Source organism: Ligilactobacillus salitolerans, assembly GCF_003864415.1.
Lineage (GTDB): Bacteria > Bacillota > Bacilli > Lactobacillales > Lactobacillaceae > Ligilactobacillus > Ligilactobacillus salitolerans.
Genome location: NZ_BFFP01000001.1, coordinates 37,416 through 147,802 on the forward strand (window position 1 = coordinate 37,416; position 110,387 = coordinate 147,802).

The 110,387-nt window shown below is 43.3% G+C and carries 109 protein-coding genes and 4 pseudogenes; 76 read left to right on the forward strand and 37 right to left on the reverse strand.

Features of this window, described 5'->3' with window-relative positions:
• The 8 genes and pseudogenes from LFYK43_RS00220 to LFYK43_RS00255 form a co-directional block, all read left to right on the forward strand.
• A partial coding sequence (locus tag LFYK43_RS00220; protein WP_268226776.1) for an FGGY-family carbohydrate kinase occupies positions 1-671 on the forward strand: 671 nt, incomplete at its 5' end.
• 70 nt (positions 672-741) lie between these two features.
• On the forward strand, positions 742-1,167 hold the full coding sequence (locus LFYK43_RS00225) for a nucleoside 2-deoxyribosyltransferase (protein ID WP_124974252.1): 426 nt from the start codon (positions 742-744) through the stop codon (positions 1,165-1,167).
• A 147-nt stretch (positions 1,168-1,314) separates the two neighbouring features.
• Positions 1,315-1,977 (forward strand): ABC transporter ATP-binding protein, encoded by a 663-nt coding sequence (locus tag LFYK43_RS00230; RefSeq protein ID WP_124974254.1) that lies wholly within the window; start codon positions 1,315-1,317, stop codon positions 1,975-1,977.
• Positions 1,961-2,716: an ABC transporter permease gene (locus LFYK43_RS00235; RefSeq protein WP_124974256.1), complete on the forward strand. Its 756-nt coding sequence runs from the start codon at positions 1,961-1,963 to the stop codon at positions 2,714-2,716. Before LFYK43_RS00230 ends, LFYK43_RS00235 begins: the two co-directional genes overlap by 17 nt.
• A gap of 92 nt (positions 2,717-2,808) precedes the next feature.
• Positions 2,809-3,933, forward strand: coding sequence for an AI-2E family transporter (locus LFYK43_RS00240; RefSeq protein ID WP_124974258.1), 1,125 nt, complete (start codon positions 2,809-2,811; stop codon positions 3,931-3,933).
• 309 nt (positions 3,934-4,242) lie between these two features.
• Complete coding sequence (locus tag LFYK43_RS00245; protein ID WP_124974260.1) at positions 4,243-4,737, forward strand: cysteine hydrolase family protein; 495 nt, start codon at positions 4,243-4,245, stop codon at positions 4,735-4,737.
• A 134-nt stretch (positions 4,738-4,871) separates the two neighbouring features.
• A complete protein-coding gene (locus tag LFYK43_RS00250; RefSeq protein ID WP_124974262.1) occupies positions 4,872-5,237 on the forward strand; it encodes a hypothetical protein in 366 nt (121 codons plus the stop codon).
• A gap of 59 nt (positions 5,238-5,296) precedes the next feature.
• A pseudogene (locus LFYK43_RS00255) lies at positions 5,297-5,886 on the forward strand (site-specific integrase).
• Between the two features lie 71 nt (positions 5,887-5,957).
• On the opposite strand, the gene LFYK43_RS00260 reads toward LFYK43_RS00255, so the two are convergent.
• Both LFYK43_RS00260 and LFYK43_RS00265 read right to left on the reverse strand, forming a co-directional pair.
• Entirely contained in the window at positions 5,958-6,221 is a 264-nt protein-coding gene (locus LFYK43_RS00260; RefSeq protein WP_124974264.1) for a hypothetical protein, read from the reverse strand.
• Positions 6,222-6,433: 212 nt separating this feature from the next.
• Positions 6,434-6,712 (reverse strand): hypothetical protein, encoded by a 279-nt coding sequence (locus LFYK43_RS00265; RefSeq protein WP_124974266.1) that lies wholly within the window; start codon positions 6,710-6,712, stop codon positions 6,434-6,436.
• 165 nt (positions 6,713-6,877) lie between these two features.
• Between LFYK43_RS00265 and LFYK43_RS12670 the strand changes: the two genes are divergently transcribed.
• Positions 6,878-6,985, forward strand: a complete 108-nt coding sequence (locus LFYK43_RS12670) for a RodZ family helix-turn-helix domain-containing protein (protein WP_174713938.1) — start codon at positions 6,878-6,880, stop codon at positions 6,983-6,985.
• A 275-nt stretch (positions 6,986-7,260) separates the two neighbouring features.
• On the opposite strand, the pseudogene LFYK43_RS00270 reads toward LFYK43_RS12670, so the two are convergent.
• Positions 7,261-8,657, reverse strand: a pseudogene (locus tag LFYK43_RS00270) (FAD-binding oxidoreductase).
• A 646-nt stretch (positions 8,658-9,303) separates the two neighbouring features.
• Between LFYK43_RS00270 and asnA the strand changes: the two are divergent.
• Entirely contained in the window at positions 9,304-10,311 is a 1,008-nt protein-coding gene (asnA, locus tag LFYK43_RS00275) for an aspartate--ammonia ligase (protein ID WP_124974267.1), read from the forward strand.
• 287 nt (positions 10,312-10,598) lie between these two features.
• On the opposite strand, the gene yjeM is transcribed toward asnA, so the two are convergent.
• The gene (gene yjeM / locus LFYK43_RS00280) at positions 10,599-12,122 is read right to left on the reverse strand and encodes a glutamate/gamma-aminobutyrate family transporter YjeM (RefSeq protein ID WP_124974269.1); all 1,524 of its coding nucleotides are present in this window, start codon (positions 12,120-12,122) and stop codon (positions 10,599-10,601) included.
• Positions 12,123-12,487: 365 nt separating this feature from the next.
• Between yjeM and LFYK43_RS00285 the strand changes: the two genes are divergently transcribed.
• Positions 12,488-12,982: a DUF805 domain-containing protein gene (locus tag LFYK43_RS00285; protein WP_124974271.1), complete on the forward strand. Its 495-nt coding sequence runs from the start codon at positions 12,488-12,490 to the stop codon at positions 12,980-12,982.
• A gap of 50 nt (positions 12,983-13,032) precedes the next feature.
• Here the strand turns inward: LFYK43_RS00285 and LFYK43_RS00290 are convergent, their stop codons facing one another.
• From LFYK43_RS00290 to LFYK43_RS00305, 4 genes are all read right to left on the reverse strand, one after another.
• A complete protein-coding gene (locus LFYK43_RS00290) occupies positions 13,033-13,707 on the reverse strand; it encodes an ABC transporter ATP-binding protein (RefSeq protein ID WP_124974273.1) in 675 nt (224 codons plus the stop codon).
• A gap of 4 nt (positions 13,708-13,711) precedes the next feature.
• On the reverse strand, positions 13,712-14,776 hold the full coding sequence (locus LFYK43_RS00295) for an ABC transporter permease (protein WP_124974275.1): 1,065 nt from the start codon (positions 14,774-14,776) through the stop codon (positions 13,712-13,714).
• 17 nt (positions 14,777-14,793) lie between these two features.
• A complete protein-coding gene (locus LFYK43_RS00300; RefSeq protein ID WP_124974277.1) occupies positions 14,794-15,288 on the reverse strand; it encodes a TetR/AcrR family transcriptional regulator in 495 nt (164 codons plus the stop codon).
• Between the two features lie 145 nt (positions 15,289-15,433).
• Entirely contained in the window at positions 15,434-16,420 is a 987-nt protein-coding gene (locus LFYK43_RS00305) for a TDT family transporter (protein WP_124974279.1), read from the reverse strand.
• A 114-nt stretch (positions 16,421-16,534) separates the two neighbouring features.
• On the opposite strand from LFYK43_RS00305, the gene LFYK43_RS00310 reads away from it, so the two are divergent.
• On the forward strand, positions 16,535-17,365 hold the full coding sequence (locus LFYK43_RS00310; protein ID WP_124974281.1) for a LysR family transcriptional regulator: 831 nt from the start codon (positions 16,535-16,537) through the stop codon (positions 17,363-17,365).
• Positions 17,366-17,448: 83 nt separating this feature from the next.
• Here the strand turns inward: LFYK43_RS00310 and LFYK43_RS00315 are convergent, their stop codons facing one another.
• The gene (locus tag LFYK43_RS00315) at positions 17,449-17,895 is read right to left on the reverse strand and encodes a MerR family transcriptional regulator (RefSeq protein ID WP_124974283.1); all 447 of its coding nucleotides are present in this window, start codon (positions 17,893-17,895) and stop codon (positions 17,449-17,451) included.
• Between the two features lie 347 nt (positions 17,896-18,242).
• Here LFYK43_RS00315 and LFYK43_RS00320 point away from each other — a divergent pair, with 347 nt between their 5' ends.
• Together LFYK43_RS00320 and LFYK43_RS00325 are read left to right on the forward strand one after the other, a co-directional pair.
• Complete coding sequence (locus tag LFYK43_RS00320; RefSeq protein ID WP_124974445.1) at positions 18,243-19,688, forward strand: MDR family MFS transporter; 1,446 nt, start codon at positions 18,243-18,245, stop codon at positions 19,686-19,688.
• A complete protein-coding gene (locus LFYK43_RS00325) occupies positions 19,685-20,428 on the forward strand; it encodes a DUF4811 domain-containing protein (RefSeq protein ID WP_124974285.1) in 744 nt (247 codons plus the stop codon). Before LFYK43_RS00320 ends, LFYK43_RS00325 begins: the two co-directional genes overlap by 4 nt.
• Before the next feature lie 52 nt (positions 20,429-20,480).
• On the opposite strand, the gene LFYK43_RS00330 is transcribed toward LFYK43_RS00325, so the two are convergent.
• Positions 20,481-21,095, reverse strand: coding sequence for a DedA family protein (locus LFYK43_RS00330; protein WP_124974287.1), 615 nt, complete (start codon positions 21,093-21,095; stop codon positions 20,481-20,483).
• A gap of 236 nt (positions 21,096-21,331) precedes the next feature.
• On the opposite strand from LFYK43_RS00330, the gene LFYK43_RS00335 reads away from it, so the two are divergent.
• On the forward strand, positions 21,332-21,790 hold the full coding sequence (locus LFYK43_RS00335) for a GNAT family N-acetyltransferase (protein WP_124974289.1): 459 nt from the start codon (positions 21,332-21,334) through the stop codon (positions 21,788-21,790).
• A gap of 45 nt (positions 21,791-21,835) precedes the next feature.
• On the opposite strand, the gene LFYK43_RS00340 is transcribed toward LFYK43_RS00335, so the two are convergent.
• On the reverse strand, positions 21,836-23,476 hold the full coding sequence (locus LFYK43_RS00340; RefSeq protein WP_229717823.1) for a peptide ABC transporter substrate-binding protein: 1,641 nt from the start codon (positions 23,474-23,476) through the stop codon (positions 21,836-21,838).
• Positions 23,477-24,105: 629 nt separating this feature from the next.
• Here LFYK43_RS00340 and map point away from each other — a divergent pair.
• From map to LFYK43_RS00355, 4 genes are all read left to right on the forward strand, one after another.
• Complete coding sequence (gene map, locus LFYK43_RS00345) at positions 24,106-24,903, forward strand: type I methionyl aminopeptidase (RefSeq protein ID WP_124974291.1); 798 nt, start codon at positions 24,106-24,108, stop codon at positions 24,901-24,903.
• Positions 24,904-24,930: 27 nt separating this feature from the next.
• Entirely contained in the window at positions 24,931-25,644 is a 714-nt protein-coding gene (locus LFYK43_RS00350) for a GntR family transcriptional regulator (protein WP_124974293.1), read from the forward strand.
• 384 nt (positions 25,645-26,028) lie between these two features.
• On the forward strand, positions 26,029-26,241 hold the full coding sequence (locus tag LFYK43_RS12455; RefSeq protein WP_158609161.1) for a hypothetical protein: 213 nt from the start codon (positions 26,029-26,031) through the stop codon (positions 26,239-26,241).
• A gap of 32 nt (positions 26,242-26,273) precedes the next feature.
• Entirely contained in the window at positions 26,274-27,638 is a 1,365-nt protein-coding gene (locus LFYK43_RS00355; protein WP_124974295.1) for an amino acid permease, read from the forward strand.
• 57 nt (positions 27,639-27,695) lie between these two features.
• Here LFYK43_RS00355 and LFYK43_RS00360 read toward each other — a convergent pair whose 3' ends face one another.
• Entirely contained in the window at positions 27,696-28,556 is an 861-nt protein-coding gene (locus LFYK43_RS00360) for a helix-turn-helix domain-containing protein (RefSeq protein WP_124974297.1), read from the reverse strand.
• A gap of 119 nt (positions 28,557-28,675) precedes the next feature.
• On the opposite strand from LFYK43_RS00360, the gene gap reads away from it, so the two are divergent.
• Positions 28,676-29,677, forward strand: coding sequence for a type I glyceraldehyde-3-phosphate dehydrogenase (gene gap / locus LFYK43_RS00365; RefSeq protein WP_124974299.1), 1,002 nt, complete (start codon positions 28,676-28,678; stop codon positions 29,675-29,677).
• A gap of 72 nt (positions 29,678-29,749) precedes the next feature.
• Here the strand turns inward: gap and LFYK43_RS00370 are convergent, their stop codons facing one another.
• Complete coding sequence (locus LFYK43_RS00370) at positions 29,750-30,427, reverse strand: matrixin family metalloprotease (protein ID WP_124974301.1); 678 nt, start codon at positions 30,425-30,427, stop codon at positions 29,750-29,752.
• A gap of 29 nt (positions 30,428-30,456) precedes the next feature.
• Positions 30,457-30,930, reverse strand: a complete 474-nt coding sequence (locus LFYK43_RS00375; protein WP_124974303.1) for a CvpA family protein — start codon at positions 30,928-30,930, stop codon at positions 30,457-30,459.
• A gap of 299 nt (positions 30,931-31,229) precedes the next feature.
• Between LFYK43_RS00375 and LFYK43_RS12460 the strand changes: the two genes are divergently transcribed.
• Positions 31,230-31,406 carry a hypothetical protein gene (locus tag LFYK43_RS12460; protein WP_158609162.1) on the forward strand — a complete coding sequence of 59 codons (177 nt, stop codon included), beginning with the start codon at positions 31,230-31,232 and terminating at the stop codon, positions 31,404-31,406.
• Positions 31,407-31,500: 94 nt separating this feature from the next.
• Here the strand turns inward: LFYK43_RS12460 and LFYK43_RS00380 are convergent, their stop codons facing one another.
• The 5 genes and pseudogenes from LFYK43_RS00380 to LFYK43_RS12780 form a co-directional block, all read right to left on the reverse strand.
• Positions 31,501-32,310, reverse strand: coding sequence for an ABC transporter ATP-binding protein (locus tag LFYK43_RS00380; protein ID WP_124974305.1), 810 nt, complete (start codon positions 32,308-32,310; stop codon positions 31,501-31,503).
• Entirely contained in the window at positions 32,310-33,335 is a 1,026-nt protein-coding gene (locus LFYK43_RS00385; protein ID WP_124974307.1) for a FecCD family ABC transporter permease, read from the reverse strand. Before LFYK43_RS00385 ends, LFYK43_RS00380 begins: the two co-directional genes overlap by 1 nt.
• Positions 33,332-34,318, reverse strand: a pseudogene (locus LFYK43_RS13055) (FecCD family ABC transporter permease). The gene LFYK43_RS00385 and the pseudogene LFYK43_RS13055 overlap by 4 nt, the downstream one beginning before the upstream one ends.
• Before the next feature lie 30 nt (positions 34,319-34,348).
• Positions 34,349-35,020 (reverse strand): ABC transporter substrate-binding protein, encoded by a 672-nt coding sequence (locus tag LFYK43_RS12775; RefSeq protein ID WP_229717827.1) that lies wholly within the window; start codon positions 35,018-35,020, stop codon positions 34,349-34,351.
• Positions 35,021-35,065: 45 nt separating this feature from the next.
• On the reverse strand, positions 35,066-35,383 hold the full coding sequence (locus tag LFYK43_RS12780; protein WP_229717828.1) for an ABC transporter substrate-binding protein: 318 nt from the start codon (positions 35,381-35,383) through the stop codon (positions 35,066-35,068).
• Between the two features lie 243 nt (positions 35,384-35,626).
• Between LFYK43_RS12780 and LFYK43_RS00400 the strand changes: the two genes are divergently transcribed.
• Entirely contained in the window at positions 35,627-36,175 is a 549-nt protein-coding gene (locus LFYK43_RS00400; RefSeq protein WP_124974309.1) for a biotin transporter BioY, read from the forward strand.
• Positions 36,176-36,280: 105 nt separating this feature from the next.
• Here the strand turns inward: LFYK43_RS00400 and coaE are convergent, their stop codons facing one another.
• Positions 36,281-36,877 carry a dephospho-CoA kinase gene (gene coaE / locus LFYK43_RS00405; RefSeq protein ID WP_124974311.1) on the reverse strand — a complete coding sequence of 199 codons (597 nt, stop codon included), beginning with the start codon at positions 36,875-36,877 and terminating at the stop codon, positions 36,281-36,283.
• Between the two features lie 110 nt (positions 36,878-36,987).
• Positions 36,988-37,800, reverse strand: a complete 813-nt coding sequence (locus LFYK43_RS00410) for a Cof-type HAD-IIB family hydrolase (protein ID WP_124974313.1) — start codon at positions 37,798-37,800, stop codon at positions 36,988-36,990.
• Between the two features lie 944 nt (positions 37,801-38,744).
• Here LFYK43_RS00410 and LFYK43_RS00415 point away from each other — a divergent pair.
• From LFYK43_RS00415 to msrA, 6 genes are all read left to right on the forward strand, one after another.
• Entirely contained in the window at positions 38,745-39,041 is a 297-nt protein-coding gene (locus LFYK43_RS00415; RefSeq protein ID WP_124974315.1) for a hypothetical protein, read from the forward strand.
• A 266-nt stretch (positions 39,042-39,307) separates the two neighbouring features.
• Positions 39,308-39,631 (forward strand): hypothetical protein, encoded by a 324-nt coding sequence (locus LFYK43_RS00420; RefSeq protein ID WP_124974317.1) that lies wholly within the window; start codon positions 39,308-39,310, stop codon positions 39,629-39,631.
• Positions 39,632-40,030: 399 nt separating this feature from the next.
• On the forward strand, positions 40,031-41,203 hold the full coding sequence (locus tag LFYK43_RS00425) for an MDR family MFS transporter (RefSeq protein WP_124974319.1): 1,173 nt from the start codon (positions 40,031-40,033) through the stop codon (positions 41,201-41,203).
• Positions 41,204-41,282: 79 nt separating this feature from the next.
• Positions 41,283-42,185, forward strand: a complete 903-nt coding sequence (locus tag LFYK43_RS00430) for a metallophosphoesterase (protein ID WP_124974321.1) — start codon at positions 41,283-41,285, stop codon at positions 42,183-42,185.
• 115 nt (positions 42,186-42,300) lie between these two features.
• Positions 42,301-42,522: a hypothetical protein gene (locus tag LFYK43_RS00435; RefSeq protein WP_124974323.1), complete on the forward strand. Its 222-nt coding sequence runs from the start codon at positions 42,301-42,303 to the stop codon at positions 42,520-42,522.
• 63 nt (positions 42,523-42,585) lie between these two features.
• Positions 42,586-43,425, forward strand: a complete 840-nt coding sequence (gene msrA / locus LFYK43_RS00440) for a peptide-methionine (S)-S-oxide reductase MsrA (RefSeq protein WP_124974325.1) — start codon at positions 42,586-42,588, stop codon at positions 43,423-43,425.
• A gap of 61 nt (positions 43,426-43,486) precedes the next feature.
• Here the strand turns inward: msrA and LFYK43_RS00445 are convergent, their stop codons facing one another.
• Both LFYK43_RS00445 and LFYK43_RS00450 read right to left on the reverse strand, forming a co-directional pair.
• Positions 43,487-43,993 carry a dihydrofolate reductase gene (locus LFYK43_RS00445; protein ID WP_124974327.1) on the reverse strand — a complete coding sequence of 169 codons (507 nt, stop codon included), beginning with the start codon at positions 43,991-43,993 and terminating at the stop codon, positions 43,487-43,489.
• A 163-nt stretch (positions 43,994-44,156) separates the two neighbouring features.
• A complete protein-coding gene (locus tag LFYK43_RS00450) occupies positions 44,157-45,365 on the reverse strand; it encodes an NAD(P)/FAD-dependent oxidoreductase (protein ID WP_124974328.1) in 1,209 nt (402 codons plus the stop codon).
• A gap of 466 nt (positions 45,366-45,831) precedes the next feature.
• On the opposite strand from LFYK43_RS00450, the gene LFYK43_RS00455 reads away from it, so the two are divergent.
• Complete coding sequence (locus tag LFYK43_RS00455; protein ID WP_124974330.1) at positions 45,832-46,299, forward strand: DUF5626 family protein; 468 nt, start codon at positions 45,832-45,834, stop codon at positions 46,297-46,299.
• Here the strand turns inward: LFYK43_RS00455 and LFYK43_RS00460 are convergent.
• Positions 46,296-46,805: a helix-turn-helix domain-containing protein gene (locus LFYK43_RS00460; protein WP_124974332.1), complete on the reverse strand. Its 510-nt coding sequence runs from the start codon at positions 46,803-46,805 to the stop codon at positions 46,296-46,298. The genes LFYK43_RS00455 and LFYK43_RS00460 overlap by 4 nt on opposite strands.
• 309 nt (positions 46,806-47,114) lie before the next feature.
• Between LFYK43_RS00460 and LFYK43_RS00465 the strand changes: the two genes are divergently transcribed.
• From LFYK43_RS00465 to LFYK43_RS00475, 3 genes are read left to right on the forward strand one after another with little or no spacing between them, the layout of a single operon-like run.
• Positions 47,115-47,318, forward strand: a complete 204-nt coding sequence (locus LFYK43_RS00465; RefSeq protein WP_229717833.1) for a hypothetical protein — start codon at positions 47,115-47,117, stop codon at positions 47,316-47,318.
• A gap of 14 nt (positions 47,319-47,332) precedes the next feature.
• Positions 47,333-48,118 (forward strand): hypothetical protein, encoded by a 786-nt coding sequence (locus LFYK43_RS00470; RefSeq protein WP_124974336.1) that lies wholly within the window; start codon positions 47,333-47,335, stop codon positions 48,116-48,118.
• Between the two features lie 59 nt (positions 48,119-48,177).
• Positions 48,178-48,360: a hypothetical protein gene (locus LFYK43_RS00475; protein ID WP_124974338.1), complete on the forward strand. Its 183-nt coding sequence runs from the start codon at positions 48,178-48,180 to the stop codon at positions 48,358-48,360.
• A 158-nt stretch (positions 48,361-48,518) separates the two neighbouring features.
• Here LFYK43_RS00475 and LFYK43_RS00480 read toward each other — a convergent pair whose 3' ends face one another.
• On the reverse strand, positions 48,519-48,989 hold the full coding sequence (locus LFYK43_RS00480; RefSeq protein ID WP_124974340.1) for a glutathione peroxidase: 471 nt from the start codon (positions 48,987-48,989) through the stop codon (positions 48,519-48,521).
• A 623-nt stretch (positions 48,990-49,612) separates the two neighbouring features.
• Between LFYK43_RS00480 and pdhA the strand changes: the two genes are divergently transcribed.
• The 6 genes from pdhA (at position 49,613) to LFYK43_RS00510 (ending at position 57,103) form a co-directional block, all read left to right on the forward strand.
• Positions 49,613-50,704, forward strand: a complete 1,092-nt coding sequence (gene pdhA / locus LFYK43_RS00485; RefSeq protein WP_124974342.1) for a pyruvate dehydrogenase (acetyl-transferring) E1 component subunit alpha — start codon at positions 49,613-49,615, stop codon at positions 50,702-50,704.
• 2 nt (positions 50,705-50,706) lie between these two features.
• Positions 50,707-51,684, forward strand: coding sequence for an alpha-ketoacid dehydrogenase subunit beta (locus tag LFYK43_RS00490; protein WP_124974344.1), 978 nt, complete (start codon positions 50,707-50,709; stop codon positions 51,682-51,684).
• 97 nt (positions 51,685-51,781) lie between these two features.
• Positions 51,782-53,407 (forward strand): 2-oxo acid dehydrogenase subunit E2, encoded by a 1,626-nt coding sequence (locus LFYK43_RS00495; RefSeq protein WP_124974346.1) that lies wholly within the window; start codon positions 51,782-51,784, stop codon positions 53,405-53,407.
• 3 nt (positions 53,408-53,410) lie between these two features.
• Positions 53,411-54,817, forward strand: coding sequence for a dihydrolipoyl dehydrogenase (gene lpdA / locus LFYK43_RS00500; protein ID WP_124974348.1), 1,407 nt, complete (start codon positions 53,411-53,413; stop codon positions 54,815-54,817).
• A 104-nt stretch (positions 54,818-54,921) separates the two neighbouring features.
• Complete coding sequence (gene lplA, locus LFYK43_RS00505) at positions 54,922-55,944, forward strand: lipoate--protein ligase (RefSeq protein ID WP_124974350.1); 1,023 nt, start codon at positions 54,922-54,924, stop codon at positions 55,942-55,944.
• Positions 55,945-56,083: 139 nt separating this feature from the next.
• Positions 56,084-57,103, forward strand: a complete 1,020-nt coding sequence (locus LFYK43_RS00510; RefSeq protein ID WP_124974352.1) for an FAD:protein FMN transferase — start codon at positions 56,084-56,086, stop codon at positions 57,101-57,103.
• A 593-nt stretch (positions 57,104-57,696) separates the two neighbouring features.
• Here LFYK43_RS00510 and LFYK43_RS00515 read toward each other — a convergent pair.
• Positions 57,697-59,670, reverse strand: a complete 1,974-nt coding sequence (locus tag LFYK43_RS00515; protein ID WP_124974354.1) for a fructose-1,6-bisphosphatase — start codon at positions 59,668-59,670, stop codon at positions 57,697-57,699.
• 476 nt (positions 59,671-60,146) lie between these two features.
• Between LFYK43_RS00515 and LFYK43_RS00520 the strand changes: the two genes are divergently transcribed.
• Entirely contained in the window at positions 60,147-61,565 is a 1,419-nt protein-coding gene (locus LFYK43_RS00520) for a L,D-transpeptidase family protein (protein WP_124974356.1), read from the forward strand.
• Between the two features lie 94 nt (positions 61,566-61,659).
• Here the strand turns inward: LFYK43_RS00520 and LFYK43_RS00525 are convergent, their stop codons facing one another.
• From LFYK43_RS00525 to rpmH, 4 genes are all read right to left on the reverse strand, one after another.
• The gene (locus LFYK43_RS00525; protein ID WP_124974358.1) at positions 61,660-62,865 is read right to left on the reverse strand and encodes an acetate/propionate family kinase; all 1,206 of its coding nucleotides are present in this window, start codon (positions 62,863-62,865) and stop codon (positions 61,660-61,662) included.
• Positions 62,866-63,129: 264 nt separating this feature from the next.
• Positions 63,130-63,969, reverse strand: coding sequence for a membrane protein insertase YidC (locus tag LFYK43_RS00530; RefSeq protein ID WP_124974360.1), 840 nt, complete (start codon positions 63,967-63,969; stop codon positions 63,130-63,132).
• Positions 63,970-64,000: 31 nt separating this feature from the next.
• Complete coding sequence (rnpA, locus tag LFYK43_RS00535; protein ID WP_124974362.1) at positions 64,001-64,339, reverse strand: ribonuclease P protein component; 339 nt, start codon at positions 64,337-64,339, stop codon at positions 64,001-64,003.
• A 188-nt stretch (positions 64,340-64,527) separates the two neighbouring features.
• Positions 64,528-64,662 (reverse strand): 50S ribosomal protein L34, encoded by a 135-nt coding sequence (gene rpmH, locus LFYK43_RS00540; protein WP_003701411.1) that lies wholly within the window; start codon positions 64,660-64,662, stop codon positions 64,528-64,530.
• 607 nt (positions 64,663-65,269) lie between these two features.
• Between rpmH and dnaA the strand changes: the two genes are divergently transcribed.
• From dnaA to LFYK43_RS00625, 17 genes are all read left to right on the forward strand, one after another.
• The gene (gene dnaA / locus LFYK43_RS00545; RefSeq protein ID WP_124974364.1) at positions 65,270-66,646 is read left to right on the forward strand and encodes a chromosomal replication initiator protein DnaA; all 1,377 of its coding nucleotides are present in this window, start codon (positions 65,270-65,272) and stop codon (positions 66,644-66,646) included.
• Between the two features lie 223 nt (positions 66,647-66,869).
• A complete protein-coding gene (dnaN, locus tag LFYK43_RS00550) occupies positions 66,870-68,009 on the forward strand; it encodes a DNA polymerase III subunit beta (protein WP_124974366.1) in 1,140 nt (379 codons plus the stop codon).
• Between the two features lie 230 nt (positions 68,010-68,239).
• Entirely contained in the window at positions 68,240-68,458 is a 219-nt protein-coding gene (gene yaaA / locus LFYK43_RS00555; RefSeq protein WP_124974368.1) for a S4 domain-containing protein YaaA, read from the forward strand.
• A 2-nt stretch (positions 68,459-68,460) separates the two neighbouring features.
• A complete protein-coding gene (gene recF, locus LFYK43_RS00560; RefSeq protein ID WP_124974370.1) occupies positions 68,461-69,648 on the forward strand; it encodes a DNA replication/repair protein RecF in 1,188 nt (395 codons plus the stop codon).
• A gap of 69 nt (positions 69,649-69,717) precedes the next feature.
• Positions 69,718-71,676, forward strand: a complete 1,959-nt coding sequence (gene gyrB, locus LFYK43_RS00565; protein ID WP_124974372.1) for a DNA topoisomerase (ATP-hydrolyzing) subunit B — start codon at positions 69,718-69,720, stop codon at positions 71,674-71,676.
• A gap of 136 nt (positions 71,677-71,812) precedes the next feature.
• Positions 71,813-74,359 carry a DNA gyrase subunit A gene (gyrA, locus tag LFYK43_RS00570; RefSeq protein WP_124974374.1) on the forward strand — a complete coding sequence of 849 codons (2,547 nt, stop codon included), beginning with the start codon at positions 71,813-71,815 and terminating at the stop codon, positions 74,357-74,359.
• Between the two features lie 272 nt (positions 74,360-74,631).
• On the forward strand, positions 74,632-74,922 hold the full coding sequence (rpsF, locus tag LFYK43_RS00575) for a 30S ribosomal protein S6 (protein WP_124974376.1): 291 nt from the start codon (positions 74,632-74,634) through the stop codon (positions 74,920-74,922).
• A 30-nt stretch (positions 74,923-74,952) separates the two neighbouring features.
• Positions 74,953-75,483 carry a single-stranded DNA-binding protein gene (gene ssb, locus LFYK43_RS00580; protein WP_124974378.1) on the forward strand — a complete coding sequence of 177 codons (531 nt, stop codon included), beginning with the start codon at positions 74,953-74,955 and terminating at the stop codon, positions 75,481-75,483.
• Positions 75,484-75,503: 20 nt separating this feature from the next.
• A complete protein-coding gene (gene rpsR, locus LFYK43_RS00585) occupies positions 75,504-75,740 on the forward strand; it encodes a 30S ribosomal protein S18 (RefSeq protein ID WP_003695889.1) in 237 nt (78 codons plus the stop codon).
• 294 nt (positions 75,741-76,034) lie between these two features.
• Positions 76,035-76,799 (forward strand): DeoR/GlpR family DNA-binding transcription regulator, encoded by a 765-nt coding sequence (locus LFYK43_RS00590; RefSeq protein WP_124974380.1) that lies wholly within the window; start codon positions 76,035-76,037, stop codon positions 76,797-76,799.
• A gap of 156 nt (positions 76,800-76,955) precedes the next feature.
• Positions 76,956-77,726, forward strand: a complete 771-nt coding sequence (locus LFYK43_RS00595; protein WP_124974382.1) for an ABC transporter ATP-binding protein — start codon at positions 76,956-76,958, stop codon at positions 77,724-77,726.
• Entirely contained in the window at positions 77,727-79,547 is a 1,821-nt protein-coding gene (locus LFYK43_RS00600; protein ID WP_124974384.1) for an FtsX-like permease family protein, read from the forward strand.
• Between the two features lie 48 nt (positions 79,548-79,595).
• A complete protein-coding gene (locus tag LFYK43_RS00605; RefSeq protein ID WP_124974386.1) occupies positions 79,596-79,967 on the forward strand; it encodes a GntR family transcriptional regulator in 372 nt (123 codons plus the stop codon).
• A complete protein-coding gene (locus tag LFYK43_RS00610; protein WP_124974388.1) occupies positions 79,964-80,839 on the forward strand; it encodes an ATP-binding cassette domain-containing protein in 876 nt (291 codons plus the stop codon). The genes LFYK43_RS00605 and LFYK43_RS00610 overlap by 4 nt, the downstream gene beginning before the upstream one ends.
• Positions 80,836-81,609: an ABC transporter permease gene (locus LFYK43_RS00615; RefSeq protein ID WP_124974390.1), complete on the forward strand. Its 774-nt coding sequence runs from the start codon at positions 80,836-80,838 to the stop codon at positions 81,607-81,609. The genes LFYK43_RS00610 and LFYK43_RS00615 overlap by 4 nt, the downstream gene beginning before the upstream one ends.
• A 183-nt stretch (positions 81,610-81,792) precedes the next feature.
• Entirely contained in the window at positions 81,793-82,221 is a 429-nt protein-coding gene (locus tag LFYK43_RS00620) for a cytidine deaminase family protein (RefSeq protein ID WP_124974392.1), read from the forward strand.
• A gap of 8 nt (positions 82,222-82,229) precedes the next feature.
• Positions 82,230-82,631 (forward strand): VOC family protein, encoded by a 402-nt coding sequence (locus LFYK43_RS00625; RefSeq protein ID WP_124974394.1) that lies wholly within the window; start codon positions 82,230-82,232, stop codon positions 82,629-82,631.
• Between the two features lie 196 nt (positions 82,632-82,827).
• On the opposite strand, the gene LFYK43_RS00630 is transcribed toward LFYK43_RS00625, so the two are convergent.
• Both LFYK43_RS00630 and LFYK43_RS12675 read right to left on the reverse strand, forming a co-directional pair.
• Positions 82,828-84,213: an MFS transporter gene (locus LFYK43_RS00630; protein WP_124974396.1), complete on the reverse strand. Its 1,386-nt coding sequence runs from the start codon at positions 84,211-84,213 to the stop codon at positions 82,828-82,830.
• Positions 84,214-84,408: 195 nt separating this feature from the next.
• The gene (locus LFYK43_RS12675) at positions 84,409-84,567 is read right to left on the reverse strand and encodes a hypothetical protein (RefSeq protein ID WP_174713939.1); all 159 of its coding nucleotides are present in this window, start codon (positions 84,565-84,567) and stop codon (positions 84,409-84,411) included.
• A gap of 317 nt (positions 84,568-84,884) precedes the next feature.
• Here LFYK43_RS12675 and LFYK43_RS00635 point away from each other — a divergent pair, with 317 nt between their 5' ends.
• The 3 genes from LFYK43_RS00635 to dnaB all read left to right on the forward strand — a co-directional run bounded on the left by LFYK43_RS00635 (position 84,885) and on the right by dnaB (position 88,935).
• Positions 84,885-86,915 carry a DHH family phosphoesterase gene (locus tag LFYK43_RS00635; RefSeq protein ID WP_124974398.1) on the forward strand — a complete coding sequence of 677 codons (2,031 nt, stop codon included), beginning with the start codon at positions 84,885-84,887 and terminating at the stop codon, positions 86,913-86,915.
• 50 nt (positions 86,916-86,965) lie between these two features.
• Complete coding sequence (gene rplI / locus LFYK43_RS00640) at positions 86,966-87,415, forward strand: 50S ribosomal protein L9 (protein ID WP_124974399.1); 450 nt, start codon at positions 86,966-86,968, stop codon at positions 87,413-87,415.
• A 146-nt stretch (positions 87,416-87,561) separates the two neighbouring features.
• Positions 87,562-88,935, forward strand: a complete 1,374-nt coding sequence (gene dnaB, locus LFYK43_RS00645) for a replicative DNA helicase (protein ID WP_124974401.1) — start codon at positions 87,562-87,564, stop codon at positions 88,933-88,935.
• Positions 88,936-89,001: 66 nt separating this feature from the next.
• Here dnaB and LFYK43_RS00650 read toward each other — a convergent pair whose 3' ends face one another.
• Positions 89,002-90,075, reverse strand: coding sequence for a GntR family transcriptional regulator (locus LFYK43_RS00650; protein ID WP_124974403.1), 1,074 nt, complete (start codon positions 90,073-90,075; stop codon positions 89,002-89,004).
• A 391-nt stretch (positions 90,076-90,466) separates the two neighbouring features.
• Here LFYK43_RS00650 and LFYK43_RS00655 point away from each other — a divergent pair, with 391 nt between their 5' ends.
• The 9 genes from LFYK43_RS00655 to LFYK43_RS00695 all read left to right on the forward strand — a co-directional run bounded on the left by LFYK43_RS00655 (position 90,467) and on the right by LFYK43_RS00695 (position 101,589).
• Entirely contained in the window at positions 90,467-91,867 is a 1,401-nt protein-coding gene (locus LFYK43_RS00655) for a sugar porter family MFS transporter (protein ID WP_124974405.1), read from the forward strand.
• Between the two features lie 13 nt (positions 91,868-91,880).
• On the forward strand, positions 91,881-93,488 hold the full coding sequence (locus tag LFYK43_RS00660; protein ID WP_124974407.1) for a xylulokinase: 1,608 nt from the start codon (positions 91,881-91,883) through the stop codon (positions 93,486-93,488).
• Between the two features lie 19 nt (positions 93,489-93,507).
• Positions 93,508-94,239 carry an L-ribulose-5-phosphate 4-epimerase gene (locus LFYK43_RS00665; RefSeq protein WP_124974409.1) on the forward strand — a complete coding sequence of 244 codons (732 nt, stop codon included), beginning with the start codon at positions 93,508-93,510 and terminating at the stop codon, positions 94,237-94,239.
• 111 nt (positions 94,240-94,350) lie between these two features.
• Positions 94,351-95,775: an L-arabinose isomerase gene (gene araA / locus LFYK43_RS00670; protein ID WP_124974411.1), complete on the forward strand. Its 1,425-nt coding sequence runs from the start codon at positions 94,351-94,353 to the stop codon at positions 95,773-95,775.
• A gap of 357 nt (positions 95,776-96,132) precedes the next feature.
• Positions 96,133-97,068, forward strand: coding sequence for a phosphate/phosphite/phosphonate ABC transporter substrate-binding protein (locus tag LFYK43_RS00675; RefSeq protein WP_124974413.1), 936 nt, complete (start codon positions 96,133-96,135; stop codon positions 97,066-97,068).
• Positions 97,069-97,666: 598 nt separating this feature from the next.
• On the forward strand, positions 97,667-98,449 hold the full coding sequence (phnC, locus tag LFYK43_RS00680; RefSeq protein WP_124974415.1) for a phosphonate ABC transporter ATP-binding protein: 783 nt from the start codon (positions 97,667-97,669) through the stop codon (positions 98,447-98,449).
• On the forward strand, positions 98,442-99,236 hold the full coding sequence (gene phnE / locus LFYK43_RS00685) for a phosphonate ABC transporter, permease protein PhnE (RefSeq protein ID WP_124974417.1): 795 nt from the start codon (positions 98,442-98,444) through the stop codon (positions 99,234-99,236). Before phnC ends, phnE (LFYK43_RS00685) begins: the two co-directional genes overlap by 8 nt.
• Entirely contained in the window at positions 99,233-100,030 is a 798-nt protein-coding gene (gene phnE / locus LFYK43_RS00690; protein WP_124974419.1) for a phosphonate ABC transporter, permease protein PhnE, read from the forward strand. Before phnE (LFYK43_RS00685) ends, phnE (LFYK43_RS00690) begins: the two co-directional genes overlap by 4 nt.
• A complete protein-coding gene (locus tag LFYK43_RS00695; protein ID WP_124974421.1) occupies positions 100,030-101,589 on the forward strand; it encodes a bifunctional metallophosphatase/5'-nucleotidase in 1,560 nt (519 codons plus the stop codon). Before phnE (LFYK43_RS00690) ends, LFYK43_RS00695 begins: the two co-directional genes overlap by 1 nt.
• Before the next feature lie 26 nt (positions 101,590-101,615).
• Here the strand turns inward: LFYK43_RS00695 and LFYK43_RS00700 are convergent, their stop codons facing one another.
• On the reverse strand, positions 101,616-102,179 hold the full coding sequence (locus LFYK43_RS00700) for an RNA 2'-phosphotransferase (RefSeq protein ID WP_124974423.1): 564 nt from the start codon (positions 102,177-102,179) through the stop codon (positions 101,616-101,618).
• A 215-nt stretch (positions 102,180-102,394) separates the two neighbouring features.
• On the opposite strand from LFYK43_RS00700, the gene agaB reads away from it, so the two are divergent.
• The 5 genes from agaB to LFYK43_RS00725 are packed head-to-tail and all read left to right on the forward strand — an operon-like array spanning position 102,395 to position 105,525.
• Positions 102,395-102,883, forward strand: coding sequence for a PTS galactosamine transporter subunit IIB (agaB, locus tag LFYK43_RS00705; protein ID WP_124974425.1), 489 nt, complete (start codon positions 102,395-102,397; stop codon positions 102,881-102,883).
• Between the two features lie 28 nt (positions 102,884-102,911).
• Positions 102,912-103,712 (forward strand): PTS galactosamine transporter subunit IIC, encoded by an 801-nt coding sequence (gene agaC / locus LFYK43_RS00710; RefSeq protein WP_124974427.1) that lies wholly within the window; start codon positions 102,912-102,914, stop codon positions 103,710-103,712.
• Positions 103,702-104,517, forward strand: a complete 816-nt coding sequence (agaD, locus tag LFYK43_RS00715) for a PTS galactosamine transporter subunit IID (protein ID WP_124974429.1) — start codon at positions 103,702-103,704, stop codon at positions 104,515-104,517. Before agaC ends, agaD begins: the two co-directional genes overlap by 11 nt.
• 28 nt (positions 104,518-104,545) lie before the next feature.
• Positions 104,546-104,980 carry a PTS sugar transporter subunit IIA domain-containing protein gene (locus tag LFYK43_RS00720; RefSeq protein ID WP_124974431.1) on the forward strand — a complete coding sequence of 145 codons (435 nt, stop codon included), beginning with the start codon at positions 104,546-104,548 and terminating at the stop codon, positions 104,978-104,980.
• Between the two features lie 47 nt (positions 104,981-105,027).
• Complete coding sequence (locus LFYK43_RS00725; RefSeq protein WP_158609164.1) at positions 105,028-105,525, forward strand: hypothetical protein; 498 nt, start codon at positions 105,028-105,030, stop codon at positions 105,523-105,525.
• Between the two features lie 75 nt (positions 105,526-105,600).
• Here the strand turns inward: LFYK43_RS00725 and LFYK43_RS00730 are convergent, their stop codons facing one another.
• Complete coding sequence (locus LFYK43_RS00730) at positions 105,601-106,275, reverse strand: DUF4867 family protein (protein ID WP_174713940.1); 675 nt, start codon at positions 106,273-106,275, stop codon at positions 105,601-105,603.
• Positions 106,276-106,294: 19 nt separating this feature from the next.
• Positions 106,295-107,242: a hexose kinase gene (locus LFYK43_RS00735; protein ID WP_124974437.1), complete on the reverse strand. Its 948-nt coding sequence runs from the start codon at positions 107,240-107,242 to the stop codon at positions 106,295-106,297.
• A 421-nt stretch (positions 107,243-107,663) separates the two neighbouring features.
• Between LFYK43_RS00735 and LFYK43_RS00740 the strand changes: the two genes are divergently transcribed.
• From LFYK43_RS00740 to LFYK43_RS00750, 3 genes are all read left to right on the forward strand, one after another.
• Positions 107,664-108,164, forward strand: coding sequence for a PTS sugar transporter subunit IIA (locus LFYK43_RS00740; RefSeq protein ID WP_124974449.1), 501 nt, complete (start codon positions 107,664-107,666; stop codon positions 108,162-108,164).
• A gap of 28 nt (positions 108,165-108,192) precedes the next feature.
• Entirely contained in the window at positions 108,193-108,498 is a 306-nt protein-coding gene (locus LFYK43_RS00745; protein WP_124974439.1) for a PTS sugar transporter subunit IIB, read from the forward strand.
• A 72-nt stretch (positions 108,499-108,570) separates the two neighbouring features.
• Positions 108,571-109,980: a PTS transporter subunit IIC gene (locus LFYK43_RS00750; protein ID WP_124974441.1), complete on the forward strand. Its 1,410-nt coding sequence runs from the start codon at positions 108,571-108,573 to the stop codon at positions 109,978-109,980.
• A 185-nt stretch (positions 109,981-110,165) separates the two neighbouring features.
• Here LFYK43_RS00750 and LFYK43_RS12785 read toward each other — a convergent pair.
• Positions 110,166-110,387 (reverse strand): annotated as a pseudogene (locus tag LFYK43_RS12785) (IS110 family transposase); the annotation flags it as partial.

Consider the following 110,387-nt stretch of genomic DNA (forward strand, 5'->3'; position numbering starts at 1 on the left):
ACTATGTCGTCGGCGGTCCTGTCAATAACGGGGGTGTCGTTTTCCGGTGGGTCCGTGATAACCTCTTTGATGCCGAAAAAAGTACCGCTGAGTTACTGCACCAAGATAGTTATGATTTGCTGACCAAGATCGCTTCTCAGGTCCCAGCTGGTTCTGAGGGGCTGATTTTTCACCCATTTTTGGGCGGTGAACGTGCTCCGCTCTGGGATGCCAACGCACGCGGATCGTTTTTTGGCTTAACTCAGCTGCATAACCGAACGCACATGGCACGGGCGGTTCTAGAAGGGATCGTTTATAATCTTAATTCGGTACTGCTTGCGGTTGAAGAAGTGGTCGGCAAGCCCCAGACGATCCTCGCCACTGGCGGTTTTGCGCGTTCTCAATTCTGGTGCCAACTACTTGCGGATGTTTTCGGCCGGCCAGTCACCATTCCCCAAGCGTTTGAATCTTCTTGCCTGGGTGCAGCTGTGGTTGGTCTAAAAGCCGTAGGAATGGTCCAAGACTTCAACATTGTGACAAAGCTGGTTGGCGCCACAAATGTTTACCAGCCAGATCCAACTAACCATGCGGTTTATCAGGAAATGATCCCTATTTATAACCAGCTGACACAACAACTAAGCCCGCTTTATGGAAAGATCGCGCAGTTTCAAAAAGAACATGCACACGACTAAGCGTCGCTGCTGTCAACTTGCGTTAATACCAAGCCCAAAAAATTAATATCTCAAAGGGAGAAAATAACCAATGCCCAAAAAATTTTATATTGCAGCTAGTTTTAAGGAAAAACAAACAGTCAATTATTTAGCGAAAACTCTAAAAAGTCATGGCTTACAACGAACCTATGACTGGACCAAAAATCAAAGAGCAGCCACACTCAGCGACCTGACGAGGATTGGGGAGGAAGAATATCGCGGCGTGTCCGAGAGTGACTTCTTGCTTTTTATCTCCCCAGCGGGAAAAGGGGCTAATATCGAATTTGGCATCGCTGCAGGATTGAAAAAACCAATCTACATCTTTGATAAAGGCGGCCAAATTAACGATTTTGAAAATACTAGTACTTTTTATTTTTTAGACAACGTAACTCGTTACAGTGGCAATTTAAATGAATTTATCGACCTTGTCTTAGAAAAAGAGTTAAAGCAGCCTACTGTGCTTCACCCAGATGCTTAACGAGAACTCTGACATTCCCCTGCAAAACGCTAACTAATTGCTTTAATTAGCTGCCAGGTGCTAAGCTTAGATCACGCACCAGCTTCTTCAGTGTGCGGATAACTGGTTTAATATTATCAAATATATTTATCATCCAGGAGGACAAACATGTCTCAGATTGAGATACATAATCTAAACTATATCGTTGATGGACAAACCATTTTGAATCACATCAACTTAACTATCGACCAAGGAGAAATTGTCACGATCTCCGGCCCATCCGGCAGCGGAAAAAGCACCTTGGCCAAGATGATCGCCACTCTCCTCTCACCAACATCAGGGGAGATTTTTTACTCTGGCAAAAACATCGAACAAGAAGAACCAGTGCACTTTCGGCGCAAAGTTTCCTATGCAATGCAGCAGCCAACGCTGTTTGGGACAACTGTCCGGGAAAATTTGGCTTTCCCCTACCAGATTCGTAAACAGGAATTTGATGAAGATCGTGCGCAGGAATCTTTAAAGAGCGTTGGTTTGCCCGCAAATTATCTGGACCGCGAGATCAAGAATCTTTCTGGCGGTGAAAAACAGCGCGTAGCTTTGTTGAGAAACATCATCATTCTGCCTGAAACCCTAATTTTAGATGAAGTGACCGCTGGTTTGGATGCGGATAACCGCCAAATCATTTACGATTTGATCAACAGACTGCAGCATCAAGGACTAACGATCATCATCGTGACCCATGATCAGCAAGAAATTACGCAAGCTAAACGTTTGATCACAATGGCACACGGACAAATTAAGGGGGATGAAAAGCATGAACTTAGCCGTTAATAATCAGGGCCTGCTGCTGGCCTTTTCACTGGTCTTGATCACGATGTTCATCGCTTATAAAGAAAAACTCGAAATTAATAAGGACCTGATCATCAGCGTCCTGCGCGCCATCGTGCAATTATTTTTAGTCGGCTACTTGTTAAAGTATGTCTTTAAAGTCAATAATTTCATCGTGACGCTTGCCCTAGTTCTAATTATTATTTTTAATGCCAGCTACAATGCAATGAAACGCAGTCAGGGCATGGAACACAGCTTAAGGACCTCTTTTTTAGCAATCTTCATCAGTACCGGTGTCACCTTATCTGTTTTGATCGGTGTTGGGACCATCAAGATGATTCCCTCCCAGTTGATCCCAATCACCGGGATGATCGCCTCTAATGCCATGGTTGCGATCGGCATCTGCTATAAAAACCTCAACCTGGCTTTTCGTGATCAAAGACAGCAGATTCAGGAAAGATTGGCTTTAGGTGCTGATCTGAAAGATACTTCTTTGCCGATTTTACGGGAAACCATTAAAATCGGAGTCCAGCCAACGATCGATTCCGCCAAAACAGTGGGCATCGTCAGCTTACCAGGCATGATGTCTGGACTGATTTTCGCTGGTGTCGACCCCGTCCATGCGATCAAGTATCAAATTATGGTGACCTTTATGCTTTTGTCTACCACCAGCATCGCCTCTTTCATTGCCTGCTACTTGTCATACACTTCTTTTTTCAATGAAAGAAAACAACTGCGCTAAGAGCTTTGTTCCCTGATTGTGGTCTCAGTGCCGCTTTCAAGTTATACTATGTTCTAAAAGCTTCAACTCTATATAAAACGAGGAGTGTTTTCATGCAATTGAACCGCAAACATGTGATCCGGACCGCATTGATCGTTGCTGTCTTTTTAATTTGCTTAATTTACCCAGCTCAACTTTTTGCCGCTTTCACTGCTTTATATCAAGTCAGCCTGCCATTGATCATTGGCGGTACTCTGGCTTACTGTATCAACCTGCTCAGTATGCGCCTTGAACACATCTTTTGGCCGCATGCCAAGAACAAGGCAGCCAATGCACTCCGCCGGCCAATGGCGATCTTAATTTCGCTCTTACTGATCATTTTAATTATCACCGGTGTGTTAGGGCTGATCTTGCCGCAGTTTATCTCTGCGATCAACGGCTTCTTTACCAGCCTGCCTAAAACGATCGACCAACTAAACCAGTGGCTGAAGCAGTCAGACCAAGCTGCACTTTTGACAAATCAGCTTTCAGACGCACAGATCGACTGGACCAGCATCCAAAAGAAAGTCATGCGTTACGCCTCAAGTGGAGTTTCAGGGCTGTTCTCAAGCTCGATCTCTCTTTTTGGCAGTTTGATCTCTGGCGTCTTCAACTTTGTTTTGGCTTTCATCTTCGCCCTGTACTTAGTTAGCGGTAAAGAACGTATCGGGAATAGACTTGAACGTGTTGGCAATGCTTTTTTGCCAGCCAAATTTATGCGCAACTGCCGTTATGTTTTGCATGAAGCTAATTTAATGTTTTCTAGTTTCATTATTGGTCAGGTGCTTGAAGCATTCATCTTGGGAACCCTTTGTGCACTGGGGATGTGGGTATTCCGCTTCCCAAATGCTGTCTCAATTGGTGCGTTAATTGGAATGACTGCGTTGATCCCGATGGTCGGCGCATTTATCGGCGGCACAGTTGGCTTTGTACTGATCGCAGTCTCTAACCCACTGCAAGCGGTGCTGTTTGTTGTCTACTTGATTTGCTTGCAGCAGATCGAAGGCAACCTGATCTACCCGCGCGTAGTCGGCGGTTCCATCGGCTTGCCCGGGATCGTAGTTCTGACAGCGATCACTGTTGGTTCTGGTCTTGGCGGTGTGGTCGGCATGCTGCTGGGAGTCCCGATCGCGGCGACTGCCTACCGCTTGATCCGCAACGCTACTTGGCGCAAGGAAGGCAAAACGATTAAAGACTAATGTTTTTTAGGAATAATATTGCTCAGTGCTCTCCTGATCCCTCGGAAAAGCACTTCACTAGGGGGCATCTTATCTAGGGTATATAATTATAGTCAGGATTAGTTAGCGCTTACCGTTAACTTGGCAAACAAAACCCACTTCTTTGCCCAAGGCAGTCATTTGCACGGTTTAGCTCTTGCCGTTCTGAATGAATTTCTCTATCTTGCTCTTAATACTTAGACTTAGCACACAAGCTCCTCTGTGATTTACCGCTATCTGATCAGCCAAAAAACAGTCGAAAATCGCTTTGCGAAAGAGAGGGTAAAATTAATGAAAGTATTACTTGTAATTGATCTGCAAAACGGTGTCTGCCATGAAGACGGCACGATTTACAATTTTGATAACCTGATCACAGGGGTTAACGCGCGGATCAAAGAATATCGGGACAAAAAACTGCCAATTATTTTTGTCCAGCACAATGACCCCGGACTAGTCGCGGGCACAAAAGAATGGGAACTCGTCCCTGAACTGGACTTTCAGGAAGGCGACCCAGTAGTTCAGAAGACCCACCCAGATTCGTTTTATAAAACTAACCTCCAAGAACTGCTGACAGATTTAGACGCGACAGAAATTGAGATCTGCGGCGCACAAACTGAGTATTGCATCGATGCCACCACCAAAGCAGCCTTTGACCGTCACTATCAGCTCAGCATGCAGGAAGGCTTGTCTTCCACCTATGACAATGACTTTATGACGGCTAAAGAAACGATCGACTTCTTCCAGGGGATCTGGGACCATCAGTATTTAACTTTGGAAAAACAATAATTTGATTACTTGTCACAAATAGCCCAACTCGTTAATTTGAGGTGGGCTATTTTCTGTCATCAAACCAATGCTTATTTGCCCACAGATTTAAATTACGTTACACTGGCCGTATTCCTAAGAATTGAGGTGGGCTTATGGTTGACTGGAAATATGCTGGGATCCGTCTGCTGATCAATGTACCTTTGGTCGCTGCTTGGTTTGTATTAGCTTATGCCAAAAATTCTTGGTTGGTGATCCTAGGGTTTTTACTGTTATTTGCTGCTTTTGTCTGCGATACTTTTTTGCTGGGTAAGAAATCTCCTTATCAAGGCAAGAAACGGAAATCGACTGTGCGTTATTTCGACGGTATTTTCCGAATATCGGCAGTTTGTCTGGCGCTAATAGTAATTTGGCTATTCCCAGATAAGAGCTCTTCTTTTTCTATCTTCAACATGGTCTTCCCACTGCTGCTTGTCTTAACTGATGTAATACCGGCTTTGTTTACCAAACAAAAAGAATAGTGTATTGCAGCCCAAGCCAAAAACTACTAAAATTTCCCTGAAAAAGGAACGATTTTTTAATGGAACAAAAAGTATCACCTATCAAAGATTCCAATGTTTTAGCTAAAGTTCAACAATGCTTATCTAGAGGATTTTAAAACCTGCCGCCGCAACTACACGATTTTTCAGGTGGGCAAGACGACTTTGTTGCGTGTGAGCGATATTCTCCGGTTTACTCGGGCGGGATCCTTTGACGAGCAAGGAAATGTAGCCAGAATACGTTTCTCCACGACCACAAGGCCAGCAAAGCCAACCGTTTATACTTAAAACTAGTCACCGGGGATCTTTTAGCTTATCAAAACTGGCTCCGGCAAGAAAATTTAGTCTCGCCATAGCTCTTTTCTTCACTGCAGCACCTCGACAGGCACATTAACAAAAAACAGTTTTATAAGATCGTGGCCAAAGTTGGCAATCTCCTCAATATTAGACTACCTAGGGAATCTATACCATGTGCAAAGCTGGTGCTTATCAGGTCTACATTCAGTCTAATTGCAATATCGGTTTGGTCATGCACCTGCTTAACCACAGCAGTATAGTTATGACCTTGGCTTATTTAGGATTAAATCAGGTTAGTACCGAAGAGATGCTAGATAGTATCGATTTTGGTTAAATATTTGTAAAGTACTGTGACCAACATTATCATGTAATTCAAAAAATTATATTGGCTTTCCAAAGGTAAATTCATAACCATAATAAAATTTCTTTAGGAAGATTAGTTATTGAAATTTCAATAAAATCCTCTTTTGAAACTCCAGACAGATTTTCTGGATAAGTGACGTTAAAGATACTTCCTAATCCAGCTAAGTTATTTATGCACTCAAATGCAAAATCCAGGTTGTAAACAAAAAGTGTTACTTGTTTTTCTGATTCAACTAAGTCCCATAACTTTTTGTTAGCTTCTGGTAGACTAAGCATTTTTTTTAACGCTTTTACTTTGCTTTTCATATTAAAACTTTCCTTTAAAAATTAGTATTTGGACCGAGAATTTTTGCTGCTTTACCGTTTGACAAATATACTATGCCGTTCAGAGTAACATGTCCATGCTTTCCCACGTTAGGAACCGTTCTTTGACTCGACCAAGTTTTTCCTAAACTGTTTCCACCTAACTTCATTGTTCTCCTTTTGCCATTTGTATACTTGATTGTGAGAGTTCCTGACTAATGATATGGAATTGAGCCCTTTGGGTTTAAGTAGATACCAACTGTTCGCCCTGATATATGCCAAACTTTTGATGTACCACCATCCCCATAAGCAGTTGTTCTTAAATTACCAGAAGTTATTTCTCCAAGCTGAACCGTTTGATTTGCCATTGGTTCAACCGTATCTGCTTGAACATTCGGCGAGTAAAAAAATAACACATTTAAAAACATGAAGGCTGTTACTATTCCCATCAGAATCTTGTTTTGTTGCTTCTTTACTACTTCATCCTTGAACATAAAATCCACTCCTTAAGTTATATTTAAATCTTATCTATAATTTTACCCATTGTCTGGCGACACAGGGAGCAAGTATCGATTGCCCCCTAGCAAATATTAGTTGCCCCCGCGTCAAATCAACGTTTCTAATGATATGATTTTAGAAAATGGAAAGCAGGTGTTTTTATGAGTCTAGGAGAATTCTTAAAAAACTCACGTCAAAGTTGCGCCCTTTCACAGAACAAGGTGGTCGCTCAGTTACATATTTCTCGTCAAGCAATTTCTGCTGGCTAAACTGGTCCATGGGGAATCACTCCGTTGTATTTTGGTTTTGGCGATTTAATCATACGGGGAAGGCGTTCCCTTTTCAATTAGAAATCTCAATTTACACAAACTATTTTATACTCTCATTATCCATTTTTCCTATAATATAAATTTTTAATATTGACTTTACGTAGAAAAAACCAGCAAGAGCAAACGCAAAAATATTTCATTCACGTTCACTCTTGCTGGAGCTGTCTAAAATTCAATCTTAACTGGTACTAACTTTGCCAGTTACATTAAAAATTCTAGTTAATTTTTCTCTTCGGATTCATGATGTTCATAGGGTCAAAGAGATTCTTTAGCTGGTGCTGCAGCCGGTCGACAGTTCCGCCTAACTCCACGTTATTCCACTGGTTTTTCGCCATCCCCACGGCATGTTCGCCAGAGATCGTGCCGCCAAGATCCAAAGCCTTGTGAAAGAGCCGGCGGGTTGCTTCGATGACTACTTGCGGTGCTTCTTCCTGTTCATTCCACAACAAGGACGGATGCAGATTGCCGTCGCCGGCATGCCCGGCCGTGTAAATATCAACACCCAGCTCTTCACCCACTTCAGTAATGTAATCCGCCATTTCAGCCAACTTAGACAACGGCACCGCCATGTCTTCCATGATGTGGTACTTGCTCTTGGAGAAAACAGCTGGCAGCATATCCTGCCGTAATTTGATCAGGCTTGCAATTTCATCCGGATCATCTGTCACTTGAATGCCCCAAGCATCATGTTTTTCCAAGATCTTTTGTGCCTCTTTTTCCTCGATCTCGCTGGCACCATCAAAGCTGAACAGCAGCAATGAGGATGATTCGCTCTTACTGTAGCTGGTATGCTCTAATTCATCCAAGGCCAAAACTGTCTTGCCATCCATGGCTTCCAGCATGGCCGGATTCAAACCAGAATTGCGCAAGTCGGCAACACCGCGTGCCAAAGCCGCCATATCCTTGAAAATGCGATCCCTGTAATTTTTTTGCCCAGCGGCTGCGGGAAAAGTTTGACCGTGATCTCAGTCACGATCCCCAGGGTTCCTTCAGAACCAACAAATAATTGTGTCAGGTCGTAGCCAAAGGCCTGTTTAAAGGTCCGGCCGCCTAAACTAATTTCTTCGCCGCTCTCCAACATCACTTTCAAACCCAGTACAGAATCTTTCGTGGCGCCATACTTAACGCCGCTCATTCCGCCGGCATTAGTAGAAACGTTGCCGCCGATCGACGACATTGGCTTGGAAGCCGGATCTGGTGCATAAAACATGCCTTGCTCCCGCGCAGCCGTATCAAGTGTCTGATTGATCACGCCTGGTTCAACCACCGCGACAGAGTCTTCCTTGCTGATCTCTTTAATATGATCCATCCGAGCCGTTGAGAGGATCAAGGCATCGTTGATCCCATCTGCTCCGATCACCGTACTCGTGTCTGCACCTTGTGGAACAATTGGTAAATGGAACTTCGTCGCTGTCTTGACCACGCCGCGAATGTCTTTTACGTCAGCCACCGCGATATAAGCCAAAATATGCCCATCAATTTCGGTTTGTGCATTCCCATTGGCTGCGTGTTTAGCTGCGACCTCATCGTCCAGATGGATCTCAGCGTGCGGTGCGTTTTTTTTCAAAAAATCCAAAATTTCGTTGTTACTGTAAGCTGAAAAAATTGCCATGCTGCATTGCTCCCTTTCTGTAAACCTTCGTATTAGTGATAATCTAAATTCATTCTCTGGATAAACTTACTTTTTGTAAGTTATCTATAAAACTACTGTAATCTTTTTTCCCCAAAAATGCAAGGTCCTTTTTGAAAATTATTTAACTAAAAATTTATTATTAAGTTGTGCTCTCTATCAAATTTATTTTTATACAACTAACTAAAATTAAATTTAGCTGAAAAAATACTTCCATTTTATAATTTAAGGTGCTAAAATTACGATAAATAAAGTCAAAGGCCATCAAAAAGACAAGTAGGATCTTGAGCACTGCCAGGGAGTTGGGAGTAAGTGGAAACCCAATCAGTCCGCCGCTATCTGAATAACACTTTTTGTGCCGCATGCCCAAATGAGCTGCTCAGAGTAGGTTTTGACGTAGTCGGTCCGTTACCACCGAAGCGTATGTTAGTACGTGTTTAAGATGTTTATGCTCGGGCATAAACTAAATTGGGTGGTACCGCGAGTCCTTCGTCCCTTCATTGGGATGAGGGGCTTTTTTTGTTTCTGTCAAACCCAATTGTTTCACGTGAAACAGTTCCAACTTTTGAGGCCAGCACTTCATTTGAACTACAAGTTTTAAATTTATAGTGTGAAAGGAAAGATTTATATGTCAACCATTTTCCCCCAAGATTATCAACCAACTTTGTCGGTTAGAAAAACTGAAGAGGCTATCCGTTATATCAGAGAAACTTTCCAAGATGAATTCGGCAAACAAATGCACCTTTCTCGCCTCTCTGCACCAATGTTTGTCAGTCAAACCACTGGCTTAAATGACAACTTGAACGGTGTCGAAACACCGGTCTCCTTTTCTATGCAGGCTTTACCTGGACAGACGATCGAAATTGTTCATTCCTTAGCCAAGTGGAAGCGTGATGCCTTAAGACGCTATGGTTTCGGGATCCACGAAGGTTTATATACAAACATGAACGCGATCCGCAAAGATGAAGTCCTAGATAATTTTCATTCGATCTACGTTGACCAATGGGATTGGGAAAAGGTCATCACTAAAGAAGAACGGACACTTGCGACCTTGGAGTCTACTGTTCAACAGATCTTTACTGTGATCAAGCACATGGAAGACGAGGTCTGGTACAAATACCCGGACGCCGTTTATCATCTGCCAAAGAAGATCCATTTCGTTACGACTCAAGAATTAGAAGACCGTTACCCAACACTCTCCCCCAAGGAACGCGAAAACGCGATCTGCAAAGAATTAGGTGCTGTCTTCTTGCTCCAGATCGGCGGCGCTTTAAAGAGCGGCAAACGCCATGACGGTCGGGCACCAGACTATGACGACTGGAAGTTAAATGGTGATATCTTGTTCTGGTATGAGCCGCTCCAATGTGCCTTAGAAATTTCTAGTATGGGAATCAGGGTCGACGCTGCTGCATTACAAGAACAGCTAGAAGTTGCGGGTGCAACAGACCGCCTGAAATACCCCTACCACCAAATGATCCTTCACGACCAAATGCCATTTACGATCGGCGGCGGGATCGGGCAGTCACGCTTGTGCATGCTGCTGTTAGGCAAGGTCCATGTCGGCGAGGTTCAAGCAAGTGTTTGGCCGCAAGAACTGGTCGCTTCCTGTGAACAGCACAATATTCACCTGCTATAAGTGAAATGCGGGCTATTAAAATGTGTTTTTTGCCTAGTGTTGACAATTTCTGCAACTTGGCTAACTTTATTTAGGTAAAATTATCAGATAAAATGTTTTATACAATTTAAATTGTAATATTTTTGTAACTCGCTCACCCGTTGAAAGTGTTATACTGGAAAACATTGAGGATCGCAAGGCGATTCGATATTCGCCTGGGTGTGTAGTATTCGCTCTACGTTCCCAGAGCTAACATTATTTTTACATAAAAAAAGTCGGTCATCTGACCGGCTTTTTTTGTATCTTTTCTATTTAACAGGTGTTTTTTGCGCCAGCGAACTTGGCTCACCGTTGATCCGTTTCTCGGCAAAAAAGTAAAATACCCAGGCAACTAGGCCAAAGAAAACCGGTCCAATGATCGTCCAAAAAGCAGTTTGATAATCGTGTTCCATTAAAGGTTCAACACAAGTAAAACCGATCCCCCCGACCAAAACAACTAAAATAAGTGCTACGATCAAGTTCGTCCACTTGGAATTAGTAAATATCTCATAGGGACGATTCAAGTCTGTCCGTTTTTTGAAGAACGGAAAAGCTCCAACTAAGAAGAGGTACGGGAAAGTGGTCGAAACATTCGCCATGTCAGTCAAAATCGTATAGAATTTCTGCGCTGCTGAACCGCCAAAGGCAACTAAGAAAATAAAGAGGGCCACGATCCCCATCTGCAGCCACATCGCATTAGCTGGCATGTTATGCTTGTTCATTTTCGTTATTTTGGCTGGCCATAAACGCGGATCCGAACCCAAGATGAAAGATTTAATTGGTGAATAAACCAAAACGAAGAAGGCACCTAGATAGCCCATAAACATTCCGATCCCAGCGAAGCGAGTCATGATCCCGCCCAAAACGATCCCAGTCGCGTGACTCAGGCCCAAAGCACTCCCCAGCTGCACACCAAGATTATTCATCAAAATATAAGTAATGTTACCTAAATTAACTTCAAAACCGCTTAAAACTGCCTTCCAGTTTGTAGAGATCCCCCAGAAAAAGATCATCAAGGCATACCCAACAGTGATAAAGATCGTCGAAATAACCAAAGCCTTCGGGAAGGTTTTTTCCGGCCGGTCGATATCATCCATAATTCCGCCCATCGATTCCATTCCGCCATAAGCAAAGACAGCGTAGATCACAAATGAGATCAAGGCCATCGAACTGCCAAAGCCTGGATTAGGTGAGCTAAAGAAACTGCCGGCACCATGCAGAGGTTCGGCAAGTGCCCCGCCATTACCGATCCAGACAACTAGACTAGCAACCAAGAACAAAGCATCTAAGATCACAATACACATTCCGCCTAAGGATGATATCTTCGCAATGAAGTTCATCCCGTGGGTAGTCGTATAAGTGACAAATAAGATCCAGATGATCCCTAATAAACCAATCGTCTGCGTCGCATTCAACCCAAATAAACTCCAGGTCTGGGTTGCATCATGTCCAAAAATCATCGCTGACAGTGGGATCCAGACCTTAGAAGAGGTCGAAACTAGCCAGACGATCCAAGATGAAAGCCAGATGAACGTCCCAATAAAGGCGGCTTTTTCACCAATTGAACCTGCCAGCCACGAATAGATCCCGCCCTTGGCCTCCTTAAACGCTGAGCCGTATTCAGCAAACATCAAAGAACTCGGCAAAAAGAAGAGCAAGGCCGCAAGAATATACCAGAAGATGCTGGCATAGCCCATCTGATAATATGCAACAGTTGTATTCGCAAAACCAAAAATCGACGAAAAAGTCATCATAACTAAGCCGCCAGTTCTGATTTTCTTTGTCTTTTCCAAGATAAACACTCCTAAAATATGTATATTCAAAATTCACTGTGAATATTTCCAGGTCAAGTATTTCAACGACGAACTGCTGTAAAACCTGCCCTTTTTATTCAGCTTTATTCCTAATACTGATTTTTTATTCATTTGTGACTGAGGAAAAGTATAGCACTGCTGCTGACCAGATATTCAAAAGCAAGTGATTTTTTATGCAATTAGCAGAGAATTTTAATACATTACGCCGCAAAACTAATTTAGTTGTCATTAAATTGCAACACATTATACGCAACTCTTTCAACAAATCAGGTCAATGCGTTTTCATTGAACCATCAACCCTTCCGTGATAGGGTAAAGCTAAAATTTTAAAGGAGTGTTCCCCTGTGGCAAAAATACGTCCTGACCAGCCCGAAGATGGCATCACCTTCAAGACTGCCTTGCTGTCTTGCTGGAAGAAAACCTTAAATTATTCGGGTCGTGCTTATGTTAGCGAATATTGGTATGTCATGATTTTCAACATTATTATGGCCTTTGCTGTCCTCCTTGCCGGACCGCCTTTACTGACTAATTCTTCTGCGGGAAAAAAGCTTCTTTTCTATGTTCTTTTAGGCTGCATCGCAGTCTTGCTCGGCATGCCTTCCATTGCCTTGACCGTGCGCCGCTTAAGAGACGCAGGTATCTCTGACCTTGGGATCTGCTGTTGGTTAATACCACTCGTCTTCCTTCCGGTCTTACGTGCAAGTTCTCTTGGCTGGCTTAACTTTTTCATCTCAGTCTTTGGGATCTTTGAGCTCTACATCCTTTTAGCCCCGACCAACAAGTACGTCACTCAAACAACAACGGGTTGGCGCAGACTTTTTTTACGGCACACAAAATAAAAGCTGCAGCATCACTGACTTTTTCTAGCCAGAGATACTGCAGCTTCTTTTTATTGTTTTTGTGTCAAATGACCATCTTCAATTTCGTATAAATGATCGGCAAAGCCTATTAAACGCAAGTCGTGAGTCACTACGATGACCGCTTTATTATATTTGACTGCTAAATTTTTCAGCAAAGTCCCCACTTCTTTGACGCGCGAACTGTCTAAAGCCGCAGTCGGTTCGTCGGCTAAAATGATCGCCGGATTCGTATACAAGGCACGGGCAATTGCCACGCGCTGCTGCTGACCGCCTGAAAGTTCACCAGGATATTTATCCAGCAGCGAGCTGATCCCTAAGGTTGCTAAGATCTCATCATTTTCTGCCGGTGAGACGTTGCCCTTTGGCCGCACCTTTTTAACAAACTTAAACTGGTCTGCCACTGTCAAATAGGGCAGAAGCTTGTAGGACTGCAACACAAAGCCGATCTCATCTAAGCGTAAGGCATCGCGTTGTTTTTGTCCCATCTGATCGTACCTTTTATCATTCACAGTTACTGTCCCGCTAGTCGGAGTCAATAAGCCGCCCATAATAGCCAGAAAAGTACTTTTGCCAGAACCCGATGGCCCACTGATCACGCTCAGTGTTCCAGCATCAGCCGCAAAGTTAATTGCATGCAAGGCCTGGAACTTGGCAGAACCCGTCCCGTAAAAATGGTCAACATCTTTAATTGCAATTGTGCTCATCGCTTTATCCTCCAATCACCTTGACAGGGTCAACATTCAAGACACTCTTGAGTGAGACCAGACTGCCTAAAAGCCCCATCACTAACAATCCGACACCCGCAGACACCAAAATTGGGACATCAAATGACATCGGAACTGTGACTGGCATCAGCACGGCCGTTAAAGCCGTCAATAAACCGCCTGCTAAAACTCCGCTGACCACCAGCAAGAAAGACTGCGAGATCGTCGCCCCGGCTAAAACCTTGCCCGGGATCCCTTGAGCCCGCAATACGGCGTAGTTGGGCAGCTTTTGCATCGTTAAAATATAGAGGAAAACGGCAATGATCACGAGCGAGATCACCATCAAAAAAGCGATCATCATTACAAAAGTGCTATTTTGCGCGGTGTATCCTGGCAATTTATTAATGATCTGCTGTTTAGTATAAGTTTGAACACCAGTCTGATCATTATCGTACTTGGCATTCTTAGAAACGACCGCACTTGCTGTCGGCCCTGCCCCTTGTGTGCCGATGCCGCGCAGTGCTTTCCAGGTGTCAAGCTGGCCGTAAAATACCGGCGCAATATTCAGCTTGGCATTTTCAACAAAGCCGACGATCTTGTATGGCGTTGTGCTGCCATTCAGGTAGAGGGTACTATTAAGTTTAAAGCCCTTGTCCTTTAAAGAAGAATCAACGACCAGTTCATGAGGACCGTTGACCTTGTGCCCCTGACTGATTTTCAAGTTGCGCGCGATAAACTGTTTTTCTTCCAAACCGACAAAAACAGCAGAAATCTTTTTCTTAGCGGCATTTTTAGCCACCACAGACGTTTCTCCGAGATATGCCTCTTTATCTGTCAATTGTCCAGCTTGTTTTTTTGTCACTAGTGATTGCCGCATATCAACGTTAGAATTAACATTGAGCGCGACTTTATTAATGCCCCAAGAATTGATGGCGGCAGTGTTTTCCCGGGCTAAGCCCAAAGCTAAACTAGTCAAAATAAAAATCAAGTAGCCAATCAAAACGATCATTACGATCACTAAACCTGACCGAAATTTCTCTTTTTTGATCTCCTTTAATGCTAAAAACATTTTAATTCCCTTCTGCCCTATAATTTCTGCAAGGCTGCCTTTAACTGACCCAGCCGAACATCCAGCGCAGCCGGATCAAGGACCACATCTCGTACTGTCTGGTGGTATAAGACCTTGAAAGCCCACTTATCTGAGTCGATCTGAGTTGCTTTACTTCCTAAATAATTTTCATTGTGGAGATAATACATTTTGATAAACTTACGATAACCCGCCTGCTGCGTTTCGGTAATAAAAGCAGTGATCCTTTGCAGATAAAAATCAATATTTTCAGTGGTCGGTTTGGCAGGCATTTTCTGATGGATCTCTGCTAATGCAAAGTCAAAGGCATACTGGTAGGCGTCGGTCAGATCTGCAAAATATTTGTAAAAAGCACCACGGGCGATCCCTGCCTCTTTTACGATCCGAGCAACTTGAGCCTCAGCCAAAGGATACTCCTCGAATTCGGTGAATAAGGCTTGCCTGATGCGAGCCTGCTTGTCATGCGGTAAATTAGTAAAGGTTGCTAAAACCATCTGAATACTCCTTTCGGATTAAAGTGACACGGTGTCAATATGGTCATTATACATGATAGTGACACCGTGTCAACACATTGGGTTTATCTTTGCAACAAAAAAAGCCTGTCCCTCTGCTTTTGCTTTGGACAAGCTTCTCATAAAACTATTCTTCTTCACTCTCTCTTGCAGCAACGTCTGGGACACTTCCAACTTGCGTCTTAACTAACCCGATCAAAAACTTCAGATACATGACCAGAACATAGGTCACACCAATTATTGCTGCGATCAGCTCCAACCTAGCAAGCAAAATCAGACTTGAATTAACTTGCAAACGGGTCAAAAGGGTGGTCAAAGCAGTAGCTGAAATGACTAGCGGGAAAGTAAACGCCGCAAAACTCGGATAAAAATCAAACAGTGAATGCCGCCCAGAAAAATAAATTTTTCCTAATAAAACCAGGGTCGCAATGTACAAAGACTGTGCGAATATGCCTAAAGCGACTGCAAAAATCTGGTTGATACTCGAGAAACTATTCAAGTACCCTGTCAGACACAATGATGCGGGGGCCGCAATGATCGTTAACAGCGGTAAAGCTCCCGCGGGAAGTTTTGAATGCCGAAAAAGCCGCAGGAAAACAATTGGAAAAACGAGCAGATACAAAGCAAGGGCCAGCCAGAAAAAGATCTGTCCAATCATTGGAATAAACAGCTTAGCGCTGACTGGGATCACTCCTAACCCCACAAACATTACGAACCAACTAGGATAAACCTCAGTTAAGGCTGGTTTTCTAGCCAGCAGGTTTACCCAGATAAAAGCCGCCATGATCGTCAGGTGACCAAGAATTGCTGCCAGCCAGAGAGCCAGTGCAAAATGAGTCCAGCCCCACCGTTGCCAATACATTGCTATCAGCATCAAGGCCATCGTAAAAGTCGGCAGAGTACCAGATTTCAGCGGATCCAGCAGCTCTTGGTAAACACTGGCAAAGGATAGACAAACCTTAACTAAAATCACAGCCATGAGCAGCATACCAATGAGCCCCAAAAAATTACCAACCGCACTAAATCCCGTCATTAGCAATAAGTTGCCTAAGGACTCCAGCCCCAAAATCAAGCCGCAAAGGGCCATCGGAACTCGTTTCAAAAATTGCATCATTCTCTCTCCTCCACAAAAAGCTTTATCTTTAGTATAATTTCATCAAAAGAATAAATAAAATTGATTATTTCTATCTTTTAAATAAATATTTTCTATCATAAAGGAAGTGCGCTGATGCATCCATTTCTAAAAACCTTGATCTTAGTCTATGAAACACGAAGTTTTTCTTTGGCTGCCCAGGAACTTTTCGTAACTCAACCAACTGTATCCAACCAGATCCAACAACTGGAAAAAGAGGTCGGCCGGCCTCTTTTCGTTAGGGGACACCACCGTAAAGTTCAGCCGACTGCAGCGGGTAAATTACTCTATCACCAAGCTCTCAAGTTACAGGACATGTGGAATCACACGCAAGACAGACTGAGCCATATTACAGAACCGGACCGCCGCTTGATCCGGATCGGCTTTTCGCAGACCGTTTCCCAGCTCTTAGCCCCTAAGTTCTTACAACTTGCTCAAAGCTCACTGCCAACGTACGACTGGCAAGTCAACGTGGATAATTCTGACCACATTGCGGCACTTTTAGCTCAAAAAAAGCTCGACGTCGGCATGGTCGAAAAGCCCCTGGCTGCCCAACCGGAACTGTTAACACGAAAAAAGATCGCCAGCGATGAACTAGTTCGGGTTGGAAGAAAGACCGGTATCTGGCTTGTGAGAGAACCCGGATCCGGCATTGCTCACTATACTAACCAATTTTTCCAAGAGTACGCTGTAGTCCCTCAAAAAAAACTGCAAATTAACCGTAACGAATTAATTTTGGACCTGGTTCAACAAGGTTTGGGAGAAACTATTATGTCTAAAAGCATCATCCCGCCAGAATTATCCAGCACCAGCCTCAACCAGCACTTTCAGAGAACATTGTATAGTCTGACTGCCAAAGAACTGGATCGCAGCATTGCTGAAAAAATTAACGCTCTGCTCAGCCAATGTGCCCAATCTCCAAAATAATCGTTCTAAAAAAGAGTTGGCCCACTATCCTAGATTTGGATAAGGTGCCAACTCCTTTTTCATGCGGGCAAAACTAACCGTGGTTATTTTTCAGCTGTTTGAACAATAAATTTAACCTGATCACCCGCATCGACCCCATACACATGCTGGGTCGGGTCTTCGTCTAACGGACCAAAATCAAAAATTGTTCCATCCTCAGTTTTCTCAATATTGCCAAGCCTGCTTAACAGTAATTTAGACAACGAATGGACGATTTCACGGCTAGCCTGTGCTTTTTCGGCAGCGGCGGGCAAAGTATAGCCTTCATCCATAAAAGCCTTGATGATCCTGATAAGCGGAATCTGCCCAATTCCCAGCTTGATAGCGCCATTGTCAGCCTTAACCGTTGATAAATAGCCGCTCTTGATCCAATAACGGACCTGCGTATCAGTGACTTCACTAGCCCGAGCTGCATCTCTGATACTCAATAAAATTTTATCCGGCCGAATGATCTCATGCAACCTTTTGCCATATTTACTAATTTCTTCCATATTCCTCTCACATTCTTAATTTTGTATTCTACTGGAATTTTATAACATTGTTTCATCCTCTCTATTATTACCATAAAAATGTAACCGTATCAACTTTTTAACAAACAATATTAAATAGTTGACAAACAAAAGCAAATAATTTATATTGGAACTTATCCTTATTATTGAGAAGCAAAAACAGCAGCCGGTCTTAATTACCAGTACTAGCTTTGCTTGATAAAACTGCCGAGCTAGTAGTGTTAATTAGGCTGCTGCTTCAAGAGAGACTTCGTCTATAAAGGAAAGAGAAATGAAAGAAGGAATATCACGTGTCACAATCTAACGAACTGACTAGCTTTAAAAAGACCATGATGATCATCGTCTTGCTTGTCGGTACATTTTGTACTGTTTTAAACCAGACACTGCTTTCAACAGCCTTGCCGAAGTTAATGTCGACTTTCGACATTTCGACTGCGACTGTTCAGTGGCTCACGACTGGTTTTCTGATGGTCAATGGGATCATGATCCCACTCTCAGCTTACTTAGCTACCACCATCAATACTAAGTGGCTCTATATCGGCGCCATGTCAATTTTCTTAGGAGGAACAATTTTAGCATATGTTGCTCCTAGTTTCGGAGTCTTGCTAGCTGCCCGTCTGATCCAAGCACTAGGTGTTGGGATCACAATGCCGTTGCTGCAGACGATCATGCTTTCAATTTTCCCCGCACAGTCACGTGGTGCTGCCCTTGGTCTGGTTGGGATCGTTATTGGTGTCGCCCCAGCTATTGGGCCGACATTATCCGGCTGGATCATCGATCAGTATACCTGGCGTGATCTCTTTGGCATGATGATCCCGATCATGGCGGTCGTTTTGATCCTGGCTTTGTTCTTTATGCAGCCAGTCATTAAAACTAAAAAGCAAAGTATCGACTGGTTGTCCTTAGTTCTTTCAACCTTTGGCTTCGGCGGTCTGCTTTACGGCTTTTCCGCTGCCGGTAACGACGGTTGGGGTGCAACCAACGTTCTCGTCGCTTTGATCGGCGGTGCTATCGTTACAGCCCTCTTCGTTTGGCGCCAACTCGTAATTCCAAAGCCATTCTTGGAACTGCGTGTCTTTAAGACCGGTGAGTTTACTTTAGCTGCTATCTTATCTTCGATCGTGATGATCGCCATGCTGGGGGTCGAAACAGTTCTGCCGCTTTACTTACAGATCGTCCACGGCATGAGCGCCTTGAATTCAGGCTTGACCCTGCTGTCAGGTGCCGTTGTCATGGCTGTGATGAGTCCAGTTACAGGTCGAACATTTGATATGCTGGGCGGCAAACGTTTGGCTACCTTAGGATTGACGATCTTAGCACTGGCAACCTTGCCATTCTTATGGCTGACCATCGATACTCCAACGATTTACATCGTCTTCTTGTATGCAATCCGGATGTTTGGGATCTCAATGGTTATGATGCCGGTCACAACTTCTGGTATGAACGCATTGCCGAACTCATTGATCGCTGATGGTACTGCTTCAAATAACACGGTTCGCCAGGTCGCTTCATCGATCGGTTCTGCTATCATGATCACCTTATTAACTAATGTTACGGACAATGCTGCTCCATCCAAGCACCTCTTGCATGCTGCTCCATTAAGTTACAAGCATCAATATCTGACTGCGACTCTTGATGGCTATCACGCTGCATTCCTCTTTTCACTGATTTTCGCTGTGATCGGGATCGTTCTTGCCTTCTTCTTAAAGGATCATCAAAGTTCCAATGATTTGTCTGAGCAGGCTTTGAACAACAAAGGCGGTGATGCTGCATGATTTTAGCTACATTAGTAATTGGTGCTCTTTCAGCATTCATCTGTTACGTTTATATCAAGCCCGTTGTCTGGCGGGTGATCGGGACTTTGATCTCAGCAGTGATCTTGATTGGTTCTTTGGTCCTTTTGGCCTTGAACAGTCACGAACATTACGGGATGCATAAAGTGACCTCGACTAAAGTCGTCCAAGTCTATCCGGCTAGTTCCAAAAACAACATGAATATCATGATCTATCAACCGGTTGGCTCAAACGGCAAGGAAACAGTGCAAATTTACAAGGAAACTAAGAATCAAAAGAAACCGAGTCACACCCAGGCCAACGAATATACGGTTGCTAACAACCATATTCAGCGGACAAATGCTAAAACGGCAACTTTGACGGTCAAAGAAACGCGCTGGAAGTTTAAGTCTAAGACCTATAAATTCTGGTTTGGTGTTTCGGGACTACAAAATAAATTGGTCAAACGAACCAATACCTTTAAACTGCCGCAAGACTGGCTGCATCTGTCTACGACCCAAGTCAAAGCTTTACAAAAGAAGCTGGCAGGGATGAAAACTAAAGCTGGCCAAGCTAAGGTCAAGGCTCAAGCACAACAATATGTTCAGCAACAGCTCAAGGCTGCTATCATGAAAGATCCAAGTCTGGCAACAGACAAGGCTAAGCAAGCAGCCCTCGCTAAGCAATATGCCGCACAGTTCCAGCAGCAACTGATCAAAAAGGCCGTCGCTGACCTCAAATAAAATAAAAACTCAGTAAGAAACCTTGTTTTGACAACGTTTCTTACTGAGTTTTTTATTGCGATTTTTGTTTTAGACGTCTGACCAGCCAAATGATCACCCCGGCTGCGACTGCAACACCTAGAATCACATACAGCCATTCATCAACGACAGTCAGCATCTGGCGCCAAGCCTTGCCGGCATAATGACCAACATTGATCAGGAGAAAGTTCCAAGCCAGCGTTCCGCCGATCGTCAGCAGACTAAATTTTCCCAACGGATATTTAGTCATCCCCGCTGGAATTGAGATCAGGCTCCGGACCACGGGTACACAACGGCCGAACAAGATCGCCCAGCCGCCCTTTTGATTGAAGAAGCTGACTGTTTTATCAATATCTGCTTCTTTCAACCGGATCAGCTGACCGGTCTTACTGCGGGCAAAGCGTTTGAGCTGCTTAGAACTTAAGAGCCTGCCCACACCATATAAGATGAGCGCCCCAATATACGCACCCACGGTCGCAGCAAGAGTTGAACCGCCAATTGTCAGCTGCGTATGCAAAGTCGAATAGCCGGCAAAGGCTAAAACGACTTCGGAAGGGATCGGCGGAAAAACATTTTCTAAGGCAATCAAAAACATGATGCCGAAGTAACCATACTGATCGATCGCATTAGTGATCATCTCTGTGTTCAAAAAATATCCCCATTTCTTGCTTTTGTATCAATCATACCAAGAGCAAGTAATGGCAACAACTTTTAGGAGGTAAAGAAAGTCTTAACTTATTAATAATGTTCCTTTCATCTAAATTTTTAAAGCTATTTTAGTATAGAGCAGGATCTCAGGTTCTAAAATCCAAACATCAAAATTGACTGTACTCCTGCACTGCCTGTATAGTTCAAGTTGACTTTAATACTCCGAGGAGGTTCATCATGCAAATTACGCTCACTCAATTTACTCACCCGACACCAACACACTACCAACTCTTAATAACAGCCGATCCCGAAAAAGCGGTCATCGATTCATATCTTTCGCGCTCGTTCTGTTATCAAGCGACTCAAGATGACCAGTTGATCGGAGTAGTAATTTTACTGCCAACTCGACCAAGAATTTTAGAGATCGTCAATCTTGCCGTCGCTGAAGACTGGCAAGATCAGGGGATCGGCACGCAATTACTGACCTTTGCCGAAACGTTCGCCCGGCAAAATAACTATCTTTCACTGGAGGTTGGTACTGGGTCAACTAGTTTCGGTCCGCTTCGCCTCTACCAAAAGTTTGGCTTCCGTATTACTGGTGTCGACCGTGATTTTTTCACCCGCCACTATTCCCATGAAATCAAAGAAAACGGACTGCTTTTAAAAGACATGTTGCGACTTGAGAAAATTCTTTAACGACAGAAAAAAGCACGTGCCAGTCGCCTAACACATGCTTTCAACTTATTTGACTTTAATTTCTTTCCAGCCTTGACTCATGCCAGCCGGATTCCAAACATAGCCGCTGATATTAGTCCGCCATAACTGGGCTGTTGCCGGTTGGTAAAGCGGAATGACACCTTGTTCTTGCATCAAGATCTTTTCTGCATCGACCAGGTCCTGGTAACGCTGCTGCTTGTTATTGGCATCGGCAGCACCTGAACGCTCGATCAGCTTGTCGTATTGGTCATTGTGCCACTTGCCGCTGTTAGAGGAACTATCGGAGGTCAATAGATCCAAGAAATTGATCGGATCTGCAAAATCCGCACCCCAGCTGGCAACAACCAGGTCGAAGTCCCCACTGTCTGCCCGTGACATCCGGTTTAATTTTGGAACGTTATTGACGCTCACCGTCAGACCTGGCAATTCACTTAAGGAACTTTGAATATACTCGGTCACTTTTTTGCTGGCATCAGTATCATCACCCAAGACTGTCAGGTGCAGCTTCTTTTGACCAACTTCTTTCATACCCTGTGTCCATAGCTTTTGTGCGTTCTTTTTATTATATGAGACACCGTCTTTCACGTAGGCATCATTGGCAAAATCCGCATTGGTCTTCGGATTCCGGTAGAAGTTCGTTGAAACAAAGCCTTTTGGAACCGTCGAGCCATCATGTAAGACTTTATCAGCTAACTTCTTGCGATCAATTGCTTGCGACAAAGCCCGCCGGATCTTGAGGTTCTGCAAGGCTTTGACTTTTTGCTGGTTTAAATGCATGTACGTCATTGAGCCGCCGGTGTAAACTTGATAATCCTTGCGATTTTTCAGGTTGGCAACATGCGAACCGTCGAGTGTAGTGACATCCAGCTTCTTTTGCTGGTATAGATCATAGCCAGTCGATGGGCTTTTGAGCACACGCAAGTTGATCTTTTTCAAATGAACATTTTTCTGATCCCAGTAGTTTGGGTTTTTGACCAAGGTCCACTTTTCATTTGTTCCTTTCCATTTAGTCAGCTTAAAGGGACCATTCGCCGTCATCTTAGCGCTAGATGTTCCATAGTCCTTGCCGAACTTTTGCACAGACTTTTCTTGTTGCGGGAAGAAAGTTGGAAAGGCCAGCAGCTCTTTGAAGTAAGGTACTGGTTTGTCCAATGTTACTACCAGCTGATTTTTACCAACTGCCTTAACTCCCAACTGGTCTGGTTGAGCCTGCTTTTTTTGAATGGCAGAGAAGTTTTTGACCCCTTCGAATAAGTATGAATATCCTGCAGCAGTCTTGGGGTCTGCCGTTCTGCGCCAAGCATAAACGAAGTCCTGAGCCGTTACCGGCGATCCATCAGACCATTTATCATCACTGCGCAGCTTAAAGGTATATGTCAGCCCATCACTTGAGACCTTGGAGCTTGTCGCCAAAGCATTCTCCAATTTATTATTTTTACCCAAACGATATAATCCTTCACCAGTATGATAAAGCTGTGTCAAAGCCACCGATTCTTCCGCCTTTGACGGATCCATGATCGAGATCTCAGATGGTGTGCTTAAATTCAACACATTTTTGTCCGTAGCTGCTGAATTTTGCTGGTTGTTCTTGCCGCAAGCCGCTAAAGCCAAAACAGCAGCTGCAGTTAGAGTAATTTTTCCTAACCGCATCAAGTATTTGTTCATGTTATCCTCCCATAAGTAATTCTCATGATTTTTCTCGACAATTCACTTCCTTTTTATAATAACATACAAAAGGTAAGAGAACCTAAAATAACCAGTCAGAACAATCACTTCAATGTTCGTTCAAGCAAAGACATTTTGCTCATGTCAAAAAGGGATTAAAATCTCTAAAATAATATAATAGGGGGAACGAGGTGTCTCATGACTAAATATTTGGCAATTCTTCTTTTGATTACACTCGCATTGGTAGGCGTTGGTGTTAAGAACCAAAATAAAATTATGTTGCGGCTATCGGCAGCCGTTTTGGGGTTATTGCTTTTGTTTGTCATTTGGATAATATTTGTGCTTATACCCTCAATGTAAGTATATTCAACTCACGCAAGAGATTTCTGCTCTGAAACTTTAGATACTAATCACGCGCAAATAATATTTCCCGGGAAATAATCCAACACAAGGATAAGTTTATTCACCAGCAGACAGCAGAAAAATAAATTTATTCTAACAAATTCCACTCCTCTAAGCGTATAATCTGAATTAGAGAAAAAGATTTAAGATTTTCTGGGTACCGCTTAGCATATTTGTTACACTAAACGATCATAGAATACAATACTAGTCATTAAGGGAGTCAAATTTTGATCACATTAAAATCACAACGCGAAATTGAAGGAATGCAGCATTCTGGCGCGATCCTAGCAGGAGCACACTTAATGCTGAAAGATAAATTACACATCGGCATGGACACTTGGGAAATCGAACAATTAGTTGATTCTTATATCCAAGCTCATGGAGCCGTTGCTTCAGAAAAAGGAGTCGATGGCTACAAGTACGCCACCTGTATCAGCATCAACGATGAGGTTGCTCACGCAACTCCGCGTAAGGGCTTAAAACTAAAGAACCATGATGTCGTCAAGGTCGACTTTTGTGTCAATTGGCATGGTTACCAAAGCGATTCTGCCTGGACTTATGTCATCGGTGAATCGACGCCGGAGATCGATAAACTCCTTGAGGTAACTCACAAGGCCCTTTACTTGGGAATCGAGCAGGCTCAAGTTGGTAATCGAGTTGGCGATATCGGTTATGCCATCGAAAACTACGTTGAACGCCAACACCACATGGGCGACGTGCGAGAACTGATCGGTCATGGGATCGGACCTTCTGTCCACGAAGCACCAGATATCTACCACTATGGCAGTCCGCACCGCGGGTTGCGCTTAAAAGCCGGGATGGTGATCACGATCGAACCGATGGTCAATGCTGGCGGAGCATGGCAGATCGATACAAAAACTGTTCCCGAAACTGGGTGGGAATACTATGTTTCGGCTGATCGCAGTTTATCAGCCCAATTTGAACATACTCTTGCGATCACTAACGACGGTCCCAAGATCCTGACTTCACAAGATCCAGTAGGTGATCACAAGTATCTTTTGTAAAAAACCTGAATCATTAGGAGTGAGAAAATGCCTTTGAAATATAAAAAAGTTGCCTTCGAGATTTCCCGCCAGATTGCCAGCGGCGAGTATACTAGTAAACTTCCTAGCGAAGCGGAACTAGTTGAAAAATACCAGACTAGCCGCAATACGATCCGCAACGCCATGAATGCTTTATTTGAACAGGGTCTGATCAAGCGTGTCCAGGGCAGCGGCTACTTTGTCAATACGCCGCTGCATAGTGAGGGCTATCTAATGAATATTGCCGGTAAGAATGGTTTGGGCGGTCTGGGTAAAAAAAGAAGCATTACCTCCAAAGTATTGGAACTAGAAATCATTCCAGCCGGGGCTGAAGTGGCTGCACGATTAGAGTGCCAACCGGAGGACCCTGTTTACTACGTCAGTCGTTTACGTTTTTCTGGCACAGAATTGATCAGTCTGGAACATGCTTATTATCTGAAACAACAGGTCCCTTACTTAACTAAGGAGATCTGTGAAGGCTCGATCTTCGATTTTATCGTCGAAAATTATGCCATTGAACTGACCAATGCCGATGAATATGTCAGCGTTTATAGTCTGGGCGAAGCAGAATCCAAGGAAAGCGGCCAGCCGATTGGAACACCTACCCTGCGGATCGAAGAAATCAACTGTATCAAAAATGAGCACCCCTTTAACTACTCAAATGCCTATTATTTCCAGAAAGGGTTAACGGTGTACATGCATATCAATAATTCTTTAGCTTAAAATAAACGACAAGCACTTAAAAGTAACCAATGGGACAAAATATTATTATAAGCGTGATTTAAAGGCAAAATTGCTCTATACCAATGAAGGTGTTTTCATAAAATATTTAACTATTTTTCGTGTTTTTACGGTTGATTTTCAGTAATAACTGAAGTATGCTGATACTTGTATGTGAAAGTCAATGCATTCATGCCTACATTCTCCAAATGAGACATGTCATTTAGTTAGCTCGAGCTAAGAACAGCAAGAACCTTTTGGGTTTTGCTGTTTTTTTGTAAAAAAACTTGCGCAGACCCTCCCATAACGTGTAACATGATGGTTATACGATTTGAAAAAAATGAAAAAAAGACAGAGAACCGGTCAAGGCTGAAAACCGGTAACTTTATGGCACGTTACACAAAGGCTGCGCACCTATATCTGTGCAGCAGGCAAAAAGCACTCACGAGAATGCTCGTCGACCTGCATAAAGGCGGTCTAAACGGCCGTGAAACTTGGGTGGAACAGCGTGCAAACGCCCCTTGTACTGCTTGGCAGTACTGGGGCGTTTTTTATTTGGTCCAAAAGCTGTTGCAGCTGAGTCCTATCATTTTTTCTTGATCTGAAACTTACTATATCAAAGGAGTTTACTAATGGAGCAACCACAAAAAAAGCAGCAATTATCACGTTCGTTGAAAAACAGACATATCCAGATGATAGCCATTGGCGGTGCCATCGGAACGGGTCTCTTTCTCGGTTCCGGCAATGCCATTAAGACGTCTGGCCCAGCGATCATCCTATCTTACCTGCTGGTGGGGATCTTTTGCTTTTTCATGATGCGTGCGATCGGTGAATTGCTGATGTCCGACCTTTCCCAACATTCTTTCTTGGATTTTGTCAAACGCTACTTGGGCGACCGCTTTGAATTCGTCACCGGCTGGCTTTACTGGTTCTGCTGGATCAGCGTTGCCATGGCTGACCTGACTGCGACCGGGATCTACGTCAGGTTCTGGTTCCCTAATTTTCCTCAATGGGGAACTCCTTTGATCGCCTTACTAGCCCTTTACTTAATTAACCAAGTTAATGTTCGTCTATTTGGGGAGTTAGAATCCTGGTTTTCTCTGATTAAAATCTTGGCGATCATTGCTTTGATCGTGATCGGTGTGATCATGGTCGTTTTCCGCCTCAAGGTTAGCGGCAATCCAGCAACTCTGCAAAATCTCTGGGATCACGGCGGCTTTTTCGCAACTGGCGGTTGGGGCTTTTTGCAGTCGTTCCAAATGATCGTTTTTGCTTTTGTGGGGATCGAAATGGTTGGTTTGACCGCGGGCGAGGCAGAAGATCCAGAAAAGAACCTGCCACGTGCCATTAATAGTCTGCCGATCCGAATCGGATTATTCTACATTGGCTCGATGATCGCATTAATGAGTATCTATCCGTGGGATAAAGTTTCAACTTCAGCGAGCCCGTTTGTCCAGGTTTTTGCGGCGATCGGGATCCCTGGTGCAGCTGGTATCTTGAACTTTGTTGTTTTAACTGCTGCTTTATCAGCGACTAACAGCTGCCTGTTTAGTACCAGCCGAACTTTACATTCTTTAGGGCGCAGCGGTAATGCACCAAAAAAGCTAGCCCAGCTTGATAACAGAGGCGTGCCCTTCGCTTCATTAAACTTTTCGACCGCTGTTTTATTAGTAGTGGTTCTACTGAACTATTTAATGCCAGCCAATGTTTTCCAACTGATCTCCAGTATCTCAACCATTAGTTTTGTGCTTGTCTGGATCATCTTGATCTGGTGCCATCTTAAATTTCGTCAAGAAACACCAGCCGGCAGCCAGACTTTTAGGATGCCCGGCTACCCCTGGACCGACTACCTGACCTTAATTTTCTTTGGAGGATTTTTGGTGCTCCTTTTAATTAGTAGCTCAACTAGAAATGCACTGCTCTTCTCTTTACTTGCGCTTATATTACTTTATGCAGGTTATGGTTTTTTGGGAGCAAAAAAAGAGATTTTCGAATAAGTTTAATCTTAAACTGTTTCTTCCTGAGCGAAGCAACAGTTTTTTTCGTGCAATCAACTACTGATATGCCGCCAATTTCCTGCTTTGTTCCCGGTAAGCAGTCGGGTTTTGCTGCTCGCACTTTTTAAACTGCCTAATGAAATAGGTGTCATAGGCAAAGCCGGTCGCATAAGCAATTTCGTTCAAACTTAAGCCGGTATGGGTCAATAGTTCTTTTGCGATCTTAATGCGATAACGAGTTAAATACCCCATCGCAGTGCACCCGAATCTTTCTCTAAACTCTTTATTGAGCGAATCTCGGTTCAAAAACGAGCAGTCAGTTAGTTCACTCAATGTGATTTTCTGTGCGTAATTAGCTGCAATGTAGGACAATGTTTTATTGATTGGGGTATCAGCAGTCGCTTTGATCAATTCAAAAACGGCAAAAAGCGTTTCAATTAGATTTTCCTTGATCCGGCAAACCCAAAACTCATCACTTTGAACAAGCACTTCGCTTCCAGCAACAAAGAAATCTCGTAAGACTTTGGGATAAATTTGTGGGCTCAACTGATAGATCCCCTGCATTTCAACTCGTCCATCACGCCTAAAAAGCTGCATTCCGGCTTTTAGGCTCGGCTTTTGCGAAACCAAATAACGCTGCTCAGAAACCCGTAAGGTGGCTAAAAATTCTTGGTCAAACTGAATGATGGGGACAACAACTTCTTGTTCCTGCTGAATTTTCAAGGTATCTTGTTTCGTCAAACATAATAAACATGGAGCTTTGCATTTAAAAACTATACCATTTAAGGTTCCCGTAAAAAAGCCAGAGGTAATGAGTGCCAATGTATAGTTATTCTCGCATGGCAAATCTTTCAAGCAACCATCTGTTGTAAAATCAATGTTAACAATTCGGTCTTTGTAACGATCTTTTTGCGGCATAATTTCCCCTCCTCGCAAATAGTATAGTTCATTCCTTTAAATATGACATTAAACTATCCCAATCTTTAAGTTATACTTTCTGCGTAGTAAAACAAAGCACCATTAAGGAGGAAATTATTATGACAGTTAAAGTTGCAATTAATGGTTTCGGTCGAATCGGAAGATTGGCCTTTCGGAGGATCCAAGAACTCGAAAATATTGAAGTCGCAGCAATCAACGATTTGACAGACGTTAGAATGCTGGCAAATCTGCTTAAATTTGATACAACGCAAGGAAAGTTCAACGAGAATGTTACAGTTGACGAAAACAAGCTGATCGTTAACGGCCAAGCAATTGAAGTTTTGGCAGAACCTGACCCAACTAACTTGCCCTGGAAGGACCTCGGGATCGACATTACACTAGAATGTACAGGCTTTTTCACCTCAAAAGCCAAAGCTAGTGCCCACATCAAGGCTGGTTCAAAGAAAGTCCTCATTTCTGCTTTTGCGGGTAATGACGTACCCACAATTGTTTTCAACACCAATCATCAGTCCCTGTCTGGGAGTGAAAAAGTGGTTTCAGGTGCTTCTTGTACCACCAACTCCTTAGCCCCAATGGCTCAAGTTTTGCAAAATGAGTTCGGCATCGTAGAAGGATTGATGACTACGATCCATGCATATACCGGTGATCAGATGACTCTTGACGGTCCTCATCGCAAAAACGACTATCGTCGAGCTAGAGCCGCCGCGGAAAATATCGTGCCTACCTCGACAGGTGCTGCCAAAGCAATCGGCCAAGTAATTCCAGAGTTAGATGGCAAATTGGACGGTGTTTCACAAAGAGTCCCAGTCAAAGCAGGGTCATTAACCGAACTTTACACGGTTCTAGAAAAAAACACCTCTGTGGCTGAAATTAATCAGGCGATGCAAGCAGCAGCAAATGATTCTTTCGGCTATAATACAGAGCCCATTGTCTCTAGCGATATTATCGGAATGAATTATGGTTCCTTATTTGACGCAACTCAAACCAAGATCATGGACGTTAATGGTCAGCAACTCGTCAAAACAGTTGCTTGGTACGATAATGAAATGTCCTACACTTCCCAGTTGGTTAGAACTCTGAAATATGTTGCCAGTCTTTAAGCAGTGAAAGCTATGACAATAAAGAAGCAGCTCAATTGTTTCACGTGAAACAATTGAGCTGCTCCTTTATTGTCAACTTGCGGCTGCTGTTTGAGAGTATATTTTCCGTAAATTAGCCAAATCTTGGCTGGACAAAGCTGTCTTCCCTTGATCGATCGGATACATGACCGAATTCTTATCTTGACTGTGGTCTAATCCTAAGGCGTGCCCAATTTCATGGATCGCAACTGATAGACGCGGCGGGTATTGAGAGTTCAACTTAGCCCGCCCGCTGTTGAAATCTTTGCCATTAATTCCAAGCTGCGGGTAGATCCGCGGTCCACCAACACCTAGTTCTTCTAGCATATTGCCACGGGTGCTTTTTTTCTGATAAGTTCCTAAGACCATTTCATTGCCCTTGCCATTGGATTGACCAGGCAAAATCTTAACGATTCCTGTTTTATTATAGATCGCGATTGCTTGCTTAAAGGCGGCTTGATAATTCTGAGACACACCACTGGCAAAATGGTAATAATAAACATTCGCCAAATTTCGTTGGTCCATGATACTTTCGATCCCTGAGGTCTTCGTTGCTGTAGATTCAACAGAAGTCGGCGGCATCTCAGCGGTATTTTTGGCAACTTGTTCTTGTAAAACCGTACTAAAATCAATCAATTGCTTGGTTAATTTGCTCCCCAAATTAGGAGTAAAGAAAATATGGATCGTCAGCAAGACAACAACTGCCGCAATAATTTTTCTAAAAATTTTCACTGCATGCCTCTCCTTTTACCCACAGTAGACTAGCTTGTCTTAACATTAACGATCCGTTGAGCCAGCTCAGATTGATGATACTGTTGGCGGACCCAAGAAGACTGTGTTGCCAGCATTAAATTCAAACATATAAATACAACTAGGCCTTGAATTGCCACTCCAGCAATGATCCCGAGAAGCGAATTACCAAGCCCGATCAATGGAAGCTTAGTCAAACCAGCCAGCATGCGGCCAATACTTTGAAAAACCCCGCTGGTAAAAAGCAGCAGACAAATGAAGACAACGATATACAAACCATAGTTTTGCCCCACTGATAAATCCTGCTTTAAAAATTTAACTAGCATCGCATTGATCCACTGCGTGACACTTTGGCTATAGAACATCGCAAAAATAAACGCCAAAATCAATGACGCAATTCCGCTGATCTGAACCAGCAATCCGGTCCGGTACCCCTGGACCGCTCCAAAAATTAGCAGCAATATTATTACAATTGAAAAAAGCATAATTCTCATCCTCTTGTTTGATTGCATAAAAGGTAGTCTTGTTTTGGTAATTATAATGAAAACACCCAGACAAGGCCAGTAAATCCAGCTAAATTTAAAACCTTTTACAGATTCTTAGTTTTCCTTGTTTTATCAGCTCTCTGAAAACGGTTACTTGAAGAGGAGGGGCTATTTTTGTTATAATATAAATGAATCAGGAGAAGCTCTTGGTTTAATAAAGCTGTGAAACGTACAGCTTTACCGATTTACACATTGGCAGCTGTTTTGCGTTTCCTTCTTCAGTTAAAGGAGGGATCAAAATGTTACAGGTAATTGGTTTAGGCTTATTCTTTTTGATTGTTTTGGCTTCGGTTCTGAATGCAGTTGATGATTTCGCTGTTTACTCAAAACTCAAGCAGAAAAACAATTTGTCTTTCTCAGCTTGGCGTAAAGCCGCCACCTATAAAGATATTTTTTTGCCGGATCGTGCACACTAAGTAAGGGGAGAAAATAAAACATGGACCAGCCTCATCAGAGTATGAAGGAATGACCGGGACGTTTGAAGCTAACAAACGAACCGGTCATTCCTTTTTAATTTCGCTTATTTTTTGCATCTCTGCTGCCGATCGGGACAACAACAGGACTATTGGTCACTGGATCTTGGACGATGACAGAACTTAGATCAAACACCTCTTTGATCAAATCAACCTGGATGACTTCTTGCGGACTTCCCGACTGAATGATCCGCCCTTGTTTCATCGCAAAAATCTGGTCAGCATAGCGCGCAGCCAGGTTAATGTCGTGGAGAACCATCACGATTGTTTTGCCTAAACGTTGGTTTAAATCAGCCAACAGATCTAAAATTTCAATCTGATAACTAAGATCCAAAAAAGTTGTCGGCTCATCCAAAAAGATAATTTCAGTTTGCTGTGCAAGAGCTAATGCGATCCAGACGCGCTGCTTTTGTCCGCCTGAAAGATCGCCGATATCTTTTTCCGCCAATTCAGTAACTCCAACCATGTCCATTGCCTCTTCTACGGCTTGTTTATCTGCTTGACTCATCCCGCCAAAAAGCGTGTGATAAGGAAAACGTCCCTGACTGACTAAATCAATCACTCGAGTACCGACCGGTGTTTGACGTTGTTGCGGCAAAACAGCCAATAAGCGAGCAACTTCTTTGGGAGAGTATTCTTGCAGTTTCTTGCCAGCCAAAGTCACCTGACCCTGCTGCGAATTTAAAAAACCAGCCAAAACCCGTAATAAGGTCGATTTACCGCATCCGTTTGCCCCCAACAAGACGCTGATCTGATGCGCTGGGATCTCCAGGCTAACTTCATGCAAGATCTCTTCGTCCGCATAGGCGGCTGAAATGCGTTCACACTTTAGCTGATATTTCTCCACTACAATTCCCCTCTCTTATTCATCACATATAATTGCCAAATCAAATAAGGTGCCCCAATCAAGCCGGTAATGACTCCCACTGGAAAACGATAGGAAAAAGCATACTGTCCGATCAAGTCTGCCGCTAGGACCAAACTTGCACCAACTAAGCCAGCACTCAATGTATGATTTCCATTTCGACTGAATAGTCGTTGCGCTAAAGGACCAGCTAAGAAACTGACAAATGCAATTGGTCCAGTGACAGAAGTCGCTACTGCCGCCATGATCACTGTTAAAGTCAACAAACCAACTTTTGTTTTCTCGACATTGACCCCCAAGGACTGGGCAGTTTCATTGCCTAAACGCAATAAGCTCAAGCTTTGTCCTAAAATAAGGACCAGTGGTGTGAGCAAAACTACAACTAGCGCCAATAACGGCAGCTGTGCCAGTGTCATACCGTCTAAGCTGCCATTCAGCCAACGCAGAACTTCCGGCAGCTCCCTTTGATCGCTGGTCACTGTTAAGTAGGAGATCACAGCATCATAAAAAGCCTGCAAGCCGATCCCGCTAATGATCATCCGGGGGTCAATTGCCTTGTTGCGGACAGACGGCCCAAATAATAAGAGTACTGTCAACAAGCCGGCACCAATCGCAAAAACTGCCATGCTGACCTTGCTGACATGGAAAAATAAGATCCCTACCACAACGGCACAGCTAGCCCCCGAACTGATCCCTAAAACATCGGGATTCGCTAGCGGATTATGCAGCATTGTCTGAAAAACATAACCTGCTACACCAAAGGCAAAACCGGCCAAAAACCCCGCCAACATTCTTGGTAAACGCAGTGTCAAAAGAGTAAATGAAGCTCCTGGCACAAATTTTCCAGTTAAGGCTGCAAAAATCTCATTAAAGGAATAAATCGTTTCGCCATAAACTAACGAAAAAAGCATTAAAAAAATAACGAATCCCAGCAGACCGCATAGTAAGATACGTTCCTTTTTCTTGCGGCGTTTCACTGGAGCAAAGATTGTCCGGCTTTCTTTCATATTTGAGCCACCTTCGTTTTCCTGGCTAAAAATACAAGAACTGGAGCTCCCACCAGTGCCGTGATGATCCCCACGTTGATCTCAGTCGTTGCACTCAGCAAGCGTCCGATCACGTCAGCAGTCAGTAAAAACAACGCCCCAACTGCCGGCGCAAGCAACATCATTTTTTTCAAATCTATACCAAGCCAGGTAGCGGGTAAAATGTGTGACCAACAGCCCAATGAAACCAATGGGACCAGATAAAGCTGTCGTCACTGCACACAAGATGATTCCTACCACACAAGCTAGTAAACTGATGATAGTAACATTGACGCCTAACCCGTGCGCGATTTCTTGACCAAGATTCAAGGCGTTTAAGGCTGGGGCACACAAAACAGCCCCAAAATACCCAGCAGCAAAATCGGCAAAAAAAGCATCAGCCCATGCCAGGAAGCACCACCCAGACTCCCCACTTGCCAGAAACGGTATGAATCCAAGGCATCTTGTTTGACCAAGACCACAGTCGTCACCAAAGATGAAAAAACGATACTGACCGCAGTCCCCGACAAGATCAAGGTCAACGGGGACATTTTATGTCCTAGTGCAACTACTCCGAAAACTAGACCCGCAGCAACAAATGCGCCCAACAATGCCAAGACAATATACTCGCCCGCCGTTGTGATCTGCAAAAAAGCAATTCCGCTAACAACAAAGAAAGAGGCTCCAGAATTGATTCCCAGAATACTGGGATCCGCAAGCGGATTGCGTGTTACCGCCTGCATTAAAACTCCAGAGACTCCAAGTGCTGCGCCACACATCAGAGCAAAACACGTCCGCAAGATCCGTTTATGCACAACGCTGATCACCAGCGGCTTGGCTGTTTCGAGCTTAAATAGGGCTGCAAGAACTTCCACAGCAGAAATATCTTTGACACCTAAAAAAATTGAAGCAACTGTTGTGGCCAACAACAGGCTCATAATTATCACTAAAAATTTTCGTGGCATTTTTTAACAATCTTTCTATCTATCCGAGTTTTACGGCACTTTATTTGCTGCTTGCGCCAGCAGCTCTAAGTATTCATCCAATGTATAATCGATCGACAATGGCGTTGGTGTACCCGCCGCAACGATGGGCGAATCACTATCAATAAAAGCAACTGAACCTCTTTTAATAGCAGGAACTTTTCCCAAGACCGGATCTTTTTGCAGTGTTTTCAGCAGCGTCTGGTCCCCGTATCCAACTATAATGTCCGTATGATCCAAGACGTCCGCTCTTTCTGAACTAAAATCTTTTGAGTAGCTGTCCTTTGATTTTATTTCCCGGGTTATACTCAGCGGATAATTTAATCCAAACTCTTTTAAAAGCGAGGGTCGCGGATCAACTGGCGTGTAGATTTGAAATTTAGAGAGATCCTTAGCAGAAAAGTTCGCCCAAGTCACGGTTTTACCTTTAAGTTGCGGATACTTGCTGACACCCTTCTTGATTTTTTGTTCTGTCTGCTTGATCAGCTGCTCGCCTTTTTTCTTCTTTCCCATCCCAACAGAATCCAAGCGGACCTGTTCTTTCCAAGAAGTCGCCCAAGCAGATTTCGGATAAGCCACAACTGGAGCTATTTTAGAAAGCGTCTGATAATCCTCTTTCGTGATCCCCGAATAAGCCGCCAGGAGCACATCAGGTTTAGAATCAGCGATTGCTTCGAAATCCAAGCCATCCGTATCTTTAAAGACGTTAGCTTTGCTCGTGCCGAGTTTTTACAATTGTTTCTTAGTCCATGGCAACAGACCGCTGTTATCTTTGACCCCAAAATTAGCCGCTGAAAATCCAACCGGAACCACACCAAGAGCTAAGGGGATATCTTGATTGCCCCACTGGATCGTGGCGATGCGTTTAGGCTTTTTTTTGATGACGGTCATACCAAATTTGTTCTTGATCCGCAACGGATACTTGTCGTACTGTTCCCTTTGGTTGCCTTGCTCACTTGATTGAGATCGATGACAAGCAGTCAAAAAAACTGCTGCAACTACCAGCATTAGCCCGATCCATGATATTTTCCTCAGCTCTTTTTTCATCTCTTTACTCCTGCCCTTGGATCTTTCACCGGGTCTTTGTTTTTTCAATTAAAAATCATTCTCAATTATGATTTATATTATAAACTAGAATCAAATAACTTTCTTGTCTAAATTTGAACAAATTCTAGCTAAATATAAGATGATTCTCTTTAAGAAACTACTTGCCTCCCTGGTTGAGCTGTGCTATTTTATTATTGTTAACCATATACAAAATTAGAGTTAACAATAAAGGAGCGTGATTTTTTGCATACTAAAGACCTGACTTTAGTCTCACTAATGACTGCAATCATAATTATTTTAGGATTGATCCCCGGCATCCCCTTAGGTGTGATCCCAGTCCCAATCGTGCTGCAAAATTGTGGAATCATGTTGGCTGGATTACTCTTAGGGACCAAGCGCGGGACCTTGGCCGTCTTTTTGCTGCTCTTATTAACTGCGCTTGGTCTCCCAGTCCTTTCGGGCGGCCGTGGCGGCTTACCTATTTTTATTGGCCCAACAGCTGGATACTTATTCGGCTGGCTGGTAACACCAGCGCTGATCAATTTGGGTTTAAAATTCGTTCCTCAAAGAGGACGTATTCTCTGGCAATTACTAAGTGTTTGGGTAGCCGGCGTGTTGTGTGCAGACTTAATTGGAACGGTTTGGTTGACCTTCCAAAGTCACATTCCTTTCCTAACAGCGCTTGTATCGAATCTCGCCTTTTTGCCTGGTGATACACTCAAAGTTATTCTGGCCTATACAGTCGCTAAAGCCCTAAGTGCACAACATTTCAGTCAAAATGCCCTACTCTAAAGCTCCAAATGTTTCACGTGAAACATTTTCTCTCTCATGAGATCAAAAAGACGACTCAGCGTAAGTATCTTTCTGAGTCGTCTTTTCATTGTCTCAAGCAAAATTTTAAGGCAGGATCTTTTCGAGTATTAAATCTATTTGGCGAAATGTCTCTTCTTCAGAGTGGTTATTATCGATCACAAAGTCTGCCAATTCTCTTCTCTTGACGGGATCCATTTGGCTGTTGATCCGAGCGGCAGCCTCTTTTCGTGAATAGCCGTTTCTTAACATTAGGCGTTCAACTTGCAGCTGCGGTGCAATGTCAACGACCGCTACAGAGTCACAATATTTATCCCAGTGTGTCTCAAAAAGCAGAGGCACATCTAAAACGACGAGATCAGTATCTTGTTCCTTGGCTTGATCAACTTGCTTTAGCATTTCTTTTAAGATCAAGGGGTGGAGGATCTGATCAACCAGGTTTCTTTTCTCAGAATTTTCGAAGATAATTTGTCCCAATGCTGCTCTGTTTAAGTCCCCCGTTGAATCAAGGATCTGGTGTCCAAATTCAGCGGTCAACTGACCTAAGCCATCTGTTCCAGGACGCACTACTTCTCGTGCAAGTACATCTGCATCAAGCACCACTGCTCCCAGCTCATATAGGTAGTTGCTGACTGTGCTTTTTCCGCTGGCAATTCCGCCTGTCAAGCCTAAAATATATGTCATTACTGCTCCACCACGATTCCTTCAAACTCAATTTTTCGCTGGGCATTGTCCAACCAGGTTTATTTTACAAGAAAAAGCAGTTGAATGCTATCTGCAAATCTACGTCCTTCTTAAGAAAAGACCAGCTTCTCTAATGCTTGGGCAATGCCATCCTCGTCATTAGAAGCTGTCACATAACTTGCATGCTGTTTAGCAATCTCAGAAGCATTGCCCATCGCCACAGCTTGTCCAGCGAAATCAAACATCGGGATGTCGTTTCTTTCGTCACCAAAAACCATGATCTCTTCTGGGGTCAATCCCAGCTCAGCCGTTAATTTGGCTAATCCATTCCCCTTATCCGCTGTCTGATTCATGACTTCTAAAAAGTTGGCGGCAGCTCGCACAACATAATTATTTCGTCCAAATTCCCTTTCAACATCAGCTTGTGCTTGATCCAATTCATCTTTTTCACCTACAAAAACAGCCTTAACAATGGAGAAATCTGGACCTAGTTCATCTGGTGTCCTGATCATGAGACCAGCAGAATTTTCCCAAGCCTGAACGACTGTGATCCGATTAACATCATGGTTGCTGGTATAGATCTCACCGTTACGGTCTAAGACATTGTATTGAATATGATGCTCATGGGCATATGTATCGATCTGCCGATAGGTTGCATTACTCAGACCAGTTTCAGCAATTACCCGCCCTGTGACAGACTCAACTACACTGCCATTATAAGTAATTGCATATTGCTGATCACCCTTGACACCTAGTTCATTTAAAAATGGTTTAACTCCCGGCAAAGGCCGCCCTGAGCACAGGACAACCTTGATCCCAGCTTGCAATGCCTTTTGCAATGCTATTTTAGTACTGGGCAAAATCTCGCCGGCAGAGTTTAACAAAGTATCATCGATGTCTAGTGCAATTAATTTAACAGTCATTATAGTTCCCCTTTTGTTGTTTACGCTTTCATTCTATCTTATTAGAATAACTTGTTCAAGTACCAATAAAAATTAAAACTCACAAAAAAATTACGTCCGAACAACAGTTACCTGCTGCTCAGACGTAATACATATTGTTAGATCAACTTCAGTTTTTGAGCACAAAAAACCAGCAACCCATGCTGACCTTTCATCACCGCGATAAAATTTACAATTTTATTTTACATTATCGGTGATCCGTCAACATGACCTGCTGGTCTGGTTATTTGAAAGGAGCAACTAATCCCATCATTCACCCGCGCTGTTCCCTCTGACTGTGGCGGAAACAGCTTATCTTTTAATGCTTATGGTACGATGTTGAACCTTGATCGTACCTCCGTGGGATTTAACCCCTTTCCAATTCTTATAATACACCATCTTATCCAAAATGCAAGCGCTTTCTATCGAAAAATTGCATTTTTTATACTTTTTCCAAATTATCCTTTCAGGGATCCAGCTAAGAGGAATTTTTTGGTTGATTTTAAAAAATTATGGCTTTTTCTTGTATGCCTCTAGGGTTAGTAGTTTTTGTGCTTTCAACCTTTAGACTCTAACAAATATTCGGGGCATTTCAGCGATAAATCAGTACTTGTGGTTCTTTTTAATTTCTGCTCAGGTTGTAGCTTTTATCAGTTACCCAAGCAGAGATTTCTTGACGAGATAAATATAATTGAGCGGCCAGTTTATCCTGCGAAAAGGCTCAATTTTGACGTGAACCTTTTAAAAGCCCCCTAATTTCATAATCACACCTACTTGTTTTTTCCAAATCATACAATTAGAAACGTTGTTATATCAGGGCAGCAAGTAATATTTGCTAGGGGGGCAACCAATACTTGCTCCCTGTGTTGCCAGGCAATAGGTTAAATTATAGATGAGATTTAAATATAACTTAAGGAGTGGATTTTATGTCTAAGGATAGAGCGGAAAACAAGCACGGAAAACTAGCTTCTGGTATTATACTATTGGTATGTACGCTAATAAGCATTATGTTTGTCATTTCAAACAAGGTTCATGCAGACGGGGCTATTTCAGAAAGTTCAAGTCAGGTTACCTGGAAACAATTGTCTGAAACAGAGCAACAGCAGTTTTTAGCAGCAGGTTTTACTAAAAATGATGTATACTTTCAGTCAAAAGTCAATACGGGAAATACTAATACTCGATCTTTTAATGCGGTTATTTTAACAGGATCAACTAAAAAATGATCAGCTACTACAGCAGCTACACGGTATGTTGTTTCTTCAGGTAAACCTTTAAAAAGTCTCAAAACAAGGTTAAGATTAGGAAATACAAAGAAGTACTTTAATTCTAATTTGAAGCCCAAAGCAGGAGCTTATGTGATTTCTAAAACGATTACTTCAAAGTATACAGGAAAGAAAAAATATTTTACCATGCATCTTACAACACAGTATAGAACTTCAGTAGGACCTGGGACAGTTTTTTGTACAGCAGGAGGAACTACATTAGGAAAATGACAGATATTATTTATATAATCCCTGACGACTATATTGATAACCGGGTAGAGGCGTTTACGTTTTTACAGGAAAACAGTGGTATGTTAGGGAAACGCAATGAAAATCGTACTCTGTATTTATTTAAAGTAAATTCTCAGGGAATCGTAACGCCTGAAAACCAGAAAATTCAGCAGATACTTAATGGTTTGGGAACTATAAATTTGCCAATTGCGATAGCTATTAAAAAAGAAGAGCTGTTTACTGCCAATGAATTATCTTCATTATTTGAAGGCCTTGATATTCAAGAATACGATGATTCAGATGAAGAAACAAATAATTAGTAGCTAGCTACGTCTGAGACATTTTTAGGTTTTTCGATTTCCTTAATGCGCTTTTGATCCGCTAGATGCAATTGTTGCTCTTGATTTATTAACTGCTGCGTGTAGTCGAGCAAGTTCTGCAGTTGCTTGCTCTATTGAACCTTGGAAAGTAACAGATTGTCTTTATGTCCTAATTGATTAGAAGAAGAAAAGTGACCACTTACTGGTTTCTGATCTTTGGCTCAAATTGATTTTTGTGTGCTAGAATAGTAAATAACGCTTTTGCGACAGAAAAATGCAAATAATTGATAGATTTAGTACTGAGCTGCGTACTTTAGCGGCTCTTTATTTTTGCTCGACTATTCAAAGGTCTTTTGAACCTTGATCATCAATTTGGACTTAATTCTAGGGGGAAATATTGTGCAACGTCAAACAGGAATGCCTGCCAAATGGCTCTTTGCAGGTTCATTTTTAGCTAACACCGGGACTAGTTTCATCTGGCCGCTGACTACGATCTACTTACATGACACATTGGGGCAGTCCCTGATAACTGCTGGTTTAGTCTTGCTTTGCAATTCACTCTGTGTTGTTTTAGGCAATATGGTTGGCGGCCTGCTCTATGATCGCTGGTCACATTTCTATACAATCCTCTTAGGCAGTTTGATCGTCATTGGTGCCAGCACTTTTTTGATGCTCAACAACGGTTGGCCCGCCTTTCCTTTGGGGTTAGTCATGCTGGGGTTTGGTAATGGCTTAAATTTAACGAGCATCAACTCGTTTGCGACTGAAGTCAAGAATAAGCGAACAAGCTATATCTTTAATGTCCTATATTTTATGAGTAACCTGGGCATGGTCATTGGAACTTTGATGGTGGGCTATATCCTGCCATTTGGGATCAGTAAAGTTTTCGCTGTCTCCTTGTTCTTATTTATCATTTTCGGAATCATTGTAGTTTGTTTTTTCCGCAACCATGAAGGGCAGCATCTAACACGCGATAAAACTTTGCCTAAACCAGCAAAATTAGCGCCAAATCGACTCCGCCCACTGCTTGGACTCCTCTGTACGATTATTGTTCTATGGATCTTCTATGAACAATGGCAAAGTAACATTGCGACCTTTATGGTGGAAAACAACCTCAGCATCAGGCATTACAGTTCAATTTGGACTCTAAACGGTGTGATGATCGTCTTGATTCAACCGGTGATGACCTATTTCGATGAGGCATTATTAAGACACCTCCACGCTAGGCTTTACGGCGGCTTTTTCTTAATTGGCTCTTCCTTTTTAGTCCTCTTGATAGCAGGAACACATTATTTCATGTTCCTGCTTTCGATGGCGATCTTAACTATTGGGGAAATTTTAGTGAACCCTGCAGCATCGACTTTTGTTGACAACATCAGTCCCGCCGATCAAAAAGGACGCTTTCAGGGTTCGCTTGCCAGTGCAACTTCTTTCGGACGTGCTTTAGGTCCCTTGGTTGGTGCAGCGATCATTGATTATATTTCTTATTCAAGTTTATTTATCTTAGCGACTGTTTGCATTTGGCTGTCAACCTTGGTCTTTGCGTTGATAACCAAACATGACCAGCAGTGAGGTCAATTATTTGACTACCACTGCCAGCTTGCCTTAAATTTGTCATAGTAAAATACAGCTGGTGAAATAGGGGGTACACATGGGCAAACTTGCTATTATTTCGGACCTGCATGCAGACATCAATAAATTTACACCCGCCGATCTGCATGAAATTGCGGGCTATATCAGAGAGTTGGGGGCAACTAGGCTGCACATTGCTGGAGACATCTCTAATCGTTTTGCTCGTGAGGGTGAAGAAATCATTGAAACCTTGAATCAGGTGCTGCCGACCACATTTAATTTTGGGAATCACGACATGTTGTCCGTTGCTAGAATTGAGGACAGTCTTGCGCCAGGTTTTTTAAACTTCACCCCTCTTCCTCTCGCCAATGATACCGTGCTGCTTGCTTTTAATGGCTGGTATGACTACGGTTATGCACGCGATCCTGAGGGGCGCAGACCGTCTGACCTGCTCGTTTCACAGTACAAAAAACGCTATTGGATCGATCAATTCATTAAACGTCCTGAAAGCGACCCAAGCATTAGTCAGCAGCTGGAAGCTCGCTTAGATCGCTCACTGGAAACTTTAGAGCGTCAGGGGCAACGTGTCATAATTGCAACACATTTCGTGCCTCAGCAAGACTTTATCTTTTATCCGAAGCCTGAAAACAAACGTGCAATTACTTGGCGCACCCTAGAAGGATTATTGGGCAGTCAAGCGATCGGTGATACGATCTCCAAGTACAACACCGTCTCTGATGTAGTCTTTGGTCATATTCATGCTAGAACGGGTGTCAAATCGATCAACAACATTGATTGGCACTGTCGACCAATCGGCTATCGTTACGAATGGGCTTTTACACAAAATTGGCTGCGTGAGCGCGGTCTGCCGCCAAGGTTTCACTTTGCCCGTCAGCCGAAAGTTCAAACTGCCTATCTGGAAGACCTGCACCAAAATTGGGAACAAATTTTACATGACGCGGTGACACTGCTAGATTATTAGATACAAGCTAACTTCTGCATCACTGGCTTGGCCTTGAAAGCAAGTTAAAAAATTAACAAGTGAAAAAGTTCGTGGTACTATGACAGTGAAAAACAAATTAAGGAAGTAATGCGCAATGACTACTGAAGATATCGACCAGCTGGAAAAAGAACTTTCTAAGTTAAATCCACAGATCAACGCAATAGAATTGATCAGCTCCCGCCTGCAGCACGAGACAGACCAAGACGAACTGGGAAAGCAGCTCTACCTGGCAGATCAAAAGTTAAACCAGCAACTCTCACGTATTTTTCAACAATTGGAAGCGGCTAAAAATCAAAACAGTAGACCAGTTGCGTGAAACAACGAGTAATACCATTGTTTCACGCCGCTTTTGTCTCTGCATAATTTCTTTGGAGGAAAAATGAAGCTAAATCAACCAGCAATTCTAAAGGAAATCAAAGCTTTGCTTCAAGATCCTGCAACTCGCCAGTGGGAACAAAAACTTCTTCAACAGGCGCAAACAGCTCTGTTAAATGGTACTAGTCTGAAAGTTCAATTAGACAGGTTAGAAGCCAGCCTGCGCCCACTAGCTTTACGCAATAGCCTAACCCCAGCCGTAGCGGACTTTTACTTGCGATTGACTGGAGATCCTGCTGGAGATGAAAGATTTGATTACTCACTCCATTATCAACCAGACCCTCCTTATCAGCAGCGAGCAATTTTTTCGGGCGGTTGTTTCTGGTGCTTAGTTGAGCCATTTACTTCCAGACCAGGCATCAAAGCAGTGATCTCAGGTTACACTGGCGGCCATATTGCCCATCCAACTTATGATCAAGTCAGCAGCCGAACTACTGGTCATGTTGAAGCAGTCGAAATCATTTTTGATTCCAGAAAAATTACTTACCAGGAAATTTTAGCCGTCTATTGGAATTTGATCGATCCGACAGATGCGGACGGCCAATTCGATGATCGCGGCAACAACTATCGCCCGCTTATTTTCTATCTCACTCCCGAGCAGCAAGCATTAGCTGAAAAATCAAAAAATGAACTCGCTGCTTCCAAGCGCTATAAAAAGCCCATCGCAGTCGGTATTCGACCCGCGCAGACTTTTTGGCCCGCGGAAAATTACCATCAAGATTTTTACCGTAAATTTGATGCTCGTTACAAAAAGCTCAAGCATTCACGCCAACAAATATTAGCTTTCCAACACTTGCATGGCAGGCTTCGTGCCTGGTTCAAAACAAATATTTCCCAAAAATAACCCGGGAAATATTTAAAAAACGCGCATGAAAACGAATTTTTTCGTCTCCATGCGCGTTTTTCTATACTTGGCTTGGTTTAACTCGAATGAAATGCTCGAATTTGAACGGATATGGATTTTTTTCATCCACCTTACCCTGCTCAAAGTCATTTAATAAAAATTGTGAATAGTCGATTTCTGGCATATAGGTATCGACATCAAACTCATGCTCGATCGTCGTCCGATACAAATCAGTCGTATAGGGCAAAAAATCTGCAAACAAGCGAGACCCGCCTACAATAAACATCTTCTCATCCAGACGACTGGTATAATAGGTCAACACTTCTTTGGCACTGTGGAAGACCGCGACTCCTTCAGGAAATTCTGCAGCATCCCGGGTGGTCAAGACAATATTTTTACGGTTATGCAGCGGGCGTTTAAAAGTTGCAAAAGTTTTTCTGCCCGCTACGATAGTATTGCCCATTGTCGTCTCTTTAAAAAATTGCATGTCTGCTGGCAGATGCCATGGCAGTTGTCCCTGGTAGCCGATCCCATGGTTACTATCTTCAGCCCAGATAAAAGCTAACATTAGACCACTCTCCTTTCTTCTCTCTCACACCCTTAATAATACACTGAGCACGTGTATTCAGCACTAAAAAAATTTAAATTATTCTCAGCTCACTCCACACCAAAACCTAGGGAAACCTAACCTGCAAGTTCCCCTAGTCGGTTTAACCTATTGAAGATTATAGTTAACTGATCTCAGTCAGCGTCAAAGCACTATTCAGTTCAGCGATGGTTGGTTTCTTGCGCAAAATATTGCGGAAATGATCTAAATCATGCGCTGTATTCCAGACCAAGATCCCGTCTAAATGCTCTTCTTCATCGAAGTAATAGATCGTTTCACCACCGCTTTCAGCCAGCGTCTCGCGGTACATCTTTTGACTAGCATCCAAAACCCCGAGACCTTCCCAACTGATATCATAGACCCAGCTGTAAAAGTATGGAGTCCAAGTATAGACCCGGCCTGCTCCAGCCATATTTTGTCCGGCCACACGACCACCAATTTCGGCATGACGCACATGTTCCAGTCGTTGTTGACCCATGATCTGGTCAGGGTAAGTCGCAATATCCCCCATTGCCCAGATATCAGGATCGGAGGTGACAAATTGTTCATTCGTCAAGATCCCACGATCAGCCATCTCAAGCCCTGCATCTTGCGCAAAATCAATATTGGGCTTGGAACCAATGCCCATCACAAGTCCATCGCCATTCAGGGTTCGCCCATCTGCCAAGGTCAATTGGACTTGATCATCCGTGATTTCGTACTTATCGGCTAAAACACCCGTCAAGATCTCAATTCCTTCAGCCTGATACTTGTCATGATATTGCTGACTGAGTTCTGCTGGAAATGACTTTTGAAAGAGCCGGTCAGTATCGACCACTAGTGTCACTTGAACCTTATTTTGCGCTAAGCCCGCAGCGATTTCTGAAGCAATGTAGCTGCTGCCCACGACTAAGACATGGTTCCCCGGCTGACTAAAGGCCAAAATTTTCCGATAGTCATCTTTCGAACGCAAGGCAATTGCTAAATCACTCTCTGGCCCCGGCAAACGATTAGGGGTGTTTCCGGTTGCCAGCAACAGCTTATCGTAGCCATATATTTCTCCGGTATCAGTTTCAACCAAGTGCTTTTCTCGTGCAAGCTTGACGACTTTTTCTTCCAAATGCACCACTGTATTCTTGAGTTTGCTTGTCCCCAATACTGTGTCGGCGAGCGTAAAGCTGTGATCGACCCACAGCTTTTTGCTCAAGGCTGGCCGGGCATATGGTTCATCCACATCTGCCGAAATCATTCCGATCGAACCCTCTGGATCAATTTCCCGTATTCCTGCAGCAGCCGCGGCACCAACGACCCCGCCGCCAATCAGCAGGTATTTAAAATGTTCAGTACTTGTCATGAATATCTGACCTCCTTAGATTTCTTGTAAAGGCTTTCTATTATTGCTAAACTACCATGAATTGAGCTTAAATACCAGAAATCTACTTGCGAGTCACTCCCACCAAAGAGTGTAAATTAAAAACTTAGAGTGAAAATTTCAATAATGACTTTAGGCTAGGTCGCTAAGTTCATTTTTAAAAATCTACCGGGCAGGAAAATCGTGCTTATTAATAACCTATCATTTTAACCCACACGCTGAATTACTCGAAACGAAAAAAAGAGCCACTACCCACTCGTGTAATGACTTTTGTGCTGTCAACACACTAAATGATCTCGTTCCGCGCGATTTTTATAACATGCTAACTGGATTGGAGCAATTCGCGAGTGTCGGAGGTATTACTCAACATAACACTTATCACAAGAAAAAATTCCCAAAATAGCAGAAACAGGTATACTAGAAGTAATAAAAGAAGGGGTTAACCAACATGAAAAAAATTTATTTATTATTAGCAGCAATAATTGCTGTTGTTTCTTTAGGGACATTTACGGCTAGTGCAAATACAGTATCGCAAGGACAGATTACATATAATTTAAAGCAAGGCGGCACACAAGTCTTTGAGACGGCTGACACACAAAATAACCCAATCGAGTATGTAGTTTCTGAAGATAAAGACGATTTTACAAGTTCTTTGATCAGATTATCCAATAAGAACTACACAATCACAAAAAAGGGGATTGGTTGGCACGTGTCATATAAAATCAAGGTGTCTGGTAACAGTATAAAACAAGCTTTTGGTTTAAACGCAGTAGCCACAAAAGGAAGCTTTAAATCGTCACTTTTAGCAAAAATTAGTAACAAAAAAGCACAATGGAGAGCTAAGTACAAATTTGGATTAGTAACGACAGTTTCATGTACTGCAAAAATTAGCGGAACTAAACTATATGTTAGCTAGTAGTAGCTAGTAATTCCCCAATTCAAGGAGTTAGCAATAAAGGCAACCAAGACAAATGCATTATAGACAAGCGCACAAACACAGACGACATAAACAAATTTGTAACAAGTGTTTGTTTTTTGATTGCGCCAAAAAACAAACGGAGTGGTAACTAGACCAAAAGGAGCAATAACAAAAGAAAGACAGGCCAGTGCTAATAGAAGTAACCCCTCGTCTTTTAAAGAGGCTAGTTTGTGGTCTACTTTCTTGATTTTTTGTTGCTCAACCACGTTTTTTTGCTCATTAGTAGCTATTTTTTCACGTAAATGTTGATTTTCACATAAAATTTCATCTAAATTAAAATGATAAAGATTGCTTAAGCGCATTAAGTTATCGATGTCAGGATAGCTTTTGCCAGTTTCCCAAGAGGAAATTGCTTGACGGGAAATATGTAATTGTGTTGCAACATTATTTTGCGAAAGAGCACAATTTTGGCGCGAGTTTTTTAAAAACTGTCCAAGATCCATAAGCACACCTTCTCGTATTTTTTACAAATTATATCATAGAAATGTTGATTTGATAGGGGGGCAAGTAATATTTGCCCGGGGGGCAATCAATACTTGCTCCATTATTAAATAAAACACGAGATAAAATATAAGCGGAATTAAAAAATAGTGAGGTGAAGAATTATAAAAAATATAAAAGAGTGGTCGTGGTTTTTAACAGTTTTAGGTGTACTTGCAGTTTTTTTCTTGTTTATTCGTTCAGAGGTGTACGTTCCAGTTGAATTAAATAACCAAATAAACACCATGATTAAGGAAAAAAGTTATTCTAAATTGAAAAAACTTGCAGCTGATAATAAGACTGCGGATCTTTTAGTTAACCTTAATGAAAAAACACGGTGTAAGGACACATCTGATGCCCAAGGCGGAACTAGTAGATCCCTTAACTATGCGACTGGGCTTGAGGGAAAAACTTTTGGTGTGGAGATGAGAAAGCAGAATTTTATCTATTGGAAAGTTGTAAAAATATATAGATAGGGGAAATGATCATTTTGAGCAAAAGAAGGATTGGTGCATTATTAATTGTTTTAAGTGCTTTTCTATTTTTCCTAAGTACAAAGACAGTACAAGCAAATACAGTTATTGAAGGAGATGTCGTAAATGATTTACATGCGTCTTTTAGCATGGCTGATACCTCGGCTGAAACAGTAGAAAGTATAAAACAAATTGCTGCTGAGGATAAAAATGTACATGTAACTTTTGACAATGGAATTATTGATATAAATGAATATACGGAACCTTCAGCTGACGTTAGCTTAAAAGTGAATAATAAGTCTGTAATTGTTAAAAACGGTCAATTTAAAGTAAATCATGTAACTGCTAATAATAAAACGAATTTTGTTGTTCAAGATGTGGGGACCACCGCTGAAAATGGTCAGTCCAAAATAACTAGTGAAAATACGCTTCAAATTGTAAACAAAATAGATTATGGGACAATGATTAACCTAATGGATAATATGAACGATACATCTAACGATAGCTTGCTTCGTTCTTCAGGAACTTATCCCGGTCAGAAGACAAGTGGTCAGAAAGTTGCAAAAGGGACACATGTCCATTGCAATAGATTCAATGGGACTAAGTCTAATCACAGATATTATTCGCGCTTGTCTGGCCAAGGTTGGGTTAATTATTATAAGAGTGACTGCTGGTATAAACATAAGGCATATAAGTGTCCATTTACAAAGGCAGATACACGTTGTAATGGGTTACTAAAAAAGGGTGCACATAGTTGTTCTATTAAGGGCGGGTGGCCAGTAACTTGTTGGTATAGAAATTAGTATCAACTGGAGCAGCATCCCCTCTGTTCACTATACTTTTATGTAGCTAGGAGGCATCTATGAGTATAAAAAATGTCATAGTAAACTATTCTTCTGTGGCAGCAATTACAATCTTTTATTATTTATTTTTCCCCTCAATTGATTTTAAACAGCTTGTAATTGCTGTATTAATTGAGCTTCCAGTGGTAGTAGGAATTTTATTTTTAAAGAAATTTTTTCAAGATAGAAAGAAAAACGGCTAATTTTACAAAAAAACTGCAGCCACACTCTCAAATTAAAAAGAGCAATTGTCCCAATCTTATTAACACGCACCGACTAAAAAAGCCCAACTTTTGCTATTTGTAGCATCAAAAGTTGAGCTTTTATTTGGCTATCTTTCAAATTCCCAGACTAACATTAGCTATTGCTGCAGTGCATCTTCAATTGCCGCAACCATTTTCTCTGGCTTAGTGGTCGGTGCATAGCGGTGCAATAATTCTCCATTGCGGCCAACTAAGAATTTAGTATAGTTCCACTTGATATTGCCATGACCGGACTCATCTTTCAGATACTTAAATAATGGATCGGCATCATCCCCATTCAAGCGGACTTTCTTAGTCATTGGAAAAGTGACCCCATAATGAACCTGACAATAGTCGCTGATCTCGTCTTCATCCTCTAATTCTTGGTGAAACTGATTCGAAGGCAAGCCCAAAACCTCAAGGCCTTGGTCACGGTAAGTCTGATATAGCTGCTCTAAGCCCTCAAGCTGGGGCGCCAAGCCGCATTTGCTGGCAGTATTCACGATGATAACAACTTTATCTTGATAATCCTTTAAATCGATCTTTTGACCGCCCATTTCCGTCTCGGAAAAATCATAAATATTCGTCATTTAGCCTCTCCCTTTCTGTACGCCTTATTTATAGACCCCTAGCCGCTTTTGGGCAAAGAATCTTTCCTCCCTTAGTTAAATCTTAATGTTTCTTCAAATGGCTAGTATCCTTTTGTAATTTGCAAAAGACAAAAATCAGATTGTGATTTACTCAACTTAACCGAAGTTGCTTTATCCTTCAAGGTTCGACTGCTTCCATCGGCTTAAACATCAATCAGGATTGATAAGTTCCCATTGTTTCTCGTTATTTTTAATGATTTAAGCCATGAAAAACTGGGCTGATGGTCTTAAATTTTACCAAATAAAGGTTGATCATCCTTGGCAGAACAATGCTTCCAGCTAATTTTCGTTTTTTCGTAAAAAAAAGGATAGATAAGTAAATATTCTGGATTAAAACACGAACTATTTAATTTAGACTATGTTAGATAATTCACATTGTGTACAATTAAAAATTTATTTTGATGTAGTTTTGTCTTGAATAAAGGGCTTCCAAAAAATTAGCGATTGTGCAAAGTTTTTTAATGTTTACATTTCGCTCTAAAGGTATTAGCATAAGCATTGAAAGCGCTATGCTAAGTTTCAGCTTTTTGCAGTTAAAAGGTTTTGAGGAGGGAACTATACAAATGAAAAAATTTGATTTTGAAGAACTTAAACACACCCCTGCTACCGAAACGATCAGTATTTTGAACGGTGCTGGCGAGGTCGTCAATCAAGACCTGTTGCCAGATCTTTCAGATGATGAACTAACAGAATTGTTTAAACAAATGGTCTGGTCACGGGTATTAAACGAACGTTCAACCAAGCTTAACCGGCAAGGCCGCTTAGGCTTCTTTGCACCGACTTCAGGTGAAGAAGCCAGCCAGATCGGGTCTAACTTTGCGATGACCAAAGATGATTTTGTACTCCCAGCTTACCGGGATGTGCCGCAACTAGTTCAGCACGGCCTGCCCCTATACCAAGCTTTTCTTTGGTCACGTGGTCATGTTGATGGCAATAAGTTTCCAACTGATCTGCAAGGCTTACCGCCGCAAATCATTATTGGCGCACAGTACGTTCAAACGGCTGGTGTGGCTTTAGGGATCAAAAAGAATAATAAAAAGACGGTCGCTTACACCTATACTGGGGACGGCGGGACCTCCCAAGGCGACTTCTATGAAGGAGTCAACTTTGCTGGCGCCTTCAAAGCCCCTGCAATTTTCTTCGTGCAAAATAATGGTTATGCGATCTCTGTTCCACGTGAAAAGCAAACCGCTGCTCCAACCTTATCGCAAAAAGCAGTAGCTGCTGGGATCCCCGGGATCCAGGTTGACGGAATGGACGCTCTCGCTGTTTACGCAGCTTCAAAGGCCGCACGTGACTGGGCTGTCGCTGGCAACGGACCTGTACTGATCGAAACTTTAACCTATCGCTACGGTCCACACACACTTTCTGGGGACGATCCTAAGCGTTACAGAACATCTGCTGAGGAAGGCGAATGGGAAGAAAAAGATCCTTTGATCAGAATGCGCAAGTATCTGACCGATAAAGGGATCTGGTCCACTGACCAGGAAAAAGAGTGGGAAGATGAAGTTAATAAACAGATCGACGAAGCAATCAAGAAAGCCGAAAGCATCGCTCCGCAAAAGGTCTCTGACTTCTTGAAGAACACGTTTATTGATACCCCAGCAGTGATCCAAGCAGAAATTGATTCCTATACTGCAAAGGAGAGTGAATAAGCATGGCTAAAATGACGATGATCAAAGCCATTACTAAAGGGCTGGATGAAGAACTCAAACGCGATGAAAAAGTATTGATTTTTGGTGAAGACGTTGGCCGTAATGGCGGGGTTTTCCGGGCAACTGATGGCCTCCAAGATGAAAACGGTGCAGACCGGGTCTTCGATACCCCTTTGGCCGAATCTGGAATTAGCGGCTTAGCAATGGGCTTAGCCCTAGAAGGCTTCCGCCCGGTACCTGAAATTCAATTCTTTGGGTTCGTTTTTGAAACTATGGATGAAATTGCCGGACAGATCGCACGGACTGGCCATCGCATGGGCGGTTCCCGTAAATTACCGATCACCCTCAGAGCCCCATTTGGCGGCGGTGTTCATACTCCTGAACTGCACGCCGATAGTCTGGAAGGCTTACTGGCTCAGACACCTGGCTTGCGCGTTGTGATCCCAAGCGGTCCGTATGACGCCAAAGGCTTACTGGCTTCGGCAATTCGTTCCGACGATCCAGTCTTCTTCTTGGAACACATGAAACTTTACCGTTCCATTAAAGAAGAAGTCCCCGATGAAAGCTACACCGTTCCCCTAGACAAAGCCGACGTTAAACGCGAAGGCAAGGATGTTACCCTGATTTCTTATGGTTATATGGTTCAAGAAAGCTTAAAAGCTGCTGATGAGCTGGCTAAAGACGGGATCGAAGCTGAAGTCCTGGATCTGCGTACCATTTCTCCGTTAGATGAAGAAGCGATCGTAGCCTCAGTTAAAAAGACTGGGCGCGCAGTTTTAGTTCAAGAAGCCCAAAATCAGGCCGGTGTCATGGGACAAGTTGCTTCTGTGATCGCTGAAAAGGCTATCCTGTCACTTGAATCTCCGATCGGCAGAGTTTCCGCTCCAGATACTCCTTATCCGTTCAGCCAAGCTGAAGAAATTTGGCTGCCGAATAAAAAGGACATCATTAACAAAGCCAAGGAGATCGTCAATTATTGATGATTGAGCAGCTGGCATTGCTCAATTTGGCATTGCTCAGCCCTTAAATTACGTTTGAATATTTGCTCGCTATCATAATACGGGGGTATATAAACTCATGGAAAAATATCAATTTAAACTGCCTGACATCGGTGAAGGGATCGCTGAAGGCACCATCGGTGAATGGCATGTTAAAGAAGGCGATTCAGTCGCTGAAGACGGTGACTTGGTCCAAATCGAAAACGACAAATCCGTCGAGGAACTGCCAAGTCCTGTTGGCGGTAAGGTCACTAAAATTCTAGTCGCTGAAGGCGAAACAGCTGAAGTCGGTCAAGCTTTAGTTGAATTGGAAGTTGAAAACGGCAAAGGCAACGTTGCCGCAGACGAAGCTTCAGACCAAAAAGCAGCACCTGCACCTGCTGCTTCAGACAGCAATGCTTCTACACAGTCAGATGGTCAAGAAACCTATGAATTTAAGCTGCCTGACATCGGCGAAGGAATCGCTGAAGGCACTATTGGCGAATGGCATGTTAAAGAGGGCGACACAGTCGCTGAAGACGGCGACTTGGTCCAAATTGAAAACGACAAATCCGTTGAAGAATTACCAAGTCCTGTTGCTGGTACAGTCACCAAGATCTTAGTCGCTGAAGGCGAAACAGCTGAGGTCGGCCAAGCTTTGGTCAGACTGGCTGTAGCTGCCGGTCAAGGCAACGTTGAAGGAGCAATCCAACCCGCTCCAGCACCTCAACAAGAAGCTGCGGCTGCGGCTGAAGAAAAGCCAGCAGCTAACCAGGCTTCTGCTGGTCCACAAGACCACTCACTGCCTGTTTTAGCCATGCCTGGTGTGCGTGCTTATGCTCGTGAAAAAGGCGCAGATCTGGCCCAGATCACCGGTTCCGGCAATCACGGTCAAATTCTGAAGACCGACATCGATAGCTTCTTGGCTGGCGGTGGTGCCAAAGCGCAAGAAACAACTGCCCCTGCAGAAAAACCGGCCGAAAAAGAAAAAGCTGCTGCAGCTCCAATTTCCACTTCACCAGACTGGCCAGAACACAGCGAAAAGATGTCCGGGATCCGTTATGCAACCGCGAAAGCCATGGAACGTTCCAACGACAATGTGCCGCACGTGCATATCTTTGACGATGTCGTTGTTGATGCAATGTGGGATCACCGCAAGAAGTACAAGGAACTCGCCGCTTCTAAGGGTGTTCATTTGACCTTCTTAGCCTACGTTACGAAAGCTTTGGCCGTTGTCGTCAAGGAATTCCCGATCTTCAACTCGCAAGTTGATATGGATAATAAACAAAGCATTTACAAGGACTATATCAACATCGGGATCGCTACTGATACTGACCGTGGACTCTTTGTACCAAATGTTAAGCATGCTGACCAGCTGAGCTTATTCGACATTGCTCGTGCTATCAGTACCAACACCGAAAAAGCTAAGGACGGCAAGTTAAGTTCCGGCGACATGAGTCATACTGGGATCTCGATTACCAACATTGGCTCAGTGGGCGGCGGTTTCTTTACACCGATCATTAACTTCCCAGAAGTTGCGATCTTAGGCATTGGTAAGATCAGTCCAGAAGCAGTTGTCGTTGACGGTGAAGTCAAAGCCGCTCGTGTTTTGAAACTAACAATGGCTTTTGACCACCGTGTGATCGACGGGGCAACTGCTCAAAAAGCAGTTAACCGCCTCAAAGAACTGCTGGCTGACCCAGAATTACTTTTGATGGAGGGATAGATAATGGTTGTAGGAGATTTTGCAGAGGATTTAGAAACAGTTGTCATTGGTTCCGGACCTGGCGGCTACGTGGCAGCGATCCACGCGGCTGAGCTAGGTCAAAAAGTCACCGTGATCGAACGTGAATTTATTGGCGGTGTCTGCCTCAATGTAGGGTGTATCCCTTCCAAGGCACTGATTGAAGCTGCGCATCACTATCAATCAGCCCTCGGTTCAAATAAAATGGGGATCGTGACTGAAAATGTGAAACTTGACTTCGCTAAGGCGCAAGAATGGAAAGGCTCCGTTGTTGACCGTCTGACTGGAGGCGTGGCTGGTTTATTTAAGAAACACCACATCGATGTCCTGTGGGGTGAAGCCTACCTCAAAGATGACCATAGTCTGCGTGTCATCGGTAAAGATGATTCCGCCCAGACCTATAATTTTGAACACCTGATCATTGCGAGCGGCAGCCATCCGATCGAGATCCCGAACTTCAAGTTTGAAGGCCGCGTCTTAGATTCGACTGGAGCTTTAGCCCTCAAAGAAGTTCCTAAAGAGTTAGTCGTCATTGGCGGCGGTTATATCGGCAGTGAACTGGCTTCTGCTTATGCAGAGCTTGGTGCCCATGTCACGATTTTGGAAGGCTTAGATTCGATCCTCGCTAACTACGAATCCGACATGGTCAAAGTTGTCCAAAAGAACATGACTGATAAAAACGTGGATATCTATACCTCTGCGATGGCCAAAAAAGCTGAGCAAACCGATTCAGCAGTTAAGATCACGGCTGAGGTCAACGGTGAAACTAAAGAATTCACAGCTGATTACTGTATCGTTTCTGTCGGCCGTAAGCCAAATACCGCTGAAATGGGCTTGGAACAAGCTGGCGTTAAAACAAATGACCGCGGCTTGATCGAAGTTGATGCTCAAGGCAAGACGAGCCAGCCGCATATTTACGCGATCGGCGACGTGGTTGCCGGTGCAGCCTTGGCTCACAAGGCTAGTTATGAAGGTAAAGTTGCCGCTGAGGCTATTTCAGGCAAGACCAGCACCGTTGATTACCGCGCAATGCCTGCTGTATGTTACACCAGTGTCCAGATCGCTACGACTGGCTTGACCGTTAAAGAAGCAAAAGAACAGGGCTTAGATGTCAAAAAGGCTCAATTCCCGTTTGCAGCTAATGGCCGTGCGATCTCGATGGATGCAACTGACGGCTTTATCCGCTTAGTCTTTGTAAAAGACACGGAAGCGCTGGTTGGTGCTCAGATTGTTGGTGCTAATGCCGCTGATCTGATCACAGAATTAACGCTCGCCATCGAATCCGGTGCAACCTTAGACGATGTTGCCTTGACCATTCACCCTCATCCATCGCTGGCTGAAGGCGTGATGGATGCAGCCGATGTCGGTCTAGGTTTCCCAACCAACATTTAACTAAAACCCTTAAAAGCCCCTATCCCCTTTGTCATAGGGGTTTTTCTTATGTGCTCTAACCTTAAAACTTTAAAATTTTTGGCTAAAAAGAGAGGAAGAATAACATGCAGTATATTGCAATGAAGACCACAGATATTCGTACCAATCTAGCAACCGAACAGTACCTGATGCACAGCAACAAGATGACCCCGCCATTCATGCTGTTTTACATTGAGGAACCGTGTATCATCGTTGGCCGCAACCAAAACACGATGGAAGAAATCGATCCAGAATATTGCCGCCAGCATAACATCACGATCACCCGCCGTTTATCCGGCGGAGGCGCAATGTACCAAGACTTAGGCAACATGTGCTTTAGTATGGTCGTCCCGGCCAAGGACCAGAAATTCGGTGATTTTAAAGCGATGGTAGCGCCAGTGGTCGCCGCTTTAAAAGAGATGGGTGCTGAAGATATCGAGGTTACTGGTCGTAACGATATCGTTTTAGACGGTCGGAAGTTTTCCGGCAACGCAATGTATACTCGCGATGGCAAAACCTTCTCGCACGGGACCTGCATGTTTGATGTCGATACCGATGTAGTTGCTTCCGCCTTACGGGTGCCAAAAGACAAAATTGAATCCAAAGGGATCAAGTCCGTTCGTTCGCGCGTGATCAACATCAAGTCTTACTTGAAAGAAGAATACCGGCAAATGGACACCTTCCAGCTGCGCGATGAGTTGATCAAAAAGATCTGGAAAACAGAAACTATCGAGGAAGCTCAAGAAAAATATGCCTATACCCTCGATGACGAAGATCAAGCCGAGATCGCTAAAATTGAAAAAGAAATCTATTACAACTGGGACTGGGTTTACGGCAAATCGCCTAAGTTTACAGTTAAACGCCGCAAGCACTTCACTGGCGGAACAATTGATGCCCGTTTCAACGTTCAAAACGGCGTGATTGACAACCTCGTAATCTACGGTGATTTCTTTGGTCCCGAAAATGTTGATGCCGTTCAAGATCTATTAAAAGGGAGCAAATATGCCCAGGCTGAGATCAAAGAAAAATTGAACTCAGTTGACCTTAACCGCTTCTTCTCCGGAATCCCGCAAGACGAGATCGTAGCATTACTGAGTACCCAACAATAATTTTTGTAAGCAAACAGGCTTAACTCACCCAGAATTGTCGGGTGAGTTAAGCCTGTTTTATCACATATTTTAATGTTTCAAAAAGTGCTAGAATATTATCTAAACTTTATTATTTTAAAAAAATAGGATGTGACACACTATGGTAGAGTCCAAGAGACTTCCTTGGTCAAAGATCCACCCCGACCCGATCACCAATATCGCAGCTAAACCGCTTAGTAAACAGTACTATGGCTTAGGCACCACGATCAATTTGACTACCTTTGGCACGACAACTGCAGCCGATTTAGATACTGCCTATGATTTAATTGCATATTATGAAGACCTTTTAACTGTTAACCGCTCTGAATCCGAGCTCATGGCCGTTAATCAGGCGGCAGGCAGCAGACCTGTCCAAGTTTCAGCCGGAGTATATTCCTTGACTAAAAGAGCCATCGCTGTCAGTCGCCAACAGCTGGGTTTTAACGCAGCCATTGGCCCGCTGGTTAAGTTATGGGATATCGGCTTTAACGACGCACACGTTCCCTCTCAGGCTGAAATTAACCAAACTTTGACTGTCATCGATCCCAACCAGATTGAATTAAACGACCGAGATCAAACGATTTTCTTAAAACAGGCTGGAATGCAGCTCGATTTAGGCGGGATCGCCAAGGGCTTCATTGCCGATCGCATCAAGGATCTCTGGGCTGCTCGCGGAATCAACAGCGGCCTGATCGACCTAGGCGGCAATCTCTTGTTAGTCGGCCCCCAACCTTCACATGCAGACGGCCTTTGGCGGGTCGGTGTCCAAGCCCCGCAAGACCAGCGCGGTCAAGCAGTAGCTGTGGTCAAAACTCCTGCCTGTTCTGTAGTGACCAGCGGGATCTACGAACGCCATTTAGACATTAACGGCAAAACCTACCACCATATTCTGGACTCACTGACTGGTTACCCACGCAGTAATGATTTGGCCAGTGTGACAGTCTTTTCCAAATACTCGATCGACGGTGAGATCCAGACGACCGAGTTATTCTTCGCTGGTCAGCCGCAAGCAGGTTGGGCACAAGACGACCCAGATATTTATGGAGCTGTCTTTGTCACAAAAGATAATAAGATCCTCGTTAGCGGCCTAGATCCAGCTAATATCCAGGTCATCGCTCCCGGCTTTGAATTACTACCATAAATCAAAAAAGGACAGGAAAGGTTAATACGCCTTCACTGTCCTTTTTTTGCTAAGTGTCTAGTTGCGTTTCAATGGTCAAACGGCAGCGGTTGATTAGTCGAGCATAAGCAAGCAGAAAGCTGTGCCTAGCTAACTTCGTCATCATAGTGCAAAGCACGCACTATCATGCCAAAGTCTGCTAGTGCTCACTTTCTACCGCTTGCTTATGCTCTGTTTTCTTAGTCGAGTTACGCATGGCAGAAGGTTGCGCCTAACCAACTTCAGCAACAATGCTGAAACCCGCATTTTTTCTGAAGTCCGTTAGTGCTCACCTTCTAAACGCCATGCTCCACTCTGTTTTCTTAGTCGAGTTACGCAGAGCAAAAGATTCCGCTTATCCAACACCAAACCCATGGTGCAAAGCACGCACCATGCGTCCGGCGTCTGATAATGCTCATCTTTTATGCGCTCTGCTCCACTCTGTTTTTTTAGTCGAGTTCCAACAAGCAGAAGACTGCGCTTATCCAACTTCAACACCACGACGCAAAAACCGCGTCATTGTTTTGAAGTCCGATAATGCTCATCTTCTCCCGCTTGTTTCCACTCTGTTTTCCTTAGTACCTTTCCAACATGCTTCTCAACATCTTCACGTTCTCTTTTAACCTTGCCCCGATATCCGTATCCGCTACCGCCTTGCGATGGACCTCATGGTTGACAACTCTTCTCGTCGAAATAATGTCATTTCCATTTACGATCGTATCTTCCTTCGAGGTAAACGGGTGGTGCTCCACCAGCTGCAATCCATATGAATTATATAGTAACGTATATCCGCCAAAGCCGGTCGTTGGTTGGTATGCCTTGGAATAGCCGCCATCGATCACCAGCATCTTCCCATTGGCCATGACCGCATCATGGCCGCGTTTGACCGGCGTGTGCCCGTTGATCACATGACCATCTTCCGGCTCCAAGCCAAACTCCTTTAAAAGCTTAATACAGAAATCTTCATCATGCCGTAAAGCAAAATACGGATTCCGCTCTTCCTTGTGTGTTTCCTTGTCTGCAATAAAATAGCGTTCAAAAGTCGTCATGGCCTTCTTACCAAATAAAGGCGAGAATGGTCCCTGCCATAAATACCAGACTAAGTCAGCTGCACTTGGATCATCATCGCAGGGGTCATTATATGCATGGCGCACTTGGCGGTCGAAGAAATCAACCAGCTTTTTCCCCGCATACTTTTTGCCGCCGTATTCGAAAGCCAAAAAATTTCCATTTTGATCGACTGGCATACAGCCGTGCAACAGTAGATTATTGTTGTAACACAAATACATGCTGCCCTTGTTGACCAAGAAATCCAGGTGCCGTTTTAAACTTTTGGATTCAATAAATGAGTGCAGCAATCCCTCGACCAGCTCCTGTTCTTCCTGCGTGAGCTTGCTGGGCTCTTTGGGATCGATCAAATCAAAACAAGTGTTGGTCAAATGATAGCTTTTATTATTCAGCTTAATGGTCTGATCTTGATAATTGATCTTCGTTAATAACTTCCGATCCCCCATCGCAAAATCAGGCTCCCGCTCGATTTCCTGGATCTCCAGCTTGAATTGCATGATCGCCACCGCTTGTTGGATCTGCGTTAGCTGCAATCTTTCACCGTCAAAATTAAATGAGTCTCCATCAACCAGTTTGGGACGAAAGGCCGGGTTATCCTGGTAATTTTCCTCGGCAAAACGCGTCAGGTGGCGCAGGCTGATCCCGTAAGCATCCTCGATCGTCGCCAAGTTATTATAACGCGCACTGATCCGCAGCAGGTTCAGCATGCTTAAGGCCGAACCTGAAGCCGCTCCGACCCATAACATATCATGGTTGCCCCACTGAATATCCACGGAATGGTAGTCCATCAAGCGGTCCATGATCATTTCTGGATGCTCGCCCCGGTCATAAATGTCACCTAAGACATGCAAGTGATCCACTACAAGCTGCTGAATCGTGTAACAGGTCGCAATGATAAACTCATCGGTCACGCCCATCGTCACTAAATTTTTCATCAGCTGGTCGACATAGCTGCGTTTATCAAATTCCTGCGGATCCGTGTACAGCAGTTCTTCCGTCAAATAGACAAAATTAGGATCAAGCGCCTTGCGGACTTTCGAGCGCGTGTACTTGGTCGAAACAAACTGCAGCAGCTCCAGCAAACGCTGGATCGTATCTAAATACCACTGCTCTAAATCGCCGTCTTCATTTAACTGGCGCTTTTTATACTCCAGCTTTTCTTCTGGATAATAGATCAAGCTGGCAAAATTTTGGAGCCGGTTCGCTGTCAATCTTCCTCCAAATACATCCTTGATCTTGTTTTTAATGTTGCCGGAACCATTACGCAAGATATGGTCAAAGGCCGCATACTCGCCATGCAAGTCGCTGACAAAGTGCTCGGTTGCTTTGGGCAAGTGCAGGATTGCCTCTAAGTTCATGATTTCGGTAATAACTGCTTCTTTAGTCGGAAACCGCTCTTCCATCAAGTCGCGGAGATACTTCTGTTGACTGCTATTGTCAGCATTTTCAAATTGGTTTATTTGTTTTGCTTTATTTTTCATCAGAATTACCTCACAAACTGAATCGTTTCTTTGTTTTCTAAATGTCAATAAAACCATCATATTACTTATTTTAAGCATTTACAACCATTTGTATTATGCGTTTGCTCACAAATAATTAAAAATTAAACTTTACGTAGCTCTTTTTTCACATTCTCCAGGTCAAGTTTTACTAAATTGGTATAGTAAGAATTGTAAAAAAAGGAGCTATTCTTTAATTTTTACGGAAAAAAGTTTCTCAACGTTTTCATTTTTCTCTGTTTGCGGTATTCTTAAGTTGCTAACTATTGTATTATTTTTCGTTTCTATGCTATGATACGCAATTGTGGTGAAAATTTACCCTTTTTCTTTCTGGTCCAAGCAAAACTTAAGCTGCCTTTCAGCTATTATTTTTATTCACGCTAGGGTTTGCAGGCAAAAAGAAAAAGCTTGAGCCGCATTTTATCGCGAACCTCGAGTTCAGAAAGGTGTTTTTTATTTTGAAAGCTAATAAAAAAGTTTGGCTGTTAGCAGGCTTAGCACTAGTTGCAGCGGCTTGCGGCGGGTATTATGGGTGGCATGCCACTCATTTTGCCAAAGATACAGTTGTCCAAGGTATCAATATTAGCAAGATGTCGTACAAAGAAGCAGATGCAGCGATCCAAAAGAACCTCAAGGAACCATCCTATGCGCTGACAGATCCGCAAACGCACAAGACGCTTTACCAAGGAAAACTAAAAATCGCGGCCAATCATGCATACCGCAAGGAGTTAAAGGAGCTCTTACATCAGCGGCGCGTTAATCCTTTTTCTAATGAAAGCGGCCAGGCTAACCAAGCTAAAATCTATGATCAGACAGCCGCTAAAGAAAACTTGGCACAGCAGCGTGCTACGATTGCGCAAGCTTTAAACCAGACTAACCAAAGTCGAACTGCTCCGCAAAACGCACGGATCACAGTGACTAATGGCCAGGCGCAATTGACCAAAGCAGTTGACGGCAATCAGATCGACACGCAAAAGACCTTGGAGCAGCTGACTAAGTCGATCAACCCTAACCGGACTGGACAGCAAAAGGTCGATGTTGTTTTATCCAAGGCAACTTGGACGGGTGAAACTGAATATCAACAACTGACAAAAAAAATGGGTCAGACCTTTAAATATTCTGTCATGGGTCACACCGAAACCGGCAAAGTCAAAGACTTGTTAAATTCCGGCACGATCACAGACAAAGGAACAAATATCAACCTGAGTCCCAGCTATAATTTCATTACTAAGCTGAACCAGAAATATTCCCTTTCGGGTTCAAACTCAGCCAGTTTCACTACTGTTCAGGGGAATCAAGTGTCCTTTGATAATTCCCAAGGAACGTTAGGCTGGGCAATTTCAGAGTATACCGAAGGACGCTACTTGCAAGAACAGCTCTTAAAGGGTAATTTTAACGTTTCTGCTAAATCCCTGGTCAATAACACACAAAAGTATGATAAGGCCAATCTTGATGATTTAAAGAAAACCGATCATATTGAAATAGACTTGACCAAAGAACAGCTTTACCTAGTTCAAGGAAATAAAGTGACCCAGCAGATGCCGGTCAACACTGGTTCACCGAAAGTCAATATCGCAACTCCGACTGGCTACTACTATATCAAATGGCGTAAAGCTCCTATGACCATGAAGGGGACTGAAAAAGATGGGACTAAATACAGCTCCTATGTTCCTCAGGCGATGGACTTAACTGATGATGGGATCTTCATTCATTCCGCGCCTTGGGTTGCCAAAGCAACGTTTGGCAATCCTAAGGTCCGCTATGAAAAAGGCTCCAACGGTTGTATCAACGTCGCACCCGCTGCGATGGTCAAGCTCTTTAACAGCTCGCACCAAGGCATGCCGGTCATCATCTATGGCAACGGTACTGCTTCATAAAACTGCCAATGTTTCACGTGAAACATTAATAAAAAGAACGGTTCAGACAACAATTTCTTTCTTGTCGTCTGAACCGTTCTTTATTTAGCTTCAATTATTTGTTTTCTGCTTCAGCTTTCAATTTCATGATGTCGCGTGCGATCATCAATTCTTCGTTAGTTGAGAGACGCAAAACAGCAACCTTGGAATCCGGCTGAGAGATCACGCCTTCATAGTTAGCAGCATTCTTTTCTTCATCGAAGGTCACACCGAGGTAAGCTAAGCGTTCGAGGATCCGTTTGCGAACTGGCATTGAGTTTTCACCGATCCCGGCAGTAAAGACGATCCCGTCGACACCGCCCATTTCAGCGATATACTCACCAATATATTTGATAACATTCTTAACAAAGATGTCGATCGTCAAACTAGCGCGTTCATTGCCTTCTTTTTCAGCTTCAAGCAAATCACGCATATCAGAAGAAATACCAGAAACACCCAGTAAACCAGATTTATGATTTAAGATATCAAGCATTTCGTCCATCGAAGTGATATTGAGCTTATCCATCATATAACCCAACAACGCAGCGTCAACATCCCCGGAGCGAGTTGCCATTGTCACACCAGTTAATGGTGTAAAGCCCATTGAGATATCAAATGACTTACCGTCTTTGACCGCACAGATCGAAGAACCTGCACCTAAATGGCAAGTGATCAGTTTCAAATCTTCCACCGGCTTGCCAAGAGTTTCAGCAGCCTGTTGAGAAACGTAGTGATGACTGATCCCGTGAGCACCATAGCGGCGCACGCTATATTTTTCGTACCATTCGTATGGTGTACTATAGAGGTAATTAACTGCTGGCACGGTTTGATGGAACGCTGTATCAAAGGAGGCAACCGCAAAAGCATTCGGCAAGATCTCCTTGAAAGCTTTAATTCCCATCAAATTAGCCGGGTTATGCAAAGGCGCCATATCAGAAATTTCATCGATATGCTTGATCACTTCATCATCAACCACAACTGAATGCTTGAAATACTCGCCCCCAGCAACCACACGGTGACCAACACCGGTGATTTCATTGAGGTCTTCCACAATGTGCAGATCTTTTAACAAGAAAGTCAAGCGGTCAACTGCCACTTGATGATCTTTGATTTCTTCATCGCTCACAAATTTTTGTCCGTCACCATACTTGATGTTGATCTGGGACCCGTTGATCCCGATCCGGTCAACTAAACCGTCTGCGAGCTCCTTTTCTTCTGGCATCACCAGCAACTTGAATTTCAAACTTGAACTGCCTGAATTAATAACCAGCAGCTTTTCCATATGCGATCCTCTCCCTTATTTATTAATACCAATAAAAATCATAATCCATCTGAATACTAATGTAAACGCTTAATATCAAATTTTATGATTTATTCTGCCGGACAGATCCAGCTACTTTCTAACATACCATTGAAAACGACAAAAAAACACCATTCTACCCCTAAAAGTTGTTTTTCATCCTAAAAGTGCCGGCAGCTGTTTTTGCAGAAAAAAATAACGATGGTCAGCACTGAGACTGGAACCATCGTTATTAAGCTCAAATTCTTATTTCTTGCGATTTCTCAAAAGACGCTTCTTGGCTTTATTTAAATTGCGTTGCCGCTCTTTACTAGCCCGCTCTTTTTCTTCTCTTTCCCGAATAATTTTATACGGGTTATTGAGCAAGAGTGTCTGCCCCACTGAAAAGGCGTTCGTGATCACCCAGTACAAGGACAGCGCCGCTGGAACATTCAGGGCGGTAAATAAAATCATGACCGGCATCCCGTAAGTCATGATGGCCGTCATTCCTTTTTGCCCATTATCTGGTTGGGACATCATGGTCAGTTTAGAAGTTAAAAATGTAAAAATGGCAGCTAAGATCGGCAAGATAAAGTATGGGTCTTTATCCCCTAACTGCATCCACATAAAACTGCCAGCTTTAAGTTCTTGCGAACGGAAAATTGCTTGATATAAAGCAAGCAAGACGGGCATCTGAACTACCATTGGCAAACACCCAGCAACTGGATTGACCCCGGCTTCTGCATAGAGCTTTCTTTGCTCCTCTTGCATAGCCCGCATTGATTCTTGGTCACGGTCAGGATATTTTGCCTGCAAGGCTTTTAGTTGCGGTTGGATCTCCATCGTCTTACGCGAAGACTTCATCTGATAAAACATCAACGGCAAGATAATGATCCGGACAATGATCGTAAAGATAATAATCCCCCAACCGAAACTGCCGCCAAAGAAATTACTGAGCCCTTTGATCGCGCGCACGAAATTCCAAATAATGTAATGATCCCAAAAACCCGTGCTATTAGATGTCACAGGAGAGTTACTGCATGCACTAAGTACTAGCACTAAAGATAAAGCTCCAAGTAAAGCAAGAGCCTTCTTCCCTTTTTTCAACGTGTCTACCTCTCTTAATTGATATTCTTAGTTATTTAATGATATTCGCTAAAGAAAGAACGTGGATCAAATGCTGCTTAACCTCAGCTGTCGACATCCCAGCAGCGCTTTTACGTGCGATCACCAGAAAATCGCAATCCTGTTTGAGTTGAGGTTTAAGCTCCGTTAAGCTTTGACGGATCCGCCGTTTGACCCAATTACGTGCCACGGCATTGCCGATTTTCTTACCAACCGAGATCCCAACCCGAAAATGAGGCTGTTCCGGCTTTTCCAAAACATAAACCACAAATTGGCGGTTCGCACAGGAATGGCCTGCGGTAAAAACTTTTTGAAACTCCGCTTCTTTCTTGACGCGGTAAGATTTACGCATAATATATCTCCAATTACAGAGTACAGCCAATAGCTGAGATGAATTGTTTTCCTATTAACACCATTTTTAACTACATTGGTTTAACAGACTATAAACAAGAATGATCCATTATTAGCCACGCTCTATTTTTTAAAACTTTCAAAAAACATTGATTATAAAATAAAAAGACCACTGACGGTCTCAGTGATCTATGCAGACAATACTTTTCTGCCTTTACGGCGTCTACGTGCTAACACATTGCGACCGTTACTTGTACTCATACGTTTACGGAAACCATGAACACGTTGACGATGGCGTTTTTTAGGTTGATAAGTTCTTTTCATCAGGTCTGACACCTCCTTGATTTGAACTTTGTTATCTAAAATTGCGAGTAACCACAATCAGCTTAAGTTCAGACTTACTTGTTAATGTTACCATATCTAACTTTAATTGCAAACAAATTTTGTAATTTTCTGCCCGTTTCTACGTTAAAGAAATAATTTACCCGCAAGATCTTTCTTTTCCCACTAGAAACTCTCGCCAAAATGACACTTATCTCCTAGTCAAAAACAGAAAAATTGAGTTAATGAGTTATCCACAGAAAAAGCAAAAAAATAATTTTTTTGTTTCTTTCGTGTGAACTGCTCTTTTTTTATCCACATAGTTTTAACCAAATTTATCCACTTTGCACAGGCTGTTCTCAAAAATCACAGACCTGTGAATTAAATTGTGCATAACTATTAAATAGCCTGCTGTCACTTGCTTTGAGTCCTCTCTTAGCCTGTGAATAAGTGGGAAAAAGCAGGTAAGATTAACAGTTTATACACAGGGTGTTGATAAACTAAAAAACAAGCTGTTTTTATCTTTTATGACCTTATCCACACTGTGGAAAACTTTTTTGTTACATGCTACAATAAATCACGTGTAAATTTAAAAAAGGAGGACTGTCCAGTGCCAGATCTTGAAACTTTATGGCAATTTATTTGCGAAAAGTTTAATGAATCTTTCTCCGCAATCACTTATAAAACCTGGATCGAAACAGCAAAACCTGTTCAATTTGCTGATAAGACCCTGGTTGTTGAAGTTCCTTCAAAACTTCATCGTGATTACTGGACTCAAAGTGTGACTCCACAAATCGTGGATATGCTAGAAGAGTCACTCGGGTATAAAATAACAATTTTGCCCAAAACCCCTGAAGAACCCAATCCTTTAGAGGAGTTTGATCCTGCTGGAGCAACCAGCAATACTGAAACTGAAGCAACAGTTTTAACAACTCAAAATGATAATAAGAAAGTTTTTGTCAAAGATGCCCAACTTAACGAGCGTTATACTTTTGAAACTTTCGTCGTTGGGAAAGGAAACCAGCTTGCCCATGCTGCGGCATTAGCCGTCGCTGAAGAACCTGGGATCTTTTATAATCCGCTCTTTTTTTATGGCGGAGTTGGTTTAGGAAAAACCCATCTAATGCACGCGATCGGACATCAAATGTTGGAAAACCGTCCGACTGCTAAGGTCAAATACGTCACCAGCGAATCATTTGCCAATGATTTCATTAATTCGATCCAGACCAAAAGGCAAGAAGAATTTCGCCAGGAATATCGGAATGTCGACCTGCTTTTAGTCGATGACATTCAATTTTTTGCCGATAAAGTCGGGACACAAGAAGAATTTTTCCATACATTTAATGCCCTCTATGATGATAAAAAACAGATCGTGCTTTCATCTGATCGGCTGCCTAATGAGATCCCTAAGCTCCAGCAACGTTTAGTTTCCCGCTTCAAATGGGGCTTATCAGTCGATATTACTCCACCTGATTTTGAAACACGGATCGCGATTTTGCGGAATAAAGCGGAAGCAGAGCACCTAGACATCCCCAGCGAAACTTTAAGTTATATCGCTGGTCAATTTGATTCCAATATTCGTGAACTCGAGGGTGCTTTGATGCGCGTTCAAGCCTACGCTTCAATGAGTCATACGAAAATAACAACTGGTCTAGCCGCCGAAGCTCTCAAAAGTTTAAACGGCAAAGATCATAATAATAAAGTAACGATCTCCATGATCCAAAATAAAGTTGCCAAGTACTATCATGTGACAGTTGCTGAATTAAAGGGCCGCAAGCGGGTCAAAGCAATCGTTATCCCGCGTCAAGTAGCCATGTATCTTTCACGCAAACTGACTGACTCTTCCCTGCCGCGGATCGGTCAAGAATTTGGTGATAAAGATCATACAACTGTCCTTCATGCCTATGAAAAAATCGCTAAAATGTTGGCTAACGATCCAGATCTCGAACGAGAAGTAGCTGAATTAAAAGCCGAATTAAAAGCTTAAGTTCCAAAAAGTTTTGCACTTATTTGACGTATATATAAGAGGACAGAAATTATGCACCTGTGGATAAAAGTGGATAATTCGTCTTTTTTATCCACAGGTTGTGAACAACTATTTTCTGCTATTTCCAGACCTAAAAGACTTTTATCCACATAATTAACAGCACCTACTACTACGACTCTTTTTATTAATTAATAAAATAAAAAAAACAGGAGGCTCATTTTCTATGAAATTCAATATCCGCAGAAGCGAATTCATCTCGGCATTAAACAATGCCCAAAGAGCTATTTCATCTAAAACAGCAATCGATGTTTTAACAGGGATCAAATTAACTTTATCGGCAACAAAACTCACTATGACTGGTAGTGATGCAGATATTTCGATCGAAACAGTGATCACAGAGGATAATGAAAAAGCAGCATTAGTAATTGATGAACCTGGCAGCGTGATCTTGCCTGCTCGTTTTTTCAATGAAATTGTCAAAAAATTACCCGAAGAAATGATGACGATCAGCGTTGATGCAAGATTTCAAGCTACAATCACTTCCGGTCAAGCCGAATTTACGATCAATGGGCTAGATTCTGAAACTTATCCTCATTTGCCAGAAATTGAAGCTGATACTAAATTAGTAATCGCTGCGGATATTTTAAAACAAGTGATCAATCAAACTGTGATCGCAGTTTCAACTCAAGAAAGTCGGCCGATCTTAACAGGAATCCATTTATCTTATAGTAACGGAGAATTACTAGCAGTAGCGACTGACTCGCATCGTCTTAGTCAACGGAAAATTACTTTAGCTGATGCTGGTTCTGAAGTTTACAACATCATCGTTCCAGGTAAATCACTGAACGAAATGGCTAAAATGCTGGGTGATTCGACTGACAACGTTGAGATCCGTGTCGCAGAAAACCAGATTTTGTTTACATTTGCCAATATTTCGTTTTATTCCCGCCTGCTGGAAGGAAATTACCCAGATACTGACCGTTTGATCCCGCAAAGTTCCGAAACAACAGTTGAATTTAACGCAGTTGAATTACTTCACTCAATCGAACGTGCTTCATTGCTTTCCCATGAAGGACGGAATAATGTGGTCAAACTGTCATTACAAGTTGCTGACCAAAAAGTAGTTCTCAATGGTAATTCACCAGAGATCGGGAATGTTGAAGAAGATTTATCCTTTAAGAACCTGACAGGTAAAGACCTAGAAATTTCGTTTAACCCTGACTATATGAAAGATGCCCTTTCTTCCTTTGGACAAACTGACATTACAATGTCATTGACCCTGCCTTTGCGGCCATTTACTCTTGTCCCAACTGAAGACGGTGAAAATTTCGTTCAACTGATCACACCAGTTAGAACTTTCTAATTCATTGATGCTCTGAAATAAAAATCAAATTCTCTTACTTGGACCCTGAAATCACTCAGGGTCCATTTTTTTCGCGAGAAACTTTATTGAACGTTTTTTTATTCATAGCTACATTTTTATCCAAAGATAGTAAAAAACGCTCAGAGAGCAAATATAGCCGACTTAAATTGTTTTAAGGACTGAAAAAGGGTATAATTAAAAGGTAATCTATAGAAAGCGAGGGCCGTTTTTTGGAACAAGAAATTTTTTTGAAGACTCCTTACATAACTCTCGGGCAACTGTTAAAAATTGCTGATTTTATCTCTTCAGGTGGACAAGCCAAATGGTTCCTGGCAGAAAATCAAGTTGAAGTTAACGGCGAACCTGAAGCCAGGCGAGGAAAAAAGCTTTATCCTGCAGATGTGGTACAAATCAACGGAAATACTTTTAAACTTAAAGCTGGTCAATAATTATGTTTTTGAAGAGTTTAGACCTTAAAAACTACCGCAATTATTCCAGTTGTTCGCTTGAGTTCTCACCTGGGATCAATGTTTTGCTGGGACGCAATGCACAAGGAAAAACGAACTTGTTGGAAGCAATCTATGTTTTGGCAACGGCTCGCAGCCACCGCACAGCTAATGATCGCGAGTTGATTTACTTTGGCGAAGATCAAGCTGACATTAAGGGTAGTGTTTCACGTCATACTGGGACCCTGCCTTTAGAACTGCAATTAGGTAAGCATGGCAAAAAAGCACGGGTCAATCACCTGGAACAGGCTAAGCTCTCCCAGTATATTGGTCAGTTGAATGTAATTTTATTTGCACCGGAAGATTTAGCGTTAGTTAAAGGGAACCCGACTGGCAGACGGCGCTTTATCGATATGGAATTTGGGCAGATCGCCCCGAGGTATTTGCACAACCTGACTCAATACCGTGATGTGTTAAAGCAGCGTAACCGGTATTTAAAGCTGCTGAGTACGCATCAGACAACTGATAAAGTTTTTTTGGATGTTTTATCAGAGCAGCTGGCTGCTTTTGGCGGCAGCATTATCGCACAACGGCTGGAATTTCTGCAGGAATTGGAGAAGTATGCCCAGGAGCTGCATTTGGCGATCACTCAAGGAGCAGAAAAACTGACTTTAACTTATGATTCCAAGCTTAAAGATGTACTGGGTCATTCGGAACAAGAATTGCAGCAGCTAATGTATCAACAATTGAAGGGTCAGTTGCAAAAGGAGATTTTTCAAGGAACGACTTTGTTTGGGCCTCACCGTGATGATATTAAATTTTTGATCAATGGCAAAAACGTGCAGACTTTTGGCTCCCAGGGCCAGCAGCGTACAACGGCTCTGTCGGTCAAGTTAGCGGAGATCGATGTCATGAAAGAACAGACAGGAGAGTACCCGTTATTATTGCTGGACGATGTTTTATCTGAGCTTGATGGTCAACGGCAGACTCACCTGCTGAAAACTATCCAAAATAAAGTCCAGACCTTCCTGACTGCACCGGCGATGAATGATGTCGCTAAAAATCTGATCAAGGCGCCGCGGATCTTTACGATTGAGAACGGACACGCAAGTCTTCACGCTGACAAGACCGACTTGAAACAAGAAACGATCACATTCTATCCGCATAAGGACAGCTTGAAAATTAGCAGATAACTTTGAAAAAACGCAGAACGGTCAAAATAGAGATTGACAGTTTGCTTGCTTGATGAGGAGGATATTAGTTTGACTGATGAAGAAAGAGAAATAGAGGCCAAAGAAAAACGCGCCAATGAATATGATGCCAGTCAGATTCAGGTGCTTGAGGGCTTAGAAGCCGTACGTAAACGGCCAGGGATGTACATTGGCTCAACAAGTTCACAAGGACTCCACCACTTGGTTTGGGAAATTATTGATAATGGTATTGATGAGGCTTTGGCTGGTTTTTGTGATGAAATCAATATTACAGTCGAAAAAGATAATAGTATTACTGTTCAAGATAATGGACGCGGGATCCCGATCGATATTCAGAAAAAGACCGGTCGTCCAGCTGTTGAAACTGTCTTTACGATCTTGCATGCCGGCGGTAAATTCGGCGGTGGCGGCTATAAGGTTTCCGGTGGTCTGCACGGCGTGGGTGCTTCTGTCGTAAATGCCTTGTCATCAGACTTAGAAGTTTCTGTGACTCGTGCCGGCGATCCAAACGTTTATTCAATGGATTTCGCCTATGGTAAGGCTAGAACACAGTTGCACGTTGTCGCACAAAACAGTGAGCACAAGCATGGTACGAAGGTGCATTTTAAACCGGACACTGATATTTTCACTGAAACACACATTTATGACATTAAAGTATTAACGACCCGGATCCGTGAGCTGGCTTTCTTAAATAAGGGCTTGAAACTGACGATCACCGACATGCGGCCGGAAAAACCAACGACAGAAGAGTTCCTTTATGCCGGCGGGATCAGACATTACGTTGAATATCTGAACAAGGGCAAGGAAGTTATTTTCCCAGAACCAGTCTATGTTGAAGGCGAAATGAAGGGGATCACGGTTGAAGTATCTTTGCAATATACCGATGATTTTCACTCTAACCTGCTCACCTTTACGAACAATATTCATACCTATGAAGGCGGGACACACGAGGCAGGCTTTAAGACAGCCTTGACCCGGGTGATCAATGATTATGCCCGAAAACAAGGGATCCTCAAGGAAAATGATGACAACCTGTCAGGTGAGGATGTCCGTGAAGGACTCACAGCAGTGGTGTCCGTTAAACATCCCGACCCGCAGTTTGAAGGACAAACGAAGACTAAGTTAGGAAACTCAGATGCCAGAACGGCAACAGATAAGCTCTTTAGTGAAACCTTTTCGCAGTTTATGTTGGAAAACCCGGCAACTGCGAAAAAAATCGTGGAAAAGGGCTCATTGGCAGCGAAAGCACGGATCGCAGCGAAACGTGCACGTGAAGTCACACGGAAGAAGAATGGTTTGGAAATTTCCAACCTGCCAGGTAAATTAGCTGATAATACCAGCAAGGACCCGGAAATCTCTGAATTATTTATCGTCGAGGGTGATTCTGCTGGGGGGTCTGCTAAACAAGGCCGTTCCCGTCTAACCCAAGCGATTTTGCCGATCCGTGGAAAGATCTTGAACGTGGAGAAAGCCAGTTTGGACCGGATCCTCGCCAATGAAGAAATTCGTTCCTTATTTACCGCACTTGGCACTGGCTTTGGCGACGAATTCGATGTGACTAAGGCTAAATATCACAAACTGATCATTATGACTGATGCCGATGTTGATGGCGCGCATATTCGGACGCTATTGCTGACGCTTTTCTACCGCTTTATGAAGCCAATGATCGATGCAGGTTATGTTTATATTGCTCAACCGCCTTTGTATCAAGTTCGGCAAGGAAAGATGATTCGTTATATTGACTCAGATGAAGAATTACAAGAGATCTTGTCGCAGCTTCCGCCTTCTCCTAAACCTGCGATCCAACGTTATAAAGGGTTAGGAGAAATGGACGCTAGCCAATTATGGGAGACAACGATGAATCCAGAAAATCGCCGGATGATGCGTGTTTCCTCTTCGGATGCAGAAGAAGCAAATCATATCTTTGAAATGTTAATGGGCGACCACGTTGGACCAAGACGGCAGTTCATTGAAGATAATGCAGTTTATGTTGAAAATCTGGATGCGTAATTATTTCCCGGGAAATAATTACGTTTACCCTGATATTTGATTAGTTAAAACATGCTGTTGATCAAGAGCAGACAGTTAATGAGCCAGAGATTTTTGGCTGTCTTAGCTGATTTGCTTATTTTAGGAGGTTAGAAAGTTGGTAGATTTACCAGATCGAATTAAAGATGTCGATTTATCTCAGGTAATGCAGACATCATTCCTTGATTATGCTATGAGTGTGATCGTCGCCCGGGCTTTACCTGACGTACGTGATGGGTTAAAACCAGTGCACCGCCGCATACTCTATGGAATGAATGAACTAGGAGTCACTCCGGAAAAACCATATAAAAAATCTGCCCGGATCGTGGGGGAAGTTATGGGGAAGTATCATCCCCATGGCGACTCCGCAATTTATGAGTCTATGGTCCGGATGGCACAAGACTTTAGTTACCGCTACCTGTTAGTTGACGGCCATGGTAACTTTGGGTCAGTCGATGGTGACGGAGCTGCGGCGATGCGTTACACCGAAGCGCGGATGTCCAAGATCACACTAGAAATGTTGCGTGACATCAATAAAGATACGATCGATTTTGCACCAAACTATGATGGGACTGAAAGAGAACCCAAAGTTTTACCAGCCCGTTTCCCCAATTTGCTGGTCAACGGGGCAACCGGGATTGCCGTCGGAATGACGACCAATATCCCACCGCATAACCTGGCTGAAGTAATTTCAGCTTTGCATATTCTGATGGATAACCCGGATGCTACAGTTGCGGATCTGATGGAGGTCTTGCCTGGACCAGATTTTCCAACTGGCGGGATCGTCATGGGAAAATCTGGGATCCGGAAAGCCTATGAAACAGGTCATGGGCATATCATTTTACGTGCTAAACTTGACATTACGGAACAAAAGAACGGTCGCGAGCAGATCGTAGTTACCGAATTGCCGTATATGGTCAATAAAGCACGGTTGATCGAACGAATCGCAGAATTGGCTCGTGAGCATAAAATCGAAGGGATCACAGATATCAAAGACGAATCAGACCGTGAAGGAATGCGGATCACGATCGATATTCGGCGGGATGTCAGTGCATCTGTGGTTGTTAATAATCTCTATAAGATGACATTAATGCAGACTTCTTTTGGCTTTAACATGTTAGCAATTGTGAACGGAACACCTAAATTGTTAAGTTTAAAGCAGATCTTGCAGTACTACTTGAAACACCAAGAAGAAGTCATTCGCCGGCGGACAGAATTTGACTTGAAGAAGGCAAAAGCTCGTGCTCATATTTTAGAGGGCTTACGCATTGCCTTAGATCATATTCAAGCAATTATTGATATTATTCGCAGTTCTCAGAGCGGTGATATTGCCAAGGACCGCTTGATGAACGAGTATTCTTTAAGTGATAAACAGGCACAAGCGATCCTAGATATGCGTCTTGTTCGTCTGACAGGTTTAGAGCGTGATAAGGTCGAAAACGACTACCAGAAGACCATGGAAGCCATTGCCGATTATGAAGATATTCTGGCTCATGCTGAGCGGATCAATCAGATCATCTATGAGGAATTATTGCAGATCCAAGAGAAGTTCGGTGATGACCGGCGGACAGAACTGCTGGTGGGCGACGTGACAAGCATCGAAGATGAAGACTTGATCGAAGAAGAAGCGGTCGTTGTCACCTTAACGCATAACGGCTACATCAAACGGATGCCAACTAGCGAATTCAAAGCACAAAATCGTGGCGGACGCGGTGTGCAGGGCATGGGTGTGCATGAAGGCGACTTTATCGAGCAGATGATCTCAACTTCTACGCATGATGAACTGTTATTCTTCACCAATACGGGGAAGGTCTATAGCAGTAAAGGCTACCAGATCCCAGAATACGGTCGTTCTGCCAAAGGGATCCCAGTGATCAACATGCTTAACATTGCTAACGACGAAAAAGTTGCGACGGTAATCACGGTTCCGAATGAAAAGAAAGAAAATGTCGATCCTAACAATATTTTCTTGTTCTTTACGACTAAGAATGGTGTCGTCAAACGAACAGCTGTCTCTGAATTCTTGAATATTCGCAAGAATGGCCTGAAAGCATTGACTTTACGTGATGGCGATGAATTGATCAGTGTTGCGCAGACTGATGGATCAGAAAACATTATCATTGGTACGCATAATGGTTATGCAGTTTCATTTGCTGAAACGAAAGTCCGTTCCATGGGAAGATCCGCTGCTGGTGTCCGCGGTATCAGGTTGGAAGCTGATGACTATGTGATCGGTGCTGATCTTTTGCCTGCTGATAGTAAGGTTTTCGTGATCTCAGAGAATGGTTATGGTAAGCAGACTCCGGCTAGTGAGTATTCGATCCACGGTCGCGGCGGCAAAGGTGTTAAGACAGTCAACGTTACAGAAAAGAATGGTCCATTAGTTGGCTTAACAACAGTTTCTGGTTCCGAGGATATCATGGTGATCACTAATAAAGGCGTTTTGATCAGATTTGCAGTTGCGGATGTCTCTACGACCAGCCGTTCGACTGTTGGGGTCCATTTGATCAAGCTGCAGGACGATTCATTTGTTTCCACGATGGCGAAGGTTAAACCTGAAGAAGAGTTAGAAGAAGTCCTTGAGGATGCTGAGCAGCAGCAAAGTATCAAACAAGAAAATGAGGAGAACTTAACCGAGCCTGATGATTCAGAGGATGAGGAATAAAATAAATTTTAATAAAAAAAACAAAAAACGGTTTATTTTGCGTATATACTAATGTAACGTAAAAATCGGATCATAAAGTAGTCGAACAACTGCAATTTTGATTTTAAACAGAAATTTGGACAAAGTTTTTTTGGAATCTTACCGCTTATTGCAAATTAAATATCAACGTGGTATAATTCTAATTCGTGAGTATCTAAGCATATTTAGATTGCTCTCCTTGTCCTCTATGTTAGGATAGGGGGCCAAAAGTCCATAAGGAGGTGTAAACAGTCATGACAAATTATGAAATTACCTACATCATCAGCCCAGCAATTGATGAAGCTGCTAAGAGCGCTTTGGTAGAACGTTTCGATAACGTTTTGACATCAAACGGTGCTGAAGTTGTAGATTCGAAAGACTGGTCTAAGCGTCGTTTTGCTTACGAAATTGGTGGTTTTACAGAAGGAATCTACCATATTGTAAATGCAAAAGCTGATAACGCTGATGCCATCAACGAATTTGACCGTCTTGCTAAATTTAATGACGGCATTTTACGTCATATGATCGTTAAACGTGAAGCTTAATTTTTAAAATTAGAAGGGGGAGAACGAATTTTGATCAATAGAGCCGTATTAGTCGGACGACTGACTCGTGATCCTGATTTGCGTTACACATCTTCCGGTGCTGCGGTTGCATCATTCACTCTTGCTGTTGATCGTCCTTTTACTAACCGTTCAGGTGATCGAGAGGCTGATTTTATCAACTGTGTGATGTGGCGTAAAGCAGCGGAAAACTTCGCTAATTTTACCCATAAGGGTTCAATGGTTGGGATCGATGGCCGAATTCAGACTCGGAATTATGAAAACCAACAAGGCAATCGTGTTTACGTAACAGAGATCGTCGCTGACAATTTCGCTTTACTTGAGTCTAAGTCTCAAGCAGACCAATACCGTCAGCAACATCCGCAGGAGAACAATTCCGCTCCTTCTTCACAACGTTCATCACAACAGAATAATAATCCGTATGGCAACCCTGCAAACAATCAAGGCGGTTATCAGGATCAGAATAATTCCGATAACTCCAGGGATCCTTTTGCAGATAATGGCCAACAGATCGATATTTCTGATGATGATCTACCATTCTAGTAAACTGAGGAGGGAATACCATGCCACAACAACGCAGAGGCGGACGTCGCCGTCGTAAAGTTGATTTCATCGCAGCTAACCATATCGAATATATCGATTATAAAGATACTGATTTGCTGAAGAGATTTATTTCTGAACGCGGCAAGATCTTGCCACGTCGTGTCACAGGTACAAGCGCAAAGAATCAGCGTAAGCTGACTGTTGCTATCAAACGTGCACGGATCATGGGCTTATTGCCATTCGTCGCAGAAGATTAATTTTAAAATGAGCGAATTTTATTTGCTTAATACTGATTCGCTCAATATTATGGATTTTATGCGATCCACCAAAGGTTCTGGGAAGTTATTTACTTCCTGGAACTTTTTTGCTTGCTGCAGTTTTTGCTCGGTGGAGGTAAAAAACTAGTGTAAGCTGCATAGCGCGAGTGAAAAAATTGCGAAATTTACTCTGTTTTAGAAGGCTAAACTAGGGTATGATGAAAACAAGCAGTAAAAGAAAAAATGATATTTTAAAATAGGCTATGTATTCTGAAATAGTAGGGGAAATTAAAGATGTTAAAGCGTGAAAGATTAATGATGATCAAACGATTAGTCCAAGAGAAGGGCATCGTCACCGTTAAAGAAATGATCGATCGCTTGGGTGTGTCAGATATGACTGTGCGCCGCGATCTGGATGAATTAGCACAAGGAGGCAACTTAGTTCGTGTTCATGGTGGTGCGCAAAGTATTGCCAGCAGCGAGGAAAACGAGTTATCTCATGGTGAAAAACGGGAGATCCATCTCGATGAGAAAAAGCAAATTGCTAAACGAGCATCGCAAATGGTTCAACCCGGTGATACGATCTATATCGGCCCAGGTACGACACAAGAATTGATCGAAAATTATTTACCAGACAATATTAATATCCGAGTTGTAACCAACAGCCTACCGATTTTTCAGGCTTGGAAGAACAAAGGCAACGTTGATTTGATTCTAGTAGGCGGGACCTACCGTAAGCGTTCAGAAACCTTTATTGGCGGGCTGACAAATGATACTTTAGCAAACTTGAAATTCAATAAAGCCTTTGTGGGAGTCAACGGGATTCATAATGAGAGTATCATGACTGCCAATACAGAAGAAGGTATTGCACAGACCGTCGCGCTTAACAACGCGCACGAGAAAATTATTCTGGCGGATCAGTACAAGATCAATCGCGACGATTTTTACCAGTTCTATAATTTATACGATGTCGATTGTTTAGTGACGAATCAAGCACTGACAGAAGATCTGCTGAATCACTACCAGCAATTTGCGAAGATTATTTTGGCGACAGACTAAGAGCACTGACTAAGGCAGTGCTCTTTTTTTGACCAAAAATGTTTCACGTGAAACATTCATTACAAAAATTAGACTGACTGTTTGACAATTAGGATTATAACATATATAGTTAGTTACACAAGTAATTAACCAATTAAGAGACAGAGGGGATCACACATGTCAGAACAACCAATCGTATCAGCTAAAAATATCAGAAAAACTTATGGAAAAAAAGATGAGAAAAAATACGAAGCACTTAAGGGTGTTAACTTTGAAATTCAACCTGGGGAATTTGTTGGGATAATGGGGGCTTCTGGTTCAGGCAAGACAACATTACTGAACATTTTAACGACCTTAGACCAACCGACGGAGGGGCAAGTTGAAATTAATGGCAAGAACATCTCTGAATTAAGCGGCAATGCCGTTGCTGATTTTCGTGCGAATGAAATTGGCTTTATCTTTCAGGATTTTAACTTGCTGGAAAATTTGACTAATAGAGAAAATATTGCTTTGCCGGCATCGTTGCAAAATGTCAGTACCGCCAAGATCGCGCCTCAGATCGAACAGTTAGCCGCGCAATTATCGATTACGGATCTGTTAGACAAGTATCCAACCGAGATTTCTGGTGGACAAAAGCAAAGGGTGGCTGCAGCACGAGCATTGATCAATCAGCCAGCTATCCTGTTTGGCGATGAACCAACTGGCGCCTTAGATTCTGCTAGTACCACAGACCTGTTGGAACTGCTGACAGATATTAATCAACAGCAAAATGTACCGATTTTGATGGTGACTCATGATCCGCTGTCAGCTTCATACTGTCAACGAATTCTTTTTATTCAAGATGGTCAGATCGGTCAGGAACTTCAGCGAAATGGGCAGACTCACCAGCAATTTTACCAAGAGATCATCGAGAAATTAGGTGCTTTTCAGAGTCAGGAGGGTAAATAGATGTTGCGTAAATTGGCATTTACTGGCATTAAAAGCCGGATCCGTGATTATCTGGTGCTTTTCACCGGACTGGTAATTTCAAGTGCCGTTTTTTATATGTTTGAGGCCATAGCCACTAATCCTGAATTTCTCAAGAGTTCGACCAATGGAATGAGCTTAGTGTCGTTTATCTTTCAAACAGGCAGTGTCCTGTTGACACTCATCTCGTTAGTTTATATTTTTTATGCAAATTCATTTTTACTGAGCATGCGCCAACATGATTATGGCATGTTTTTAGTTTTGGGTGCACGGCCTAAAAAAATTGGCAGTTTGATTTTAGCAGAAACCCTTGTGATCGGACTGATTTCGAGTGTGATCGGGATCGTGATCGGAGTCGGCTTAACAGGAACACTTGGAGGATACTTGATGGAATTGGTCTTGCAGGATAAGCTGGCTCATTTTCAGTCCTTGTACCTGCCGGCGGTTTTCATCACACTAGTTCTTTACATGGTTTTGTTTATTATTGCGGGACTTTTAAATCGGCGTAAACTGATCAAAACACCCGTCCTCGCTTTATTAAAGGGTGAAAGAGAGCCGAATCGTCCGCGATTGAAACCAATTTCTGCTGCGATCCAAATTATTTTAGGATTAGGCTTACTTGCCAGCGGATATTTTGCAATGGCGAAATTGACGAAGCTGCGTGAGATTGGAATATTTTTCGCCTTAGTTGTGATCGTGTTGGGATCGTATTTCTTATTCAATGCAGTTTTTGTCGGCGCAGTGATTTTGCTGAAGAAGACAAAGTGGGCTGGACGAGGCTTGAATAACTTTACGCTTTCACAGCTCAGTTTTAGGATCAGAAACTATACTAAGATCTTAGCGACTGTTTCCTTACTCTTTGCTTTAGCACTTGGTGCAATTACTGTCGGTATGGGTTTTGGTAAAAAAACTGAGATGTTTTCTCAAGGGGCTAGTGCCTATACGATGGCCTTAAGAGATCCGAGTGCAGCAGTTAAGAAGCAGGTTAAAGCACTTGATCTCGAGCAGCAAGCAAGTTACACACAAAAGAAAGTTAAAAATACTCTCTACTTCGAGAAAGAAGAGTTTGACCAGAATCCGTTACAAGATGTGCCAGACAACTGGTTTGATCGAGCTGCGCACGGTAAGGTCCAAAAAATCAGCTTTCAAAAGCTAAACGGCAGTCAATTGCAAAAAAATCCTGGGGCACTGTATTCCATAGCACAGGAGAATTTTGATCAGGAAATCAAACTTGTTTCTACAAGTAAATTCAACGCTCTCCAAGCACCTCGACAGGAATTTTATCTCTTTAGAGTCAAAGATATCCAAAAAGCTCAACCGCAGTTAGAGAAGATCGTACGGACCCTCTACCCTAAAAAACACCAGCAAATGCGGACAATGATCCCCGGTGGTTATGCAAGCTACCTGCAAGCCAAGCAGATGTTTGGCGGCTTTGAGTTTATGGGCTTCTTCCTGGGAATAGCATTTTTGGCAATGCTAGCTAGTTGTTTGATGTTTAAGATCTTAAGTGGAGCAAATAGTGACAGACAGCGCTATGAAATGTTAAACAAATTGGGCGTTCGCCCCCGCGTTTTGCGGCAGTCTATTTCCCGGGAAATAATGACTTTATATGCTTTACCTGGTGTGTTAGGCATTGCCCATGTCTTGTTTGGTCTCCAAATGTTTAAGCCGCTGCTAATTACACCTTATCAGGGGATCTGGCTGCCATTTACGATCTTTATTATCTTGTACCTGTTGTATTTCTGGGTGACTGTTAAACTCTACGAGCATATTGTCCTGCCCAAGGTTGAAATCAACCGTTAGGAGCAAATTAGCTGAGAAGAGGAGTTCAAATGAAATTAGGTGAAGATAATGCAATTTAATTTTAACAGTTCAGAGCCGCTGTACTTGCAGGTCGCTGCGCAGATTGAAAATGCGATCTTTTTAGGCAGTTTTGCTGCTAATGAACAGATTCCTTCAACAACTGAGATTTCGCGCGACTTTAAGATCAATCCAGCAACGGTCTTGAAAGGAATGAATATCTTGGTTAATGATGGCTTGATTGAAAAAAAGCGCGGGCTAGGGATGTTTGTGTTAGCTGACGCCCAAGAAAAAATTCGGGTCAAAAGACAGAATGAGTTCTTTCATGATTATATTCAAAAAATGATCGTTGAGGCGCGTAACTTGGGCTTGGGGAAAGAGGCAGTCATTTCTTTGGTTGAGAAAGGGTTTGGTGAAAAATGACAGAAGTGAATTTAACGCAGATCTCGAAGAAGTTCGGGAAAAGTACAGTTTTAAAGCAGATCGATCTAACACTCGCTGGACAGACGATCTATGGCCTGCTGGGAAGAAATGGAGCGGGCAAAAGTACCCTGCTCAATATTATCGAAAATCGTATCCCAGCCACGTCTGGCAGCGTACAAATCGATGGCGAAGATAATGTCAACAATGATCTGGCCTTGGGCAAGGTCTACTTAATGAGTGAACAAAATTTATATTCCAACTCTGCCAAAGTTGACCAAATTTTCCGGGAAACAGCTCTTTTTTACCCAGGGTTTGATTTTGAATTGGCGCATCAGTTGACCAATAAGTTTGAACTGAATGAAAATCTGCGTTTCGGAAAGCTATCTACCGGTTATCGTGCAGTCATGAAAGATATTATTGCCTTAGCAGTCGATGCAGAAGTTATTTTGCTAGATGAACCAACACTGGGGCTAGATGCTGCCCACCGTGAACTATTTTACCAAGAACTGATGGAAGCTTACGCTAAACGACCACGGATCTTTGTGATCTCAACGCATCTAATTGAAGAAATTGCCGGGCTGATCGAGCATGTGCTATTACTCAAGGACGGCAAAATGATGTTGAATGACACAACAGAGAACCTGCTAGCGCAGAGTTATGCGATCACTGGGCCTGAAAAACAGGTCCAAGAGTATACAGCAGGTTTGAACGTGATCGGCCATGACAGTTTGGGCAAATTGCGCTCAGATTATGTTTTTGGAGAACTAGATGACCAGAGAATCTTGCCAGATACAGTTAGCGTTGAAGGAATCGATTTGCAAAAACTGTTTATTAACCTGACGAATGGACAGTGGGAGAAGGAGCGCGCATGAAATTAGAAAAAGTATTTAAATATCAACTTAGACAGGGACTGAAAAGCCTAGGTTGGACGATGGTCTGGGCCGTTGCTTTAGTAATTGTTTTGCCTTTCATTTTTGTTATTTTGTCGGGAGGACGACAGTTCACAGTCGAGGATTTTTTGCCCTTCCAACTACTCGACATAGTTCTCTTTGTTTTCTTAATGATTTATAGCGCACAAACATATGATGGCTTTCAGTTAATGATTCAAAATGGGATTGGGAGAAAGACCTTCTTTTATTCCAGATTGCTGACGATCGTCACGTTAGCCTTGGGTGGTCATATTTTGAGTATTATCTATAAATTACTCACTCGACCGATCAATGTTAATGCTGAGGGCAGGATTCTTGACGTTTTTGGGGAGCTGTATGACCACTTTTTCTCAAATGGTTTACTGAACCAATTACTGCCATTCGTTCTTTTAATACTTTTTACCCTGTGTTTTGCGGCTTCATTTATGTTTGCCGGCAGCTTTTTGAGTCTGTTTGAGAAAAAGATCCAGATGTTGATCATTATTGGGATCCCAGTTTGTTTGATTTTGACGGTGATCTTCTTTGGAAATAATCAAGCATTTATTTCGTCGTTTTCATGGGGCGGGAAAGTTATCCGCTGGATCGTTGGAGAAAACGGAAGCTCAGTTGGGCACTTTAATCCGTGGAACCCATTACTTTCCGGACTAATATATTCGGGTATATTGTTTGGCGGTTCTTATTACTTTAACTTGAAGCTAAAAACGCCTAAGTAGAATAGAAAGCTAATTTGCAAAAACCTCCTATTGGGAGGTTTTTTACATAGTCTGAGAATCGATCTTGATCAAGAAAAGCAAAAATACTGACCAAAAGTATTTTTTAGGAGAGTAAGAGACATTCAAGGACAGGGGTATTGATGGACTATGGTAAAATTTGAATAAAAAAGGGAGTGATCTGCCGTGGATATCTGGCAAGAAATGTATGAGAAAGCAAAGAAAGAATATTTCCCGGGTGATGTTACACCTTTCATTTACGCGCACAATGTAGTGAGTGCGATCGAGGCTGAAAATGGTGAAATTTTCGTTGGCTTTTGTATTGAAAGCTGCAGTGGAGTCTGCAACCTCTGTGCAGAACGAGTTGCAGCGCTAAACATGTACACGAATAGTGGGCAAACTCACATTAAGCGCGTCATTGCTTTTAGAGATCAAGCACCGACCGAAAATGACAGTGCTAGTCTGCCCTGCGGCGCGTGCCGGGAATTTCTAATGCAGCTGGATGAAAAAAACAAGCAGACAGAGATCATGGTAGATTATGCGCAAAGAAAAACAACAACTTTGGAACAACTGATTCCTAATTGGTGGGGATCGTCACGACAGGCTGATAATTAGGAGAATTTATGGACAACACAGGTATTGTGGATCACCTAGAAATATATGTTAGTGATTTACCTAAAACGCGGGCTTTCTGGGACTTGCTCTTAGTGCAGAATTTTCATTATCAAGTTTATCAAGAGTGGGATACTGGTATCAGCTATCGCTTGAAAGAGACATACATTGTTTTTGTACAAACTGACAAAACTTCCCCAGCTTTCAACCGGACTCGCGTTGGCTTGAATCACTTGGCTTTTTCGGTGCCAACTAACGAAGCCGTTGACCGCATCAGGGAGCAAATCCTGACTGCTCAGTATCCGGAATTATACCCTTCACGTTATCCGCACGCGGGTGGTCCAGAGAGTTATGCATTTTATTGCGAAGATCCTGATCGAATCAAAGTCGAAGTTGTCAGCCAACAACATTAGCTGGTTTAGGGATCGTTATGCGCTTGCCTGGAGGGATCGGTGCATTTTGGCTTAATTCTCAGATTGGGCAAATAACAACAGCTGGTATTTTGATCGGAGCTTTAGTGGTCACAAATTTATCTGTTGTTAAAATAGCTCATGACCACGATGCAAATGGGTAAAAGAAAAACACTGGTCATACATTGGCAAGCCAGTCTCAACTCTTACTCAGTTCTTGTTTCCGATCTTTTAAAGCAAGCGCCAGGATCAAACCAATAATTTCCAGACCGAAGAAGACCCAGAAAACAAGGTGAAAGTTAGCTAAATTGGCAGTTTTGACGTTTCCCAATGATAACAGTAAAGTAGCAACGGCAACGCCAGTCGAGCCCAGCAGTTGGCGCAGAGTCGTAATAATCGCTGTTCCATGTGAAACAAGCTGGGTCGGCAGAGCGTTCGCTCCTAGAGTGACAGCGGGCATCATGACAAAGGCATTGCCGCCTTCAATCAGCATTGCGATAATGATCATAGCCCACAGTGAAACTTTGCTGGGTATTAATACTAAGATCCCCCAGCCGACTAAAATCAGCAGCGTGCCGAAAAGGAGGACGGTTTTGAAGCCGAGTTTGTCAGCTAATTTGCCTGTTAGAGGGTTTAAAACACTCAAAAAAAGCGCGCCGGGAACAAGTGCCATTCCGGAAATAAACGGACTTACACCTAAAATTAGCTGGTAATAAAGCGGAAAAACGATGGTCACGACGATCAACGCGACATAAGAAAGACCGGTCAGACCTGCCGCAATATTGAATTGGCCGTTGGCAAAGACATGCAGATCCAGTAATGGGGTCTCTAGTTTAAATTGCCGTCTAACAAAGGCTGCGACTGCCAGCAGGCTCAAAAGTAAGATCAGCCAAGTTAGCGGCCAGTTTGCGTTCTTTTGCCCGCTCAAATTAATGACATATAAAATACCGATGAAACCTGCTAAATAGATAACGGAAAGCCAGTCTAACTGTGATTTGGCACTGGGAAGCACATTGATGATCGTTTTGATTGCTGCAAGAGTCACCAGAGTTATGACTAACATAAAGACCCAAAACAAACCTTGCCATGACGTGAAGCGCAAAACGATCCCGGAAATGATTGGACCGACGGCTAGGGCAGAACCCATAACCAGGCCAGCGAGACCCATAGTAGTTCCGCGTTTTTCTCTGGGAGTGATGCGCAACAGAACTGTCTGGTAAGATGGAAATAAAATTCCAACCCCAACCGCCTCTAATGCACGACCCAACAAAACAAGAGGAAAATTAGCCGCTAGAATAATCAGTAATGTGCCGAGGTCAAAAAGGACAAGCACGAATAAAAAGAGCGGTTTAAAGCCGATGTTATTCAGCAGCCAAGGACTGACCGGCATCATCACACACATGATCAGCATGAAACCGGTGGTCAGCCACTGAACAGTTGAAGTTGAGATGGAAAAATAATTCATGAGCGTCGGATAGGCGGTCGATAAGGCAGATTGGCTAATAGACATGGTAAATGTGCTTGTCAGTAAGGTCACGATGAACCAGAACCTTGTGGAGCCTTTTATGTTTAGAACTTCAGTCATTATGAACAGCTTCTTTTTTACTTTATAAAAATTATTAAGTAGAACGTTTTTTATTCTAGTTCTTTGTTGAGATTTTGTAAAGGATAAGGTCTGCGAGGTTCTTGATTGAAAAATTTTTCAAACAAAAAACTCTCTTAGAAAAAAGAGAGTTCTGCGTGGTCGCTTGAGGATATTTTTAGTAGAAAAGTTGTTTTATTAGTCATCATCGTGATGTTTCTTCATAGTTTCCTGGTTCATTCGTCTGCCGTCTTTGATCTTAGCCTGGTATTTGCGTCTCTTCAAATAGGCCTTGATGACAAAGGGCAGCTGAACTAGGGCATAGATGAGCAATAAGATGATCAGCAAACGAAACATAGCAAGACTCCTTTTTTTAGCAAGACACCTGACGATCTTAACGTCAGATTTTAGCATTGCCGACTGAAGATAGCTAGCCGGGGCATGCGGATGGTTTGAGTTTTAACATAAATTTAGGGTTTGACCAGTGTGGTGTTGGATACTTTTTCACTGTTCATATTCGGTATTTGGCGGTAAATATGATAAAATAACAGAGAATATACACACAAATTAGCAAGATTTAGGGGGATAATTTGTTAGGTAGGCGACACAAAGTGCTCTTCAGCGGCTTTGTGTTGCGGCTTTGTATATTGGGGTAAAAAAGAAGAGGACGTTCTATGAAGAATAAGCTGATTCAAAAATTTGGCAGTCTGCCAGAGATCTTCAAAAACGAACAATTCCGCTTAGTAGCGATTTTGTTGTTGGTAATGGCAATCGTGAGTGATGCCTTGGCTTTTGCTTTTAATTGGATCTTTGGAGTAGTGTTTCTGATAGTTTTGATTTTAGTGATCATTGGGGCCTTTGTTACGCTGACGGAAATCAGAGAACAGACCAGTGATTATATTTCTGATTTGACCTATCGGATCCAGCGAGATGAACAAGATGCTTTGATCCGGATGCCGATCGGGATCTTGATGTTTGATCCACAGACGCAGATCGATTGGGTCAACCCATACCTGCAGAGTTATTTCGGCAAAGCAGATATTTTGGGCAAACGGCTGGATGAAGTTGATCCGGAATTAGCCAAGCTGATCGGTGCTAACGTTGATCAAAAAGAAAGTACTGAAGTTAAATGGCATGATAATTACTTCAATATTCTGGTTCAAAAAGAAATGCGGGTCGTTTACCTGCTGGATGTGACTCACTATGCTAAGATCCAAAAGCAGTATGATGATGCTAAGTTAGTTTTGGGACAAGTCTTTTTGGATAACTACGATGAAGTCACCAAGTCATTGAATGATACAGAAATTTCCAATTTAGACAGCTTTGTTGCTAACACGCTGTCTGATTGGGCTAAAGAGTTCGGAATGTTTTTGAAGAAAGTTGACCAAGACCGCTATTTTATTCTGGCTTACACCGGTGGTTTGAATAAGATCGAGGCTGAAAAGTTTAAGATCTTGGATACAATTCGCGAAAAAACTTCCAAGGGAAATGCACCGCTGACTTTAAGTATGGGGATCGCATATGGCGATGAGGACTTAGCCGAACTATCTGAACAGTCGCAAAACAACCTGGACTTGGCTTTAGGACGCGGCGGCGATCAAGTTGTGGTCCGGCAAGTCGATGGTCAGGCACGTTTTTATGGCGGTACGACAGACCCGATGGCTAAGCGGACCCGGGTCAGAGCACGGATGATCTCGCAGGCTTTAAGAGAGCTGATGAATCAGTCAGATCAGATCTTTGTCATGGGGCATACTCGGCCAGATATGGATTCGGTGGGTGCTTGCCTGGGGATCCGGCGCATTGCTGCGATGAATAAGAAGCAGTGTTGGATCGTGTTAGATCAAAAGAACCTGCATTCTGACGTGGAACGCCTGATGAAGGAACTGCAAGCTGATGAAAAGCTTGCTTCCTCCGTGATCACAACAGAAGAGGCTTTGGAAAAGGCTGCTCAAAATGATCTTTTGTTAATGGTTGACCACTCTAAACGTTCGATGGCAGCCAGCCCCGAATTGTATGATCGGCTGGCTGAACGGGTGATGGTCATCGACCACCACCGGCGGGGAGAAGAATTCCCAGAAAATCCGATGTTGGTTTATATCGAGCCATACGCTAGTTCAACCTGTGAACTGATCACAGAGATGTTTGAATACCAGGCTCGTGAAAGTGAACCGATCAACCGGATCGAAGCAACCGCTATGTTGACTGGGATCGTAGTTGATACTCAATCATTTTCTCAACATACTGGGACACGGACCTTTGACGCGGCCAGTTACCTGCGTGCTTTGGGCGCTGACCAAGCCCTTGTGTCGCATTTTATGAAGGAAAATGTTGATAGCTATATGAACCGCAGCCACTTGATCGACCGGGTTGAATTCAGAAATGACGGCAATGCAGTCTGTGATGGTGAAGAAGAGCGGATCTATGATCCAGTGACAGCTGCCCAGGCGGCCGACTCTTTGTTGGGTGTCAGCGGTGTTGAAGCCTCATTTGCGATCACTCGCCGGTCTGAAGATGCCGTGGGGATCTCTGCTCGAAGCAGCGGTCAGCGGAATGTTCAGTTGATTATGGAACAAATGGGCGGCGGCGGTCATTTGTCCGTTGCCGCGACCCAGATCCAGGGTAAGACAGTGGCGGAGGTGCGTGAACAGCTACTTGAAATTTTGGCAGATCAGCAGGAAAATGAAGAAGAGTCGGTTGAATCATAAGCTTCGACCGCAGATAGAACAGATAATTTGAGCAAAGGTGAGGTAATTTCATGAAGGTTATTTTTACACAAGATGTCCGCAACAAGGGTAAACGCGGTGAAGTTAAAGAACTGCCAGATGGTTATGCGAACTTTCTGATCAAAGGTAATAAGGCAAAGCAGGCTAACGCAGCAGCCATGAGCAAGCTGAAAGGCCAGCAGCAAGCAGAAGCTAAAAAAGAAGCTGAGATCGTGGCTGAGGCTAAGGAAGTCAAAGAAAAACTGGAGTCCGGCAAGTATGTCGTAGAACTCAAAGCCAAAGCAGGGGCTGACGGGCGTCTATTTGGTTCGATCACTTCTAAACAGATCGCACAAGGCCTGGAAAAACAGTACCAGTTAAAGATCGATAAACGTAAGATGGAGCTTAAGGAACCGATCCGTTCGATGGGGTACGTCAATGTTCCTGTTAAATTGCACAACGAGGTTTCTTCGAAAATCAGAGTGCATATTTCAGAAAAATAAATAATAAAACAGCGAGAGCTTGTATGGAAAGGACCTGAGCGCGACATTTGCTTAGAGGTCCTTTTTTGCTCACTAGTCGTTAAAAGCAAAAACAGGTATAATATTGTGCAAATGAAATTTTTTACGGATCAGAAAGGAATGCGGTCATGAACAATGACGTTTTGACAGACAATTTACCACCGCAAAATCTGGAAGCAGAACAAGCAGTTCTGGGCTCAGTCTTTTTAAGTGCAGATGCCTTAGCTGATGCAATGGAATACGTTGAGCCAGACGACTTTTATCGCAGAGCTCACCAGATCATGTTCCAAGCGATGATCGACCTCAACGATGACGGCGAAGGGATCGATGTGATCACGGTCAAAGACCGTTTAGATCAAAATAATCAGCTGGATGATGTGGGCGGTGTGGCCTACATTGCTGAAATAGCTTCAGCTGTACCAACGGCTGCCAATGCCGGCTACTATGCGCATATTGTTGAAGAAAAAGCAATGCTGCGCAGACTGATCGCAGCTGCCACTAATATTATGGGGGCAGCTCAGGACCAAGACGGCGATGTGCCAACGCTCTTAGATGATGCGGAACGTCAGATCATGGATGTTTCTGAACGTCGTAATCGCAGCGGCTTTAAACCGATCGATCAGGTCTTAAAGAGTGCGCTGGAAGAAGTTGACAAACTTTCCCAAGAGCATGAGGATATTACCGGACTGCCGACTGGTTACCGCGACTTTGACTTAATGACTGCCGGCTTGCAGCCGGATAATCTGATCATTTTGGCTGCTCGTCCTGCCGTCGGGAAAACGGCTTTTGCCCTAAACATCGCCCAAAATGTCGGCACTGCGACTGATTCTAACGTTGCGATCTTTTCGCTGGAAATGAGCGCGGAATCATTGGTCAACCGCATGCTTTGTGCAGAAGGGTCGATCAATGCCAACCACTTACGTAATGGGCAGCTGACTGATGAAGAGTGGCAGAATTTGATCGTTGCCATGGGTGCCTTGTCGAAGACCAATATCTTTATTGACGACACACCCGGCATTAAAATGAGCGAAATTCGTGCAAAGTGTCGGCGTTTGGCTAAAGAAAAGAATGGCTTAGATTTGATCGTAGTCGACTATTTACAGCTGATCGAAGGCTCGAACAAAGAAAGCCGTCAGCAAGAGGTCTCTGAAATTTCCCGCCAGCTCAAAAAATTAGCGAAGGAATTATCGGTCCCAATCATTGCCTTGTCGCAGCTCTCTCGTGGAGTTGAACAACGGCAGGATAAGCGGCCGGTTTTATCTGATATTCGTGAATCAGGTTCAATTGAGCAGGATGCGGACATCGTTGCCTTCCTCTACCGTGATGATTACTATGAACGTGAGAGTGAAGATGATGATGAAAAGAGAAATGAAGAAGATCAAGATGTGGGTGAAGTTGAATTGATCATCGAAAAGAACCGTGCTGGGGCACGGGGAACGGTCAAATTGATCTTCATTAAATCCTATAATAAGTTTTCTAATATTGCCTACCAGAGTGAATAGAGGGCAAACAAAGAAACGTTCAACAACCGCAGTGTTATGCGAGGTTGTTGAACGTTTTTTTCTTGGCTAAATTTTGGCGACGGAATCGCGCAGCTCCATCTTCGGATGGTGGGTCAGCGTCTCAAATTCTTTGCCTTTGATCAAAGACAAGATGCCTTTGCCGGCTTCCTTACCCACTCGACTGCGCTGATAGTTGACGGTGGTCAATCCTGGGCTTAAGTAAGCGGACGAATCGAAGTTATCAAAACCTACCAGAGAAATATCCTGGGGGATCTTTAAATCGAGGTCCTTTAATTTGGCCAAAACATGAATTGCCAGCTGGTCATTATAACAGGCGATCGCGGTTGGCTTTTCTTTATCTTGCAAATAAAAATCGATCTTCTTGCTGATGACAGAAAATGGATCATGTGAACTGTACATAATAATACTGCTCTTGGAAAGATCGCAGGACATTTCCTGGTAGGCTTGAATAAATCCGTTCATCCGGTGGACACCCTGACGGTCATCGACTTGGAAGATACCTAAGATCTTACGGTGTCCCATTTTCAGGAGGTATTTGATCAGGTTCTTTTCAGCTGCAGCATCATCGTTGATGATCGCTGGGGCTGTTAACTCCGGGTACTGTGCGTTGATGAAAAGCAGCGGGATCTTGCTCTTCGAAATCTGGTTATAAAGATCGAGATTCATGTTAGGCTTAGCACTTTCGCTAGGCTCTACGATCAGACCAGCAACCTGTGAATCAAGCATTTTGATCAGACTGAGCCGTTCTTTTTCCGGCTGATTGTGTGTGTTCGCTAACAAGAGCGAGTAGCCTTCCTGGCTGATCACTGAGTCGATCTCAGAAATGATTTTAGGAAAGATATAGTCAGCAATGTGAGTACAAATCAGCCCAATTGTCTTACTTTCGGTGTTGGCACTCCATTTTTTATTCCATTCTTCAACGTACATTCCGCTGCCCTGGACTTTATAGATAAAACGCTCATTTTGCAGCTCGATCAGTGCCTTACGAACGGCATAACGTGAAACACTGAATTTTTCCATTAATTCTGTTTCAGTCGGCAGTTTGTCATTCATTTTGTATGGCCCAAAAGTTATTTGGTTTTTAAGTTTCTCTTTAACCCTAAGATAATCGTTTTTCATTAAATTTAACCCCATAATTTATTTGAATAAAAGCAGATCAATAAAAATCCCCAGGATAATTTATCTGGTCAATAATAGAATAACACAAATTTCCTCTTTGGGGCAAAAAGGTCAATAGCCTTAGAATGGCGGGAATTCTATTGGCAGGAGAAATCGAATGATTTTGTGGTATATGGAAGCCTCAAAAAATAAATAAATGTTTCACAAATAATGAAAACGTATCAGACTCGGAAGGAACGCTTTTTTGTTTCACTAATTTATGCGAATGAATTTAACGTAAGGTTGAATCATGCGGACGAATAGTCTAAGATGATAAGCGTTTACAAGGGGCTGTTTAGGAGACTAAAGCGTTTCAGACAATGGGTTTTTACAGACAAAGGAGGAAACATTTTTGTCCCAAGAGAAAAGGATCTCGAGTAAATATATTTATTTTTTTGGCTCATTCGGTGGAATTTTATTTGGCTATGATATTGGGGTCATGACCGGGGCGTTGCCGTTCCTCAAAATTGATTGGGGCCTGGCTGATGGAACTATCACCGGTTGGATCACTTCGGCAGTTATGTTTGGTGCAATTTTTGGTGGAGCAGTGGCAGGTCAACTATCTGATAAGTTTGGGCGGCGGAGAATGATCTTAGTTTCAGCTGTGATCTTCGCGACCTTCTCATTGCTTTCAATGGCTGCTCCAAATAAGGGTTCGATCTACTTGATCTTAGTCAGGATCTTGCTAGGACTGGCCGTTGGGGCCGCTTCGGCGCTGGTTCCCGCGTATATGTCGGAAATGGCACCCGCGGATGCTCGCGGTAGCTTGTCGGGCTTAAACCAGACTATGATCGTTTCAGGGATGCTCTTGTCTTACATCATGGATTTTGTACTGCAAAACCTGCCTCAAGCTTGGGGCTGGCGTGTCATGTTAGGCTTTGCCGCCGTGCCGGCTGTGATCTTATTCCTCGGTGTTTTACGTTTACCCGAATCACCGCGGTTTTTGATTAAAAGCGGTGATGAAACAGGTGCGCGTAAAGTTCTGTCATATATCAGAAAAGACAACGGAGAGATCGATAGTGAAGTCAAGTCGATCAAGGAAGCTTCGCACAAGGAAACTGCTGCTGCACAAAAGACTTCCTGGTCCACTTTGTTTAGTGGAAAGTATCGTTACTTGGTCATTGCTGGTGTTGGTGTGGCTACTTTCCAGCAATTTCAAGGTGCTAATTCGATTTTTTATTACATTCCGATCATCGTTGAAAAAGCCACTGGGCAAGCAGCCAGTTCTGCTTTATTGTGGCCGATCGTTCAGGGTGTGATCTTGGTTCTCGGTTCACTCTTATATATTTGGATCGCTGAAAAAGTTAAGCGGCGGACATTGCTCCTGCTTGGCGGGACCATGATGGGCCTGGCCTTTATCTTACCGGCTATTTTAAATGCCCTGATCAAGAATTTGAATCCGATGACAACGCTGATCTTCTTATGCATTTACGTTGCCTTCTATTCATTTACTTGGGCCCCGTTGACTTGGGTCATCGTTGGTGAAATGTTCCCACTGGCTGTTCGTGGACGTGCCTCAGGTCTCGCTTCTTCTATGAACTGGGTCGGTTCTTGGGCCGTTGGTTTGCTTTTCCCAATTATGACAGCTTCTATGCCGCAAAATATTGTCTTTGTCATTTTCGGTGTGATCTGTCTCGGTGGTGTATTGTTCGTCCGTTTCTGTGTACCTGAAACGAAGGGGCATACTCTTGAAGAAATCGAAGAAGCCGGTTTGTACCATGGCAGTAAGGAGCCGCAAGAAGTTAAACAGTAGGGAGGAAATATGAATGAATACTGCTGAAATAGCAAAGGAGATCCAGGCTGGTAAAACAGCCTTGGGGATTGAATTTGGGTCAACTCAGATCAAAGCAGTCTTAGTGACCGATGATTTTGAACCGGTCGCTTCCGGCAGTTTTTTGTGGGAGAACACTTTAAAAGACGGGGTCTGGACCTATTCGCTGGATGAAGTCTGGGATGGAGTCCAGCACAGCTACCAGCAAATGGCTGCTGAAGTTTCGAGCAAGTACCATGTGCAAGTTGAAAAGCTCGGTTCGATCGGTGTGAGTGCAATGATGCACGGCTACTTGCCGTTTGATAAAAACGACGAATTGCTGGTACCGTTTCGGACTTGGCGTAATACGATCACTGGTGATGCTGCCGAGAAATTAACGAAACTCTTTAACTTTAATATTCCTTTGCGCTGGAGTATCGCACATCTCTACCATGCAATTTTGCAAAAGGAAGAACACGTTAGAGACATAGACTTTATTACCACCTTAGCCGGGTACGTTCATTGGAAATTGTCGGGAAGAAAAGTTACTGGCGTCGGGGATGCGTCAGGGATGTTCCCGATCGGAACGAATGGACAGTTCTCTCAGAAAAAACTAGCACAGTTTAATGACCTCGCTGAGGTTAAAAAGTATTCGTGGAAAATTGAGGATATTTTACCAGGTGTTTTATCAGCTGGACAGAGTGCAGGCAACTTAACCGAGGATGGGGCTAAGCTGCTTGATCCCAGCGGTAAGCTGCAAGCTGGCAGTGTGATGGCTCCGCCAGAAGGTGATGCTGGGACTGGCATGATCTCGACGAATAGTGTTCGTTTGCGGACAGGTAACATTTCTGTTGGAACATCGGAGTTTTCGATGGTCGTCTTGGATCAGCCGCTCAAAAAAGTGCACCGTGATATTGATATTGTTCAGACACCGGATGGATTGCCGGTTGCGATGGTTCATATCAATAACTGTTCATCAGACATTAATGCCTGGGCTGACGTCTTTAAAGACTTCGCTAAAAGGCTGGGACTTAATCTCAAACCTGATGAACTCTACTCAACTTTATTCTTGGATTCGACCAAAGGCGACCCAGATGCTGGCGGTCTAGTTAACTACAGCTACCTTTCCGGGGAGCCTGTGACTAAGACAGATGAAGGCCGGCCGTTGTTTGTCCGGACACCAAACAGCAACTTCAATTTAGCGAACTTTATGACCGCGCAGTTGTACTCAGCCTTTGCCCCGCTCAAGATCGGGATGGATATCCTAACGAATGAAGAAGGCGTAACAACTGATGTCATGATCGCGCAAGGCGGGTTGTTTAAGACTCCAGTTGTTGCTCAGCAGATCTTGTCTAATGCACTGAATCTGCCGATCTCTGTGATGACTAATGCTAGTGTCGGCGGTCCTTGGGGCATGGCGGTCCTAGCACAGTACGTTGCTTCCGGTGCCCAAGAGTCCTTGGCGGATTACTTGGATACCAAGGTCTTCTCACATTCAGAGACGATGACTTTAAGTCCAGAAAAATCCGGTGTGGCTGGCTATGAAAAATATATTGAACGGTTCCAAGCTGGTTTGCCCATTGAAAATCAAGCATCCGTTTTAGAAGATCCAGCACAAAAATAAGAAATAGAGGGAAAGAGCAATGTTAGAAAAATTAAAGCAAGAAGTTTACGAAGCTAATATGAAACTTCCAAAGCTTGACCTGGTGACATTTACCTGGGGCAATGTCTCTGGGATCGACCGGGAAAAAGGGCTGTTTGTGATCAAGCCGTCTGGGGTGGATTATGACAGTTTAACTCCAGATGACATGGTCGTGGTCGATTTGGACGGCAACGTTGTTGAAGGCAGGCTGAATCCATCCAGCGACACACCGACCCATACGGTTTTATATAATCAGTTTCCTAATATCGGCGGGATCGTCCATACGCATTCTCCGTGGGCTGTTTCGTTTGCTTCGGCTGGAGTTGATGTTCCAGCGCTTAATACGACCCACGCTGATACTTTCTACGGACCAGTTCCGGTTTCAGATCCATTGACCAAAGAAGAAATCGAAGAGGCCTATGAAGAAAATACCGGCAAGGTCATCGTCCGCACCTTCCAGGAACGAGGGATCGATGAAGATGCTGTTCCTGCAGTTTTAGTCAACCAGCACGGTCCATTTGCCTGGGCCGCAACTCCAGATAAGGCGGTCTATAATGCTAAAGTTTTGGAGGTCGCTGCAGAAATGGACTACCACGCGTTGCAGTTAGCCGGACATGAACAGATCGGTGTGCCGCAATACTTGTTGGACAAACATTACTACCGCAAGCACGGCAAGAATGCCTATTATGGGCAAGACAATGCCAAATCCCAGGAACATGCCAAGCGTAAGTAGTTTTGGATAAATTCTGTGTATCATTTTTAAAAATCGAGCGGAACACTTTTTAGTGCAAAAGTGTTTGCGAAAAGTGCGCGGCTCAATCAATAAATTAAAGGAGTGTTTTTAATGTTATCAGTACCAGAGTATGAATTTTGGTTTGTTGCAGGTAGTCAACCTTTATATGGTGAAGACACATTAAAGAGTGTGGCCGAGGATGCTCAGAAAATCGTTGCAGGCTTAAACGAAAAAGGCGATTTGCCATACAAAGTTGTCTTTAAGGAAGTTCTGACAAACGCCGATGGGATCACGAAGTTCATGAAAGAAGCCAACTACCAGGATAAGGTTGCTGGTGTGATCACATGGATGCATACCTTCTCCCCAGCCAAGAACTGGATCCGTGGGACTAAGTTGTTACAGAAGCCTTTGCTGCACTTAGCTACACAGTTCTTAAACAATATTCCTTACGATACAATTGATTTTGACTATATGAACTTGAACCAAAGTGCCCACGGCGACCGCGAGTACGGTTATATCAATGCCCGCTTGGATAAGCGCAACAAAGTCATTTATGGCTACTGGGGCGATGCAGAAGTTCAAAAAGAAATCGCCGACTGGGAAAACGTTGCTGTTGCTTACAACGAATCCTTCAACTTAAAAGTTGTTCGTTTCGGCGATACAATGCGTGACGTTGCTGTGACTGAAGGCGACAAGGTTCAAGCTCAGATCCAACTTGGCTGGACAGTCGACTACTATCCAATCGCTGATTTGGTCGAAGAAATCAATAAAGTGACTGAACAAGAGATCGATGCCGAATACGATGACTTGAAGTCCAAGTACGAATTGGTCCAAGGCGACAACGATCCTGAAAAATATGAACATGCTGTTCGTTATCAATTAAAGCAATATATTGCTATGAAGCGGTTCTTTGAACGCGGCGGCTACTCAGCCTTTACTACCAACTTCGAAGATCTGCATGATATTGAAGAATTGCAAGGCTTATCAGCTCAGTTGTTAATGCGTGACGGCTACGGCTTCGCTGGAGAAGGCGACTGGAAGACGGCTGCTTTATTACGGGTCTTCAAGATCATGACTCACAATGAAAAGACAGCCTTCATGGAAGACTATACTTTAGATTTGCGTAAGGGACATGAAGCCATCTTGGGGTCACATATGCTCGAAGTTGATCCTTCAATCGCATCTGAAAAGCCGCGGGTTGAGGTTCATCCACTAGATATTGGCGGTAAAGATGATCCTGCACGCTTGGTATTTACAGGCTCTGAAGGCGATGCTGTTGATGTAACGATGGCTGACTTCCGTGATGACTTTAAGATCATCAGCTACGAAGTCGATGCCAATAAACCAGAAAAGGAAACTCCACACTTGCCAGTTGCTAAGCAGTTGTGGACTCCTAAAGCAGGTTTAAAGGAAGGCGCTACGGCTTGGATCCATGCTGGCGGTGGTCATCATACCGTCTTCTCATTCACAGCTAGTGAAGAGCAAGTCGCTGATTTAGCTAACTTGTACCGTGCTAATTATGTAGCAATCAAGTAAACAGGCAAGTCAATGTTTCATGTGAAACATTTCAAAGAAAGATAGACAACTCAGCCGCTAGCGGTTGAATCATAAGGTGAAGCAGGACGTTTTTTACGGTTGAAAAACGTCCTGTTTTTTTGCGCAAGATTTGTTGGAAAAGTTGATTTGACTATAAAATAATAATAAATCTAACGAACTTTATCATCTATGAAAAAGGTTGCAGGACGTAAATCTAGAATAAAAAGGAACTATTTTCAAAAAAAATATTTCATTATTCGTTATTTTAGTTGCAATTGATGATTGTTTTTGTATATAATACCTTTTGGACAATGTTACATAATATCAATTCGACAAATTACATTGGGGGAAATTCAGATGAAGTTTTTCAAGAAAGCTGCAATTGTTGCTTCTAGTCTTTTATGTGCAGTTGCATTGGCAGCCTGCGGTAATTCTAAGAGTTCAAAGGACTCAGATGCATATACACCTAAGAAATTAACGGTGCAATTTGTACCTTCGTCAAACGCAACGACGATCGAAGCCAAGGCAAAGCCTTTGGAAAAGCTGTTGAAAAAAGAGCTGGGGATCCCAGTTAAAGTTAGTGTTTCAACGGACTATAACACGATTGTGGAAGCTATGGGTTCCAAAAAAGTTGATATCGGCTTCTTGCCGCCTGATGCCTATGTTTTGGCGCATAAGCAAAATGGGGTCAAGGTCTTGCTGCAAGCTCAGCGTTTAAATGTTGAGGGTGCAGATAATCATTCCGGAAATAAGAAGGTTGATTACTATCGTTCACAGATCCTTGTGCGTAAAGATAGCGGGATCAAGAGTATTAAGGACCTGAAGGGCAAGAAGATCGCGGTTCAGGACACAACCTCAACAGCCGGCTGGATCTATCCAGTAGTTGAAATGTACAAGCATGGGGTAAACATCAATAAAGACAACATTCAAACTGTCCAAGTCAAGGGACATGATCAAGGTGTTCTTTCTGTTTATAACAAGAACACGGATGCAGCATTTGTTTTCCAAAGTGCCGAGAATTTGGTTAAAAAGGATGCACCGGATATTCATGACAAGGTTGTGCCGATCTATACCACAAAGAAGATCCCGAATGATACGATCTCAGTTCGCGGTGATATGAGTTCTAAGTGGCAAAAGAAGATTGCAAAAGCATTCAAGGATATTGCAAAGACCAAGAAGGGGCATGATATTATTTCCAGCGTATATTCACATGAAGGCTATGCAGATTCCAAAGACAGCAATTTTGACATCATCCGTGAGTACGATAAGACAGCAGAAAAGCTGGATAAATAAAAACAGAGTGGAGCATGGCGATCAGAAGGCGAGCACTAACAGACTTCAGTAAAAATGCGTGTTTCAGCATTGTTGCTGAAGTTGGTTAGGCACAACCTTCTGCCATGCGGAACTCGACTAATAAAACAGGGCGGAGTGATTCGGGAGATTCCGAGCATTAACGGAGACCGGAGTTATGGCGCGAATTTAAGCACTATGGCTCAGGTCTTGGTTAAGCGGAAGAATCTGAATCGCGCAACCCGACTAAAAAAACAGAGTGGAAACAAGCGGGAGAAGATGAGCATTATCGGACTTCGACACAATGACGCGGTTTTTGCGTCGTGGTGTTGAAGTTGGATAAGCGCAGTCTTCTGCTTGTCGGAACTCGACTAATAAAACCAGGTTGGAACGCTTCGCGGTTTTAGCACCGTGATGTTGAAAGATGATAAGCGAAAAAAGCCTGATTTGCGGAACCTGCTCTTACGGGGATCAAGTGAAATTTATCTAAGGGTTTTAAAGACGGTTTTAAAGACGCTAAACTTTAAGGAGCAGAGACAAGAACCTATTGTTTCTGCTCCTAGTTATATACAGCAGTATGCAGTGAAGGGTGGATTTAAAGATGAGTGACCAACAGGTATTAATTGAGTTTGATAATGTTCAAAAGGTGTATCCAAATGGAACAGTTGGTTTAAAAGATATTAATTTGAAATTGTATAAGGGTGAATTCGTGGCGGTTGTTGGGTTATCAGGAGCTGGTAAAAGTACCCTCCTGCGCACCATCAACCGAATGCATGATATTACCGGCGGCGATTTAAAGGTCAATGGTCAGTCGATCGTGGGTTACAAAGGCAAAAATTTACGTAATCTTCGTCGCAGTATCGGAATGATCTTCCAAGATTTTAACTTGGTCAATCGCTCGAGTGTCCGCAGAAATGTGCTTTCCGGCAGAGTAGGTTATTATTCAACCTGGAAAAGTTCATTAGGCCTGTTTTCGGCTGAAGACAAAAAGAGGGCCGTCCAGGCTTTAGATCGTGTGAATATGACTGAAAAAATTTATACGCGTGTCGACCAGCTGTCTGGTGGACAACAGCAGCGTGTTGCGATCGCCCGGGCTTTAATGCAAGACCCGCAGATCATGCTGGCTGATGAACCAATTGCCTCGTTGGATCCGTTGACGACAACTGCCGTCATGGATGATCTGCTCAATTTGAATAAAGAATTGGGAATTACCGTTTTAGCCAACTTGCACTCTGTACCATTGGCCATGAAGTACGCTGATCGAATTGTCGGCTTGCGCGATGGCCAACTAGTGTATGACAAGCCGATTGCTGAGGTCAAAGAAGAAGATTTTGAAGGCATTTATACCAAGGCGGGGGTCGAGGGAGGTGCCTTGAATGGATAATGATCTTTTACCAAAACGCCCTTTTATGCAGAAATATCACGTCAAAGGGATCGGTTATTCGGTACTATTTTTGTTCTTATTATGGGGTTCATCTATCATGACCGGTGTCGAATGGGGCGAGTTTTTCACGAACCTCGACCAATTTTTTGACCTTCTAGGTCGGATGGCTCATCCGGCTTGGGAGTACACTAACATTGTGATCCAGCCGATTGCTGAAACGATCCAAATGGCGCTGATCGGGACGACTATCGGAACTTTGATCGCGATCCCTTTTTCAATCTTGGCGGCACGTAATTTGATCAAAAACTCAGTGGTCCGCGGCATCATTCGTTTCATTTTAAATTTAGTTCGGACGATACCAGACCTCTTATTGGCAGCTTTATTTGTGGCGATCGTTGGAATTGGTGCAACTGCTGGTGTTTGGACTTTGGCGGTCTTTTCGTTCGGAATGATCTCCAAGCTGTTTTATGAAACGATCGAAACGATCGACGAAGAGCCCTTGGAGGCTTTGCGAGCAGCTGGGGCTAATAACACTCAGGTTGTTGTCTTTGCGGTGATCCCGCAAGTCTTAAATAGTTTTGTAAGTTACTTCCTGTATACCTTTGAAATTAATGTTCGGGCTTCCACAGTTCTGGGGTACTTAGGTGCCGGCGGGATCGGTGTCTATCTGCAACGTTCATTATCTTCTTTTAGGTATGACCAAACAGCTGTGATCGTTTTGGCCATTTTATTGGTCGTGATCGTGATCGATGCTGTTAGCAATAATTTGAGGGAGAGACTGCAATGACAAATAAAGTGAAAAATAATTGGGCGCGTCATAGCTGGATCTTTTGGGGAATCCTGGTGCTTTTGTTCTACCTCTGGTCGATCATGGGGCTAAATTTCAGCGGATTACAGGAATCAGCTGGTGAAGTCAGCAAGTCGATCGTTGAAGGCTTATTTCACCCAGACTGGGGTTATTTTTACGATGGCAGCGGTGAGGACTTATTTAGTCTGATCATCCAGACTTTGGCGATCGCCTTTTTAGGGACGTTTGTTTCGGCGATCCTGAGTGTTCCCTTTGCCTTTTGGGCTGCTCGGGCCGCTAAAGAAAATAAATTTCACCTGCGTTCGACTAGCGGCAAGTTTGTTTTGGTTCTGATCAGAACCTTTCCGGAGCTGGTTTTAGCGATCATGTTTATTAAAGCCGTTGGTCCAGGTTCATTTGCTGGGGTACTGGCAGTCTCGATCCATTCGATCGGGATGCTGGGCAAACTTTTCGCTGAAGCAATCGAAAATATGGACCGTGGTTCCGAGGAAGCTATTCAATCTGCAGGCGGCAATAAGGCCGATATGTGGATCCTAGCTACTATGCCTACGATCATGCCCGAATTTTTGTCCTTTACCTTGTATCGCTTTGAAATAGCTGTTCGTTCAGCTTCGATTTTAGGGATGGTCGGTGCCGGCGGAATCGGGACGCCGCTCTTATTTGCAATTCAGACCAGAAATTGGCCGCGGGTCGGGATCATCTTGCTGGGGATCATTGTGATGGTCACAGTGATCGATTATATTTCTGGCACAATTAGAAAGAAGCTGGTCTAGTGAAGGTTAGGATCTTATCAACAAGCGATGTTCATGGCTACTTTTACCCCACAGATTTCAGCAGTGCAGCAGATCACCATGAATTGGGCTATTTGAAGGCTGCGACCTTGATCCGGCAGATCCGTGCTCAGGCAGGGGAAGATGAGATCGTGCTCTACATCGAGAATGGCGATATTGTCGAAGGATCACCGCTTGATGCTTATGCTTATAATACACGGGAAGCAACTGATCACTATCGTAAGATTGGTGCCATGATCAACTTAGTCAAGCCCGATGCTGCAGTCTTGGGCAACCATGAATTTAACTATGGGCTGGACTATTTGGCCGCGGTTTTGCAAAACCGCGATTACCCGATTTTAGGAGCCAACATCACTGGTCCTAACGCTGTCAAAATTGTGGATGCTCCCTACCGGATCATCGAACAAAAAGGTGTTAAAGTTGGGATCATTGGTCTGACGACTCAGTTCATCCCGCACTGGGAGGATCCGACTAACATTGCTGGACTCAAGTTCTCATCTGCATTATCTGTGCTCAAAAAACAAGCCGCCAAGCTGCGGCCGCAAGTTGATGTCTTGATTGCTGCTTACCATGGCGGTTATGAGGCTGACTTAATTAGCGGCGAACCCACGGAAAAATTCACAGGGGAAAATGAGGGTTCCGCGATCTTAAAGGATGTTCCTGAAATCGATGCCTTAGTGACTGGCCATCAACACCGCGAAGAAGCTGCAGTTGTGAACGGCATTCCGACCACTCAGCCTGGTTACCGCGGCAGCGATCTAGGCGAGATCGTCTTAGAATTAGATGAAAAAAAGCAGGTCAAACACGGCACAGCCAACTTACTGTCAGTGGCGGGCCAAGAGCTTGCGCCTGACCTGGAAGAAATTAGCGCTTCTTGGCTCACTGAAACTCAAACATGGCTTGACCAGCCGGTTACTAAAATCGCTGGAGGGATGCGGATCTCCGACCATATGCAAGCTCGTTTGCACGGGCATGCATACTTGGATTTTGTCAATCAAGTTCAAATGGAAGCTACAGGGGCTAAAATTTCTGGGACAGCACTCTTTAATGATGATGTTCAAGGTTTTGGAACTGAAGTTACCGTGCGCAACGTGATGAACAGCTATGTTTATCCTAATACTTTGGTAGTAGAAAAAGTTACTGGAGCTGACCTGCGTGCTGCGCTGGAACGTTGCGCTTCTTTTTTTGAAGTTAAATCAGACGGAACTTTGGAGATCTCGGCGGAGTTTTCGAACCCGAAGGTGGAATTATACAATTACGATTATTATAGCGGGATCGACTATTCCTTTGACTTGACTAAGGCTGCTGGTAATAGGGTGGGCCAAATTTTCTACGCTGGACATGAGTTGTTGCCAGATGAAGAGGTTGAGGTCGCTTTGAACCAGTATCGGGGTGTCGGCGGTGGAAACTACCCGATGTTTAGCGCTGATAAAGTTGTCCGAGAATACGCTGATGATATGCCTAAACTGATCATTGAGTACCTGCAGACTCACCCGCAGATCAAGGCCAAGCAGCCGGGAAATTTGCACATAATTCAATAGCAACCTGCAAAAAAGCACTTCTGGAGTTAGCTTCCAGAGGTGCTTTTATTTTGCACGGTGATAAATTTGGCGGGCACGTAATCAGCCAGCCAGATCCCGCTTTTAGTCGGGTAAAAAAGCAGTCCCGTCCTAGCCGCTTTTCGTGCTTGGATCGTGAGGATCACCGGGTGCGGATCGTGTCTGCGCCCAACTTGCTGCGCGCTGCTTTGATCCTCGGAGAGGTGAACGAAAGCCCGGTCCATTTTCTTTAAACCAGAGGCTGTGATCACCTTAGCAGCCTCTGGTGAAGTACCATGGTAAAGAATCACTGGCGGCTTGGCGGCCGGTGCTAGTGGTGTGACTGGCAGACTGTGTCCGTATAAAGCACGAATTGTTGGCCCTTCGATGGCGAATCGCTGCTTAGTGCTTTGCTGGATTATCTTTAAGATGAGCTGTTTGTTTATGGGGATCTGATAGTGCTGGTGAAATTTAGCTAAAAATTCGGCTAAATTAGCTCGGCCGTAAGGATCTAAGCGCACACCGATCTGTTCTGGATGATGACGCAGAACAAATGAAATTTTTTTGCTGATTTTACTGAGGTTCTGTTTCAAGTCGACACCTCCAAGTTTATTATAAATAAAATCACTTTTATCACAATTAAAAAGGCCATGAAATATGGGAATAAAATAATTTAAAGTTGTTTATGTGAACAAAAGTGCAAATTCTTTACAACCGGAAACGTTTGCTATACTCTGGAATTGTACAAACTAAAACAGAAAGAAACAAGAGTGAACAGCTTGTTTTGTACGCGAAAGAAGGTGAAATAATGAGTGCCCATATTGTTCTTACCAGAATTGACAACCGGCTGGTTCATGGTCAAGTTGGTGTGACTTGGACTAGAGCGGTTGGTGCTAATCTGATCGTAGTCGCAAACGATCAAGCAGCTGCTGACCCGTTACAGCAAAAGTTAATGGCAACAACAGCGGATTCTACCGGTGTCGGTATTAGATTTTTCTCGCTTCAAAAGACGATAGACATTATTCATAAGGCTGCTGATCGGCAGAAGATCTTCATCGTGGTCAAGACTCCAGCGGATGCCGTGAAATTAGTTGAAGGCGGTGTTCCGATCACCAAAATCAATGTCGGAAACATGCATTACGGCAAAGGCAAAAAAGAAATCACTAAAAAGGTCTATGTTGATGAACAAGATCAGAAAGATTTACTGCAATTAGCTTCGCACGAGGATATCAGAGTCTTTATTGAAGATTATCCTGGCGAGAAGAAATTTACAGTAGACGAATCGTTGTTTAAATAGCTTTGCACATAGGGAGGTGCATTGAGTTATGACGATTACACTGACACAAGGGCTGTTAATTGCCTTGTGGGCGATGATCTCAGGGCTTGATTGCTGGCTGCAGACATTCTACATTTTTCGTCCGATCATCGTCTGTACGATAACGGGGTTGATTTTAGGGGATCTCAAACTTGGTGTTATTGCTGGCGGGCTGACTGAATTGGCCTTTGCTGGACTAACTCCTGCCGGTGGGACACAGCCGCCCAATACTGTCATGTGCGGGATCATGACGGTTGTGATCGCTGCTTCTAATGGGACAGCACCTACAACTGCCATTGGTTTGTCCTTGCCGTTTGCGATGTTAATGCAATATATTCTACTGTTCTTCTATTCAACCTTTTCGTTCTTCTTGCCGAAATTCGACAAGTATGCTGAGGAAGGGAATGCTAGAAGTTTTAAGCGTCTGAATTATATTCCGTTAACGATTGTTATTTTGACTTTTGGGGTCGTAGCTTTCCTTTGCGTTTATGCAGCTCAAGGAGCTATGCATTCATTAGTCACTTCGATGCCGCGCTGGCTGACCCATGGGTTTGAACTTGCCGGCGGTATTTTACCAGCTGTCGGCTTTGCCATGCTTTTGAAAGTGATGCTCAAACCGCAATATTTTGCTTATCTGCTGCTTGGTTTCGTGATGGCATCAATGATCCCATTTTCAAATGTATTACCGGTTGCTTTGGTCGGGGCGGTCTTCGCGCTGATTGAATTCTTCAGAACTAAGGATCAGAAAAAGACTGAGGATAAGTTAAAAGAACTTGAATCACAAGGAGGCGGCATGGACGATGGCATCTGATGAAAAGAATTCTACAGAAAGAAAGTCGCTTTTCTCCAAACATGAGATTTCGATGCTTGGTTTACGGTCTAACTTTGTCCAAGCGTCCTTTAGTTATGAAAGAATGCATTCACCAGGTTGGACCTGGGCTCAGTTGCCGTACTGGGAGAAGATTTATAAAGATGATCCGCAAGGTTTAAAGCGGGTCATGACCGATAACATGGAATTTATTAATAGTTCGCCGCCGCTGTACCCAATTCTGATGGGACTTTTACTGACGATGGAAGAAGACCAAGTCGATCCAGTGACGATCAAAGGGTTAAAAAATGCCCTATTTGGTCCGATGGCGGGGATCGGGGACGCAATCTTCTGGTTCACCATTATGCCAATTGCTGGCGGGATCAGTGCCTCGATCGCCAAAGACGGTAATGTCTTTGGGCCGATCCTTTTCTTCTTAATTTATCTCTTCCTGTTCTGGTCACGAATTCCGCTGGCTCATTTGGGTTACAGTTTAGGGACGAAAGCAATTGATGTGATTCAGGAAAATTCGCGGACAATTTCCCATGTTGCTTCTATTTTAGGTTTAACTGTTATTGGTGCTTTGATCGCTTCATACGTCAAGATGGAACTGACGATCAAGATCGGTGCCGGCAATAATATGATCAACCTGCAAAAAGACCTGCTTGACAAAATATTTCCCAATATTTTGCCGTTTGCATTCGTCTTCTTCCTCTACTGGCTTCTAAGGAAGAATGTGAGTCCAATCTGGCTGATCGTGGTCACCTTTGCGTTATCGATCGTGATGGCGGCCATTGGCTGGATGTGACAAAGGGAGCAAAGAAAGGACCGGTAACATGAGCAAACCAAGTATCATCATTAGCGGACACGGGACTTTCGCGGCGGGGATCAAAGGAGCTTTAGACATGCTGGCTTCTGTCCCTGACAAATGGTATTTTGTCAACTTTGAAAATGGTATGAGTGATGAGCAGCTAGGAGATCAATTTCAGCAAGTTCAAAAGAAGATCGGTGCTCAGCAAGAAATCGTCTACTTCACTGATCTAGCCGGAGGAACACCATACAAAACAGCAGCTGAGTTGGCTTTCCAGGAGCCGCAAGTCGAAGTGGTGGCTGGCTGCAACGTAGGGTCGCTCTTGGAAGTTCTGTATTTTGAAGCTGACTCGGCAGCTGAATTGGCTGCGAAACTGGTTTCTTCTGCAGCTAATGGCATCAATCGTTTCGAATTAGACGATAGTCCGAAAAGTCAGAAGGATAGTGACGATGGTATTTAAAAAATGAGTTGATCAAGGAAAAACTTGGTCAATTCTTTTTTAGCGAGGTGAGTAATTTGAATAACCTGATAGGTCTGGCAGTCTTGCTGTCACTGGTTTTGGGAATATTGATCATTTGGTGGCAGAAAAAGCATTACTATTATCTGCGGACATTTTTTGTGAAAGAAAAAAGTAAAAATGCGCAGCAGACCAATATTATTCAGCTGAAGGCGAGCGGACAGTTTGTTTGGAATCAGACTGAGATCCCCAATGGTAAAAATCAACCCGCCCGCTTTGTGGTCATGGAGGGAGAATACCTCAAACAAGCTGACCAAATCGTGATCCAACCGGATAAATCTTACCAGTTGAAATACAAGAATGTCGCCGATCTGGTCAAAAACCGCCCGGCTCAAGTTGGGCACGCCGTAGCAGACCAGCCGATAATTTTAAATCTTGGAAAAGATAAAAGCGTCTTTTTGAGTGGGCAAGCCTTAAAGAGCGTTGCCCAAACCAGTCCCATTAAAATCGAAAAGCTTAAGAAAATGACACAGCCCCAATCGGCGTAAACAGCAAGAAAAGCGAGTCAGCACACAGTATTTAACTGGATGCTGACTCGCTTTTAGTTTTAGGTGTAAATCTGTTTATAGTGCTTTGAGTTCGATCAAATCCCCAGTTACACCGATTTGAGCTCCCTGAGCAATTTTATCTTTTCTGGATTCGTGGACAACTTGGAACTTGTTTCTTTTAACGATCCGCAGATTATTAGAATGGAAGTTTTCAGGGAGTTCTTGGTTTGAACCAGCTGGGAGCATCACAATGATCTTGAAGCCGGCAGCATCGACCTTGATTGGGCTGTAATGCAAGGTATCACTGTAAAATTCGACGACTGTTCCACGTGGAACATAGAATAATTCAGCCTCCTCTTTAGCGTTAAATGTGCCGTTTTCTTCCAAAATACTGCGTTTGCCTAAAACCATGACAACATCTGTTAAGAAGATGTTTAATTCGCTGCCTTGATGATATTCAACGGCGGTAAAGTTGAGTGATTGACCGGTGCACTCACCGGCTTCGATCGGCAGGTCGGCAAAAATGTCGGTCCCGATGGTTTGGATAGCAGGGATCGCTTCTAATTCGGCGTTCGAAGGAACATAGACATTATTTTCCGGGTCGATGCTGATATTGTTGTCCATGTATTTTACGATCTCGGAAATGTCATAGTCAGTGTAGATTTTTCCATACTTACTAAAACTGGGGGCGGAAATTGCTTGAATCTGGTAGTCAGAGTTTTTCTGACAAAGTTCTTCATATTTTGTCAATTTTATCCTTCTTTCAGTGTCAGTTGATTTTTTCGACAGAAACTTTGGCAAAGTATTCATCAAATAGGGTCGGGTCGATATGACCAGTTTCTTTTTCCATGGTATTTAACATGCCGGTCGTCATCGCAGTTTTTAAAACATCTGGAACACTTTCGTGACGATTAATGCCGACTGCGAGACCAGCAACGGTCGAATCACCTGAGCCGACCGGATTAACGACATTGATCTTAGGGATCGTAACGCGGTAGAGTTCTTGTCCGACTTTGGCTAGGGCACCATCTTTCCCCAAGGAAACCACGACCCATTCCAGGCCGCCAAAAACTTCTTCATTTAACAAGACATGTTGTAAGTCTGCTAAGTCATTTAGTTTGCGACCAACCAGCTGGGCAATTTCTTCTTGGTTGGGTTTGATCAGCAAAGGCTTGTGTTCCTTAGAGATCCCGGCGGCAAGCGAGGCACCGGACGAGTCTAAGATGACTTTCACGTCTTTTTTTGCTGCGGCTTCGACCATGTCGGCATAAAGGTCAACGGCAAAGCCTCGGGGTAAACTGCCTGAGATCGTAACTAAACTAACTTCATTAAGCAGCTGATCAAAATGGTCCATAAATTCGACTTGCTGGTCAGCAGTCAGAGTAGGTCCAGCTTCCAGCACCTCGGTCTGTTGGCCGTCGTCATGCAAAATTGCGATGCAATTGCGCGATTCTTGTGGGATGTGGAGGAATTGCTCTTGGAGACCAATGTCAGCTAATTGTTGGGAAATAAAAGTACCGATCGTGCCGCCAAGCACGCCGCTGGTAGAAACTGGTTCTTGCAGCTGGTAAACCACGCGTGCCACGTTCAAACCTTTTCCGCCAGCAGTTTTAGTTACATTGGAAACGCGGTTGACCGTGTCGAGCTGCAAGTGGTCGATCGGGTAAGAGATGTCAACCGAAGGGTTCATAGTAATTGCGAGTATTTTGTTAGGCATTAAGATCCATCCTTGTTTATTAATGTGTTTATTTGTTTATTCAAGGCTAAAATTAGCATTATCAAGCGGATAAGTCAAGAATTAATCGATTTGAGCGGGAGGGTACGAAATAATACGAATATTTTATGAATACGTTTACTTAATTGGATATAAGGCTTTTGTTTACAAAAAATAAGTGAGACGAGTTTGATTTAAAAAAATAATTTTTTCATGCTTGTTGTTCAATTATGAAAGAAAAAGTCTGTTTTAAAACCTCTTAACATAGCACAAAAACCGCATGGTTGTGCACAACATACTGGATATGATAAAGAGAAAACCTTTTCATATTATCTGTTGACAAACTAAAAAAAACGTTTTAGTATAAAACTGTAAACAATATTGAACAAAAATAAACACGAAAGGAGCGATAACTTAAGTGCTAATGGAGAAGAAAGAGGAGAAGCTTTTCGCTGAAGATAACGTCTATATTTCTTCCAAGACAACGGCAGAAGAGGTCATTCAAGAAATTTCAGACAAATTACTAGCTGATGGTTTAGTTAAACCAGCCTTTTACGAAAATGTTATCGGGCGGGAAAAAGATTTTCCAACAGGTATTGATTTAAATGTGGTCAATGAAAGTTTGCCTAACATTGCAATCCCGCATACTGAAGGAGAATTTGTGAACGTTCGGCGGGTGATCCCAGTTCACTTGGAACATCCGGTAACATTTAAGAACATGATCGACCCTTCCGCAAGCATGGAAGTTAAATTCTTGTTTATGATCTTGAACAACGATCCGGAAGGTCAATCGAACATTTTAGCTCAGATCATGAATTTCTGTACGACGACGAATGCCAATGATTTAGGAGCCTTCTTTAAGAGTACAGATAAGAAAGCGATCTACGAGTTTTTGAACCGGTCCTTTAAGGATCAAAAAGCTTAGGAAAACAAATTTTGAGGAGGAACTTATTATGATTAAAATTTTAGCAGCTTGCGGCGCAGGAGTTAACTCAAGTCATCAGATCAAGGATGCATTGGAAAAGGAAATGAGCAACCGTGGTTATAACGTTAAGTGTGATGCTGTGATGGTCAAGGATATCAATGAAGATATGATCAACCGTTATGACATCTTCACACCGATCGCTAAGACTGACCTTGGCTTTACACCATCTATTCCTGTCATCGATGCTGGTCCTATCTTGTACCGGATCTCTGCGATGGCTGCACCTGTGTACGATAAGGTTGAAGAAACTATCAAAGAAAAAGGCTTGAAGTAAGCCGCAGATGCGCTCTCAATTAAGGCATTAATTTTTTAATTACTAACTTATATCAAAGGAGTGAAGTTTTTAATGCAAGCAATTATTGATGCTGCTAACGCGGTGTTTAAACCAGTCATTGGTCTGGGTGCTCCCTCGATCATGCTGATCGTTTTGACGCTGTTAGCACTTTTATTCCGGGTCAAGTTCACCCGGGCTTTAGAAGGCGGTATTCGCTTAGCGATCGCCTTGACAGCGATTGGTGATATTATCAACCTGCTGACCTCCGCTTATCAGAAACCGTTGAGTGATTTCGTTAAGTCAACGGGGATCCACTTATCGATCACTGACGTTGGTTGGGCTCCATTAGGTACAATTACTTGGGGTTCACCGTACACACTGTTCTTCTTGCTCGTAATGATCATTTTGAACGTTGTGATGTTGGTCTTAAACAAGACTAACACGTTGGATGTTGATATTTTCGATATTTGGCATATTTCTTTCACAGCCTTGATGGCAATGTACTTTGGTGCCAACTTGTTTGTGGCAACGATTTTAATCCTCTACATTGGGGTCTTAAAGATCATCAACTCAGATTTGATGAAGCCAACATTTAATGACTTGCTGGATGCACCTGATGAAAACCCAATGACCACAACCCATTTGAACTACATGATGAACCCAATTATCATGGTCTTCGACAAGTTGTTTGATAAGTTGTTCCCATGGTTGGATAAATACGACTTTGACTCAGCTGAATTGAACAAAAAGATCGGTTTCTGGGGCAGCCATTTTGCCATTGGTGTTTACCTTGGGATCTTCATCGGCCTCTTGGCCCGTCAAGATGTTAAGACAATTTTGACCCTATCATTTACCGGTGGTACATGTTTGGAACTGTTTAGTTTAATTGGTTCATGGTTTATCGCTGCTGTTGAACCACTGTCACAAGGTATTTCTGATTTTGCTACTAAGAGATTTAAAGGCCGGACCTTCAATATCGGGCTTGACTGGCCATTTATCGCTGGCCGTGCTGAAGTTTGGGCAGCCGCTAACGTTTTGGCACCAATCATGCTGATCGAAGCTTTGGTACTTCCTGGCAACCACATTATGCCATTAGGTTCTATCATCGCTATGGGTGTTACACCTGCCTTGTTAGTTGTTACTCGCGGTAAAATTATTCGCATGATCATTATTGGTGCAATTGAAATGCCGATCTTCTTGTGGGCTGGTACCTTGTCTGCTCCATTCATCACAGGTGTTGCTAAGACAGTTGGTGCTTTCCCTGCAGGTGTCAGTTCCGGGACACAAATCGCTGAAGCTACTAAGGAAGGCCCTATCGAACAATTCTTGGCTTACTTAGTTGGTAAAGCTTCACAAGGCGAAATTACATTTATTCTCTATGCAGCACTGGCTCTGATCGCATACTGTCTGATCTTCTGGTGGTATGCAAAACAGATGAAGAAACGTAACGCAGAATATGCTGCTGCTAAAGAAAACAACTAATTAACTAGCCTTAAATGAATTAAGAGACATGTGGTTTTAAGTCAAGAGGAAGTGATGAATAATTGCAATTAATTTTCTAAAAAAATCAGATTTTAGGCGCACTTTAACAACCCTCAAAAGAATAATTGTTAAAAATTTGAGGTTAAAGCAGGTGTATCTAAAAGCTTGAAACAGTTATTTTTGAACTAGACCACTTCTTCCGATTGATAAATTTGGTGTCTGCTTAGTAGGTAGTAGATCACCCTGATTAGTTTTCTAGCGGTTAAAGACAAGGCTCGTTTACGTGGTGCATTTTTGATCTCGGACATCTTTTTATCAAAGTACTTCTTAAAGACTGGATCATAGCGAATTATTGAATTGGTGGCTTCAATCAAATAATAGCGTAGATAAGTGTCTCCAGTATGAAG

Bases quoted from the DNA above. Each gene is read 5' to 3' on its own strand.
- gap (WP_124974299.1), top strand. From the start codon at position 28,676: ATGACAGTTAAAGTTGCAATTAATGGTTTCGGTCGAATCGGAAGATTG.
- LFYK43_RS00230 (WP_124974254.1), top strand. From the start codon at position 1,315: ATGTCTCAGATTGAGATACATAATCTAAACTATATCGTTGATGGACAA.
- LFYK43_RS00265 (WP_124974266.1), bottom strand. From the start codon at position 6,712: ATGTTCAAGGATGAAGTAGTAAAGAAGCAACAAAACAAGATTCTGATG.
- asnA (WP_124974267.1), top strand. From the start codon at position 9,304: ATGTCAACCATTTTCCCCCAAGATTATCAACCAACTTTGTCGGTTAGA.
- LFYK43_RS00320 (WP_124974445.1), top strand. From the start codon at position 18,243: ATGATGATCATCGTCTTGCTTGTCGGTACATTTTGTACTGTTTTAAAC.
- LFYK43_RS00510 (WP_124974352.1), top strand. From the start codon at position 56,084: ATGGTAGAGTCCAAGAGACTTCCTTGGTCAAAGATCCACCCCGACCCG.
- lpdA (WP_124974348.1), top strand. From the start codon at position 53,411: ATGGTTGTAGGAGATTTTGCAGAGGATTTAGAAACAGTTGTCATTGGT.
- rpsF (WP_124974376.1), top strand. From the start codon at position 74,632: ATGACAAATTATGAAATTACCTACATCATCAGCCCAGCAATTGATGAA.
- LFYK43_RS00525 (WP_124974358.1), bottom strand. From the start codon at position 62,865: ATGGAAAAGCTGCTGGTTATTAATTCAGGCAGTTCAAGTTTGAAATTC.
- LFYK43_RS00515 (WP_124974354.1), bottom strand. From the start codon at position 59,670: ATGAAAAATAAAGCAAAACAAATAAACCAATTTGAAAATGCTGACAAT.
- dnaB (WP_124974401.1), top strand. From the start codon at position 87,562: ATGAACAATGACGTTTTGACAGACAATTTACCACCGCAAAATCTGGAA.
- agaD (WP_124974429.1), top strand. From the start codon at position 103,702: ATGGCATCTGATGAAAAGAATTCTACAGAAAGAAAGTCGCTTTTCTCC.
- LFYK43_RS00350 (WP_124974293.1), top strand. From the start codon at position 24,931: ATGCCTTTGAAATATAAAAAAGTTGCCTTCGAGATTTCCCGCCAGATT.
- phnC (WP_124974415.1), top strand. From the start codon at position 97,667: ATGAGTGACCAACAGGTATTAATTGAGTTTGATAATGTTCAAAAGGTG.
- LFYK43_RS12780 (WP_229717828.1), bottom strand. From the start codon at position 35,383: ATGAAAAAAGAGCTGAGGAAAATATCATGGATCGGGCTAATGCTGGTA.
- LFYK43_RS00660 (WP_124974407.1), top strand. From the start codon at position 91,881: ATGAATACTGCTGAAATAGCAAAGGAGATCCAGGCTGGTAAAACAGCC.
- LFYK43_RS00595 (WP_124974382.1), top strand. From the start codon at position 76,956: ATGTCAGAACAACCAATCGTATCAGCTAAAAATATCAGAAAAACTTAT.
- LFYK43_RS00375 (WP_124974303.1), bottom strand. From the start codon at position 30,930: ATGCTTTTTTCAATTGTAATAATATTGCTGCTAATTTTTGGAGCGGTC.
- LFYK43_RS00290 (WP_124974273.1), bottom strand. From the start codon at position 13,707: ATGAGCACAATTGCAATTAAAGATGTTGACCATTTTTACGGGACGGGT.
- LFYK43_RS00420 (WP_124974317.1), top strand. From the start codon at position 39,308: ATGACAGATATTATTTATATAATCCCTGACGACTATATTGATAACCGG.
- LFYK43_RS00385 (WP_124974307.1), bottom strand. From the start codon at position 33,335: ATGAAAGAAAGCCGGACAATCTTTGCTCCAGTGAAACGCCGCAAGAAA.
- LFYK43_RS00340 (WP_229717823.1), bottom strand. From the start codon at position 23,476: ATGAACAAATACTTGATGCGGTTAGGAAAAATTACTCTAACTGCAGCT.
- LFYK43_RS00460 (WP_124974332.1), bottom strand. From the start codon at position 46,805: ATGGATCTTGGACAGTTTTTAAAAAACTCGCGCCAAAATTGTGCTCTT.
- LFYK43_RS00495 (WP_124974346.1), top strand. From the start codon at position 51,782: ATGGAAAAATATCAATTTAAACTGCCTGACATCGGTGAAGGGATCGCT.
- LFYK43_RS00450 (WP_124974328.1), bottom strand. From the start codon at position 45,365: ATGACAAGTACTGAACATTTTAAATACCTGCTGATTGGCGGCGGGGTC.
- LFYK43_RS00475 (WP_124974338.1), top strand. From the start codon at position 48,178: ATGAGTATAAAAAATGTCATAGTAAACTATTCTTCTGTGGCAGCAATT.
- LFYK43_RS00445 (WP_124974327.1), bottom strand. From the start codon at position 43,993: ATGTTAGCTTTTATCTGGGCTGAAGATAGTAACCATGGGATCGGCTAC.
- LFYK43_RS00235 (WP_124974256.1), top strand. From the start codon at position 1,961: ATGAACTTAGCCGTTAATAATCAGGGCCTGCTGCTGGCCTTTTCACTG.
- coaE (WP_124974311.1), bottom strand. From the start codon at position 36,877: ATGACATATATTTTAGGCTTGACAGGCGGAATTGCCAGCGGAAAAAGC.
- LFYK43_RS00615 (WP_124974390.1), top strand. From the start codon at position 80,836: ATGAAATTAGAAAAAGTATTTAAATATCAACTTAGACAGGGACTGAAA.
- LFYK43_RS00740 (WP_124974449.1), top strand. From the start codon at position 107,664: ATGGAGAAGAAAGAGGAGAAGCTTTTCGCTGAAGATAACGTCTATATT.
- LFYK43_RS00735 (WP_124974437.1), bottom strand. From the start codon at position 107,242: ATGCCTAACAAAATACTCGCAATTACTATGAACCCTTCGGTTGACATC.
- LFYK43_RS00435 (WP_124974323.1), top strand. From the start codon at position 42,301: ATGACTACTGAAGATATCGACCAGCTGGAAAAAGAACTTTCTAAGTTA.
- pdhA (WP_124974342.1), top strand. From the start codon at position 49,613: ATGAAAAAATTTGATTTTGAAGAACTTAAACACACCCCTGCTACCGAA.
- msrA (WP_124974325.1), top strand. From the start codon at position 42,586: ATGAAGCTAAATCAACCAGCAATTCTAAAGGAAATCAAAGCTTTGCTT.
- LFYK43_RS00745 (WP_124974439.1), top strand. From the start codon at position 108,193: ATGATTAAAATTTTAGCAGCTTGCGGCGCAGGAGTTAACTCAAGTCAT.
- LFYK43_RS00240 (WP_124974258.1), top strand. From the start codon at position 2,809: ATGCAATTGAACCGCAAACATGTGATCCGGACCGCATTGATCGTTGCT.
- rnpA (WP_124974362.1), bottom strand. From the start codon at position 64,339: ATGCGTAAATCTTACCGCGTCAAGAAAGAAGCGGAGTTTCAAAAAGTT.
- phnE (WP_124974417.1), top strand. From the start codon at position 98,442: ATGGATAATGATCTTTTACCAAAACGCCCTTTTATGCAGAAATATCAC.
- LFYK43_RS00605 (WP_124974386.1), top strand. From the start codon at position 79,596: ATGCAATTTAATTTTAACAGTTCAGAGCCGCTGTACTTGCAGGTCGCT.
- rpmH (WP_003701411.1), bottom strand. From the start codon at position 64,662: ATGAAAAGAACTTATCAACCTAAAAAACGCCATCGTCAACGTGTTCAT.
- LFYK43_RS12675 (WP_174713939.1), bottom strand. From the start codon at position 84,567: ATGTTTCGTTTGCTGATCATCTTATTGCTCATCTATGCCCTAGTTCAG.
- LFYK43_RS00750 (WP_124974441.1), top strand. From the start codon at position 108,571: ATGCAAGCAATTATTGATGCTGCTAACGCGGTGTTTAAACCAGTCATT.
- LFYK43_RS00355 (WP_124974295.1), top strand. From the start codon at position 26,274: ATGGAGCAACCACAAAAAAAGCAGCAATTATCACGTTCGTTGAAAAAC.
- rplI (WP_124974399.1), top strand. From the start codon at position 86,966: ATGAAGGTTATTTTTACACAAGATGTCCGCAACAAGGGTAAACGCGGT.
- LFYK43_RS00635 (WP_124974398.1), top strand. From the start codon at position 84,885: ATGAAGAATAAGCTGATTCAAAAATTTGGCAGTCTGCCAGAGATCTTC.
- araA (WP_124974411.1), top strand. From the start codon at position 94,351: ATGTTATCAGTACCAGAGTATGAATTTTGGTTTGTTGCAGGTAGTCAA.
- rpsR (WP_003695889.1), top strand. From the start codon at position 75,504: ATGCCACAACAACGCAGAGGCGGACGTCGCCGTCGTAAAGTTGATTTC.
- LFYK43_RS00305 (WP_124974279.1), bottom strand. From the start codon at position 16,420: ATGATGCAATTTTTGAAACGAGTTCCGATGGCCCTTTGCGGCTTGATT.
- LFYK43_RS00245 (WP_124974260.1), top strand. From the start codon at position 4,243: ATGAAAGTATTACTTGTAATTGATCTGCAAAACGGTGTCTGCCATGAA.
- agaC (WP_124974427.1), top strand. From the start codon at position 102,912: ATGACGATTACACTGACACAAGGGCTGTTAATTGCCTTGTGGGCGATG.
- LFYK43_RS00300 (WP_124974277.1), bottom strand. From the start codon at position 15,288: ATGGTTTTAGCAACCTTTACTAATTTACCGCATGACAAGCAGGCTCGC.
- recF (WP_124974370.1), top strand. From the start codon at position 68,461: ATGTTTTTGAAGAGTTTAGACCTTAAAAACTACCGCAATTATTCCAGT.
- LFYK43_RS00600 (WP_124974384.1), top strand. From the start codon at position 77,727: ATGTTGCGTAAATTGGCATTTACTGGCATTAAAAGCCGGATCCGTGAT.
- dnaN (WP_124974366.1), top strand. From the start codon at position 66,870: ATGAAATTCAATATCCGCAGAAGCGAATTCATCTCGGCATTAAACAAT.
- LFYK43_RS12670 (WP_174713938.1), top strand. From the start codon at position 6,878: ATGAGTCTAGGAGAATTCTTAAAAAACTCACGTCAAAGTTGCGCCCTT.
- phnE (WP_124974419.1), top strand. From the start codon at position 99,233: ATGACAAATAAAGTGAAAAATAATTGGGCGCGTCATAGCTGGATCTTT.
- LFYK43_RS00650 (WP_124974403.1), bottom strand. From the start codon at position 90,075: ATGAAAAACGATTATCTTAGGGTTAAAGAGAAACTTAAAAACCAAATA.
- LFYK43_RS00260 (WP_124974264.1), bottom strand. From the start codon at position 6,221: ATGAAAAGCAAAGTAAAAGCGTTAAAAAAAATGCTTAGTCTACCAGAA.
- LFYK43_RS00490 (WP_124974344.1), top strand. From the start codon at position 50,707: ATGGCTAAAATGACGATGATCAAAGCCATTACTAAAGGGCTGGATGAA.
- LFYK43_RS12460 (WP_158609162.1), top strand. From the start codon at position 31,230: ATGTTACAGGTAATTGGTTTAGGCTTATTCTTTTTGATTGTTTTGGCT.
- LFYK43_RS00250 (WP_124974262.1), top strand. From the start codon at position 4,872: ATGGTTGACTGGAAATATGCTGGGATCCGTCTGCTGATCAATGTACCT.
- lplA (WP_124974350.1), top strand. From the start codon at position 54,922: ATGCAGTATATTGCAATGAAGACCACAGATATTCGTACCAATCTAGCA.
- LFYK43_RS00625 (WP_124974394.1), top strand. From the start codon at position 82,230: ATGGACAACACAGGTATTGTGGATCACCTAGAAATATATGTTAGTGAT.
- LFYK43_RS00665 (WP_124974409.1), top strand. From the start codon at position 93,508: ATGTTAGAAAAATTAAAGCAAGAAGTTTACGAAGCTAATATGAAACTT.
- LFYK43_RS00335 (WP_124974289.1), top strand. From the start codon at position 21,332: ATGCAAATTACGCTCACTCAATTTACTCACCCGACACCAACACACTAC.
- LFYK43_RS00360 (WP_124974297.1), bottom strand. From the start codon at position 28,556: ATGCCGCAAAAAGATCGTTACAAAGACCGAATTGTTAACATTGATTTT.
- LFYK43_RS00310 (WP_124974281.1), top strand. From the start codon at position 16,535: ATGCATCCATTTCTAAAAACCTTGATCTTAGTCTATGAAACACGAAGT.
- LFYK43_RS12455 (WP_158609161.1), top strand. From the start codon at position 26,029: ATGGCACGTTACACAAAGGCTGCGCACCTATATCTGTGCAGCAGGCAA.
- LFYK43_RS00480 (WP_124974340.1), bottom strand. From the start codon at position 48,989: ATGACGAATATTTATGATTTTTCCGAGACGGAAATGGGCGGTCAAAAG.
- LFYK43_RS00410 (WP_124974313.1), bottom strand. From the start codon at position 37,800: ATGACTGTTAAATTAATTGCACTAGACATCGATGATACTTTGTTAAAC.
- LFYK43_RS00610 (WP_124974388.1), top strand. From the start codon at position 79,964: ATGACAGAAGTGAATTTAACGCAGATCTCGAAGAAGTTCGGGAAAAGT.
- agaB (WP_124974425.1), top strand. From the start codon at position 102,395: ATGAGTGCCCATATTGTTCTTACCAGAATTGACAACCGGCTGGTTCAT.
- LFYK43_RS00455 (WP_124974330.1), top strand. From the start codon at position 45,832: ATGAAAAAAATTTATTTATTATTAGCAGCAATAATTGCTGTTGTTTCT.
- LFYK43_RS00590 (WP_124974380.1), top strand. From the start codon at position 76,035: ATGTTAAAGCGTGAAAGATTAATGATGATCAAACGATTAGTCCAAGAG.
- LFYK43_RS00675 (WP_124974413.1), top strand. From the start codon at position 96,133: ATGAAGTTTTTCAAGAAAGCTGCAATTGTTGCTTCTAGTCTTTTATGT.
- LFYK43_RS00430 (WP_124974321.1), top strand. From the start codon at position 41,283: ATGGGCAAACTTGCTATTATTTCGGACCTGCATGCAGACATCAATAAA.
- LFYK43_RS00720 (WP_124974431.1), top strand. From the start codon at position 104,546: ATGAGCAAACCAAGTATCATCATTAGCGGACACGGGACTTTCGCGGCG.
- LFYK43_RS00630 (WP_124974396.1), bottom strand. From the start codon at position 84,213: ATGACTGAAGTTCTAAACATAAAAGGCTCCACAAGGTTCTGGTTCATC.
- LFYK43_RS00225 (WP_124974252.1), top strand. From the start codon at position 742: ATGCCCAAAAAATTTTATATTGCAGCTAGTTTTAAGGAAAAACAAACA.
- LFYK43_RS00315 (WP_124974283.1), bottom strand. From the start codon at position 17,895: ATGGAAGAAATTAGTAAATATGGCAAAAGGTTGCATGAGATCATTCGG.
- LFYK43_RS00295 (WP_124974275.1), bottom strand. From the start codon at position 14,776: ATGTTTTTAGCATTAAAGGAGATCAAAAAAGAGAAATTTCGGTCAGGT.
- LFYK43_RS00415 (WP_124974315.1), top strand. From the start codon at position 38,745: ATGTCTAAGGATAGAGCGGAAAACAAGCACGGAAAACTAGCTTCTGGT.
- LFYK43_RS00325 (WP_124974285.1), top strand. From the start codon at position 19,685: ATGATTTTAGCTACATTAGTAATTGGTGCTCTTTCAGCATTCATCTGT.